98 protein-coding genes, 6 tRNA genes and 1 other annotated feature are annotated in these 114,970 nt (G+C 50.3%); of the genes, 88 read left to right on the forward strand and 16 right to left on the reverse strand.

The window, feature by feature from the left end; genetic code table 11:
- Positions 1–576: 576 nt before the first annotated feature.
- Complete coding sequence (locus tag RWJ96_RS02135; protein ID WP_314018693.1) at positions 577–1,449, reverse strand: YdcF family protein; 873 nt, start codon at positions 1,447–1,449, stop codon at positions 577–579.
- Positions 1,450–2,313: 864 nt separating this feature from the next.
- On the opposite strand from RWJ96_RS02135, the gene RWJ96_RS02140 reads away from it, so the two are divergent.
- Both RWJ96_RS02140 and RWJ96_RS02145 read left to right on the forward strand, forming a co-directional pair.
- Positions 2,314–3,372, forward strand: a complete 1,059-nt coding sequence (locus tag RWJ96_RS02140; RefSeq protein WP_035433270.1) for an NAD(P)-dependent alcohol dehydrogenase — start codon at positions 2,314–2,316, stop codon at positions 3,370–3,372.
- A gap of 112 nt (positions 3,373–3,484) precedes the next feature.
- Positions 3,485–4,639 carry a GTP-binding protein gene (locus tag RWJ96_RS02145; RefSeq protein ID WP_314018695.1) on the forward strand — a complete coding sequence of 385 codons (1,155 nt, stop codon included), beginning with the start codon at positions 3,485–3,487 and terminating at the stop codon, positions 4,637–4,639.
- 520 nt (positions 4,640–5,159) lie between these two features.
- Here RWJ96_RS02145 and RWJ96_RS02150 read toward each other — a convergent pair.
- On the reverse strand, positions 5,160–6,524 hold the full coding sequence (locus tag RWJ96_RS02150; protein ID WP_314018697.1) for a PFL family protein: 1,365 nt from the start codon (positions 6,522–6,524) through the stop codon (positions 5,160–5,162).
- A gap of 218 nt (positions 6,525–6,742) precedes the next feature.
- Here RWJ96_RS02150 and RWJ96_RS02155 point away from each other — a divergent pair, with 218 nt between their 5' ends.
- Positions 6,743–7,927, forward strand: a complete 1,185-nt coding sequence (locus RWJ96_RS02155) for a LacI family DNA-binding transcriptional regulator (RefSeq protein ID WP_314018699.1) — start codon at positions 6,743–6,745, stop codon at positions 7,925–7,927.
- Positions 7,928–8,477: 550 nt separating this feature from the next.
- Entirely contained in the window at positions 8,478–10,949 is a 2,472-nt protein-coding gene (locus tag RWJ96_RS02160; protein WP_314018702.1) for a phosphoketolase, read from the forward strand.
- Between the two features lie 403 nt (positions 10,950–11,352).
- Here the strand turns inward: RWJ96_RS02160 and RWJ96_RS02165 are convergent, their stop codons facing one another.
- Complete coding sequence (locus RWJ96_RS02165; protein WP_314018704.1) at positions 11,353–12,969, reverse strand: UDP-N-acetylmuramoyl-L-alanyl-D-glutamate--2,6-diaminopimelate ligase; 1,617 nt, start codon at positions 12,967–12,969, stop codon at positions 11,353–11,355.
- A 214-nt stretch (positions 12,970–13,183) separates the two neighbouring features.
- On the opposite strand from RWJ96_RS02165, the gene RWJ96_RS02170 reads away from it, so the two are divergent.
- From RWJ96_RS02170 to mcrC, 3 genes are all read left to right on the forward strand, one after another.
- Positions 13,184–13,260: transfer RNA gene (locus tag RWJ96_RS02170), tRNA-Met, on the forward strand.
- A gap of 588 nt (positions 13,261–13,848) precedes the next feature.
- Positions 13,849–16,047 (forward strand): AAA family ATPase, encoded by a 2,199-nt coding sequence (locus tag RWJ96_RS02175; RefSeq protein WP_314018705.1) that lies wholly within the window; start codon positions 13,849–13,851, stop codon positions 16,045–16,047.
- On the forward strand, positions 16,014–17,519 hold the full coding sequence (gene mcrC, locus RWJ96_RS02180) for a 5-methylcytosine-specific restriction endonuclease system specificity protein McrC (RefSeq protein ID WP_314018706.1): 1,506 nt from the start codon (positions 16,014–16,016) through the stop codon (positions 17,517–17,519). The genes RWJ96_RS02175 and mcrC overlap by 34 nt, the downstream gene beginning before the upstream one ends.
- Before the next feature lie 492 nt (positions 17,520–18,011).
- Here the strand turns inward: mcrC and RWJ96_RS02185 are convergent, their stop codons facing one another.
- The gene (locus RWJ96_RS02185) at positions 18,012–18,698 is read right to left on the reverse strand and encodes a hypothetical protein (RefSeq protein ID WP_314018707.1); all 687 of its coding nucleotides are present in this window, start codon (positions 18,696–18,698) and stop codon (positions 18,012–18,014) included.
- A 217-nt stretch (positions 18,699–18,915) separates the two neighbouring features.
- On the opposite strand from RWJ96_RS02185, the gene RWJ96_RS02190 reads away from it, so the two are divergent.
- The 7 genes from RWJ96_RS02190 to RWJ96_RS02220 all read left to right on the forward strand — a co-directional run bounded on the left by RWJ96_RS02190 (position 18,916) and on the right by RWJ96_RS02220 (position 29,560).
- A complete protein-coding gene (locus RWJ96_RS02190) occupies positions 18,916–19,977 on the forward strand; it encodes an iron ABC transporter permease (protein WP_314018709.1) in 1,062 nt (353 codons plus the stop codon).
- Position 19,978: 1 nt separating this feature from the next.
- Positions 19,979–20,740, forward strand: coding sequence for an ABC transporter ATP-binding protein (locus RWJ96_RS02195; protein ID WP_314018711.1), 762 nt, complete (start codon positions 19,979–19,981; stop codon positions 20,738–20,740).
- Between the two features lie 40 nt (positions 20,741–20,780).
- Positions 20,781–21,842, forward strand: coding sequence for an ABC transporter substrate-binding protein (locus RWJ96_RS02200; RefSeq protein WP_314018713.1), 1,062 nt, complete (start codon positions 20,781–20,783; stop codon positions 21,840–21,842).
- A gap of 273 nt (positions 21,843–22,115) precedes the next feature.
- Complete coding sequence (locus tag RWJ96_RS02205) at positions 22,116–24,122, forward strand: site-specific DNA-methyltransferase (protein ID WP_314018714.1); 2,007 nt, start codon at positions 22,116–22,118, stop codon at positions 24,120–24,122.
- Positions 24,123–24,126: 4 nt separating this feature from the next.
- On the forward strand, positions 24,127–26,727 hold the full coding sequence (locus RWJ96_RS02210) for a DEAD/DEAH box helicase family protein (protein WP_314018716.1): 2,601 nt from the start codon (positions 24,127–24,129) through the stop codon (positions 26,725–26,727).
- A gap of 222 nt (positions 26,728–26,949) precedes the next feature.
- Positions 26,950–29,250 (forward strand): hypothetical protein, encoded by a 2,301-nt coding sequence (locus RWJ96_RS02215; protein WP_314018717.1) that lies wholly within the window; start codon positions 26,950–26,952, stop codon positions 29,248–29,250.
- Complete coding sequence (locus tag RWJ96_RS02220; protein WP_314018718.1) at positions 29,234–29,560, forward strand: hypothetical protein; 327 nt, start codon at positions 29,234–29,236, stop codon at positions 29,558–29,560. Before RWJ96_RS02215 ends, RWJ96_RS02220 begins: the two co-directional genes overlap by 17 nt.
- Before the next feature lie 158 nt (positions 29,561–29,718).
- Here the strand turns inward: RWJ96_RS02220 and RWJ96_RS02225 are convergent, their stop codons facing one another.
- Positions 29,719–29,862 carry an IS3 family transposase gene (locus RWJ96_RS02225; RefSeq protein WP_314018796.1) on the reverse strand — a complete coding sequence of 48 codons (144 nt, stop codon included), beginning with the start codon at positions 29,860–29,862 and terminating at the stop codon, positions 29,719–29,721.
- 254 nt (positions 29,863–30,116) lie between these two features.
- On the opposite strand from RWJ96_RS02225, the gene RWJ96_RS02230 reads away from it, so the two are divergent.
- The 9 genes from RWJ96_RS02230 to RWJ96_RS02270 all read left to right on the forward strand — a co-directional run bounded on the left by RWJ96_RS02230 (position 30,117) and on the right by RWJ96_RS02270 (position 39,197).
- Positions 30,117–32,012 carry an HTH domain-containing protein gene (locus tag RWJ96_RS02230; protein ID WP_314018720.1) on the forward strand — a complete coding sequence of 632 codons (1,896 nt, stop codon included), beginning with the start codon at positions 30,117–30,119 and terminating at the stop codon, positions 32,010–32,012.
- Complete coding sequence (locus RWJ96_RS02235) at positions 32,002–33,030, forward strand: M20/M25/M40 family metallo-hydrolase (protein ID WP_314018721.1); 1,029 nt, start codon at positions 32,002–32,004, stop codon at positions 33,028–33,030. Before RWJ96_RS02230 ends, RWJ96_RS02235 begins: the two co-directional genes overlap by 11 nt.
- A gap of 33 nt (positions 33,031–33,063) precedes the next feature.
- Positions 33,064–33,387: a PTS lactose/cellobiose transporter subunit IIA gene (locus RWJ96_RS02240; RefSeq protein ID WP_311397064.1), complete on the forward strand. Its 324-nt coding sequence runs from the start codon at positions 33,064–33,066 to the stop codon at positions 33,385–33,387.
- A 45-nt stretch (positions 33,388–33,432) separates the two neighbouring features.
- Positions 33,433–33,774, forward strand: coding sequence for a PTS sugar transporter subunit IIB (locus tag RWJ96_RS02245; RefSeq protein ID WP_311397063.1), 342 nt, complete (start codon positions 33,433–33,435; stop codon positions 33,772–33,774).
- A 5-nt stretch (positions 33,775–33,779) separates the two neighbouring features.
- Positions 33,780–35,108, forward strand: a complete 1,329-nt coding sequence (locus RWJ96_RS02250) for a PTS transporter subunit EIIC (RefSeq protein WP_314018722.1) — start codon at positions 33,780–33,782, stop codon at positions 35,106–35,108.
- 84 nt (positions 35,109–35,192) lie between these two features.
- Complete coding sequence (locus tag RWJ96_RS02255; RefSeq protein WP_314018723.1) at positions 35,193–36,275, forward strand: Xaa-Pro peptidase family protein; 1,083 nt, start codon at positions 35,193–35,195, stop codon at positions 36,273–36,275.
- Positions 36,276–37,481, forward strand: a complete 1,206-nt coding sequence (locus tag RWJ96_RS02260; RefSeq protein ID WP_314018724.1) for an aminotransferase class I/II-fold pyridoxal phosphate-dependent enzyme — start codon at positions 36,276–36,278, stop codon at positions 37,479–37,481.
- A 9-nt stretch (positions 37,482–37,490) separates the two neighbouring features.
- Positions 37,491–38,120 (forward strand): RDD family protein, encoded by a 630-nt coding sequence (locus RWJ96_RS02265; RefSeq protein ID WP_314018725.1) that lies wholly within the window; start codon positions 37,491–37,493, stop codon positions 38,118–38,120.
- 153 nt (positions 38,121–38,273) lie between these two features.
- Positions 38,274–39,197 carry a TDT family transporter gene (locus RWJ96_RS02270; protein ID WP_314018727.1) on the forward strand — a complete coding sequence of 308 codons (924 nt, stop codon included), beginning with the start codon at positions 38,274–38,276 and terminating at the stop codon, positions 39,195–39,197.
- A gap of 108 nt (positions 39,198–39,305) precedes the next feature.
- Here the strand turns inward: RWJ96_RS02270 and RWJ96_RS02275 are convergent, their stop codons facing one another.
- Positions 39,306–39,620: a DUF3784 domain-containing protein gene (locus RWJ96_RS02275; protein WP_314018728.1), complete on the reverse strand. Its 315-nt coding sequence runs from the start codon at positions 39,618–39,620 to the stop codon at positions 39,306–39,308.
- A gap of 187 nt (positions 39,621–39,807) precedes the next feature.
- Between RWJ96_RS02275 and RWJ96_RS02280 the strand changes: the two genes are divergently transcribed.
- Entirely contained in the window at positions 39,808–40,113 is a 306-nt protein-coding gene (locus RWJ96_RS02280; RefSeq protein ID WP_314018729.1) for a hypothetical protein, read from the forward strand.
- 53 nt (positions 40,114–40,166) lie between these two features.
- Here the strand turns inward: RWJ96_RS02280 and RWJ96_RS02285 are convergent, their stop codons facing one another.
- The 3 genes from RWJ96_RS02285 to RWJ96_RS02295 form a co-directional block, all read right to left on the reverse strand.
- Positions 40,167–40,622 carry a GTP pyrophosphokinase gene (locus RWJ96_RS02285; protein WP_314018731.1) on the reverse strand — a complete coding sequence of 152 codons (456 nt, stop codon included), beginning with the start codon at positions 40,620–40,622 and terminating at the stop codon, positions 40,167–40,169.
- 86 nt (positions 40,623–40,708) lie between these two features.
- Complete coding sequence (locus tag RWJ96_RS02290; RefSeq protein ID WP_314018798.1) at positions 40,709–41,470, reverse strand: alpha/beta hydrolase; 762 nt, start codon at positions 41,468–41,470, stop codon at positions 40,709–40,711.
- 144 nt (positions 41,471–41,614) lie between these two features.
- Positions 41,615–43,537: a PTS sugar transporter subunit IIA gene (locus RWJ96_RS02295; protein WP_314018733.1), complete on the reverse strand. Its 1,923-nt coding sequence runs from the start codon at positions 43,535–43,537 to the stop codon at positions 41,615–41,617.
- 174 nt (positions 43,538–43,711) lie between these two features.
- On the opposite strand from RWJ96_RS02295, the gene RWJ96_RS02300 reads away from it, so the two are divergent.
- From RWJ96_RS02300 to RWJ96_RS02335, 8 genes are all read left to right on the forward strand, one after another.
- Entirely contained in the window at positions 43,712–44,038 is a 327-nt protein-coding gene (locus RWJ96_RS02300) for a PTS sugar transporter subunit IIB (RefSeq protein ID WP_314018735.1), read from the forward strand.
- An 85-nt stretch (positions 44,039–44,123) separates the two neighbouring features.
- The gene (locus RWJ96_RS02305; RefSeq protein WP_314018737.1) at positions 44,124–45,440 is read left to right on the forward strand and encodes a PTS transporter subunit EIIC; all 1,317 of its coding nucleotides are present in this window, start codon (positions 44,124–44,126) and stop codon (positions 45,438–45,440) included.
- An 87-nt stretch (positions 45,441–45,527) separates the two neighbouring features.
- Positions 45,528–45,875 carry a PTS lactose/cellobiose transporter subunit IIA gene (locus tag RWJ96_RS02310; protein ID WP_314018739.1) on the forward strand — a complete coding sequence of 116 codons (348 nt, stop codon included), beginning with the start codon at positions 45,528–45,530 and terminating at the stop codon, positions 45,873–45,875.
- Entirely contained in the window at positions 45,876–47,321 is a 1,446-nt protein-coding gene (locus RWJ96_RS02315; RefSeq protein ID WP_314018741.1) for a glycoside hydrolase family 1 protein, read from the forward strand.
- Between the two features lie 149 nt (positions 47,322–47,470).
- The gene (pepF, locus tag RWJ96_RS02320; protein ID WP_314018743.1) at positions 47,471–49,264 is read left to right on the forward strand and encodes an oligoendopeptidase F; all 1,794 of its coding nucleotides are present in this window, start codon (positions 47,471–47,473) and stop codon (positions 49,262–49,264) included.
- 117 nt (positions 49,265–49,381) lie between these two features.
- On the forward strand, positions 49,382–49,750 hold the full coding sequence (locus tag RWJ96_RS02325) for a VOC family protein (protein WP_035427021.1): 369 nt from the start codon (positions 49,382–49,384) through the stop codon (positions 49,748–49,750).
- 2 nt (positions 49,751–49,752) lie between these two features.
- On the forward strand, positions 49,753–50,322 hold the full coding sequence (locus RWJ96_RS02330; protein ID WP_314018746.1) for a GAF domain-containing protein: 570 nt from the start codon (positions 49,753–49,755) through the stop codon (positions 50,320–50,322).
- 100 nt (positions 50,323–50,422) lie between these two features.
- Entirely contained in the window at positions 50,423–50,971 is a 549-nt protein-coding gene (locus RWJ96_RS02335; RefSeq protein ID WP_314018747.1) for an NADPH-dependent FMN reductase, read from the forward strand.
- 622 nt (positions 50,972–51,593) lie between these two features.
- Here RWJ96_RS02335 and pbp4b read toward each other — a convergent pair.
- Positions 51,594–53,591 (reverse strand): penicillin binding protein PBP4B, encoded by a 1,998-nt coding sequence (gene pbp4b / locus RWJ96_RS02340; protein WP_314018748.1) that lies wholly within the window; start codon positions 53,589–53,591, stop codon positions 51,594–51,596.
- A gap of 487 nt (positions 53,592–54,078) precedes the next feature.
- Between pbp4b and RWJ96_RS02345 the strand changes: the two genes are divergently transcribed.
- The 4 genes from RWJ96_RS02345 (at position 54,079) to RWJ96_RS02360 (ending at position 58,852) form a co-directional block, all read left to right on the forward strand.
- The gene (locus tag RWJ96_RS02345; protein WP_314018750.1) at positions 54,079–54,993 is read left to right on the forward strand and encodes a MurR/RpiR family transcriptional regulator; all 915 of its coding nucleotides are present in this window, start codon (positions 54,079–54,081) and stop codon (positions 54,991–54,993) included.
- 25 nt (positions 54,994–55,018) lie between these two features.
- Positions 55,019–55,909, forward strand: coding sequence for an N-acetylmuramic acid 6-phosphate etherase (gene murQ, locus RWJ96_RS02350; protein ID WP_314018751.1), 891 nt, complete (start codon positions 55,019–55,021; stop codon positions 55,907–55,909).
- A gap of 256 nt (positions 55,910–56,165) precedes the next feature.
- A complete protein-coding gene (locus RWJ96_RS02355) occupies positions 56,166–57,653 on the forward strand; it encodes a PTS transporter subunit EIIC (protein WP_314018752.1) in 1,488 nt (495 codons plus the stop codon).
- Positions 57,654–57,796: 143 nt separating this feature from the next.
- Positions 57,797–58,852: a MupG family TIM beta-alpha barrel fold protein gene (locus tag RWJ96_RS02360; RefSeq protein WP_314018753.1), complete on the forward strand. Its 1,056-nt coding sequence runs from the start codon at positions 57,797–57,799 to the stop codon at positions 58,850–58,852.
- A 653-nt stretch (positions 58,853–59,505) separates the two neighbouring features.
- On the opposite strand, the gene RWJ96_RS02365 is transcribed toward RWJ96_RS02360, so the two are convergent.
- From RWJ96_RS02365 to mgtA, 3 genes are all read right to left on the reverse strand, one after another.
- Positions 59,506–60,213, reverse strand: a complete 708-nt coding sequence (locus RWJ96_RS02365; protein ID WP_314018755.1) for an NAD(P)H-dependent oxidoreductase — start codon at positions 60,211–60,213, stop codon at positions 59,506–59,508.
- Positions 60,214–60,369: 156 nt separating this feature from the next.
- A complete protein-coding gene (locus RWJ96_RS02370; protein ID WP_314018756.1) occupies positions 60,370–61,140 on the reverse strand; it encodes a nitroreductase family protein in 771 nt (256 codons plus the stop codon).
- A 22-nt stretch (positions 61,141–61,162) separates the two neighbouring features.
- On the reverse strand, positions 61,163–64,108 hold the full coding sequence (gene mgtA, locus RWJ96_RS02375; protein ID WP_314018758.1) for a magnesium-translocating P-type ATPase: 2,946 nt from the start codon (positions 64,106–64,108) through the stop codon (positions 61,163–61,165).
- Positions 64,109–64,626: 518 nt separating this feature from the next.
- Here mgtA and RWJ96_RS02380 point away from each other — a divergent pair.
- Complete coding sequence (locus tag RWJ96_RS02380) at positions 64,627–65,547, forward strand: ribokinase (protein ID WP_314018760.1); 921 nt, start codon at positions 64,627–64,629, stop codon at positions 65,545–65,547.
- A gap of 81 nt (positions 65,548–65,628) precedes the next feature.
- A complete protein-coding gene (gene rihC / locus RWJ96_RS02385) occupies positions 65,629–66,615 on the forward strand; it encodes a ribonucleoside hydrolase RihC (protein WP_314018762.1) in 987 nt (328 codons plus the stop codon).
- Positions 66,616–66,729: 114 nt separating this feature from the next.
- Here rihC and RWJ96_RS02390 read toward each other — a convergent pair whose 3' ends face one another.
- Both RWJ96_RS02390 and RWJ96_RS02395 read right to left on the reverse strand, forming a co-directional pair.
- Positions 66,730–68,364 carry a malolactic enzyme gene (locus RWJ96_RS02390; RefSeq protein ID WP_314018764.1) on the reverse strand — a complete coding sequence of 545 codons (1,635 nt, stop codon included), beginning with the start codon at positions 68,362–68,364 and terminating at the stop codon, positions 66,730–66,732.
- A 563-nt stretch (positions 68,365–68,927) separates the two neighbouring features.
- Entirely contained in the window at positions 68,928–69,647 is a 720-nt protein-coding gene (locus tag RWJ96_RS02395; RefSeq protein WP_314018766.1) for a fused MFS/spermidine synthase, read from the reverse strand.
- A gap of 207 nt (positions 69,648–69,854) precedes the next feature.
- Here RWJ96_RS02395 and tatA point away from each other — a divergent pair, with 207 nt between their 5' ends.
- From tatA to ispF, 7 genes are all read left to right on the forward strand, one after another.
- Positions 69,855–70,064: a twin-arginine translocase TatA/TatE family subunit gene (gene tatA / locus RWJ96_RS02400; protein WP_035435828.1), complete on the forward strand. Its 210-nt coding sequence runs from the start codon at positions 69,855–69,857 to the stop codon at positions 70,062–70,064.
- 49 nt (positions 70,065–70,113) lie between these two features.
- Positions 70,114–70,593: a transcription elongation factor GreA gene (gene greA, locus RWJ96_RS02405; RefSeq protein WP_035426995.1), complete on the forward strand. Its 480-nt coding sequence runs from the start codon at positions 70,114–70,116 to the stop codon at positions 70,591–70,593.
- Between the two features lie 66 nt (positions 70,594–70,659).
- Positions 70,660–72,240 carry a lysine--tRNA ligase gene (lysS, locus tag RWJ96_RS02410; RefSeq protein ID WP_314018768.1) on the forward strand — a complete coding sequence of 527 codons (1,581 nt, stop codon included), beginning with the start codon at positions 70,660–70,662 and terminating at the stop codon, positions 72,238–72,240.
- Between the two features lie 240 nt (positions 72,241–72,480).
- Positions 72,481–75,111 carry an ATP-dependent Clp protease ATP-binding subunit gene (locus RWJ96_RS02415; RefSeq protein ID WP_314018769.1) on the forward strand — a complete coding sequence of 877 codons (2,631 nt, stop codon included), beginning with the start codon at positions 72,481–72,483 and terminating at the stop codon, positions 75,109–75,111.
- A 222-nt stretch (positions 75,112–75,333) separates the two neighbouring features.
- On the forward strand, positions 75,334–76,413 hold the full coding sequence (disA, locus tag RWJ96_RS02420; protein WP_314018771.1) for a DNA integrity scanning diadenylate cyclase DisA: 1,080 nt from the start codon (positions 75,334–75,336) through the stop codon (positions 76,411–76,413).
- Complete coding sequence (ispD, locus tag RWJ96_RS02425; RefSeq protein ID WP_314018772.1) at positions 76,413–77,216, forward strand: 2-C-methyl-D-erythritol 4-phosphate cytidylyltransferase; 804 nt, start codon at positions 76,413–76,415, stop codon at positions 77,214–77,216. The genes disA and ispD overlap by 1 nt, the downstream gene beginning before the upstream one ends.
- Before the next feature lie 2 nt (positions 77,217–77,218).
- Positions 77,219–77,707, forward strand: coding sequence for a 2-C-methyl-D-erythritol 2,4-cyclodiphosphate synthase (gene ispF, locus RWJ96_RS02430; RefSeq protein WP_314018773.1), 489 nt, complete (start codon positions 77,219–77,221; stop codon positions 77,705–77,707).
- A 1-nt stretch (position 77,708) separates the two neighbouring features.
- Here ispF and RWJ96_RS02435 read toward each other — a convergent pair whose 3' ends face one another.
- The gene (locus RWJ96_RS02435; protein WP_314018775.1) at positions 77,709–79,349 is read right to left on the reverse strand and encodes an ABC transporter ATP-binding protein; all 1,641 of its coding nucleotides are present in this window, start codon (positions 79,347–79,349) and stop codon (positions 77,709–77,711) included.
- Positions 79,350–79,591: 242 nt separating this feature from the next.
- On the opposite strand from RWJ96_RS02435, the gene cysS reads away from it, so the two are divergent.
- From cysS to rpsH, 43 genes are all read left to right on the forward strand, one after another.
- Positions 79,592–81,073, forward strand: a complete 1,482-nt coding sequence (gene cysS / locus RWJ96_RS02440) for a cysteine--tRNA ligase (protein ID WP_314018776.1) — start codon at positions 79,592–79,594, stop codon at positions 81,071–81,073.
- 2 nt (positions 81,074–81,075) lie between these two features.
- Positions 81,076–82,131, forward strand: a complete 1,056-nt coding sequence (gene rlmB, locus RWJ96_RS02445) for a 23S rRNA (guanosine(2251)-2'-O)-methyltransferase RlmB (RefSeq protein ID WP_314018777.1) — start codon at positions 81,076–81,078, stop codon at positions 82,129–82,131.
- Between the two features lie 30 nt (positions 82,132–82,161).
- Positions 82,162–82,740 carry an NYN domain-containing protein gene (locus RWJ96_RS02450; RefSeq protein WP_314018778.1) on the forward strand — a complete coding sequence of 193 codons (579 nt, stop codon included), beginning with the start codon at positions 82,162–82,164 and terminating at the stop codon, positions 82,738–82,740.
- Between the two features lie 554 nt (positions 82,741–83,294).
- Positions 83,295–83,370: transfer RNA gene (locus RWJ96_RS02455), tRNA-Thr, on the forward strand.
- A 309-nt stretch (positions 83,371–83,679) separates the two neighbouring features.
- A tRNA-Tyr gene (locus tag RWJ96_RS02460) sits at positions 83,680–83,763 on the forward strand.
- A 1-nt stretch (position 83,764) separates the two neighbouring features.
- Positions 83,765–83,840: transfer RNA gene (locus tag RWJ96_RS02465), tRNA-Thr, on the forward strand.
- A 19-nt stretch (positions 83,841–83,859) separates the two neighbouring features.
- Positions 83,860–83,936: transfer RNA gene (locus RWJ96_RS02470), tRNA-Met, on the forward strand.
- A 106-nt stretch (positions 83,937–84,042) separates the two neighbouring features.
- The gene (gene tuf / locus RWJ96_RS02475; RefSeq protein ID WP_035426981.1) at positions 84,043–85,248 is read left to right on the forward strand and encodes an elongation factor Tu; all 1,206 of its coding nucleotides are present in this window, start codon (positions 84,043–84,045) and stop codon (positions 85,246–85,248) included.
- 184 nt (positions 85,249–85,432) lie between these two features.
- Positions 85,433–85,582: a 50S ribosomal protein L33 gene (gene rpmG, locus RWJ96_RS02480; RefSeq protein ID WP_012809261.1), complete on the forward strand. Its 150-nt coding sequence runs from the start codon at positions 85,433–85,435 to the stop codon at positions 85,580–85,582.
- An 18-nt stretch (positions 85,583–85,600) separates the two neighbouring features.
- A tRNA-Trp gene (locus RWJ96_RS02485) sits at positions 85,601–85,676 on the forward strand.
- Between the two features lie 71 nt (positions 85,677–85,747).
- The gene (secE, locus tag RWJ96_RS02490) at positions 85,748–86,110 is read left to right on the forward strand and encodes a preprotein translocase subunit SecE (protein ID WP_314018779.1); all 363 of its coding nucleotides are present in this window, start codon (positions 85,748–85,750) and stop codon (positions 86,108–86,110) included.
- Positions 86,111–86,113: 3 nt separating this feature from the next.
- Positions 86,114–86,659 carry a transcription termination/antitermination protein NusG gene (nusG, locus tag RWJ96_RS02495; RefSeq protein WP_012809259.1) on the forward strand — a complete coding sequence of 182 codons (546 nt, stop codon included), beginning with the start codon at positions 86,114–86,116 and terminating at the stop codon, positions 86,657–86,659.
- A gap of 96 nt (positions 86,660–86,755) precedes the next feature.
- On the forward strand, positions 86,756–87,184 hold the full coding sequence (rplK, locus tag RWJ96_RS02500; RefSeq protein ID WP_012809258.1) for a 50S ribosomal protein L11: 429 nt from the start codon (positions 86,756–86,758) through the stop codon (positions 87,182–87,184).
- 157 nt (positions 87,185–87,341) lie between these two features.
- Complete coding sequence (rplA, locus tag RWJ96_RS02505) at positions 87,342–88,049, forward strand: 50S ribosomal protein L1 (RefSeq protein WP_314018780.1); 708 nt, start codon at positions 87,342–87,344, stop codon at positions 88,047–88,049.
- Between the two features lie 309 nt (positions 88,050–88,358).
- Positions 88,359–88,498, forward strand: a sequence feature (ribosomal protein L10 leader region).
- A 51-nt stretch (positions 88,499–88,549) separates the two neighbouring features.
- Positions 88,550–89,071, forward strand: a complete 522-nt coding sequence (gene rplJ / locus RWJ96_RS02510) for a 50S ribosomal protein L10 (protein WP_314018781.1) — start codon at positions 88,550–88,552, stop codon at positions 89,069–89,071.
- Between the two features lie 132 nt (positions 89,072–89,203).
- Positions 89,204–89,584: a 50S ribosomal protein L7/L12 gene (gene rplL, locus RWJ96_RS02515; protein WP_314018782.1), complete on the forward strand. Its 381-nt coding sequence runs from the start codon at positions 89,204–89,206 to the stop codon at positions 89,582–89,584.
- A 99-nt stretch (positions 89,585–89,683) separates the two neighbouring features.
- The gene (locus tag RWJ96_RS02520) at positions 89,684–89,821 is read left to right on the forward strand and encodes a hypothetical protein (protein WP_314018783.1); all 138 of its coding nucleotides are present in this window, start codon (positions 89,684–89,686) and stop codon (positions 89,819–89,821) included.
- A gap of 558 nt (positions 89,822–90,379) precedes the next feature.
- A complete protein-coding gene (locus tag RWJ96_RS02525) occupies positions 90,380–93,895 on the forward strand; it encodes a DNA-directed RNA polymerase subunit beta (RefSeq protein WP_314018785.1) in 3,516 nt (1,171 codons plus the stop codon).
- 5 nt (positions 93,896–93,900) lie between these two features.
- Positions 93,901–98,331 carry a DNA-directed RNA polymerase subunit beta' gene (locus RWJ96_RS02530; RefSeq protein ID WP_314018786.1) on the forward strand — a complete coding sequence of 1,477 codons (4,431 nt, stop codon included), beginning with the start codon at positions 93,901–93,903 and terminating at the stop codon, positions 98,329–98,331.
- Positions 98,332–98,516: 185 nt separating this feature from the next.
- Positions 98,517–98,900, forward strand: a complete 384-nt coding sequence (locus RWJ96_RS02535) for a helix-turn-helix transcriptional regulator (protein ID WP_035435856.1) — start codon at positions 98,517–98,519, stop codon at positions 98,898–98,900.
- A 29-nt stretch (positions 98,901–98,929) separates the two neighbouring features.
- Positions 98,930–99,604 carry a hydrogenase nickel incorporation protein HypB gene (hypB, locus tag RWJ96_RS02540; protein ID WP_314018787.1) on the forward strand — a complete coding sequence of 225 codons (675 nt, stop codon included), beginning with the start codon at positions 98,930–98,932 and terminating at the stop codon, positions 99,602–99,604.
- A 47-nt stretch (positions 99,605–99,651) separates the two neighbouring features.
- On the forward strand, positions 99,652–102,657 hold the full coding sequence (locus RWJ96_RS02545) for an FAD-dependent oxidoreductase (RefSeq protein ID WP_314018788.1): 3,006 nt from the start codon (positions 99,652–99,654) through the stop codon (positions 102,655–102,657).
- Between the two features lie 23 nt (positions 102,658–102,680).
- A complete protein-coding gene (locus RWJ96_RS02550; protein WP_314018790.1) occupies positions 102,681–103,025 on the forward strand; it encodes a hydrogenase maturation nickel metallochaperone HypA in 345 nt (114 codons plus the stop codon).
- A gap of 165 nt (positions 103,026–103,190) precedes the next feature.
- A complete protein-coding gene (gene rpsL, locus RWJ96_RS02555) occupies positions 103,191–103,562 on the forward strand; it encodes a 30S ribosomal protein S12 (RefSeq protein WP_035427082.1) in 372 nt (123 codons plus the stop codon).
- Positions 103,563–103,600: 38 nt separating this feature from the next.
- A complete protein-coding gene (gene rpsG, locus RWJ96_RS02560) occupies positions 103,601–104,071 on the forward strand; it encodes a 30S ribosomal protein S7 (RefSeq protein WP_012809249.1) in 471 nt (156 codons plus the stop codon).
- 24 nt (positions 104,072–104,095) lie between these two features.
- Complete coding sequence (fusA, locus tag RWJ96_RS02565) at positions 104,096–106,192, forward strand: elongation factor G (RefSeq protein ID WP_314018792.1); 2,097 nt, start codon at positions 104,096–104,098, stop codon at positions 106,190–106,192.
- A 43-nt stretch (positions 106,193–106,235) separates the two neighbouring features.
- The gene (gene rpsJ / locus RWJ96_RS02570) at positions 106,236–106,544 is read left to right on the forward strand and encodes a 30S ribosomal protein S10 (RefSeq protein ID WP_012809247.1); all 309 of its coding nucleotides are present in this window, start codon (positions 106,236–106,238) and stop codon (positions 106,542–106,544) included.
- Between the two features lie 461 nt (positions 106,545–107,005).
- Positions 107,006–107,542: a low molecular weight protein-tyrosine-phosphatase gene (locus RWJ96_RS02575; protein WP_314018794.1), complete on the forward strand. Its 537-nt coding sequence runs from the start codon at positions 107,006–107,008 to the stop codon at positions 107,540–107,542.
- Positions 107,543–107,901: 359 nt separating this feature from the next.
- Positions 107,902–108,522, forward strand: a complete 621-nt coding sequence (gene rplC, locus RWJ96_RS02580; RefSeq protein ID WP_035426957.1) for a 50S ribosomal protein L3 — start codon at positions 107,902–107,904, stop codon at positions 108,520–108,522.
- 39 nt (positions 108,523–108,561) lie between these two features.
- Complete coding sequence (gene rplD, locus RWJ96_RS02585; RefSeq protein ID WP_035426955.1) at positions 108,562–109,188, forward strand: 50S ribosomal protein L4; 627 nt, start codon at positions 108,562–108,564, stop codon at positions 109,186–109,188.
- On the forward strand, positions 109,188–109,487 hold the full coding sequence (gene rplW / locus RWJ96_RS02590; RefSeq protein ID WP_035426953.1) for a 50S ribosomal protein L23: 300 nt from the start codon (positions 109,188–109,190) through the stop codon (positions 109,485–109,487). The genes rplD and rplW overlap by 1 nt, the downstream gene beginning before the upstream one ends.
- Positions 109,488–109,625: 138 nt before the next feature.
- Positions 109,626–110,462, forward strand: a complete 837-nt coding sequence (gene rplB / locus RWJ96_RS02595; protein ID WP_035435872.1) for a 50S ribosomal protein L2 — start codon at positions 109,626–109,628, stop codon at positions 110,460–110,462.
- Between the two features lie 21 nt (positions 110,463–110,483).
- Positions 110,484–110,744, forward strand: coding sequence for a 30S ribosomal protein S19 (rpsS, locus tag RWJ96_RS02600; protein WP_035426948.1), 261 nt, complete (start codon positions 110,484–110,486; stop codon positions 110,742–110,744).
- Positions 110,745–110,779: 35 nt separating this feature from the next.
- Positions 110,780–111,121 (forward strand): 50S ribosomal protein L22, encoded by a 342-nt coding sequence (gene rplV / locus RWJ96_RS02605; RefSeq protein ID WP_232215606.1) that lies wholly within the window; start codon positions 110,780–110,782, stop codon positions 111,119–111,121.
- 2 nt (positions 111,122–111,123) lie between these two features.
- Positions 111,124–111,834: a 30S ribosomal protein S3 gene (gene rpsC / locus RWJ96_RS02610; protein WP_035426947.1), complete on the forward strand. Its 711-nt coding sequence runs from the start codon at positions 111,124–111,126 to the stop codon at positions 111,832–111,834.
- Positions 111,834–112,259, forward strand: coding sequence for a 50S ribosomal protein L16 (rplP, locus tag RWJ96_RS02615; protein WP_035426946.1), 426 nt, complete (start codon positions 111,834–111,836; stop codon positions 112,257–112,259). The genes rpsC and rplP overlap by 1 nt, the downstream gene beginning before the upstream one ends.
- Positions 112,259–112,474: a 50S ribosomal protein L29 gene (rpmC, locus tag RWJ96_RS02620; protein ID WP_035426945.1), complete on the forward strand. Its 216-nt coding sequence runs from the start codon at positions 112,259–112,261 to the stop codon at positions 112,472–112,474. Before rplP ends, rpmC begins: the two co-directional genes overlap by 1 nt.
- 17 nt (positions 112,475–112,491) lie before the next feature.
- The gene (gene rpsQ / locus RWJ96_RS02625) at positions 112,492–112,758 is read left to right on the forward strand and encodes a 30S ribosomal protein S17 (protein ID WP_012809236.1); all 267 of its coding nucleotides are present in this window, start codon (positions 112,492–112,494) and stop codon (positions 112,756–112,758) included.
- A 110-nt stretch (positions 112,759–112,868) separates the two neighbouring features.
- Complete coding sequence (rplN, locus tag RWJ96_RS02630) at positions 112,869–113,237, forward strand: 50S ribosomal protein L14 (protein WP_012809235.1); 369 nt, start codon at positions 112,869–112,871, stop codon at positions 113,235–113,237.
- Positions 113,238–113,248: 11 nt separating this feature from the next.
- Entirely contained in the window at positions 113,249–113,566 is a 318-nt protein-coding gene (gene rplX / locus RWJ96_RS02635) for a 50S ribosomal protein L24 (protein WP_035426943.1), read from the forward strand.
- Between the two features lie 304 nt (positions 113,567–113,870).
- Complete coding sequence (gene rplE, locus RWJ96_RS02640) at positions 113,871–114,431, forward strand: 50S ribosomal protein L5 (RefSeq protein WP_035432050.1); 561 nt, start codon at positions 113,871–113,873, stop codon at positions 114,429–114,431.
- 124 nt (positions 114,432–114,555) lie between these two features.
- The gene (locus tag RWJ96_RS02645; protein WP_012809232.1) at positions 114,556–114,741 is read left to right on the forward strand and encodes a type Z 30S ribosomal protein S14; all 186 of its coding nucleotides are present in this window, start codon (positions 114,556–114,558) and stop codon (positions 114,739–114,741) included.
- Between the two features lie 89 nt (positions 114,742–114,830).
- Positions 114,831–114,970: 30S ribosomal protein S8 (gene rpsH, locus RWJ96_RS02650; RefSeq protein WP_314018799.1), on the forward strand; the 140-nt coding region annotated here is incomplete at its 3' end.

A 114,970-nucleotide genomic window follows, 5' to 3' on the forward strand; every position in this document is an offset into this window, starting at 1 on the left:
GCGCCGGGTGTGCAGCGAGCGCTGGGCGCCGGCTGGCGGCGAGCGCCAAGTCCGCGAGGGTTCCAAGCCCATGGGTTTCTCGCCAGATAACGTTTCATTCGAGTATATACGGTTTTGCGGCTCTAGCTTGTACTAGCGCAGATAACACATGGTTTCTGCGCTGAGTCGTGGCTCCATCGGCGGGCTGAAACTGCGAATTTCGTCGGTGTCTTGGAATTACGAGCCTGAAAGGTGCATGAAGTCTGAATAAATTCACTCAGACATGGCGAGAAAAACCGGCAAATAACTCAGACTTGGTGCACTTTTCCGGAAAATCGTACAGACTTAGCGAGAAAATCAGGCTCCGCGCGAGCGTTCATGGAAGGGCTTGCGAAACCAACTTTGGGTACGCTTCAAAGTCCGCCTAAAAAGTGCAAAGAATCTGTATTTGAGCCACCGATTCTTTAACAAAATCAGGCAAATCCACAGATTCTTTGATGCTTTTAGGCAAAATCTACAGATTCTTTGCAGAAATCAGGCACGTTGTAGCCAGGAGTAAAAATCTTCCAGTTACACCTTGGGCGCCATGCTCTGCAGTTACACAATTCCCAGGTAGAAGAACGCATAGTTGAGCGCGTTGATCAGCGTGTATATGCCGCCAATGACCAGGTAGGGCCAGAGGTGTGCTTTGGTGATTGCGATAAACTCGCGAATGAACGCCGTGGGCCAGTACCAACCTTTGGTGTGCGAGCCGATGCCGTCTGCCTTGATGCCCAGGTTGTGGGCGTATTCGGCGCACCTGAAAACGTGAAAGTCGCTGCTTACAACTGCTGTGGTGAAGTCGCCGCAGGCTCCCGTGCTGTCGCTTGCCGTCACGTCGCCGCTTGCCGCAGTACCGTTGCTTGCTGACGAGCTGCCGCTCGCAGCGTCATTGCTTGCGGCAGAGGTATGGTCGGTGCGGATTACGGCTATCGAGTTCTTCAAGTTTTCCCAGGTAGTGGTCGACTTGTCTTCCATGAGAATCGCGTCGGCCGGAACACCCTTCTCCAGAAGATAGTCCCGCATGGCCTGAGCTTCGGAGACTACTTCGTCAGCACCCTGACCGCCAGAAGCAACAAACTTTCCTTGCTGATGCTGCTTGTTCCACAGTTCAAGTGCCTTATCAATCCTTCCTGCGAGCAGCGGAGTTGGTCGCGTGCCATCAAGCCCGGCGCCGTGAATAATGATGTAATCGTATTTGCGTCGGCGGGGAAGAATTCGATAAATCCACGAGTAGAACAGCAAAGACACAAAGGTAAATGAGAACCACATACCTTCGAGTGTAAAGAGTCCAAGCAAGAAAACAACAATGTGGCGAGAATCTGGATCAAAAGAATTTAGAAGTGATGGGGCACAAAGCAGTAAAACGATAAATCCGGCCATCAAAAATGGCAGCATTGAAGTCAGCGAAAATCCGTTATTTTTTACCACAATTATCGTATTAATAAGTAGAAAACCTATGGTCAAAAACGGTGTTGCAACTACTATGATAACTAAAACTAATCCTAGAATATAGCTATTAAGCTTAAAAACTAAAAGAACAGAGGTCCATGTAAGGGCTGCAAATAGAAAAAGCGCATTTCTGAATTGACGAGGTTCTTTGATAAAAGAGTAAATAAACAGCACACCTGGAACAACAGCTGGAGCTAGTAAGAGTGTGTATGAGAGCACATATTGCCAGTCAAGGTGAACTCCGAAATCCCTAAGTATGCTATCAAGAATCATTCAGTCTCCTTCATAAGAACTGAGTTTTTTCAGTCACCAGTTGGCGAGAAACCCATTTACTAGAATTATAACAATCAGCTTAAGAAGCTGAATTTTAATTCGTTGTTTCATCACAAAGCGCCGACTTATACCACTCGGCATCGCTCGCTTACAACAGAAAAGTGGACAGTTGCCCATTTGACTCGGTGAACGGTAACCGTTTGCCGATAAGCGTTGTTTCGCATCGGTCGGAGGTTTGGTTAACGGTATGTTAGCGTACACATTGTCTACGTGCGCAAATATCGGATATTTGTAAACCGCATTTCTCGTCAGCTTAAAATTCATGAAAGTCTGCTCAACCTTTCACGGTTTCGTTCTAGATTTACGTAAAAAAGTACTTGAAAATGTACTTCGCGAGTGTTCGCAGTTTGTTGTGGAGAGGACCCATTTGTGGCCGCAACAACCACGTACGCTCGTATGCGAGCTTTCGCAAAAACGTTTATAAGCCTCGTCAGTGTCACGCAAAAGGCGTGCTCCTCCACGAGGTAGGTAGTGTTTCAACTGCAGAAACACAGATTTTAGGAGGGTTTTATGAAGGGTTATGCAATGCTCAAGATCGGCGAGTCCGGCTGGATTGAGAAGGAGACACCAAAGTGTGGTCCTCTGGACGCAATCTGCAAGCCACTTGCGGTCGCAATTTGTACATCTGACATTCACACTCTGTGGGAGGGCGCAATCGGCGACCGTCACAACATGATTCTTGGTCATGAGTGCTCCGCAGAGGTTGTCGAGGTTGGCGAGTGCGTCAAGGACTTCAAGCCTGGCGACCGCGTCCTCGTTCCTGCAATTACTCCAGACTGGAACTCCCTTGAGGCACAGGCCGGCTACTCCATGCACTCCGGTGGCATGCTTGCTGGCTGGAAGTTCTCCAACTTCAAGGACGGCGTCTTCTCCGAGTACTTCCACGTAAACGACGCTGACGGCAACCTCGCTCACATGCCAGAGGGCATGGATCCAGCAGACGCCTGCATCCTTTCCGACATGGTTCCAACCGGCTTCCACGCAGTTGAGCTGGCTGGCGTTGAGTTCGGCGACACCGTCCTGGTCATCGGTATTGGACCTGTCGGCCTTATGTCCGTTGCTGGTGCTGCACTTCACGGTGCTTCTCGCATCATTGCTGTTGGTACCCGTCCAGTCTGCGTTGAGGCAGCTAAGGGCTACGGCGCAACCGACTTCATCTCTTACAAGGACGGCCCAATCTGGGAGCAGGTCATGGAGCTCACCGGCGGCAAGGGCGTTGACCGCGTTTGCGTCGACGGCGGCGGCTGCGAGACCTTCGAGGACGCTGTCAAGGCACTCAAGCCTGGCGGAAAGATTGGTAACGTCAACTACCTGGGCTCCGGCGACTACGTCAACATTCCTCGCGTCGAGTGGGGCGTTGGTATGGGCCACAAGGACATCCGTGGCGGCCTCATGCCTGGCGGCCGTCTGCGCATGGAGAAGCTCTCCAGCCTGGTCACTTCTGGCCGTCTGGACCTTCACCCAGAGGTTACTCACCTCTATCACGGCTGGGATCACCTCGAGGAGGCTCTCTTCACCATGCGTGATAAGCCATCCGACCTCATCAAGCCAGTTGTTGTTATCGACTAGGTAATCAACTAGGTCGCGTTATTTAGTACGTTTGAGCTGGCGAGAAGTTCGTTTTTCTCGCCAGCTTTTTGCGCTGGTGAGCGCCAACGGAGTTTAGGAAGCGGTTGTATTCATGAAAATCCTTGTTGTATCAGGCTTTCTTGGAGCTGGTAAAACCACCTTCATTCAGGAGCTCGTGCGCCGGACTGGGCGTGATTTTGCTATCTACGAGAATGAATATGGCCAGGCAGACATTGATGCGCGCCGTCTAAGGCAGGACTCCGACCTCAAGGTTTGGGAGTCTACCGAGAACTGCATTTGCTGCTCGGGCAAGCAGGATTTTGCGACGTCGGTGCTGACCATTTCAAACACTATCGACCCCGAGTATTTAATTGTTGAACCAACTGGCGTGGCTAAGCTGCAGAGCATTCTTGATAACGTGAATCAGGTAGCCTGGGAACGCATTAGTTTGCTGGCGCCGGTTACCGTGGTTGACGCCGTTTCGTGGCAGAATCAGCGCACCGATTTTCCAGAGATTTTTGATAACCAGCTGAGCGCCGCTGCGAGCGTGGTGATTTCCAAGCTTGCTCCAGGTAGCGAGGATGCTGCCGAGCCCATTAAGCAGCTTGCGTCAGAAATGAATCCGCAGGCAGAGGTTATTGCGGAGTCTTCATATGCTGATATTCCTGATGAGTGGTGGAACTCTCTTTTAACGCGCGCGCTTGACGGTTCTGTTCTTAAAGATCCAGCTAGCGAGAAGGACGAGGGGCCTGACCTGGAGACTATGGCTCTCACTCACGCTGAGCTTCCCAGTCCAACGCATTTGATTTGGCTTTTGGACGCAGCGTCAGCTGGCGTTTTTGGAAAGCTTGCGCGCGCAAAGGGTACGCTGCCTTGTGGTAATCAGTGGGTCAAGTTTGACCTGGTAGAGCGCGCATGGGCGATTACGGGTGACGAACCTCAGGAAGAGTCTAGGTGTGTGTTTATTGGTCGCGACCTGCTGCGCCATGGACTTCGCGAGGCGTTTGTGCCGGCGTTCTGGCACGAGCAGTCGGACTTGGCTGACGAGCACGATCATTCGCATTGCGACCACGAGCACGGTCACTGCGTGCATGAGCACTGCGACTACGAGCATGGACACTGCGAGCATGAGGGCCACGAGCACGACCACGAGGGACACGAGCATCACGCGCACGGCGGGCACACGCACGAGCACCACAAGCACGGCGAGCACCACGCGCACGATCACGGCGAGCACCACGAGCACCACGAGCACGGCGAGCACTGAGTCGCAAGCGCGTAAAACTGCAACTAAAAAAAGCCTCCGATTGAACTACCTCCTATTTCTTGGACACGAGAAATAGGAGTCAGTTCAAAACACACCTAAGTCAGATAATCTGTCAAAAAGACGTATACATGACGCTGAAAATAGCTAAAACGTGCAGATTATCTTCATTTGATGTGTAATATGGCCGCAATTGTGCAGAATATCTGTCATAGGTGTGTTCCTTAGAAGCGGAATTTACCTATAGTTAAATCTTTTATATGACGCTATTCATTTTTAAGCATATTAGCTGAAGTTTATGCATAGAGATGAATATCGGGTAGTGCGACCGCCTAGCTTCTTGGCTATCTTGATTAAGAACATGTCGATTCTTCAGCAGAACCTACCAAAGCTGCGCTATTTTGTGCGCCAGGCCTAAAAGCCGCCGCTAACACGCTACAGAATCATAATCACCCGCACATGAACTACCTTCCATTTCTTGGACATAAGAAATGGGAGGCAGTTCAGATGTGGAGGCTCTTTACTAGTTCTTGAGTGAATTGAGTGGAGCGGGGAAGCGACCGCCTCGGTGGGCAAGCACTGAGCCTGCAAACTGGTTGACCGGCATAATGGGCGCGGAACCAAAGAGGCCACCAAACTCCAGGACGTCTCCCTCGTTATAGCCGATAGCTGGGATAACGCGGACCGCTGTGGTCTTGGTGTTGATGACGCCAATGGCCATCTCATCTGCGATGATGCCCGCGATGGTCTCCACGGAGGAATCGCCAGGAATTGCAATCATGTCCAGGCCAACGGAGCAGACTGACGTCATTGCCTCGAGTTTCTCGAGAGAAAGCGCACCGTCTTGAGCTGCGCGAATCATACCCGCATCCTCGGAGACCGGGATGAATGCGCCGGACAGGCCGCCGACGCTTGACGACGCCATGACGCCACCCTTCTTGACGGCATCGTTGAGCAGGGCAAGCGCGCAGGTAGTTCCGGGGCCACCGCATTCGCCAACGCCGATGAGCTCCAGAATCTTAGCGACGGAATCGCCAGCTGCTGGGGTAGGCGCAAGACTGAGGTCTACGATGCCCTTCTCGACACCTAGGCGCCTTGAAGCCTCACGGCTCATCAACTCGCCCGCGCGGGTAATCTTGAATGCGGTCTGCTTGATCTTCTCGGCAACGTCCATGAGATTTGCGGAGTCGGGGAGTTCGGCGAGGGCCGCAGCCATGACGCCAGGGCCGGAAACGCCCACGTTAATGACGGCGTCTGCCTCTCCGCTGCCGTGGACCGCGCCGGCCATGAAGGGGGAGTCCTCCACCATGTTGGCAAAAACGACCAGCTTAGCGGCACCGTAGCACTGAATGTCGGTGGTGCGGCGAGCGGCCTCGAGCACGGTCTGGGCCATGAGCAGGACGGCGTCCATGTTGATGCCCGCGCGCGTGGACGCGACGTTTACCGAGGAACAGACGCGCGACGTGGTGGCCAGCGCCTCGGGGATGGATGCGATGAGTCGGCGGTCGGCGTCACCAAGGCCCTTGTGGACCAGTGCCGAGAAACCACCCAAAAAGTCGATGCCCAGCGTCTCGGCCGCGTGATCAAGCGTGTGAGCCAGCGGCGTCAGATCCTGCGCCGATGTACATGCCGCAATCTGCGCGATTGGCGTGACGGAAACGCGCTTGTTGGCAATGGGGATGCCGTACTCGCGCTCCAGGTCTTCGGCCACGGACACCAGGTGCTCGGCCTGGCGCGTGATGCGGTCGTAGACCTTCTGGCACATGCGGTCCAGGTCCTCGTCTGCGCAGCTATTGAGCGAGATGCCCATCGTAATGGTGCGCAGGTCAAGGTTCTGCTCGCTGACCATGGCGAGGGTTTCGGCGATTTCCTGTGGAGTGATGTTCATGCGCGTCCTCTCGGAATGCGGTTGTCGTGCGGTGCCGGGGCGAAGGCCGCAGATAGCGTGCGGTGCCGGGGCGTGGTGCAGCTTGCGTGCGGTGCCGAGCCACGGATGCGGTTGTCGTGTGGAGACAAGGCTTGGCTTTTGGCGGACGACCAGCCGCAGGGGTTTCTCGACTATTATACTTAAGCAACAACGATAAACGGGGCAAGTTGCGAGGTAACGTGGCGGAAAAAGTCACCCTAAAAACGATTGCGCGCGAGGTGGGGCTGTCGCCCGCCACGGTTTCGCTGGTACTGAACGGCCGGCCGGTGCGCGTGAGCGACGAGAACCGCCGCCGCATCCTCGACGTTGCCCGTCGCGAGCACTACATTCCCAACCAGATTGCAAGAAGCCTGGTCACACAGCACACGCAGACGCTGGGGCTGATCGTGCCGAATATCGAGAGCCGGTTTTTCTCGTCGTTTGCAAAGATGCTGGAGATGAAGTGTCGCCGGCGCGGGTACGCGCTGTTCATCACCAACTCGGATAACAGCACGTCAAACGATGCGGACCTTGTACGACTGCTGGTCAATCGTGGCGCCGACGGTATCTTTATCATCACGTCCGACGAGGTAGAAGCCTCAAAGCAGCTCATCGTCGACCTGGAGCAGCTGCCCGTGCCGTACGTCATGGTGGACCGAACCATCGACGCGCTCGACTGCGACAAAGTCACGTTCAATAATGAGCTTGGCGGCTATCTGGCCACAAAATACCTGCTAGATCACGGTCATCGCCGTATCGCATGCATGGTCAACACCGCTTCCAACACCGGCTGCGCGCGCCTCAACGGCTACGTTCGCGCGCTTGGCGAGAAGGGCCTGGAGCTGGATCAGTCGCTTGTGCTGACCAGCGATTATTACATTCCTGATGCGTATCTTGCAGCTCAGCAGCTGATTCGAGTGAACGCTACGGCGGTTGTTGCAACGTCGGACAACATTGCGTTGGGCTTGCTGCGCTATCTGTACGAGCGTGGTTTGCATGTTCCGCGCGACTATTCTGTTGTCGGATACGATAACAGCATTTCAGACGCGCTGTTTGAGCCAACGCTGACTTCGATTGAGCAAAATGTTGATGAGCTCTCGGATGCTGCGCTTTCAATTATGTTCCGTCGTCTGAGCGAGCATGGAGCGGATGTTGGCACAGGTATTGGCGTTGGCGCCGAGATGGGTGTCGCTGCTAGTGCGGGTGAGGGCGCAGCTGCTGATAGTGGCGCTGGTGCGGATAGCGGCACAGACCTTTTCTCTGCAAAGATTACCGGAACAGGCCTGGAAAACGCAGATGAGCCGGTGGACGATGGCGCGTCAATTCAAATAATCCTTGAGCCGCGCATGATTGAGAAGAATAGCGTGCGTGTTTTGGGTTGCTAATCAGATTTCTGCATATTCATGCAAAAAAATGCATTCTTATGAATACATAACTTTTGAGCTCAAAATTATGTGCCGAAAAAGGTAAAAAACCCGTTTAGTTGGGGATGAAAACTTAAAATTGGCCGATTTATCCCCAACTAAGAAGATTTTTTACCGCGTCAAAAACTTTTATCTGGGCAAACGTTGTATGCAGAAAAATGAAATCCCCAACTAAACGCATTTTTTACCACTTTGGTGCGTATACGCTTTACTTGGGCACCATTTTGGTTGCATTTTGGCATTGTGGGTACTGTTGGGGGATCATTTTGCTGCTTAAAAGACACCTTAAGCGTCTCTCAGGAAAGAAATTTCCAGAAATCTCACAGTGATAAAACGTTTTATCACTTAGAGTAGTACTTGAGACATAGCCGAAGCATCATACTGTTATGTATGTGTTGTTTTATGCGCGCCCAGTTGAGTGCGAACAAAACACTCGCTCAGGTGATGGAAGCAACGAGGTTGCCTAACCTGCGTAAACGCGCAGATAGCAGCCCAAGAAAAGGAGGAGCACATGGCTCAGCCCGTGTACGGCACACCTTGGCAGACCCTGAATCAGCCTGTATCTGAGGACGAGCTTGCCGGCGTCGATAGGTATTGGCGCGCAGCTAACTACCTGTCTGTTGGTCAGATTTATCTTCGCAGCAACCCTCTTATGAAGGACGGTTTCTCTCGCGAGGACGTTAAGCATCGCCTGGTTGGTCACTGGGGAACCACCCCAGGCCTGAACTTCCTGTTCGGCCACGTCAACCGCTTCATCCGCGACCATAACCAGAACACCATCTTCCTCATGGGCCCTGGTCACGGTGGACCTGCAGGTACCGCACAGTCCCTGCTCGACGGCACGTATCGCGAGACCTATCCATTCATCACCGACGATGAAGAGGGCCTCCAGAAGTTCTTCCGTCGCTTCTCTTACCCAGGCGGAATTCCTTCCCACTACGCACCTGAGACTCCAGGCTCCATCCATGAGGGCGGCGAGCTGGGCTACACCCTGTCTCACGCTTACGGCGCCGTCCTGGACAACCCATCCCTGCTAGCAGTTGCTGTTGTTGGCGACGGCGAGGCAGAGACTGGCCCACTTGCAACTTCTTGGCAGACCAACAAGTTCATGGACCCACTGACCGATGGTATCGTTCTCCCAATCCTGCACCTTAACGGCTACAAGATTGCTAACCCAACCATCCTTGCTCGTATTTCCGACGGCGAGCGCGACGAGTTCTTCCGCGGCATGGGCTACCACCCATACAACTTTGTAGCAGGCTTTGACGACGAGGACCACGCATCCATCCACCGTCGTTTCGCAGCTCTGCTCGAGGCTGTCTTCAACGAGATCTGCGCTATCAAGACTCGCGCAGCCGCAGGTGACGCATCCCGTCCTTACTACCCAATGATCATCTTCCGCACCCCTAAGGGTTGGACTTGCCCTCCTTACATCGACGGCAAGAAGACCGAGGGCTCTTGGCGTGCACACCAGGTTCCACTGGCATCCGCTCGCGACACCGAGGCTCACTTCCAGGTCCTTCGCGACTGGATGGGCTCCTACAAGCCAGAGACCCTCTTCACCGAGAAGGGCGCAATCCGTCCAGAGGTTACCGCTTTCATGCCTAAGGGTGACCTCCGCCTCGGCGCTAACCCTAACGCAAACGGTGGCGCAATCCGCCGCAACCTCGTCCTTCCTGACGCAAAGAAGTACGAGATCCCAGTTGCCGAGAAGGGCCACGGCTTTGGTGCTACTGAGGCAACACGCGTCCTTGGCGAGTACACCGCTGAGCTCATCAACAGCAACCGCTCCGAGTTCCGTATCTTCGGACCTGACGAGACTGCTTCCAACCGTCTGCAGCCTTCCTTCCAGGTAACCGACAAGCAGTGGTTCGGCGGCTTCAACGACGACTTTGAGAACGACGAGCACATCTCCCCAGTTGGTAACGTTATCGAGCAGCTTTCCGAGCACCAGTGCGAGGGTCTGCTTGAGGGCTACACTCTGACCGGCCGCCACGGCATCTGGTCCAGCTACGAGTCATTCGTTCACATCATTGACTCCATGATTAACCAGCACGCTAAGTGGCTCGAGGCTACCGTTCGCCACATCCCATGGCGCAAGCCTATCTCCGCTCTCAACCTGGTCCTCTCCAGCCACGTTTGGCGCCAGGACCACAACGGATTCTCTCACCAGGATCCTGGTTTTGTTGACATCATGCTCAACAAGAGCTTCAACAACGACCACATCACCAACATCTACTTCCCAGCAGATGCTAACCTCCTGCTTGCAGTTGGCGAGAAGTGCTACACCTCCACGAACTGCATCAACGCAATCTTCGCTGGTAAGCAGCCTGCTCCAACGTGGGTAACGCTCGACGAGGCTCGCGAGGAGCTTGCAGCTGGTGCTAAGGAGTGGAAGTGGGCTTCCAACGCTGAGGCTGGCGAGGAGGACATTGTTCTCGCATCCTGCGGCGACGTCCCAACTCAGGAGCTCCTGGCAGCTCTGGACATGCTTGGCAAGCTGGGCATTAAGGCTCGCTTTGTCAACGTTGTTGACCTGCTCAAGATTCAGAACGCTTCCGAGAACGACGAAGCTCTCTCCGACGAGGAGTTCACCAAGCTCTTCTCCGCAGACAAGCCAGTTCTCTTCGCGTTCCACGCTTACGCCGGTTCTGTCCGCCGCCTGATTTGGAACCGTCCAAACCACGACAACTTCAACGTTCACGGCTACGAGGAGCAGGGTTCCACCACAACTCCTTACGACATGCTGCGCCTGAACAACATGGACCGTTGGGCACTTGCTGCTGACGCTCTCCGCATGATTGACGCTCAGAAGTGGGCAGATCAGATCGACGAGTGGGAGAAGTTCCGCACCGAGGCCTTCGAGTTTGCTGTCGAGAAGGGCTATGATCACCCAGCATTCACCGACTGGTCTTGGCCAGACGCTTCCGATGCTGATCAGGCTATCTCTGCAACTCAGGCAACCGCTGGCGACAACGAGTAACACGCTCTCGAGCTGCGAGCGCCGAGCGCGTGGCGCGACCGCGCTAGCTGCACAAACGTGCCTTCAGCCCGGTATCCACTTCATGTGGGTACCGGGCTTTCTTGTGCGAAAGCGCTGCTAGTGGGTGGGATTTCTCGCCAGGTAGAGGCGCGTTCAGCGCGTGCCCGATTTCTGCAAAGAATCTGTAAAATTTGCCTGAAAATGCAAAAGAATCTGTGGATTTGCCTGATTTCATCAAAGAATCTGTGTCTCAAATACAGATTCTTTGCACATTTCAGGCAGAGTTTTCGGGACGTGACCTTGAATCCGGGGTGGTGGCGGATGGTTATCACGGACCCCTTCATGGAGCCTGATTTTCTCGCCAAGTCTGAACAATTTGCCGGAATATTGTATGAAGTCTGAGCTATTTGCCGGTTTTTCTCATCAAGTCTGAGTAAATTCGTTCAGACTTCATGCACTTTTCAGGCTCAAATTGCGCCGTGCGTCTACCTGCGTCGGCACGCTCGTCCAGCTTGGCTCGGACAGCGGCCTTGAACGCGGCGGCATCCGTCATCCACGGAACGTGCTTGCCGCCGATAATGTTGAATGGCTCGTCGCCCTTGGCAAGCAGATACACCAACGCTGGGCGAGGGTCGTCGTAAGCAGCGGAAACTGCCTCGTAAATGGCGTCGTAGCGGTCAAGGATAATCTTGTGCGCGGCGCCCTCAGGCGTGGCCTCGGCCATCTGCGCGCAAATCACCGCAGGATCTTCCATATTGCAGTCCTCGGTGGTGTAAATCATCAGGTCAGCCCACTTGGCCGCCTCTTCCGGCAGCTCTTGGCGACGGTTGTACGCCTTGCCGCCAACGGCCCCCATGACCACATAGCGGCCATAACCAGGGAATTCTTTGGACGTTGACGAGAAAAGCTTCTGGTAGGAAAGCTTGTTGTGGGCGTAGTCGACCAAGCCCGTGACCTTGTTGTCGGGCGAGCTCAAGAGCTCCATGCGACCTGGCACCTTAACGTTCATCAGCGGAAGCACAGCGTCCTTCTCGCGAATGCCCAGGTAGTCGGCAACGGTGATTGCCGCAAGAGCATTCTCCACGTTGAAGAGGCCGGACATGGGCAGCGCAGCCGCGCCGGTCCACGTTGGGGTGTGCACGGTGAACGTGACCATGCCCTGGCGAGGGGTGATTTCGTCCGCCCAAACGGTTGCGTCGGAATCGGTTGTGGAGAAAGTCAAGACCTTCTCGCACTTCTGCGCTCGCTCCATGACCTGGTCAAACATCATGGTGTTTTTGTTGATGACGGCCACACGAGCAAGATCAAAAATCTTTAGCTTACTCTCAAAGTAATCCTCAAAAGTAGGGTGTTCAACAGGGGAAATGTGATCGGTTCCAATGTTTAGGAACACCGCGACGCTCAGATTGAGGCCAACCGTACGGTCGTACTTGAGTCCCTGGCTGGAAATCTCCATGTCAACGTAGGGGAGACCAGCCTCTGCGGCATGCTTGAGATGACGCCACAGCTCAGGAGCTTCGGGCGTGGTGTTGTGAGCTGGCTGCGTGTCCTTGCCGTCAAACACTTCAATACCGCCAATTACGCCGCACTTGGAGTACGGCTCGTCGCCGTCAAGGATGGCGCGCAGCATATACGAGCAGGTAGACTTGCCTTTGGTGCCTGTAATGCCGATGGTGGTGAGCTTCTTGTCGGGATGTCCCGCAACGCCTGCGGCTGCGTAGGCCATGGCAAGGCGCACGTCATCCACGCAAATAGCGGCTACGTTTGGCGCCACTGCCTGCAGCTCCTCCGCGATCGACTGCTGACAGAGGTATGCAACAGCCCCAGCCTCCACCGCGCTTGCCAGATACGCTGGCGAGAAGTGAGCGCCCTTGCAGACAAACAGCGAACCGGGGGTGACCTCACGAGAATCGCTTGCAACATCGGTAAGCTGTGCGTTTTGATCCACCGCGTCAAGATGCGCGGTAGTGTACTCGATGTTCTTGCTGGTAAAGAGCGCCAGGAGCTCGTGTAATGTCATCCTCAAAAGTCCTTCGATAGCTGTTTGGCGCAAGCACAGCGCCCCAAAGACAGTATCAATAGTTTAGCCGTCTGACCCCACTTGTGCTGGCGACAGTGCAACTTTCTTGGTCCTTGCACGTCAGCGTCACACCCTCATGGCGAGAAAATCATCAATCTTGCTTGACGTAGAGAGTGCTGCGAGGTATAGTACTTGTTCGCGCAAGCGTTTACATTGCGGGGTGGAGCAGTCTGGTAGCTCGTCGGGCTCATAACCCGAAGGTCGTAGGTTCAAATCCTGCCCCCGCGACCATAAGAATTTTAAACCCGCCTCGGCGGGTTTTTTGTTGCTCGTCATCCGGGTGGGGCGACGCGCCATCGAAGCGGCGGCGCGATGGGCGCGGCTCCCGGTGTCGACAAGCGCTATCTCGAGCGTTGTGCGCACAAGATAGGCTGCTTGCTTAGAGCTGAAAATCTGTCTCATGCTGCAGGAATTAGCACTCACACAAATGCATTACTGCTAGAATGTATTCACGTTGTATTTACTCAAAGGCAGGTGCACGAGGTGAAGTATTCGGAGCTTGTGAACAGCGGCGCTACCGAGATGGAACTGCAGGAGCAACTCGTTGGCGGCGTTCACTGACGCTATAGCTCAGCTCTTGGGGTACTTGACTTGGCGCGATGTCAAAACAGCGCTGATAGTGTTTTCCCGGAAGCGCAGGTTTGACGATGTCCTCGCACATGTGAGCAATGCCCTTCAGTCACATGAAGATATCCGCAGTTTCAAGGCTATCGACAGGAATGAACTCGACTGCCAGTTCGTGAGAAGCGATAAACCTGGCCAGATTACTCACGTACGGGTTTTGGTCTTCGACCTGTATTCAGAACAAGGGGGGAAGCTGTGAGCAAGGCGGCGATACAAATAGACAATCAACACTCGTGGACGGGCTTCTATCAGGAGTTCGCAGACAAGCTGCTCGCATACAAGAACGACCGGCAGAAGCTTATCTCTGTGCTGAACGACGTGTATTCGCGCATCGGGATGCAACTGCCCAAGCTCGAGGCAGATGAGCTCCAAGACATCGATCCGTTCACCGTCTTCGACCTCTTCAACAAGGGCATCACGGACGCAAACCGGAAGAAGATCATCGCCGGCATCGCCGAGGTATTCGGCGTCGGGGCAGGCCAGCCCACGGACTTCGAGGGTATCCCCGTACTCAACAACCTCAACGCGACCTTCTATGCCTTCTCCGATGACGATCGGAGCGGCGAGAACGACATCGACAACCTTTGGCACGTGTTCGAGGCCGAGGTTGCGCTTGCCGCTGACGATAGCGAAGCAAACAGGAAGGCATTCGTCGAGGCATTCGATGCCACCGTCACCCAGTTCACGCTTGGTTGGAAGCTCACCATGGGCCTCTACTGGGCAAGGCCCTACAGCTTCATCAGCCTGGACCCGCGCAACCGCTGGTTCATGTCCGACGTCGCAAAGGCGGGCGCTGCAATCGCGGACATAGTGCCGAAGGAGAAGGACTCGCCAGTTCACGACGGAGAGCGCTACCTTGCCATCTGCGACACCATCAAGTCAGAGCTTGGAAGCGACGGATGCCCGTATACAGACTTCCCCTCGCTGACAGCTGCCGCCTTCGTGGAGTCCGAGCGCGTCAGCCAGGAGAGGAAGGCTGCCGAGAAGGCAGCAGCTGTGAAAGCGGAGGAAAACGCCCTCGGAGACGAGGGTGTCAGGACCACGCACTACTGGACCTACTCCCCGGGAGACGGCGCCGCTAGGTGGGACGACTTCTACGCGCGCGGCATCATGGGCATCGGCTGGAGCAAGCTCGGCAACGTCGAGCAGTACGCTAGCAAGGAAGACATCCGCAAGAGCCTGCGCATCCTGTACAGCAGCAAGTACTCGCAGAAGAATTCCGCACTCGCGCTCTGGCAGTTCTCTCGTGAGTTGAAGCCGGGCGATGTCGTCTTCGCGAAGCGGGGCCGTAGCGTGATCATAGGCCGCGGCGTCGTCGAGGGGGACTACCAGTTCGACGACAATGGCGACTCCTACCCGAACATCCGCAAGGTACGCTGGACGCACGGCGGAGAGTGGCAAACAGAAGACCTCCTCGCCAGGAAGACCCTGACGGACATCACCGCCTATCCCGACCTCGTTGAAAAGCTCAGCTCGTTCTTCGAAGAAGAGGGCAGCGAAGCCGAGGAGGAAGCGGGAGAAGTCGAATACCCGACGTACACACCCGAGGACTTTCTCTCGGAGGTCTACATGGACGCCGAGCGCTACGGGACCCTCGCCAACGTCCTGCGCGCGAAGAAGAACATCATCCTGCAGGGCGCCCCGGGCGTGGGCAAGACCTTCGCCGCAAAGCGCCTGGCCTATTCCATGATGGGTGTGAAGGACGCCGAGCGCGTGATGATGGTGCAGTTCCACCAGAGCTACAGCTACGAGGACTTCATCGAGGGGTTCCGCCCGAATGCGCAGGGCTTTGACCTCGAGAAGGGCACGTTCTACAGCTTCTGCAAGAAGGCGCAGGACGACTCTGACAACGACTACTTCTTCATCATTGACGAGATCAACCGCGGTAACCTCTCGAAGATCTTCGGTGAGCTGTTCATGCTCATCGAGAACGACAAGCGCGGACCGAGGAACACGCTGCAGCTGCTCTATTCGCACGAGCTGTTCTATGTCCCGAGCAACGTCTACCTCATCGGCATGATGAACACAGCGGACCGCTCGCTCGCTATGCTCGACTACGCCCTGCGCCGCCGCTTCGCGTTCTTCGACCTCCGCCCCGCATTCGACACGGAGAGCTTTGTCGCGTACCAGGAGGGGCTTGCCAGCGAGAAGTTCGACAGGCTCGTCGCCTGCGTCGTGAAGCTGAACGAGGCGATTGCTTCCGACGAGTCGCTCGGCGACGGCTTCTGCATTGGCCATAGCTACTTCTGCCGCATGACTCCGGACGACGTGACGGACGAGAAGCTCTCAGCAATCGTCGACTACGAGCTCGTGCCTATGCTACGCGAGTACTGGTTCGACGAGTCCTCCAAGGTCGACGAGTGGGCCGGCAAGCTGCGCAGGTCCATCCAGTGATCCGGATACAGAACATCTACCACATGCTCGCCTACGCGTTCCAGACGCTGCAGGGGCAGGGCTACCGCGACGTCGCTGCCGAGGAGTTCGACAACACCGCCGACCTCCTCGCCGAGATACTGGCGCGGGGCGTGAGCCTGCAGCTCAAGCGCGGTCTCGGCCGGGAATACGTCGACCGCGAGGAGGCGCTCTCCTCCCCGAGGGGAAAGATTGAGCTGTCCGAGTCCCTGAAGACCCGCTCAATCCTGCGCAGGCAGCTGGTCTGCAGCTACGACGAGTTCAGCACGGACACGCGCATGAACCGCATCCTCAAAGCGACGATCGTGCTCCTGGTCCGCTCTGGCATCGACAAGGTGCGCAAGAAGGCGCTCAGGCGGCTGCTACCGTACTTCGTGGACGTGGGCGACGTAGACCTTGCACATGAGGACTGGCACATGCGCTTCGACCGGAACAATCAGGCCTACCGCATGCTCATGAATGTGTGCTGGCTGGTCGTGAAGGGCCTCCTCCAGACGCAGGAAGACGGAAGCATCCGCATGATGGACCTCCTCGACGAGCAACGCATGAGCCACCTGTACGAGAAGTTCATCCTTGAGTACTACAGACGCGAGCACCCAGAGCTTTCTGCAGGGGCGCCGTACATCAGCTGGGCGCTCGACGACGGCTTCGACGATATGCTCCCCGCCATGCACACTGACATAACGCTCGAGCAGGGCACGACTGTCCTCATCATCGACGCGAAGTACTACAGCCGCACAATGCAACAGCAGTTTGACAAGCGAAGCGTCCATTCGAGTAACCTGTACCAGATCTTCACCTACGTGAAGAACAAGGAAGTGGAGCTTTCCAGTATCCCCAAAGCCCACAGTGTATCGGGCATGCTGCTCTACGCAAAGACCGACGAAGAAATTCAGCCTGATGGTGTGTACCAGATGAGCGGCAACCAGATAAGCGTGAGGACGCTCGATCTCAACCAGCCTTTCGAGGAGATACGCTCGCAGCTCGATGGAATTGCCAAGGCATATTTCTCAAAGGAGGAGCCTGTGTTTGAAGGACTGACGAAGCACCTGCCTGCCATTGAGAAAGCCGAGAGATTTGGCAACTGGGTCGTAGACCGAGAGAGCAAGGGCACTATGGATGACCCAATTCAGATGCCTTACGTGGACTACGAAACGACAGTCACGAATGTTGAACAGGCAATCTACGACTTTGCGGACGAGCATCCCGAATATGAACTCACGCATTACCGCGACATACTCGAGCGCAACGGGCTTGAGTGGGGCAGCCAGGCAATGTCCAGAGCAGACGTGTCGGATTTCGACGGCCAGGCGGTGATGGCACTTCTGCTGGGAGCCGTGAGGGCAGAACGCTTCTGCGACGGAGCGCTACTTGGCTTCTTTGAGGACGGGAGCATTAGACGCTGGCTGTTGAGGCTGCGCGAGATTGACAATGGAGGCAGCAATGAGCGATGACTTGAGCTTCGCCATAGAGATACCTTGCGATGAGGATGGGTTCGTCTTGCTGCAATGCCCCTGTGCTTTAGGTTCGCGCTGATTGCCTCATGCGACCTCTCGTTAATGCTCTTTCTCATGGCCGTCTGGCTTCTCGTGTTGGGGGATCCGATCTCAAGGCGAGACGGAGTCAGTGTACGAAAGGACTGCCAAAATGAAGTTGGAGATGTAGAAGAAGTAGATTTCTACAGAACGTTGGAGATGCAAAAGCACAAAGCGCCTAATTAGTACAGTATGCTCAGGTGAGATAGATGAAAAAAATTTATGAAACCTCTATCCTAATTTACTCATAACCCGAAGGTCGTAGGTTCAAATCCTGCCCCCGCGACCATAAGAATTTCAAACCCGCCCTCGGCGGGTTTTTTGTTAGTAATCAATGCTGGTTGGTCGGGCTGTCTTCGGCAGCCGCCCATCAAGCCGCGAACATCGCCTCCACGCAAGAAAAACACCCCTCTACGCGTCAAATCCAAACTGCAGCAACCGTTGTAATCTCAGCTCAAGACCCTTGTGATGGTCATAGGAATCCAGCAGACGCTGATAATTCGGAGCAGCAGGCCCCAGCTTCTCTACCAGCGCATCTGTAGTTTGCCTTACTGAGAGCAGGGGCTCGGGGTGGTGTTCACCTTCGTTTTCTCCGCTTGCAATACACCAGCGAATGTCTGAACGCACGTGGCTCGTATCAAAAGTTTCAACAAAATTGGGGAACCATGTGCTTGGACTTGCCAGAAGATACTGGTCAAAGGTGCAGGTTGTCTGCATCTCAAAGAGGCTGCACAAACCCGACAATGAGTAGCCAAGCAAAGAAAGAGGACATGTGCCCTGAGCGGTATGAGTAGCTAGAGCAGCGTACTTCTCAGCAGCTGGAAGTACGACGTCAGAAAGAAATTCTCGTCCAAATCCTCCAAAATTGGGAGCCTTTGGCCTTGCGCTCGTTGCAGGCCAGGGAGAATAGCAGTCTTGATCAGACGACGCCGTAATGACGAGGCGTTGGGGAAGCTTTGCCTCGTCAAGTTTTCCAGAAGAAATAAGGGCAGCTATCTTTGGTGTCAGCAGAGAGCCGTGGAGAATTACAAGAAGACCAGGAACTTCGGAGCGTTCTCCGATTGTGATCGTGTTGTCGGGCAGAGCTGATAAATCCATGAAAATCCTTGTCTGTTACTGTCTGTTAGCTACCAGCGATGTACATCGCCGGACGGTAGATCCCATAAAGAGATGTAGCTATTTTAGACATTTCTTACTATGTCCGACTTCTCATAACTCAAAAAGTAAGTTATAGTTAACTCTCAAATTTTCTGCTCTGACTGCAACTTATGTCTTATGTGCAAAGAAAAGCAGCGTATTTTTAGAGGGGTATTGTATGATAAGAAAAGCCGGTCCGTTCCGTCTTTTCATGGGTGTTCTCGTTGCAATTCTGGCGGCGAGTATTGTAGTAACTTCAACAATGGGCGCCATTGGCGTGTCTTTGCAAGACGCATATGCCGTGCTGACACATCATCTTTTTGGCATGCCGCTACCGGAGGCTCTAGCTGCAGGAGGACCTGTCGAGAAAGTCGTCTGGTCGCTACGTTTTCCTCGCATCATCTTGGGTGTGGTAGCCGGAGCTGGCCTTGCGCTTTCGGGTGTTGTCATGCAGGCGTCAGTTCAAAATACCTTGGCTGAGCCGTATATTTTGGGCATTTCATCAGGAGCTTCGTGCGGAGCCACCTGTGCCATCATGCTTGGAGCCGGCGCAGTAAACGTTGTGGGAATTTCTTCGGTGCCGCTGTTCTCGTTTATTGGCTCAACAATCGCTACGATTGGCGTTTTGTTGCTGGCGTCTACCGGCGGACATATGACGTCGTCAAAGCTTGTTCTTTCAGGCATGATTTTGAACGCCCTGTTCACAGCTCTTTCTAATTTCATTATTACAATCGCTGCCAATGCCGAGGGCATGATGGACTTGAAGTTTTGGACCATGGGCTCTTTGGCACGAGCAAGCTGGGGAAACGTTGGCGTTTCCGTTGTCGTAGTACTTCTTGTCAGTGTGTTTTTCTTAACGCAGTTCCGCTCTCTCAACGTGCTGTTGATGGGAGACGAGGCTGCTACAACGCTTGGCCTTAATACCAATTTGTGCAGGTGGGCCTACTTGACCATTTCTGCCCTCATGGTTGGCACGCTGGTTTCATCAGTGGGAACCATCGGTTTTGTTGGCCTTATCATTCCGCATATTGCGCGCTCGTTTGTTGGGTCCGATCACCGAAGGCTGGTGCCAACTGCGCTGGTACTGGGAGCTATTTTTATTCTTTGGGCAGATGCCTGTGCTCGTACCGTCCTGGGCAACGCCGAGGTTCCTATTGGCATCCTGACCGCTGTTGTAGGCGCGCCGTTCTTTGTCTACATCATGGTCGCCCGCAACTATAGCTTTAGGGATGGTGAGTAACATGCGCCTTGACGTGCAAAATGTATCGGTCGCCATTCATAACAAGCAAATCGTAAAGGACGTCTCGCTCAACGTGGCAGATGGCGAGTTTGTGGGCATCCTTGGCCCTAATGGATCTGGCAAGTCTACGCTTTTGCGAGCAATTTACGGTCTTGGCCATCGCTATGACGGGCAGATCCTGTGGGACGGACGAGACGCCACTGAGATATCACGCCGTGACTTTGCGCGCAAAGTTGCGGTTGTAAGCCAGTTTAACTCGCTGTCCTTTGACTTTACCGTTCGCGAGATTGTGTCGCTGGGACGCAGTCCTCATCAGTCGGCGCTGTCAAAAGAAACCGATCACGACGAGTCAATCGTGTCTGACGTTATTCAGAAAGTTGGCCTTTCTCGCTTTGAAGATCGCTCTTTTGCCACGCTTTCAGGTGGCGAGAAACAACGTGTCATGTTGGCTCGTGCGTTGGCTCAGGAACCAGAGTTTCTGGTGCTTGATGAGCCTACTAATCACCTTGATATTACGTACCAGATTGATATTTTGCGCCTTGTTCGCAATCTTGGTATCAGCTGCCTGGCTGTTTTGCATGACATTGTGATGGCAGCTCATTATGTCGACCGCCTGTATTTCTTAAAAGAGGGGACTATTGTTTCCGAGGGAACACCTGAGGATATTGTGACCCCTGAGTTACTTGCTGATGTGTATGGCGTTGAGGGTGCAGTGAGGCCATCAACTGCTGGAAACGGCATCAGCATTGATTACGTATATTAATCATCTGTTGAGTATCAACAGATGAATGAAAGGATATCCGATGGATCCTCGTGTAAGTTCAAATCTCTTTACGAGAAGGAATTTTTTGAGCATTGCGGCAGGGTTTGCTGCAACTGCTGCTGGATTGGGTCTTACTGCGTGCAACAATGCAACGTCTAGCCCATCTACCCCTGATACAGAAGAAAAGAAATCGGCCAATACGAGCTATCCAGTATCGTTCAAGCTCTATGACGGTGACGGCAATGAGTTTGAGGCAAAGTTTGACAAGGCTCCTGAGAGTGTTGTTACCTTGACAGACTCCGCCGCTGAGATTCTGCTGCGTCTGGGCCTTGGCTCCAAGATTATTGGCACTATCAAGCCTGATGCACCAATGCCTTCAGACATTGCTGATGAGTATGCGAACATCAAGCAGCTGGGCGATAAGAAGAGCCTTTCTCGCGAGGTTGTTGTTGCCGCTAATCCAAACCTTATTGTGGGACGCTCACGCCTCTTTACTTCAAAGGACCAGACTTCTCCAAAGGGCTACGCTGACCTGGGAATTTCTGTCTATACCCAGCTGGCATCTTCTGAGCAGGGCGATCCAACGCTTGCCGGAATTATTTCTGACATTAAGAATCTTGGATCTATTTTTGACGTTCAGAGCAATGCCGACACTTATACTGCTGACCTGCAGAAGCGCCTTGATGCCATTAACGAGCGCGTTAAAGCACACGAGAAAGATGCAAAGAAGACCGTGCTGGTCATGACCAACCTTAAGGACGGTACGTTTGGTCTCTTTGGTGGTAGCGAGAAGAGCCTTGAGTTTACTATCATTGACCAGCTCGGAGCTACTCCTGCGACAACTCAGTCTGCAAACGGCCTGACGTACGAGAATCTGATTAAGTTCAACCCTGACGTCATTATTTACGTCACCGCAGAGCGCAACAAGGCAACTGACGCCGCAGCTAAAGACACCCTTCTGGGCGAGAGCTCCCTGCAGAACGTCCCTGCTATTGCCAACAAGAGCATCGTAGAGATTCCATACTCAGAGTACATTGATTACTCTCCACGCGCATTTGATTCTGCCGAGAAGATCCTTGAGGTTCTGTATCCTCAGAAATAGACGTATTTGACATACGCGCCGTAGAGACCACGCAGGATTTTGTTTCCTGCGTGGTCTTATTAGAGGGGTGCGAATTTGTCAAAATGCTAAAATGTATCTTAACTTCGCACGTTAAAAAATGAGACGTATAAGGTCTTACAAGCCATGCACGCATCAGGTTTCGGAGTTCAACTTCTCACAACCAGCTTAAATTGATATGGCCAAGGAAGGATCTCTACGTTTGCCAAGCGTGCGCTTGCATAAATACGAGCACTTGGCAGGAAGGGCGCAGGGATGTCAAAAAGCCGTCTGCAGCTGACATGGTACAACAAGGACAAAGCACTCATACCAACGGAGGCGGGCAAGTATGGCTACATGTGGGTTGACCCCGCTGACCCGCGTTACTGCGAGACACACACGCTTGTAGTGGATGGATATGTCGAGGGCGTGCAAACACCCAAGGATGACATGCACAACTACTCTGCGCGTGCAGATTTAGAACCACAGACGGACAACCTACTTATCAACGGTGAGTCGGGCGACGTGCTCGAAGCGCTCACCCGTGTTCCTGAACTTGCCGAGAAGTATGTGGGCAACATAAAGCTCGTCTACATCGATCCTCCGTTTAACACCTCGCAGACGTTCGATTCCTACGAGGACAACCTTGAGCACTCTATCTGGCTCACCATGATCAGAGACCGTCTTCTGAATCTGAAGCGCCTGCTTTCAGATGATGGCTCCATCTGGGTGCACTTGGATGACATGGAAGTGCATCGTATGCGCCTTCTGTTGGATGAAGTGTTTGGAAGTGTAAATTTCGTAGCCGAAATTGCATGGGAGAAGACTTTCAAACCGCGCAATGATGCTCGTCTTGTATCGGGGCGGCATGACGTCTTGCTTGTCTATAGGAGAAGTCCTTCGTTCTTTTTGAATAAGCTGCCAAGAACTGCAGCTATGAATAGTGCCTACTTAAACGATGATAAGGATCAAAAAGGACCTTGGACAAGTGCTCCCGCTACAGGTCCCGGTGCTAAGACTCACCAGGGAATGGTCTTTGGCATACAACACCCAATTACAGGAGAAATTGTTTATCCGCCAAATGGGCAATGCTGGCGTTTCGGCCAAGATGGATTTTTACAGATTATGAAGGGTTGGAACCCGGCGTACGAGCTTCAGGTAATCGATGATGCGGCGGCGCGCAGCCGGGTCTGTGGCATCGATGAAAGCGAAGTTCGACCAGATGTGCCTGCACTTATAATTCCAAATTTCGATAGCTGCATCGGAGAGACGGTGTATGAGCGTGGGCAGTGGCCTATTGTATATATCACACGAGGTGGCCGTGGCGGATTCCGTAAGAAAACGTATCTGTCCGATATGGATGGGCGTGCGATTGAAGACCTGTGGTTCACGGGAGAGGTTGGTTCTAACGATGAGGCAAAGAACGAGATAAAAGCTCTCTTCCCGGGCGAGACTCCATTTGCTACGCCTAAGCCCGAACGTCTACTTGAGCGCATCATCCACATCGGGACGAACCCCGGAGACATTATGCTCGACTGCTTTGCAGGCTCTGGCACCACAGCTGCCGTGGCGCAGAAGATGGGGCGTCGCTGGGTTACCTGCGAACTCCTAGAGTCCAACTTCAACGATTATACGAAACCGCGCCTTGAGAAGGTCGTGAACAACGAGGACCCAGGCGGCATTACAGCAGAAAGGCCAGAGCGCGTTGCTGATGAAGGTGTGGAACTCCCCGACGGGGTGAGCGCAGATGATGCTGCGAAGTTCACGTCGATTCTGAACAAGCTCGTTGCTGATGATGAGGAACTGAAGAAAGATCAGGTAGTAAAGCAACTCAAGAAGATGACCAAGACCAAGAAGACCAAGACTACACTCAACTGGCGCGGCGGCGGCGGTTTTACGGTCGCTCATCTCTCTCCGGCTTGCTTTGATTACGATCCCGAGCTCGATAGAACCGTTCTCACCAGCACTGCCACGGGCGATGCGCTCATTTGTTCCATTGCAGCAAATCTTGGCTTCAAGCTCTTAGATCTTGGCGACTGGTCTCGCTATGACGGCTACTACTTCGAGGGCTATAGAGGAGACACCGTTCTCAAAGTCTGGGAGGGTGTGGCAACTACTGAGCTTGTTGATTGGCTTGTTTCCCGTCTACACGAGGGCCAAACCATGGTGCTTGCTGCCACGGGAGTTGTCGATGGCGTCCGTGAACACCTCCGCAAACTGAGTCGTGGTTCTCGTATTTTCCTCGTTCCTGACGAGGTTTTCTCGTACTCGAAGGAGTCATAAAACCATGGCCAAGAAGCTTTCTATAACATTCAACTCTGGTCTCATAGACGCGATTAGCGCGGATTTTGATTTGCGCGCTCCTAACAAGGAAGCTCTGCGCAAGCTGGTGTTCGCGCTTGATGGAGACTACGACCCGAGCGTTATGCAGGTGATGAACCTCGCAACTGGTGTAGGCAAGACCTATCTTATGGCTGCCTTTATCGAGTATCTGCGCTGCCAGGGCGTTGGCAATGTCGTTATCGTTACGCCCGGCAAGGTCGTGCAGGAAAAGACCGTGCAGAACTTTACGAAGGGATCTTCGCGCTACATTGAGGGGAGCCCGGTTCCGCCTGAGGTGGTGACTCCACAGGACTATTCCGCCTGGATCGCCCGCGAGAACGGCGGCAGTGTGTTCTCGGCTGGGCGCGAGGTTCCTATGCTGGCCTTCGTTTTCAATATCCAGCAGCTTATCGCTCCGACGAGCTCTGAGGGTGCGACACATGGAAACGGCCAGCAGGAACAGCGCCGCCGCCCGCGCCGCTTTGACGAGAATGCAGGCGTGCTTTTTGACTATCTGCGCGAGCTCGACGACCTTGTGGTTATCGCCGACGAGTCCCATCTCTACAGCACGAGCGCAGCTGCCTTCCATGCGGCTCTTGAGGAGCTCGATCCTGCCGCATGTATCGGCCTTACTGCCTCACCTGATGCCAACGACCATGTGGTCTATCGTTATCCCCTGTGGCAAGCCATACAAGACGAATACGTGAAGCAGCCCGTACTCGCATTCCGCAAGAGCGGGTATGGGGCTGATGGTGCGTCTGAAGAGCAACAGCTCTCCGATGCCGTGCAGCTGAGACAGATAAAGCAGCACTTCTACGACTCATGGTGCGAGCACGAGGGAGTTCCACGCCTAAACGCCGTGCTCTTCGTAGTGTGCTCCGATACAGACCATGCCACACAAGTGACGAGTCTCTTGCGCACACCGCGTTTCTTTGGCAGCGAGCTGTCGGTGCTGCAGGTTGACTCTAACCACGACGACGATACCACGACGAGCCTTTTGGAGCACCTTGATGAGCCATCGTCTCCGGTGCTAGCCGTGGTGTCTGTGAACAAGCTCAAAGAGGGTTGGGACGTTAAGAACATTGCGGTCGTTGTGACGCTGCGCGCTATGGCTTCGGATGTTCTCACGCAGCAGACCATGGGACGCGGTCTGCGCCTGCCGTTCGGCTCCTATACCCACGTGCTTCAGATTGACCAGCTGGACATCATTGCCCACCAGTCGTTCAAGGAGCTTCTGGAAACCGAGAACATCCTCGTGCAGTTTGGACTCGAAGATGCTGCAGACGATGCTCGTGCCGCAAGCGATCAGATAAAAGCTGCCACTCAGAACGTGAATACGAGCGTCGCCACAGCGGCGTCTACAGCACCCGTATCCTCGGTGGTCACATCTGGTATGCAGGAAGCGCCATTCACATTGGTGTGTACGACGGGTGGGGCTGCAGGCCAGACAGCACCTTCATCGGTGGGCGTTGGCACCGCTGCCCCTACACTCTTCAACGGCATTGGCTTCACATCCATCGGCGAGAGCGGCATCCAAGACGATGGCACGCAGGGGCAGCTTGGCTACAAGTACGTGGAGCGCAATCCCAGCTTTGCCGGCGTTTCGTACATCTTCCCCTGCACGACAATTTCTCTGAGCAATCCTGTTATCGACCTTTCCCGCATAGACCCCAAGAAAATCGATGAGGCTGCATCGCGCGTTACCTCGACAGGAGACGTCCTCCTACGCAAGGAAATAGTGGCAACGCTTGGTAAACGACTGCGTACCGTGGATACGGAAAGTGCTGAGGTCGATAGCCTTTCCGTGAGCGACGAGGACGCCGCCACGGCATTACTGCGGCTCGTGATGAACGAGAATCTTCTGTCCGTGACCGAGGAGAACAAGCGCATCGCTAAGTCCTTTCTCGTGAAGCGATTTATGGAAAATGCGCCAGTTGACCACTGGACGGTGAAGTCGCTTGATTCTGCGACTGGCGAGCTTCGCGGTCTTGTGCATGAGTTCGTAGATGATGCGCTGAGGAGCAGGACGGAAGAAACAAAAATCGTCCCTCTCAAGATGCCGAGCCTGGATAGGCTTACGGTTCCGCTCGGAGAGCACGTTCACGAGCAGGTCGAGACGCAGGGGGAGTTTGTGCGCCATCGGTTCTACAACGGTTGGTTCAAGTCGCTTTTTGAGGCGGAGTCGTTTGATTCCTACACAGGAGAATATCTGCTGGCAAGGCTTCTCAACACCTCGCCTCATATTGTGTGGTGGCAAAGGCTGCATCCTCAGGAGCACACCTACATCTACTACAACCCTAAGGATCGCTACTTGCCTGATTTTGTCGCAATGGATGACCAGTACGAGTACTGGATTATTGAGGGCAAGGATGCTCGTGGGCGTGATGACGAGACCGTCCAGACAAAGCGTAGGGCGGCAGAGTCCGTGGTAGTGAAGATGCTCGGGGATGAATATTTTGCAGACCAGAAGTGGGGATACCTCATCGCCTACGAAGACGACATCAAGACATCCGACTCGTGGGATGAGCTGAAGGCGAAGTCGCAACCAGTAAGCAACGGCGCATAGAAGGAAATTCGCATGTGTGCTAACGCCTGCATTGAACATGTAAGATAGGGATGAGATTCGATGATTGAGGAACGTACGAGTAGCAAAGTGCAGGAACTGCATCTGACATTACTCAGCGACGAACAGATGAGCTTGGCAGAATTCATAGGGCTATGTTATAGCGGGTGCCGACCGCTCCGTCGGGCCGTCGGCCGCAAAGCGTTAGGGCTGTAAGGAGTAGCAATGCTTAATAAGTTAATTAACGTAGACATGCATATCCATTCTGCGGCAAGCGCATATAAGGAAGAGCCTGGCCTTGTAACCGATTCCAATGTAAAGCATTGCGACGTTCTTCTAAATGCCTTAGTGGAGCATCAGATATCGATGTTCTCAATAACAGACCACAACAGGTTTGATAGTAATCTTTACTCTGAACTTAAACGAAAACTGGGCGAGGAGTCATGTGAGTGCAAGGCCACCCTTCTTCCTGGGGTCGAATTTGACGTCAAGTTCGAGACGAACAAGAAACCATGCCACGTCATAACCCTGTTCAACGCCAAGTCGATTGCTGATTACAAATCTATTGAAGAGGCAATAAAGGAGGACTTACTCAAAGACAAGGATGAATCATACGATTTGGCTCGTTTTGAGACCCTGCTGAAGAAAATTAATTTGGATACGATTCTCATCCCGCATCAACATTCGGGATTCAATGGGAATCAAAAGAAAAAGACCATTGGTAAGGCAACTAACCAGGCCATCGAATACTACCGGTTCGGTTACATTGACGCACTTGAGTACAACAATCCGAACGTGCAGGGAATCTTGAGAAGCGAGCTCGATGGGATGGGGCTCCCAGCAAAGACGGTTGTGGGGAGTGATTGTCACTCCTGGGCAAACTATCCTAAGCACGATCCCCAAGCAGAGATGCCTGAATCGTTCTACGCCCAGATAAAGGCCCTTCCCACTTTTAAGGGCCTGTTGATGGCATTAAGCTCACCCGATACGCGTATGAACCCGATTCAACCCAACATGAGGCCAGAGTTTATAAAGTCACTCAAAATGTGTGGAAATGATATACCTTTAAGCCCTGGAATCAACGTCATCATAGGCGAGAATGGAATCGGCAAATCATCCTTACTTACTCTGATGCAGAAGAGAAAAAAGGTCACCGAGTGGCAGAAGCGTACCAAGAAAAAATATGGTATCGAATGCGATGGGGTTAGTGAATCTAACTGTGTTTGCGTCGAACAGGGACAGCTAACTGACGGTTATCGACGTAAATCTATTTTTGATGAATCTCTATTCAAATCGGTTCCGAACTCGAACTTTGAACTGAAGACCAGAACGTTTGCTGAAGTACTGAAAAACAAGATACAAAATAATATTGAACGCAAGAGCCATAAAGATGAAGCGTGTAATACAAGTTTTCGCATAGACGAAGCAAAGGAAGGGACGACGTTCTCTTTTACGGTGTCTTGCCCGGAGGATTTCACCAAGGTCGAAAATCAATGGGAGGAACCGCTCCTTAAGCTCGGTGTAATATCCCGTGAAATTGCTTACGAGCAAGGGCGCGAAAATATATACGATGCAGATGACAAGGCAAATCTCGCCGAGGCAAAACGGTTGGTTGATGCAGTCGCTGTCAAGATAAGTAGCAAGTACAAGGAAGTTGACTCTGAGGCCCAGGTAAAGGGGGTCATGCAGAACGTTATCAAAGCATATACAAGCAAGGTTGAGAAGGATAGTTCTGATGCCGACAGGCAAAAAGCGGGGTACCGAGAGCAAAAGAGCAATTTTGTAGCGATGGTTGTTAAACTTGCAGCTGATGAGGCTAAGCAAACGATTGTTGTACCAACGATTTCCGTCGACGAGGGTGACGGAGAATCAGTTAACCTCAGCTATGGTTTCAAATTCGTGCGAAAGGCTGCTTACAAAGATTCAAATAATCTGAGCGAAGCATTCTGTCAAATGTTCACAAATGGCTACAAGAGCCTTGATAAGTTGGAATCCATTGAAACAGCGGATAGGGCGGCAGAGGCCATTCCTCGTTGCCAAGGTGTTTCGCAGTGGCAGTCTGGCTTTGACGATCTGACAAATAAATTTATAGAAAACGAAGAACAGGAGACGTCAACGATACTTGACGTTGAAAGCAAGGCCACCGGGAACACGCTGGGCGAGATGGCCTTGAGTTATTACCGATATAAAACAAGTTCACAGAATAAGATTCCGGTGTTTATGGCCGACCAACCGGAGGACAACATCTCTAACAAGCGGGTCTGCGAATCCCTGACAGGGTATTTCGATGACTTACGACGTCGCAGCCAGGTCATAATCGTCACACATAACCCACTCTTGGTTGTGAATCAAGATGCGGACAATGTAATTGCTATCGGTCGGGATGACGACGATAAACCTAGCGTTGTCTACGGCTGCCTTGAGTCGGAAGATCATGGCTCTGTTCTAAAAGAAATTGCCTCCGTAATGGATGGTGGAAAAGAAGCGATTGAAAAGAGGCTAAAGGCATATGGAACACTGTATTAACATCTCTGGGCAGGACGGAAATCTTCTTGTTACAACCGATGGCGAGGAGCCCAAGGTTTTCAGCCGTGACGAAGATATTACTGCGGCCGACTTGTATGACGCTCTCCATTATCACGTGGGTGATACCTATGTTCTTGAGCAGGGTGAACCAGGCGACATCAAAGAAGGTGCCTTCAATGCATTTTATAAGCTGATGCAAGACATAATCGAAGGGATAGGAAAAATCTCTGTATCAAATTCATCAGATAGCGTCGCAGGTGAAGAGGAGTCTATAAATGGAACTACTTCTAGTACGAATTACGAGGCTTAGCTAAAAGCTTTAGTTTAGAAGTGACCCGAGGGTAGAGTACTTGAAAGCATATGACTTGAGCACCATTCTATATGCCCAGAGTAACTATCTATAGGAGGAAAATGAACCAAGCTGAAAGATGTACTGCGTCCCAAAACTTGGACGAATTTAATAATGAGCTAGGCTACCAAGGACTGATTTCGGAACTCCTCCGGGGTCAGTCCATTTAGTTTAACTTGGCGCCTTTGTGTATTCCAGTACATAACATATGCGTCCAAATCTGCTTTGAAAGACTCAAAGTTAGGCCACGTTCTTCTTCGGATAACGAGGTCATAAAGTTCTTGCGACTATTTTCTATGTATGCTGAGAAGGCGAAAGAGAAGTAATTAGATTTCCACTGAAACTTAGTGTTTAATTAGATAAATGATGTTTTGGAGCAACTCTAGCGTTTACCGCTAGAGTTGTTCTTTTAACCGAATAATGAACTTTTCTGCACAATAAAGTGCAACTTTGATGTTTTACTACCCTTATAAAAATCTTTACGCTTAAGACAACTAATGTTGGGGGAGGCGGAAAGGTGCGTACTAGCAGGTTATTAAATCAGCTTAGTAGGACATCAGAGGCTATTTCTGTCTCACAGCTCGCTCATGAATTTAATGTCTCGGAGCGCACTGTTCAATCAGACTTATCAGATTTACGTTCTACCCAACATGATCATGGTTTTCAGATTGTTTCTGAACGAGGCAAAGGAATACGCCTATTAGTAAAAGATTCAGATTTATTTACTTCTTTTTTAGAATTTTTATCTCATTCAGAGTTTATAGAACCATCTGAAAGATCAAAAACTATTCTTCAAGCTTTGGTCCTTTCAGGAGGATTTGTAAGTGCAGAAGATCTTGCAGTCAATTTTGATTTGAGTGTTCCGGTAGTGAATATGGCTCTTCAAGAAGCATCCCGAATAGGCTCAAATTTTGGAATCGACATTCAACGTACTCGCCATCATGGCACGCGTGCAGTCGGGAAACCGGACGACATTCGTTTCTTTTTAGCTAGATCTCTTTTGGCAGGATCGCCTCTAATAGTTTCCGCAATTAGAGAATCCATTGATAAAGAAGAAAAAATATCGACCATTCTTCTCTCATGCCTTTCTAAGATTGGAAGAAATCTTAGATATGAAGATTTTTGTGCTCTTTGTGCCTTTGTAACTATTTGCGCAGCTAATATTGTGAGAGATACAAACGAGGAGCGAGAGTTAAGTTTTACTCCAATTAAATTCCTTGATTTAGCAGAATTAATTTCTGAGGAGATCTATAAGAAACTTGGTCTAAAGCTTACCAAGGTAGATGTTTTATGCATTGCGAAAGCGTTAGGACAGCTTCCGAGTCTAGAAGATGTTCCTACTACAGCTATCTCAGAAGTAAGTTCAGTTATTATTTCATTTCTCACAGGTATTGATGAGGAGTATCAAACGTCTTTTTTAGAGGATAAGACGTTCGTAGAAATGTTAGAAGCCCATATAGCACTTCTTGTGAAAAGATTACTTGCTGGGAAAACAGTTACTATTTCATTTGCTGAAAAAAGTGAATTAGGAAATTCGCTCAGCATGGATTTTGCTGTTCAGTTATGTGAAAAAATTTATAGTAATTTTGGTGTAGAACCAACACAAGACGAAGTATTTTTGATTGCAATGCATTTTATTGCTCATGAGGAAAGAACACGTCAGAATCGTCTTTTTAGCATTGCTCATATCGTTGTTGTTTGTGCAACTGGCGGAGGATCTGCCACACTTGTGAAAATGCAGCTTAGCGGTATATTCCCAAATGCCCAAATTGATACAGTGTCTTATTTGGACCAAAGAGTGCTTGTAGAATTGAACCCAGATTTAATAATATCCATGGTCCCATTGCTAGAAAAGCCTTGTGCTCCAACAATCTATATAAATGAGATTTTAAGTTCCTCTGATCTTTCTGCTATTAGTAATGCTGTTCGACATAGTAATTATGATGTAAACCAAGATTGTGGAACAAAATACACTTTATCTTCTCTGATAGAACCCGAGCTTTTTGCTGTTTCTGATCAAAATACGTATCAAGATATAGTCTATGAAGCGTGTATTGATTGTGTACGCCTTGGATATGCAGATGAAGGGTTCGTCAATTCTGTCAAAGTGCGGGAGAAATTTTCTAATACGATTTTTTTGAATGGTATTTGCGCACCCCATCCTGTAGAGCCTCACGGAATACGGGATGCAATAGCGGTTCGTATTAACAGGAATAAAAAGGAAAAAGAGGTTAGAGTTATTTTTCTTATATGTCTCACTAAACAATCTATTGAGGCTTATAAAGCTATTAGTAATTCTTTATTTTCACTAATGAATAACCAAGAAGAAATATCACTGCTTGAGTCTTGTATAAGTGCTGAAGAATTTATAAATCAGATAAAAAAGATGGAGGTCAGTAAAGATGGATGTTGATCTTCTTGTAAAGCTAAGTAACTCTGATGCGTTGGCCGGTAATGAGGACGAAGTCCGTGAATTGATACAAGCCGAGTGCACTAAGTATTTAAGTGAAACTTTTAGAGACGGACTTGGTAGCCTTATTTTTCATAAGCCTGGTCCAAGCGGATCTCCAAAAATTATGTTTATGGCTCATATGGATGAAGTTGGCTTTATTGTCAGATCTATTTCTGATGATGGCTTGTTATATGTAATGCCAATCGGAAATGTTGTAAATACGAGCAAGGATATGCAGCTTGTTCGCATTCATACCTCTCAAGGAAAAGTTCGTGGCGTACTTAATTCAATTAGGGATAAATCTAATCAGGTCCTGGAAAGTTACGTGGATATTGGATGCTCTAGTGAGAACGATGTTCGAGTATTAGGCGTGAGTGAAGGCGATTTTGTTTACTTTGCGACAGATGCATTGGTTCATGAAAACGGAATAGTTTCTGGAAAAGCCATGGATGACCGAGTCGGTTGTTTTGTTCTCATACAGGCAGTTAAGGAACTTTTTGATTCTTACCCTTGTGACATTTACTTTGCTTTTACAAGTAGCGAAGAGGTAGGGGCACGAGGAGGAAAAACTGTAACAGAGCTCGTTCAACCAGATTTATTAGTTGCAATTGATACAGCAAATTATTCTGGACTTGGTAGCGGGTTTAAAAACCATCGAATCTTAGGCGCTGGTCCAATGTTGGTTTATTACGATAAAACATTAGCTCCGAAACGCCGTCTTTTGTCTTACATACAAAAACTTTTAGAAGATGCAAATATTCCTTACCAGAAAGATATTTTTGCTGGTGGTGGTACTGATGCTGGAACAGGTCATTTAGTTAACGCAGGAAGATTGGCAATGGTACTTGGTATTCCCCTTAGGTATTGTCATGGAAGTTGCTCTTTTGTGCAGTTAAAAGATTTAAAAACTGCTGCTCACGTCATTCAGCTAATTTGCAGCAATTTTACAGAGGAAGTATTAAGAGATCTTACAAATTAATGGGAATTTGAAGAAAGAGGGAAGTGCTTAAGTATGAACGAAAGCGAAATCAAAATCCTCACGATGATTTCTTCAGCAGGGGAGAGTAGATCAAAGGCAATTGAAGCATTGAGAAAAGTAAAGGAGGGGGATTACCAAGGAGCTCATAGCTTGCTTGAGCAAGCAAAACAGATTGACTTGGCTGCCCACAAGGCTCAAACAGAACTTATATCAGCCGAGCTCAATACTCCAGAAGCTGATCGTCCTGCAATGACGCTTTTAATGGCTCATGCACAAGATCACTATATGGCTGCTCAACTCGCTAGAGATCTGATTGAAGAACTTGTTGATGTTTTTGAGATTCAGAACCGCAAATAACAGTGTGTATTCGTTAAGAATGCCAAAAAAGAAAGGGAGGAAGAAATGAAGATTGTGCTCTGCTGTGCCGGTGGTTTATCAACTACGATGCTTATGGATGCCATGAAAGCTGGAGTAAAAGCAAGTCCAAAGCTTAATGAATCTGACTTCCAGTTTATCGCGATTCCAGTTGATATTTTAGACTCGGAGGTTAGTGATGCCGATGCAGTTGTTCTTGGACCTCAAATTGCTCACAAATTTGAGAGTGTAAAGAACGCATTGGGTGACAAAAACATTCCAGTAATTGTTGTTGATACAGCTACGTATGGTCAGATGGACGGCGTATCAGTACTCAAAAAAGTGTTAGTTGAACAAAAGAAAATCGAACTCGCCTCTGAAAGGGGGTAATTATTATGAATGAGAATACTCATGGATTTACAGCGGTAATTGACCGCTATTTAACTCCTGTAGCAAATTGGATGGATAAGGAAATTCATTTAAGCGCAATTAAAAAAGCTATGGTTGGCTTAACGCCTCTACTAATCATTGGTAGCTTCTGTTTGATTCCAGGTGCAATTCCAAACATGATTGGTGAGGAAAATCCTCTTTCTCAATGGATTGTTGCAAATGCCTCTGCAATTGAGCTTGCAAACACTGTTGGAATGGGAATGATGGCGCTTTATGCTTCGGTTCTTATTGGGTATCACCTATCGAAGTCGCATGAACTTGACGCACCTGGCTGCATGAGTATGGCGTTAATTGCATTTTTGATGCTTGCTGTCGATTTTTCAGAAGACGGTACTTTGGTAACAAAGTACTTAGGCGCTAAGGGCTTATTTGCATCTATGTTTGGAGCTATTGTTGCAGTCGAATTGTTCCGCTGGTGCAAAAAGCGCAACTTCACCATTAAAATGCCAGAGTCTGTGCCAGACTTTGTTTCTCGTTCCTTTGAAATGATTCCAATTTCTATCATCATTATTGGTGTATTTTTAGCAATACGTTTGGTGTGCACAAACGTTTTTGGAGTAATGCCTCCTCTGATTTTTACAAATCTATTTGCACCTTTAGTTGGTTCGATGGACAATCCATTGGCATACACTTTCTTAAAGATGCTTCATTGTTTGCTGTTCTTCTTTGGTATCCATCCGTCTGTTCTCAGCCCAATTACAAGTCCAATTTCTACTCAATTCCTGGCGGAAAATATTGCAAATTATCAAGCAGGACTTCCGCTTACGCACTTCTTCTGTCCTGGTCCTGAGTCTGCATTTGGTAATTTCACTGGTACTGGAGTTACTTTTGGTCTTGTTCTTTGGTGCATGCTTTCTAAGTCTGATGCACTTAAGAAAATCGGACGAGTGGCATTTATTCCAGCTTTGTTTGGAATCAACGAGCCAATTTTGTTTGGTGCTCCAATTGTTCTTAATCCGTTCTACTTTATTCCATATGTTATTGGTGGAGGAATTATTGGATCGCTCGGCGGCTGGGCTCAATGGCTTGGCTTAATGGGTAAATCGTTCTTTACACCACCTTATGTCGGAGTCTTCCTTGAAGGATTCTTGACAAACTTTGACTGGAGATCGATTGTAGTCAACGCAGTTCAGATGATACTGTCTATTGCTCTTTGGTATCCGTTCTTCAAAGCTTATGAGCAGAGATTTATTGAGAAAGAACAAGAGAATTCAAGTAGCATTTTGTCTGAAGAGGATGAGGCGCTTCTTGAAGAAATGGATCTTGGAATTTAGTTAGTGTGCTTTGATGAGACTAACTCTATTGAAGAGTTAGTCTCATCTTTTTCAGTTAAGAACAGTTTAAGAAGAGGAGTATATATGAATGGGAATGTCAATTTACTTCAAGATCTTTTGAATGATATGCCCGTTGATGTCCTTCTTCTTAAAAGCAAGACAATAAAGAACTGGCTCGGTACACTAAATGGTAGTGGCTGCTCAATCATCGTAAGTCGTAAATATCAAGGCCTTTTAGTTGATCAAAGATATTTTGCAGAAGCAAAAGAGAAGGAACATGATTTAACGATTGAATTGTTAGCAAGCCAGTCTGAAGAGGCTATTTATGTGAAGCTTTACGAGTTATCGGAAAAGTACAACTGGAAATGCCTGGGAGTTGAATCTGAATCAACTTTAGCAAGTACGTATTTGAAATTATCAGAGCAATTTAAAAGTGTTGTTCTTCTCGATAAGGAACTTACGCTACTGCGTGCGATTAAAACATCGGAAGAGATTAAAAAAATCAGAAAAGCAGTAAATATAACAGATGAGATCTTTAAGGAAGTATCTTCTCAAATTAAAGAAGGAATGACAGAGTATGAAATTAGTGCCTTAGTTCAATATAAATCTATTTGTAGAGGCGCACAAAAAATGTCTTTCGACACTATTTGTGGCATTGGCGAGCGTACTGCATATCCTCATTGTAGGCCTACATCGCGCGCTTTAAAACGCGGTGAGCATGTGATGATTGATTTTGGAATTCAGATTGACAATTACCAGTCAGATATGACCAGGATTTGTTTTTTAGGGGAGCCTAATACAAAGATACTAGAGATTTATAACATTGTTCAAAGCGCCCAGAACGCGGGTATTTCGTCTATTAAAGCTGGAGTTGATTCTGAAGAAGTTGATAGATGTGCGCGTTCTGTCATTTTGAGGGCTGGGTACGGAGAGTATTTTGGACATGGTCTTGGTCATGGAATTGGAATAGATAATTCAACCGAACTGCCTTTATTAAGGCCTGGAAAACATTTTATTCTTAAAGAGGGCATGGTTGTGTCATGTGAGCCAGGTATATATATTTCTGGTGTTGGTGGAGTTCGAATTGAAAATGACGTTGCTGTAATTAATGGAGTTGGCGTATCTCTTAATAAAACAACAACTGATCCAATAATCTTAGGAGTTTAAATGGGATACGATTTCGATAAAATTCAAAATCGCTATGGAACATATTGTACTCAGTGGGATTTTATTCAGGATAGATTTGGCAAATCCGGTATTTTGCCTTTTTCAATTTCTGATACTGATTTTTTGCCTCCTGAAGAAGTTTTAAATGTAGTTACTGAAGTTGCAGCTCGAGGACAATTTGGCTATACCCGATGGAATCATCATGATTTTAAGGGCTCAATTGCATCATGGTTTGAGAGAAGATACAACGCTAGTGTAGAAGAGGATTGGATTTTATACAGTCCTTCTGTGATGTATTCAGTTTCTTTGTTGATTCGATTATTAACAGATCCAGGCGATGGAGTCTTATGTTTCGACCCTATGTATGATTCTTTTCCTGGAGTAATAGAAGGGAATGATCGAACACTTGTAAGAAGTATCCTTTTACCGAATTTAGAGCACGCTTCAGTGGATTGTTTACATAAAACTTTTGAGATTGATTTTGAGCAACTTGATAAGTTGGCTGCTTCTTGTAAGGCAATGCTACTATGCTCTCCACATAATCCCACCGGACGTATGTGGACAGAGGAAGAACTAAATAGGATTATCGATATTTGTCGAAGCCATGGTCTCTGGATCATTTCAGATGAAATTCATGCTGATATTAGTTTGTGTGGCAGAAGAAATATCAGCGTAATCTCTAAGTTAAAAGAATATGAAAGAGTGGTTGTCGCAACATCCCCCACAAAAACTTTCAATACACCTGGTCTTATTGGGTCATATGTGGTCGTTCCGTCTAGTAAAGTTCGTGAAGCATTTTTAAATATAACTAGGCATGTTGATTTTCTTAATTCATGTAGTACTTTGGGACTATATGCAACGATGGTTGCGTATAACAAATGCGAAGTTTATGTTGATGATCTGTGTTCATACATACGTGGCAATATGCAGGTAATAAAGAGCTTCCTTTCAGATCACTACCCGAATATAAAATTTGAAATTCCAGAAGCAACTTATTTAGCTTGGATTGATGTGAGCTCTTTGGAGGTGTCTTCAAAACAGTTACAGGACGCATTAGTTAATATTGGAAATGTTGGAATTATGCCTGGAGAGACATACGGTAATTCAGGAGCAGGATATTTACGTATGTGTGTTGGATGCCCTAGGGAAAAGTTAAACGATGGATTACGCCGTTTTGCAAAAGGTATTGATAGTCTAAGTTTATAGGGGATTTTGATGGGGAATAAAGTGACTCATAAAAATACAACAAGATCTTTGAGCTTAAAGTCAAAGCGTAAGTTAACTATGATGTGGAAATTTCCCATGCGTAGATTTTATGCATATGCTGTCGACTGGGTGCTTTCAGGTCTACTTATTGGTTTTCCAGAGGTTCTAATTTTTGCCTTAGTAACTCATAGCTCTGATATGTTCAGCGATCTGTATGTTTTTAGTGCGCTTGGATATTCAAATATGTTTGCTTACATTTGCTGCATACTGTCCTTGATGATTTTTATCGTTTATTACATAGTAATCCCTTGGAAAATTTGGCCAGGCCAAACACCAGGCAAAAAGTTATTTAAATTGCAATGTGAGACTAGTTTAGGAAATAAAGTAGAACTAAAGCAGCTAGTTATTAGGGCAATACCTGGCCTTCTTCTGATTGAAGGTGTTTCGACTATTACGACGAGATATATTATTCAGGCACTTACGCTGGTGTCTGGATTTTATATTGAAAGCTATGTTTTCATAGTAATGTACCTATTAACTATGTTTTCAGCGGTAATGGTTGTAATTACAAAAAACCACCTTGCAATTCATGATTATTTAGCTGGGACAAGAGTTGTGGAAATTGAAGATTTTGACTAGGCGAATTTTCGTTAACTGAAATAGCATGAGAGAGTTTATAACTCAAGTAGAAGACTAAGAGCTTTTTGAGTTTTATTACACGGTGATATTGAGATACGGTATCGTATGAATATTCAAGTTTAAAGAGATTCCTAAACAGATAGAAGAATCCTTATGAACTATGTCCAAAAAGTTCCCGTTGCTATTTGCGGTGTTGCATTAGGTTTTGCAGCACTTGGAAATCTTTTTAAGACTTCTTTTGAGGGCCTTTATCTTGCCTTCGGCATACTCTCTATTGCTCTTTTAGCTCTCTATACCCTCAAATTTATGGTGTCTACAAAAGTTGTGTTACGAGAGCTCTCTGATCCGATTGGACTTTCAGTTGCCGCAACGTATCCGATGGCAGTTATGCTGATTTCAGTGTATATGAAGACCGATATTGGTGATGCAGCACAATTGTTTTGGTTCGCAGGAATTGCGTTACACATCCTGTGCATAGCTCTCTTTACTTCTCGCTATATTGCAAAATTTGATTGGGATAATGTGCACGCCAGCTGGTTCATTGTGTATGTGGGTATTGTTGTTGCCAGTGTTACAGCGCCGGCGTTTCACTTTGAAACAAGTGTTGGCACGGTTGCATTTTGGTTTGGATTTATCTGTCTTGTCGTGCTTTTGATAGTTGTGAGCATTCGGTACGTTAAATATGGGCCGGTGCCTGATTCTGCTGAGTCGCTCGCTTGTATTTATGCAGCCCCAACAAGCCTTTGTATTGCAGGATATATTCAATCTATTACGCCAAAGTCTGTACCGTTTCTTTTGATTATGCTGGTAATCGCTTCAATTATTTATGTAGCTTCTTTTGTATGGTGCATCAGGTGTCTTACGAAACCATTCTTTCCCAGTCACGCTGCGTTTACGTTTCCCTTTGTAATTTGTGTTATCGCGCGTACGCAGACGTCAGCATACCTGGCTGAACTCGGCCAGCCCCTCCAATGGCTCGACGGAGTAGCCACTGTTGAAACGTTGCTTGTAGCAGGGCTTTGCATTGTTGTGCTTGTACGATTACTTGCGTACGTGCGTGATCAGACTTTGTCTTAAGAGGGACGAAAGAGACGAGTAGTTTGAGGTGATGTTTTGCATTTGTTTTGACAAGAGCTATTGTCTAAAGGTAATGAGAACTTCAAGTATTTTGTCGTCAGGTTTTTATTATTTTTTGCATTTTGTGTTTGCAATATAAACCATTACTACCGCATCAATCGCAATAATACTGCCCGCAATGATTGCTGTTGTGTTTGGTATATTTGGACCAAGTAGTGCCATGAAAAAGAGTACTAACGCACTTATAAGCATGCCAATACCCGCTACAAAACAGAGCTTTTTCTCGTCTATTGCTTTCTTTTCATCTTCAGTCATTGTGTTAAATCCAGCAAGTGAAGCAGCGCCATGACCAGATAGAAGTACAATAGACCAAATGCCAAGAATTGCGGTTAAAGACCAGGATATAACTGAATATAACATCATATTCACTCCAATCAGGAACGAACTGCTTGTTAATTGAATTATACGACTTCGAATTTAATTGGGTAATTGAATAATTCAAGCCCCTTCATTGTTATGTTCGTTAGCAACGATATAGGCCTTTTACTGTCCATTACAGTACCCACTTAGATTGCCTGTAGGTCTTATCCTTCTTTTCACATGCTTGGAGATGGATTGGGAATGCATTTTTGGAGAGTATTCGCTACTAAGTGAGGTAAAAATGGGTGCATATTATATCAACTATTATTTTCATAACATTGAGTATGATGACGGATTCTATGGCGGAGAATTCTCAGCTCCTGATTATGACGTATATTGCAAGTTCTTATACGATAGGGAAACAAAGGAATTTATTGATATCTGGGACAATACTCAACCCATTGATGAAATTCTTCCAATTCCAATTTGGTGGCTTGATAATAAGCTTGAAAAGAATGGGAAGCTGCGTAAGCATGAAGGCAAAGAGAGCTATTAACCTCTTAGTAGCTTTATAAACGGCCTCTATTGTGCTTCATTGCAAGGAGCTATTTACGCTTCTGAACTTCCTTCTACCTCAAAAAGAATTCTGAGAGCTTCCTTGTACTTCTCGACACGTTTTAAGTCCTTCTCAGTAACCTTTTCTAGGCGGGACAGGTTTGAGTTGTGTTGTAGATCGCAAATTTTCACGTGTCGTGCAATGTTATTTTTACTTAGATGGCGAACATAGTCCATGTACTCGACTTTGGGATTGTGGTTCAAGAGAAGCAGAGCTTCAATAACCTCCTCACTCATACCAGCTGCACGAATATCATCTACCGTGTAATCTGTGTCTTCCAGAACATCGTGCAGAAGTGCTACACAGGTCTCGGCTTCTTGACCTTCTCTAAAACGCTCAGCGAGACTGATGGGGTGGAAGATGTAGGGGATTCCTGCTTTGTCAACTTGATCCTTGTGCGCTTCAAAGCAGAGCTTCATCGCAGCTTTAGTCATGGGTGTGTAATACATGAAGCCTCCTAGTATTAACGAGCAGCTTCTATGCCGATAGATTTATGCGATTAGTTTTGTTTCCTCTATTTTACGAGTTTTGCGCTCTAAACCACAAGCTCTCTGAGCATCTGACCATACGCTGCCGAGTCGCTGGTCATGCGCGCGCAGTGGTCATAGCCTTGCCAGATAGTTAACGTGGCCTCGGGATACACCTTAGGCAGAACCTGCCTTGCACGTTTCAAGTCAAAGTCCTTCTCGCCATACGTGAAGATACAGCGACGCTGTACCTCAGGGCTAAGGGTGGGCAGGTCAACGTTGCTGCAGTCGTAAATGATGTTCTGGATGCTTTGGTCGCTCATCGCAATAAAGTGCTCTGACATAGGTTTAGCTGCAACTTTTCCGTAAAGTTGTTCCATCTTTTGTACGGATAACTCGGGGTCTGCAATGGCTTTGCGGTGCTTGGCAAGAAACACTTTCTTGAGTACAAATTCCATCGCTGAGGCAAGAAATCCTCCTGTCCAGAAACTCGTTCCCTCAAAGAAGAGGTGGTCAAAGACTAAATCGGGGAACTTGAGGAGTTCAGATAGAACTACGCCGCCTAGGGACGCGCCAAAACCCAGGGAGAGATGGGTTATGTCGTGTTCCAGCAGCCAGTCATGAATCTGTGCAGCCTCTTGGGACGCTGAGACATATTCTGTTGCATTTTCTTCCCCGTGGGCGGCAAGATCTGGGATCAGATAGCGCAGGTCATCACCCATGTTGCTCATAAGAACAGTCTTCATTCCTTCTGCTGACGAGAGCATGGGATGAATCAGCAATACGGTAGGTGTGGTCTGGGTGTAAGCGTCGGGCTCAATGAGGTGCATCTTCACGATAATCCTCCATCCGTTGTTCACCTGCGATTATATCCCTGCTGGGCACACGGATTTGCTGTTTGTTCACCAAAGCTGACATTTTCTGTGAACGGTATGGGTGGAGCTGTGAGGGATGTCCGGGAGGAAGCTTGAGATTTATTTCTGTTCTCGCATAATCATTTCATTGAGTAACTCTGAAAATTCCTCATAGTTTTTTGATTTAATTAGACGGGTTACATTTGCAGGTTCAGAAAGTACCTGGATAAGACTATCAAATAAAATCCTAAATGAAGCCCTATCGTGCTCACTGAGTCCCATTAGCATGATGATATTTACTTTTTGGCCATCCCAGTCCATTGGTTTTTGGTTGATAACTACGGACAAAAAAGAGCGCTCAGTTGAGGCGGACATTGAATGCGGCATAGCTACTCTATTGCTAAAAGCGGTTGGAGAGAGAACTTCTCTCTCCAGTACTTCTTTAGCGTAGTTCTCTTCACAGAATCCAACAGAAGAGCAGGTTTTTACAATAGTTCGTATAAGTTCCTCTTTAGTAGCAGCATATAACTCCTCATGAAAAAGACTTTTGACTAGGAAACGTTTAATAAGACCAAAGGCTTGGGTACCTCGTCTACGCGCCAGTATTGCATCAGTAGCTTTTTTAATTGCATCCATGTCAGTATTGGTGAGGATAGGGTTAACTATAACCGTTCGTCCAGAATGAGGAGAATTGATCTCTACTGGTGTAATTATCAGCTCATTTGAAAGTTCTACAGGATTGCAAGAAGTAACAGGCATTACCGTATCAATGGATAGGTTTCTTCCCAACTCCGTTTGAATTCTGTTAATGCTTTGTCTATGTAAATCATGATAATCAAGATATAAAAAAGCACACGAAACACTTTCACTTTCAGGATTTTCTCGATCAAAATAGGCACCAATGTGAAAGGCAAGGAATGAGACCTCATCCTCGTTAAGGCTAAGACCAGTCTTGACAGTTATTTCAGTTGCAAAGAAAGCAGCCATGTCATAAACAAGGGGATAAGTTTCTTTGATGCGATTTGATAGCGGGTTTTTTGCAAACACTCCATTGGGGACGCGCTGCAAAATACCATGAAGATGAATGGCTATATGAGTTAGAAATTCATAGTCAAAAGGCTCAAGGTGATATACTTGCTCAAGCTTTGCGACAATCGCTTGAGCAAGTTCAATATCTGATTGATTAATAAGATCTTCTAGCTGATTTTTGGAATTAAAAGAGTAGTTTTTACCTGAGCTATTTGAAGAAAGAATAAGCGCAAAGTAGGCAATTTCTTCGTCATTCATTGAAATATTGAATTTTGAACTAATTCTAGAACAAATGAGTTGAGCTGCAGCAAACCCAGGGGTATCGAGAAGGACATGATCTCTTTTATATTCTTTTGGAAGCGTTCTTCCTTTTTCAATACGATCTATGGTAACAACAAGGTGCATAACAATGTTGTTGACACCATAATCATCAGCATGAAGACCTTGGGATGTAAGAGATTGGGTCACAATACCTGTAAGCCAAGGAAGGTCATACCCTCCTCGTACTATGCCCTCTCCTGTAAAAGTGGCAAATCCAACAGGACTTTCGGTTGCAAGCATGCAGCCAATGAGACGACGCTTATTTCCTTCTGAACCCTGTAGCAGAACGGTATCACGATGACGAATAATCTTTAGATCAAACAACCTAATTGAATCACGGACTCTTCTAAGGTCACTTTCAATCGTTGCGTCTGAAATACAGAATTTATCAGCTAAATCATAGATAACAAGAGGTTCATCAGTTGATATTAAAAGTCTCAGTAGTTGGTCAGTTCTACTCTCATCATCGTTTATGGAAGTATTCTTCTTGCTTGGCTGTTTTGTACTCTTTGCTAAACGATATCCACGATAAGAAGATTCAACTATAGGGGAACTACTTAAGTTATTTATCTTCTTAATGCGATTACGAATAGTTCTGGTTGTAACTCCAAGCATATCGGCAAGGTAGGAAGCCTCAATCCAATTACCGGTCTTTTCGAGCGCTTTGATTAGTGATTCTTCATTCGTAGCCAAGGCAGCCTCCTCTTTGATCTAAATCCTATTTTTCCTAAGGTTAGGAAAAATTTCAACTGAGCCGTATTTCCTCACCCTAGGAAACAGGTTAATTGGAGTCTAGAGAGAATAGGAACAATAATGAAACTGCAAGAAGTTACTTGGCAGTATTTCTGCTAGAGAGAAGGGCAAGATATGTCTAAGCATCTTGAGGTTCTTTTAGTTTGTGGTTCTGGAGCAAGTAGTGGTTTTATGGCAGTAAACATGAAGAAAGCTGCCGCAGAACACGATCTTGATATTTCCATCACCGCAAGAAGTGAGGCCGAGGTTGAGAGCTATATTGACTCAATCGATGCCTTGATGATCGGTCCTCATCTTAAGTATCTCGCTGATGAGCTTAAAGAAAAATATGCCGATAAGCCCGTTCAAGTGATTCTTATGGATCCCGCATATTACTCAACCCTAAATGGCGAGAATGCGCTCAAGCATCTTATTAAAACAATTCGCGAAGCAAATGCTTAGTAATCTAACGATGAATCGAATCATCTGACGATCAGATTCGTCTTAAAAGATTTGTTGGTAACATGCCGCTAAGGAGGCTACAACTATGAATAAGCTCATTGACTGGCTTCAGACGAGCTTCTCGCCAAAAATGAACAAGATTGTTCAGAATCCTTGGATTCTTACAATTAAAAATTCTGTAATGCAGGCACTTCCTCTTATCTTCTTAGGTTCAATTTTTAGTTTACTTACAATTCCTCAGAATTATTTTGAGTGGTGGCCAAACTTCTGGACACCTTACGGATGGACGTTTGGTATTGTTGGCTTGATTGTTGCATTTTTGATTCCTTACAACCTATTAATGCTTAAGGATCACAAGCGCTCTGCACTTAATGCAGGCATTGCTGGCGTCATTCTGTTCTTGATCTCTCTGAATCCACAATTTGTAGCCGATCAAGCAGCTATGATTGCAGCAGGAGAATCTACGTGGTTCCGTATTTCTAATATTGGCGGCTTTGGTGCTGGCGGAATGTTTTTAGCAATTGTTGCTGGTCTTGTGTCTGCAGCAGTTCTAAATAAGTTTGCTAACTTTTCATTTTTTAAGGAGGACTCTGTAATTCCTGATTTTGTAAAAGACTGGTTTAACTCAATGCTTCCTATTGGCATCGTAACAGTTTTTGGTTGGATTCTTACCGATCCAAAGTTTTTGAATCTTAATCTATATCAGCTGGTTGTTAGCTGCTTTATGCCTCTTCAGAGCATTGTCAACTCACCTGTTGGTCTTGTAATTGCAATGTTCCTTTTCTGTTTCCTGTATTCTATGGGTATTTCTACCTGGGTTTTAACACCAGTATTTACTCCAATTCTTCTTGCAAACGCCGAGGCAAATGGTGCTCTTGCAGCTGCTGGTAGTGCAACAGCATCAAATCTTGCAGTCTTTACCGATGCTTTTGTGTACTCTGGATATCTCTGGATTGGCGGCATTGGCTGCACGTTATCTCTTGTCCTTCTGATGGCATTCTCTGCTAAATCAAACCAGCTAAAAGCACTTGGTCGTGCTTGCCTCGTACCTGCGATTTTCAACATTAACGAGCCTTGTGTATTTGGTGTAGTTGCGTGGAATCCAATCATGATGATTCCAATGTGGCTTCAAGGCATTGTTGTACCACTTGTTGCATACGTATTTACTAAGGTAATCCCACTAGGTGCTATTCCTTCGATGCTCTTTAACATGTGGTATTGTCCATTCCCAATCGCCACATTCCTTACCTGCGGAACAGTAGGCAGTATTGTCCTGATGCTTATTATCTTTGTGATATCTGGTCTTATTTGGATGCCATTCTTTAAAACATACGATAAGCAGCTTGTTGATGCTGAGACCGCAGAAACTGAGTCCGATTCAGACGATGATTGGTCGTTCTAAATTTAAAAATTTACACCTGAGGCTATGAATTGAATTGTGGCCTCAGGAAATCTCAAACGCCGTTTAGAGTCTAGAGGAGAATTTCTTATGGAAGAAGAAATTGATAAGACCACCCAGGATGCCATGACCATCCTTATTGCTGCCGGTGAAGCTCGTAATGAATGCAAATTAGCTTACGAGGCAATTGCTTCTGGCGATATTGCGCTTGCAGAAGAAAAAATTGCTGCTGCAGACGCAAAGATTCTTGAAGCTCATCATGTTCAGACTGATCACATTCAAGGTGTTTTTCAAGGAGAAAAGCAAGAGTACAGCCTTCTGTTCTCACACGCTCAGGACACGCTCATGGTCATTTATTCTGAGATCATTACCGCTAAACAGCTTATCCAAGTTTTTAAGTTTTTTGATGACAGGATTAAGAAGTTGGAGGAGCACTAAATGGAAGCAAAGCCTCAGGTAAGACATGGTTTTCCAAAGGATTTTCTTTGGGGCGGTGCTTTTGCAGCTAATCAGATGGAAGGTGCTTGGCAAGAAGGTGGTAAGGGTCCTTGCGTAAGTGATCTTAATGAGTACAAGTCAAATGTTCCGCTTGACGAGAAATACAATGGAGAAGAGACTACTCAGAAAGTTACTGCAGCCCTTGAAGCAACTGATAGGATTTTTCCTAAACGTTGGGGCATTGATTTCTATCACAACTTTGAGGAAGATTTAGAGCTTCTTGCAGAGCTTGGTTTGAAGACGTTCCGAACTTCAATTAATTGGTCACGTATTTTTCCTAATGGGGATGACGCTGAGCCTTCAGAAGAAGGATTAGCTTTTTATGACAGGCTTATTGATGCAGTTATTGCTAACGGCATGGAGCCTATGATTACCTGTTCTCATTATGAAATGCCAGTTGCACTAACGCTTAACTACAAGGGTTGGGCTTCTCGCGAACTGATTAATCTTTTTGAACGCTACTGCAAAGTTTTATTTGACCGTTATCACGATCGAGTTAAGCTGTGGATTCTTATCAACCAAATTAATCTTGTGTCAGTCGAGTCTTTCAACCACCTTGGAATTTGTGCTGATAAGGTAGATAACCTTGCAGAAGCTAAATACCAGGGAGTTCACAACGAGATGGTAGCTTGTGCTCGTGCCACTCGTTATGCTCATGAAAATTATCCCGAGCTCCAGATAGGTATGATGCTGTGCGGTGGACCCGATTATCCATCGTCAAGTAATCCTGAGGACGTTCTTGCCTGCTACAGACATAATCAGATGGAGTTCTATTACTCTGATGTATTGCTCAGAGGTCAGTATCCAGGATATGCTTTGCGCTTCTTTGAAGAGAATGGTTTTGACATTCACTTTGGTGAGAATGACCTTGAAGATTTAACAAATACCGCAGACTTCATGAGTTTCTCGTATTACTATTCAAGCGTTTGTAGTGCTCAGAGCTTTGCGGATGGAAATAAAGATTTCTCTAATCCTAATCTTCCTGCAAACCCTTGGGGCTGGTCTATTGATCCTCTTGGACTGCGTTACACCCTTAATGTTTTCTACGACCGCTATCAGTGTCCAATTTACATCACAGAAAATGGTATTGGTGCTTTTGACAAGCTTGAGGATGATGGAACAATCCACGATCCGTATCGCGTTGAATATTTCAGAGCACATGTTGAACAGATGCTTGAAGCACTTAGTGATGGTGTAGATTTGCGCGGCTATTATGCATGGGCGCCAATGGATATTGTGAGCTGCTCTTCTTCGGAGATGAGTAAGAGGTACGGCTTCATCTATGTTGATCAGGATGACCTCGGAAACGGAACAGGTCGTCGCATTAAGAAGGATAGTTTCTCTTGGTATCAGCAGGTAATTAAAACCAACGGAGAAGAACTGTAAGGTAGTTTTAATTTATTTTTGAAATCGATGAGCCCGTTTGATGATTTGTATCAAATGGGTTCATTTTTTCTTGTTATCAGCATGAAATCAGCGTGTATGTGGGACACTAAATATCAGTGAATACTGACCCAGTCAAGAAAGGAAGGCTCATGGCATACGAGTCTCGCGAAGAAATTGACAGCAAATATAAGTGGGACCTGTCCTCAATGTTCCCCAGCGATGAGGCATTTGAGGCTGGGCTCGAGGATCTCAAGGCTTACTGTCCAAAGCTGCTTGCGTTCAAGGGCAAGATTTCTACCTCTGCTCAGGCTCTTCTGGAGTTCCTGCAGCTTGAGGACCAGATGACTCTTCTGCTCTACAAGATTATCAACTACGCAGAGCGCAAGAGCGACGAAGATACTCGCGTGGCTAAGTATCAGGCATACGTTGCAAACGCTACCAGCGCATATACGCAGGTTGGCGAGGCAACTTCTTGGTTTGCCGCAGAGCTTCTGGCTATTCCAGCTGAATCTGTCGAGAAGTTCTATGCAGAGGTTCCAGCTCTTGAGTTTTATCGTCGTAAGCTCAACAAGATCTTGAACCAGCGCGAGCACACCCTTTCTGCTGAGGAGGAAGCGCTGCTGGCACGTGCTGAAGAGCTTGCTGTTCAGCCAACCAATATCTTCTCCATGTTTGATGACGCGGACCTTACCTTCGATGACGCTGTTGATTCTGAGGGTAAGACCCATAAGCTGACCAGCGGTTCATTTGTTCCTCTGCTGATGGATGCTGACCGCGTCCTACGCGAGTCTGCATTCAAGCAGCTCTACAGCCGCTTTGGCGAGTTCCGTAACACCTCCGCTGCAATTCTGACCAGCCAGGTCAAGAACCTGCAGTTCTTCTCGTCATCTAGAAAATATGCAAGCTCCCTTGAGGCCGCTCTTGCAGAGAACGAGATTCCGGTTGAGGTTTACAACAACCTGATTAACGCCGTTCACCAGAATTTCCCAGCGTTCTACAAGTACGTTGACCTGCGCAAGCGCGTCATGGGTCTGGACAAGCTACACTTCTGGGACGTCTACACTCCTCTTGTTGACGATGTTGACATGAAGTTCACCTACGAGGAGGCTTGCGACCTTATCGTTAAGGCGCTGGCACCTATGGGCGAGGAGTACGTCGGCCTGGTCAAGAAGGGCTTGGAGAGCCGTTGGGTTGACGTGTACGAAACCCCAGGCAAGCGCTCCGGTGCTTATTCCGCAGGTGGCAAGGGTATGAACCCTGTCATGCTCCTCAACTTCCAGGGCGGCCTCGATGACGTCTACACCCTTATTCACGAGATGGGCCACTCCCTGCACACGTATTTCTCGTCCCACAACCAGGAGATTACCTACTCTGACTACTCCATCTTTGTTGCAGAGGTTGCATCTACCTGCAACGAGGCGCTGCTCTCGCACTACCTGCTTGAGCACGAGACTGATCCTGCTCGCCACGCGTACATCCTCAACCACTTCCTTGAGGGCTTCCGTGGCACCATCTATCGCCAGTGCATGTTTGCCGAATTTGAGCGCGACATTAGCCAGATGAACGCTGACGGTGTGGCTCTGAACGCCGAGGTTCTCTCTGAGCGCTACGGCAAACTCTGCGCCGAGTACTTTGGACCTGGCATTGAGCTGGACGAAGAGATCAAGCTAGAGTGGTCGCGCATCCCTCACTTCTACTACAACTTCTACGTCTACCAGTACTGCATTGGTTTCTCGGCAGCTATTGCCCTGTCGCAGCGCATCCTTTCTGAGGGTGAGCCTGCGGTCAAGGACTACATTGGCTACCTGTCCGGCGGTTGCTCCAAGACTCCAATCGAGCTGCTCCGCGGCGCTGGCGTTGACATGGCCACTCCAGACCCCGTTAACGCTGCGCTCAAGTACTTCGGCGAGCTTGTCGATCAGCTTGAGCAGGAGCTCAACTAGGCGCGAGTTAGGCGTACAACTGTGCGTCTCTAGCTGGTAAGCTCTCAACCAGCACGTAGTTCATATGGCGAGAAACCCCGTCTAGTAGCGGGGTTTCTCGATATCAAAGGAGGATTTATGCAGGCACGTTTTGTTCACCGCTGCACCCACGTTTTGGATAACGAGAAAACCGTCGAGTTCTACAAGAAGGCTCTGGGATTCCGTGTTGACCGCGTTAAGGGACCAGAGGACGGCTCTTGGACTAACACGTTTTTGGTAAACGACTGGTCTCCTTTTGAGCTGGAGCTCACGTGGAACCGCGGTTGGGTAGACCCCTATGATAACGGCGGAAAAGACACTCACATTGCGTTCCGCGTTGACGATTTTGATGCGTTCCACGCACTTCACGAGGAGATGGGCTGTATTGTTAAAGAGAACCCAAAGATGGGTCTCTACTTTATCGCAGACCCTGATGGCTGCTGGATTGAGATTTTGCCAGAGAAGTAAGCATGACGGATTACGGTTTACTTGCAAAACAGATTGTCTCGCTTGCCGAGGTTGACGCTCACTGGCTGCCGGTGTTGTCCAACGCTGCCGCCCTTCTGTGGGACGCTCTCGACGACATCAACTGGGTGGGGTTCTACCTGGTAGATCCCGTGACGGTGACAGGTGTTGAGCTGGACGCGGCCCCGGGTGTGGAGCTGGACGCGGGTTCGGGCGTGGAACCGGACGCGGCCCCGAGCGCCCATGAGCCGCACACTCCCGAGCTGCGCCTGGGGCCGTTCCAGGGCAAAGTTGCTTGCGTGCGCATTCCCTTTGGTCGGGGAGTGTGTGGCACGGCTGCGGAAACAAAGATAAGTCAGCTGGTAGAGGACGTGCATCAGTTCCCGGGACATATTGCATGTGACTCTGCATCAAACTCTGAGGTGGTCGTTCCTATCGTCAAGGATAACCAGGTAGTTGGCGTGCTGGATATTGATAGTCCGAGCGTGGCAAGGTTCACCCAGGAAGATCTCACCGGTCTTGAGCAGGTGGTAAAAGCGCTTGAGAGCTGTGTGAATTTCTCGGACTTCTGTTAAATACGACTACAGAGCTAACATTTGGGTACACAAATCATGTACGGGCAGGTTTGCTCGTGCATGATTTTTATTTACACAGCATTCGCGGAGAGGTCTGCTTATGAAGAAAATTGTATTTATCATCGGTTCTGGCCGAAAGAACTCGTTTAACAAAACATTGAGTCAGGTTGCGGCAAAGGCACTCGAGGGCAAGGCAGAGATTGAGGTCGTTGACGTTTTGGACGTTCCTCTGCTTAACCAGGACGAAGAATTCCCAGCTCCTGAAGGTGTCCAAAAAGCCAGGGACGCGGTTATGGCCGCCGATGGCGTATGGCTCTTTACTCCGGAGTACAACTACAGCATTCCCGGCACTGTCAAGAATATCCTGGATTGGCTGAGCCGTCCGCTCACTTCCGATTACGAGAAGAAGTCCGAGACCGCCATTGCTGGCAAGGTTGTTACTGCAAGCGGCGTCGGCGGCCGAAACAAGACTGCAGGATCGCTCACCGTGGTAAAGCAGCAGTTCCTGGCCCTGCGCACCAAGCCGGTTGAGCCGTTCAATGGCTTCTCGCTTCCTGTTACCGCTTGGACTGAGGGAACTTGGGAGCCAGAGCCCGAGGTTCACGAGGCAATTGCCCAGCAAGCAGAGGATTTTCTCGCCGCACTGTAAGTTGCGCCTAGCGAACGGCCCGCAAGTTCGTGACCGCAATGCGCGCGATTGCATGGCGAGCCTGATTTCTGCAAAGAATCTGTAACTTTTGCCTAAAAACGCAAAAGAAACTGTGGATTTGCCTGATTTCATCAAAGAATCTGTATCTCAAATACAGATTCTTTTTACTTTTCAGGCGCGTTTCAAACAAGCTTCAGTTAGGTCTTAAAACGCACAGGGAACTTCCTTCAGGGAGCCTGATTATTCAGCCAAGTCTGAGTAATTTGCCGGAAAAGCAAGTCATGTCTGAGTGGTTTTGCCGGGTTTTCTCGCTACGTCTGAGCAAATTTACTCAGACTTCATGCACTTTTCAGGCTCGCGGCGCGCCTGCCGAGAAACCCGCGCACTCGTAAGTCCAGCGCACGCGTGCGCACTCACAAAAAAGAGCCCGGATGCCGCGCAATAGCATCCGGGCTTTGGTGTGTCTAGACGGAGGAGAGGGCCGTTGCTAGACAAGATGTGTATCGTACCTTGTTCGCGTACTGCGTTTATTCCCGCTTTGCAGCTTGTTTACACGAGCTTTACGTAAGGAATCACTTCTCACCGTTGAGCGAAGCCTCTGCTGGTAAGCGGTTTCCGCGTGCTACTTGCCTACAAACTGCGAGATGGTCTTGTACAGGTCACTTGCCTGGAAGTCCTTAATAACCTTGGAATCTTTCCTCTGGTCGCAGACCTCAAGCAGTGCCTTCAGGGAAGCCTTATCGGGGTCAGTCTGATAATCTGCCTCGGCCTGAATGAGCTTGTACTTGGCAATAACCATGTCCATGAGCTTGGCGTTATTGCCCTCGGCGTTTGCGTCGTCGAGGCCATCAAATGCCAGCGTAGAAACAACACCGTAGCCGCCGGTCAGGAAGTGGTTGCCCACAAAGTCGTTAGGGTTGACCTTGTTGTCGATGACAGGCGAGTTCTTAGTGTTAGTGAGCAGCACCAAGCTGGTGTTGTTGTAGACATCGATGACAGTAAGCGTGCCAGTCCAGCCGGTGTGGCCAACGGTTGCAGCATTTGCAATTGGCGAGAAGGCCCACTGGTAGCCAATGTGACCCTTACGCCTCCAGCCCAGGCCGTAGGTGACGCTGGTGTCCTTTGGCTTGATGAACTGGTCGTGAACGTCCTCGCTGAAGAGCATGGTGTTGCCGTAGCCACCACGGTTCATAACGGTCTGGACAAGAACAGCCAGGTCAGAAGCGTTGGCAAACAGACCAGCGTGACCAGAGATGCCACCCATGGCGTAGTAGGCCTTCTCGTCATGGACCGTACCCTGAATGGTATCGGTACGCATGTTGTCAAAGGTAATCAGGCCGTCGCGAGTGTTTCCGTTAAGCTCGGTAGCTGCGATTCCGTCAGCCTTGAAGCCGTTATCCAGTGGGTTAAATGTGACGTTCTTGAGACCCAGTGGCTCGTAAAGAGCTTCTTTAACGTACTGGTCAAGACGCTTGTTGGTGATCTTCTCGATGATAAAACCAAGGAGCATGTAGTCTACGTCGGAATAGGCAGTCTTGGTACCTGGGACGTATTGCAGAGGAGTCTCGATGATCTTCTGCAGAATCTCGTCGCGATTCTGAGAGTACAGCTTCTGGTTAGCGTTTGGCTGAGGATCGTCAGGCTTCTCTGGGTTGTAGTTGCGGTTGTGGTACTGAGGATCTGGTGGGAATCCAGCCTGGTGCTCAAGAATCTCACGAACGGTAAGGTCATTCTTGCCCAGGATCTTATCGCCCTCCTGGTCCTTGAAGTCTGGAATGTATTCCTGAACCTTCTTGGAAACGTCCAGCTGACCGTCGGTAACCAGCTTCTCAATTGCCAGGTTAGTGGCATACATCTTTGTGTTAGAGGCCAGGTCATAGAGGGTGTTGTCGTCAACAGCATTGCCGTCTTTGATGCGAGAGCCGTCCTTGTTGTAAGAATTGACGTTACCGTAGTTGGTTTTCTTGATAATCTTGCCGTACCTGGTAACTACTAGCTGAGCAGAGGTAAAGCCGTTAGCAATCTCTGCGTTGATAATCTGGTCAATCAGCTTAAAGTTGTCGTTGTCGGCGTAGTCCTTGGTGCCGTCAATAAGGGTTGGGTAGCCAATCTTGACCTCAAAGGTTGCCTGAGTCTCTTTAACAGTGCTGACCTGCAGGCGGTTATCGCCGTTGACGGTTACGTCAGAGATATCAATCTGGTTCCAGGAGGAGCCGTCAAGCTTATCGGTTGGAACCTGGTGACCGTTTACAAAGAGTGCAAAGCTCTGAGGCTCGGAGCTCTTTACATAGACGGTGCCCTGACCAGCAAAGCAAACAAAGCTGTTGAGCTGGTTGGTAACAAGAGAGTCGTCAAAGGCCTCGTTGTCGTTAAGAACAGGGAAGACCTTCTCGTACTGGAAGGTTCCGTCTACAGAGTCAACCTTCTTTGCGGTTCCCTTAGCAGCAGTTGCGCCACCCTTTGTCTGGCAGGCGGTAAGGCCAAGACCTGCTAGAGCGGCTAGACCAAGAGCACTTCTGCTCAGAAATTGCCTTCTGGTCTGTCCAGCAGGGGAGCCTGCGTTAGATGAGTACTCAGAGTGAGCGTTTTGATTCTGGTGCAAATCTTCGTTGGTGCGCATATCGTCTCCTTCGGTTTTGCCTTAGGTGAAACACCTGCTATCTCAATTGGCTGAGATAATTTGCGCTTATGATGACGTGCGTTTCATCAAAATTGCAGCTAGTTTGTCCAAGATGAAATAATGGGTACGTTAACGTACTGCGAGTGGTATCAAAAAAGCTGTCAATGGTATCTAAATTTGAATTTTTTAGGCAAAGATGAAATATTTTAATCAGGTTTTACGTGGTCAAATGTCTACTCGATAGTAAAAGTTTTTATGAAGTGATAGTAACGTACCTAAATCAAGGCTCAGTTTTTGCGACAATTGTCCCCGCATTATGCTGGGAAAACATGAGCAATCGCGCATACAACGCACGTGGAGCGCGCTTACACTTGCGCACGCAATACTACCGTTTACGGCACTGCCTACTTTACAGATGAAATTTTTATGGCAACGTGAAACAATATAGTCAAACGTTTTAGTCAACCGGACGACCGGAGGTGATTGCGTGAGAGGTGTTCGTCTTCGTCTGGAAGAGTATCGCAAGAATGCTAGTTCAGCTGAACGTGATATTGTCGACTATATTCTGTCTGATCCAGAGGCAGCAGTTGGTCAGTCAATCCATAAACTAGCAGCTCAAACGTATACGTCTGCGTCAACGGTTGTCAGGCTTTGCAAAAAGCTTGGCTGCGGTGGCTATAAAGAGTTCCAGCAGGCGCTTATTTACGAGCTGGCAGTCAGCAACAAAAGCAACGATATTGCTGTCGGCGGCGTTATCGCAGGTGACACCACTGATGTGATCATCGAAAAAGTTACCGCAAAGAACATTTCTTCGCTGGAGCTTACCAGGCAATTGCTTGACGCTCAGGTTGTTGACTCAGTTGTTTCACTCATGATGCAGGCCCATTCCATCTGCCTCTTTGGCATGGGAGCTTCGCTGCTGGTTGCAAGAGATTTGCAGCTCAAGCTTATGCGTCTCAACATCAACTGCAATTTGAGTGACGATTACCACTCTCAGATGCTTTACGCCAAAAACATGGGGCGAGAAGATCTTGCAATTGTCATCAGCTACTCTGGCCTTACGCGAGAAGCCATTGAGTGTGCCTGGATTGCAAAAGCAAATGGTGCCAAGGTGGTTTCCATCACCCGAGGCGGCATTGATTCAGAGCTCATCCACCGCTCCGACTTTGTTTTGGGCGTTGCAGAGACTGAGCACATTATGAGAAGCGGCGCCATGTCTTCAAGAATTGCCCAGCTCAACGTTGTAGATGCGCTCTTTGCAGCCTATGTAAATAGAAATTACGAGAAGAGCGTTAAGCGTTTCTCGACAAACTATATTGGCAAGCTGGATTCGGCTGAGCGTGTAGCCACGTTGTCATCTGATCAAGATTTGCCTGGTATAGCCAACGACGTAATTGCGTAAAAATCACAACACAGAAGGTGAAAACGTGATTGATTTAACAAAGCTTGTCACCGAGACTAGAAACCCCAACACCATGGACCTGGATCAGATGACCCCGCTTGAGCTGGTCAGCGTTATGAACCAGGAAGATCTCAACGTAGTAGCCGGCGTAAAAGAGGTACTTCCGCAGGTAGCTCAGGCTATTGAGTGGGCAGTTTCCTCGCTTGAGGCTGGCGGCAGAATCGTCTACTTTGGTGCAGGAACTTCTGGTCGCCTGGGCGTTTTGGACGCGGTTGAGTGTCCGCCTACCTTTGGTGTTTCTCCCGACGTGGTTGTTGGTCTTATCGCCGGTGGCGAGAAGGCCTTTGTACGCGCAGTTGAGGGCGCAGAGGACTCTCTTGAGCTTTGCGAAGAGGAGTTCAAGAAGATTGGCCTGAACAAGAACGACATTGCTATTGGAATTGCAGCTAGTGGTCGTACTCCTTACGTTATTGGTGGACTGCGCTACGCTCGTTCTTTGGGCTGCAAGACCGTTGCTATTGCCTGCAATAAGGGTTCTGAAGTGGGCAAAGAGGCAGAGCTTGCCATTGAGCCTTCTTGTGGACCTGAGGTGCTCACAGGCTCCACGCGTCTTAAGTCCGGTACCGCTCAGAAGATGATTCTGAACATGATTTCTACCGGTTCTATGGTTGGTGTGGGCAAGGCGTATCAAAACCTCATGGTTGACGTGCAGCAGACCAATAAGAAACTGGTAGTTCGCGCGCAGAACATCACCATGGCAGCAACTGGTTGCACCCGTGAAGAGGCAGCTCAGGCTCTTGAGCAGGCTGATGGTAATGCAAAGCTTGCTATTGTCATGCTGCTGACTCAGATGCCTGTTGAAGAGGCAAAAGCTAAGCTTGAGGCAGCCCATGGCCATGTCAGAGGTGCACTGTAGTAATCGCAGTTGTAACAAATGACACACGCGTAAGCATTTTGTTTCAGTTACATCGGTCAGTGGTATCAGCACGACGCGCAAGTGGTCGGCAAGTTTTGAAAAACGCTCAGTTTACCTGCAGTAACAGGGCGCTCAAATTAGGTCAAAACATGAAACAATGAACCACAGGTATGGATTGTTGTACCGATAAGTTCATTTTTTATGTATTCTTGATAGGTATTTGTTGCAACATCGCAACGAGAGAAAGAAGGAAAGTATGGATTACACCAAGCTTTCAGAACAGATTCTTGCTGCCGTCGGTGGCAAAGAAAATGTTCAGAGCAACATGGTCTGCATGACCAGGCTCCGCATTAAGACCGCAGATCCTTCAAAGGTTGACTCCGAGGCCATCAAGGCTATCGACGGTGTCATGGGCCTGGTCGAGGATGCAGAGTACCTTGAGGTTGTTCTTGGTCCTGGCGTTGTCAACAAGGTTATTGTTGAGTTCTCCAAGCTCACCGGCGTAGCTGCTGGCGATGCATCTGAGGACGACGTTGTTTCCGCAGCTAAGGACAACAAGGCAGCTCAGAAGGCTAAGTACGAGAACAAGCCTGTTCAGCGCTTCCTCAAGAAGATTGCAAACATCTTTGTTCCACTGCTTCCTGGCATCATTTCTGCAGGTCTGATCAACGGTATCATCAACGTTATCAACTTCTCCACTGGTAAGGCTTTTGCTAACGAGTGGTGGTTCGCAGCTATCTGGACCATGGGCTGGGCACTTTTTGCTTACCTGCCAATTCTCGCTGGCGAGAACGCTGCCAAGGAGTTTGGTGGTTCTCGCGTTCTTGGTGCTATGGCTGGTGCACTCTCCATTGCTAACGCTGGTATGCCTCTTCTCGCTTCCAAGACTGTTGATGGCGTTGCAACTCGTTTGGTTCACCTTCCATTCAGCCTCCCAACTGTTGCTTTCAAGGAGGGCGCATTTATCGTCGCTTCCTCTGACCTGTTCAACGCAGCAGCAGGCGGCATGATTGGTGCAATCATCTGCGCAATCTTCTTCGCATTCCTGGAGAAGAACCTGCACAAGGTTATGCCAAGCGTTCTTGACACCTTCCTGACTCCACTTTGCACCGTTATTATCGGTGTTATTGGTTCTGTCCTGATTCTTCAGCCTGCAGGCGCATGGCTCACTCAGGCAATCTTCTTTGTCCTTCAGTTCTTCTATGACAAGCTTGGCGTCTTTGGTGCTTATCTGCTTGGTTCTACCTTCCTGCCATTGGTTTCCGTTGGTCTTCACCAGGCACTTACCCCAATCCACGTTATGCTTAACAACCCAGAGGGCCCAACTCAGGGCATCAACTACCTGCTTCCTCTCCTGATGATGGCAGGCGGCGGCCAGGTTGGTGCTGGTCTTGCAATCCTCTTCAAGACCAAGAACAAGCGCGTCAAGAAGTACCTCACCGAGTCCATCCCAGTTGGTATGCTCGGCATTGGCGAGCCTCTGATGTACGCAGTTACCCTGCCTCTTGGTAAGCCATTCATCACCGCATGCCTTGGCTCCGGTATTGGCTCCGTTGTTGCGTACCTCTTCCACCTTGGTACCGTTTCCCAGGGCGTCTCCGGCCTCTTTGGTCTGCTGATTGTCCAGCCTGGTAACCAGGTCTTCTACCTGCTTGCAATGCTTCTTGCTTACGCTGCAGGCTTTGCACTTACGTGGTTCTTCGGTGTTGACGAGGATCGTATTAACGACGTCTTCGGCGAGTAAAAACCACACGTTTTAGAAACGTTTATCCCTCTTCTTAGGTATCCTAGGAAGAGGGATTTTTTCTCGCCGGACTACACGATTTGCTGACCAACTGACGAGAAACCCGTCTTTTAGAAAGCGTTTTGCAATTGCTTGGAGGATTTATGCGCACCGGAATTTCACTGTATTTTGCCAGCGGATACGAGGCTAATGCTGAGGTTGTGGCAAAAGCGCAGGCAGCCGGATGCCACTATGCATTCACTTCTCTACAGATTCCCGAGGAAGAGGGGATTGATTATCGCACTGAGGCTCGACGACTTTTGGAGCTGTGCAAAAAGGCTGAGATCAACCTCATTGCCGACGTTTCTCCTGCAACTCTTACCAAACTTGGCGTTCAGAAGTTTGACGAACTTGCTGAGCTTGGCATTACGTACGTACGTCTTGACTTTGGATTTGACGCAGCAGAGACCGTTGAGCTTTCTCGCAAGTTCCATGTGGTCTTTAACGCCTCGACCATCACCAAGGACGACATCTTCGCGTGGCGAGCTGCTGGTGCCGACTTTACTCGCTTTGCCGCCTGTCACAATTACTATCCCAAGAGCTACACGGGCCTTTCGCTTGAGCGTGTCGCGCAGATTAATGCACGCCTTTCAGCGCTTGGATTCCAGATTTTCTCGTTTGTTCCTGGCGAGGTTTTCCGCGGACCTCTCTACGAGGGACTACCAACTGTCGAGGAACATCGTGGGCTTTCTGGTGATGCACTTATTCAGGCAATGCTTGCGCTTTACGATGCAGGCTCTGACGTGGTCCTTATTGGCGACCCAGATGTTACTGAGGCTACGTGGAAGCGTATCGGCCAGCTTGAGCGAAACTGCATCGAGCTAAAAGCCGAGTTAAAACCTGATTTTGAGTATCTGTATGATCGCTTGCAGACCGATCGACCTGATTCCAGCTCGTACATTATCCGTTCACAGGAGTCCAGACTCTGGAAAGATGCTCCAGTGTACGACGCGAAGCCTTCTACCTGGGAAACTGTTGCTATTGGCGCCATTTTGGTGAGCAGTAAAGCATATGGTCGCTATGCAGGGGAACTTTCGATTGCTCGAGGCCTGTTGGAGCTTGATGCTCGCGATAACGTTGCAGGAAACATCTGCGAAGAAGACCAAGCATTCTTGCCGTACATCCACTCTGGCCGCGGCTTTGTGTTTATCCGCAGGTAATTAGCCGTTTTCTGCATGTTGAGCTGCTCGTGCGAGCGTGCCATATGCGCCGTGGTTACGCGGCGTCAAGTATGGCACGCCAGAGCGCGTTGGTCGCACGGGGTGCACGAGGCGCACGCGGGCGCTCGAGGTGCACGAGGTGCACGAGGACACCTCGACGTGCATAAAGACTGCCTAATATTCACAAAAACTAATCAAAAAATTGATATGTCATTTAGAGGGTACTGTTTTGGGTAAAAAACCCGTTTAGTTGGAAATAAATTTTTGATTTTATCATTTTGGCATTTACGTTTAAGCAGTTCAGAAATAATGTGAATGCACATGAAAAATTCGTCCAATTAAAAGAGCTGGTAAAACGCTTGCATAGAAGTTTGTCAATCCTGTATACCCCAACTAAACGCATTTTTTACCACTTCGCACTGAAATGGGCCATTTTTGGATCAGAGAAAGTCATTTCGCACCAAAAAGGCCAGTTGGCGCCAAAATGGCATGCGACCAAACTATGTGCAACCGTGTTTCGCACGAACAATAAGCTTCCTAAATAGCAAAGACTTTCCCACTCAACAAAGAATTGCCTGCTAAACAGACTACCTCCCATTTCCTCGGTGTCGGGAAATAGGAGGCAGCTTAAAAGGTAATGACACTTACAGCCTTTACAACCTGACGATAACATCCTCGGCTGGCTGGCGACGCTTCTGGACAGGATCCATATCACGATAGCCCAGGCTAAGCATGCAGGAAACGCCAAAGTCGTTGTACTGGCCGCCGTCGAGAAGACCCTCTTCTTCCAAAATCTTATCGACAGCCTCGCGGTTGAAGCCCTCGATTGGACAGCTATCAACACCAATCATAGCGGCCATAGTGAGCATGTTCGAAAGCGCAATGTAGGTCTGCTTGCAAGCCCAGTCAAAGGTGGCGCGTTCGTTACCTACCAGGTTAAACATGTTCTCCTGGAAGTTTTTGAAAGCAGCCGCATAGGTTGGTTCAAAGTCTGCAGGAAGCTGCTTGATGTCGTGCATCATGTGCTTGACGTAAGCAGACTCTGCATTGACGTTCTTGCGAGCAAGAAGAATAACCAGGTAGTGAGCGCCGTTAAGGGATGCGCGAGCACCATAGCATGGCTCGTAAAGTTTCTCTTTAAGGCGAAGTGACTGCTCAGAGGCCTGATCCTCTCGCAGATTAACAACCAGGAAGCGCCAAGGCTCTAGACCGTAAGAGCTTGGTGCCAAACGACCAGCCTCAAGGATTACCTCAAGGTCCTCGTCAGAGACGTTCTTGGTAGGGTCGTACTTTTTAGTTGCAAGTCTCCACTGGTAGGACGAGAGAACTTTGTTTGCAACGTGTTGTGCGGAACAGGCCATACGTGGTCCTTTCTTGTTGGTGGTGCTCTGGTGAGCTGGAGGTACGCTGTTGGACGGCGGTGAGCTGGGAGGTGCGGTGAGCTGGGCGTGTCGTCTAGGAATGCGCCGCTCGGGAACATGACGTTTGTGAGCTGGGAGGCGCTACGCGCGGAAGCGCTACTCAGAAACAATAAAGCGACCAGGCTGTCCAAGCTCCCACGTACCCTTAAGGTCGGCAGCAAGCTCAAAATGCAGCTTGGAAATACCCAGGTCATAGTCTTGGATGAGGTGGCGCTGGTTAGGCATAGATGCGCTTACCACTCCATCTGTCAGGTCAAATACAACTGGCAGCTTGTTGATGGCGGTTGGACATGCCAAAACCGCATCAATGCCGCGGTTAAACCACTCGGGCATCTGCTCTGGCTCAGTTGGAGCGCCGTTTGCCGTCATGATCTGCGCAGGCTTCTTAGTACGCAGGCGAATCGCGGTGCGAATACCCTCCTGCTTAAGCGGAATCTTCTCCGGAGCGTATCCGAGAGAAATAATAATGCCCAGCTTAAGACCGTTGTACTCGTCGCGAGCCAGGGTCTTCCAGTCCATGGTCTCGGCAATCCAGCATGAACCAATGCCCAGCTGGGTGGCGAGAAGAACAATCTTCTCGCCATAGTAGCCGATGAGTTCACGGGCAATTGCGTCTTCACAATAACCTGCTACGTAGTGGTAAATGGGACCGACAATAGACCTGTTCTTCATGTGGACGGAGGTGCCATCCTCGAGGTGAGGACCTTCAATGGTAAGGATTGCGGGGTGATCGGGTGCAACCTCTGCCATCTGGGCATTTGCGACGTCAATGGCTTCCTGGAGCTGAGAAAGTTTCTCTTGCTCAATAGGCTTTTGGTCGTAGGCGCGAAGGGAAATGCGCTGGTCCATGGCTTCTTTTACGTCCATCGTGGTCCTTCCTGGAGCAAGGTTAGAGCAAAGAGCCAAATCGCTTAACGTAGAGGCTCTTGATTATGGTGATAAGAACCATATACCCGCTCATGAGAGCCACTAACCACCCAAAGAATGACAAAGGCAGAGCAACAAGGCTCAAAGGCTGGGCAAACATCGGCAGATACGGAAGAGCGCTGACCACAATGATTCCTGCGGTTGTGAGAGCAAACAGCGAGGTAGAAGGCATGCTCTGAACAAACGGAATCTTGTTGGTTCTGAGCGCGTGGAGAACAAAGGTCTGGGTCCACATGGATTCGATGAACCAGCCTGTCTGGAAAGACAGAATAAAGAGCGCTTGAGCTGCGGTATTTCCGGCTGCGGTAAGTTCTGCCCAGGTTCCTCCAGCAAGCGCAGGGGAGACCACAAAGAACATAAGCGCAAAGGTCAGTACATCAAAGATTGAACTGACTGGTCCAATCCAAAGCATAAAGTTTGTAATCGAATGAGCGTCCCAAGAGCGAGGGCTTGAAAGGAACGAATCGTCAACGTTGTCCCACGGAATTGCGATGCAGGTAACGGTGTATGCGAGTCCCAAAAGGAGCAGTTGGAGGGCACTCATAGGCAAGAACGGCAGGAAAAAGCTGGCCACCAAAACGGACAGCACGTTACCAAAGTTGGAGCTTGCGGTTGCTTTGATGTATTTGATGGTGTTGCCGTAGGTTCTGCGACCTTCTTCGACACCGTGCTCAAGTACCAGCAGATCTTTTTGCAGCAAGATGATGTCTGCGGACTCTTTTGCCACGTCAACGGCAGTATCGACGGAGATTCCTACGTCGGAAGAGCGCATAGCGGCCGCGTCGTTAATGCCGTCGCCCATGAAGCCGACTACGTGGTTGTTGGACCTGAGTGCAGAGACAACACGAGCCTTTTGCATAGGGGAAAGCTTTGCAAAGAGCTGGGTCTTCTCGACACGCTCTTTGAGCTGCTCGTCGTTGAGATTCTCTACGTCGCTACCAAGCAAAAGCTCGTCGACGTGGATGCCCACCTTTTTGCAGACGGCCGCGGCAACGCCTTCGTTGTCGCCGGTAAGTACCTTGACCTGCACGCCTCTCTGGTTGAGCTTGGCAATTGCCTCGCGAGCGCTCTCTTTTGGTGGATCCAAGAAGGCCAGGTAGCCAATAAGCACCATGTCGCGCTCATCGTCTACGCCAAACTCGCCGACGCCACGAGGGTCGCTCTTCTGAGCAACGCCAACCACGCGCATACCCTCCTGATTGAGCTGGTAGACGCGGTCCATAACGCTCTTGCGCTGGGCGGGAGTCAGCGGCTTAATCTCAGAGTCCAGGTCAACAAAGGAGCATGCGTTCAGGACTTCCTCGACGGCGCCTTTGGTGATCATCTGCGTCTTGTCAGTTTTTGTGTTTCTGACCACAACGCTCATGCGGCGACGCTCAAAGTCAAACGGGACCTCATCGATTTTCTCGTACTCAATGCTCAGCAGGTTGGTGGGCAGTTCGTCGTTGGAAGTCTTGATGATTGCATTGTCAATGAGGTTGCGAAGTCCCGTTTGGAAATAGCTGTTCAGATATGCGTGACGGAGCACGCGAGGATCCTCTTCACCCAGAATGTTGAGGTGGCGCTCAAGTACAACCTCATCAGCGGTGATGGTACCAGTTTTGTCGGTGCACAGGATGTCCATGGCGCCCAGGTTTTGGATTGCGGCCGGATTCTTAACAATAACGTCCTGCTTAGCCATTTGCGTTCCACCGCGAGAAAGGCAAGTGGTCACAATAACAGGCAGCATCTGAGGGGTAATGCCAACGGCAACAGAGACGCTGAAGAGCAGCGCGTCAAACCAGTCACCCTTGAGGAATCCGTTTGCAAAGAACACGATGGGGCACATGATCAGCATGAACGAGACAAGCACCTTGGAGACGGACTTGAGACCCTCATCAAAGCTGGTCTCGCCAGCAGGCTGCTGGAGCAGCTCAGACATAGTGCCCACGTAGGATTTGTTGCCGGTTGCAACTACCACTACCGTTGCGCTTCCTGACTGAACCGTAGTGCCCGCGAACAGCAGATTTGTGCACTCAGAGAGCGAGAGGGGATAGCGCGTTCCGTCCGCACGACGGCGAGCGTGTACTACACCAGCGGTTTTCTCGACAGGCTCTGATTCTCCGGTGAGCGCGGTTTCGTTGACAAAGAGGTCCTTGGCGTCCAGAACGCGGCAGTCTGCAGGAATCATGTCTCCCGAGGCAAGGCGGATGATGTCGCCAATAACTACCTGTTCAAAGGGTATTTCTTCTCCCAGCGCGGAAGCAAGTTTTGGCTCTTCTGGAGCTTCGGGCTCGTCGGCGGTGTCTTCGGCTTCATCGGCAGCTTCATCTGCGGCGTATTCATCCTCGAAGTCCTTGGCGGCATTTACAGTGGCATCCGATCCCTGGTTGAAGCCTTGGTCAGCGACCTGGTCGGTGCCCTGGTCGACGCCCGTGTCGTCAAAGTCGATGGGACGACGGATAACCCTTGTGGTTGAGGTCACCATCTTGGAGAGCGCGGCCGCTGCCGATGCTCCCTTGGAGCTCTGGACAAAGTCGATAATGCCGGAGATAAGCACCATTGCGGTGATGATGACAACGGTTGACGGGTCCTTCTCGCCATCTGCGGCAAGGGCCACGTTAGTGACGTAAGAAATACCTGCGAGCGCAATCAAAATGAAGGTGAAGGGGCTAGCAAAGCTTTTGAGCAAGCGGATGATGAAGGGCTCTTCGGCGGCGCTGGTGATAACGTTTGGGCCGTCGAGGTCGTATTTTGCCTGCGCAATATCAAGGGCAAGGCCGTCCGGGGTGGTATGGAACTTTCGACAGACGCTCTTTACCGAGTGAGTTGCGGCAAAGGTCAAGGACTGTCCAAGCTCTCCCGAAGTGGTTTGGGCTGTCTTTGTTTGGGCTGCCTTTGTTTGGGTTGTGCGCTTCATGATTGCCATGTGCACCTCCGATGATTAGTGGAAACGAATGACTAACTGGTTGGTGTATGACGCAAACTGAAAGCGTTCTGTTATGTGTGGGACTTGAAACCGGATGATCCGAAACTGGGCACATAGATTCATATATCTACAGGATTGCTCTATAAACCTGCAAATTTATATCCCTATAGGCTTGCGGTACAGTAAAAATTAAAACTTTTGAATAAGAGGTTTCTTTATATCCGTCACACATAAATGAACAGGGTCAGCATCTGCTGTCAGACGTAAGCTGCTACTTCGACTAGGCATATAAAGCACCTCCTTATATTGGAGTTCTGCAGGGGACGTCCAGTGAAGCCGGAATCCCGTAAAGGACGGACGTCACGTCTATTCAGACATCTCTAAGAGTAGTTGGGTTGACGCGATTGGTCAAGCTATTACTATATACCCTATAAACAGGACATTTTTCAGTTGAACTGTCGAGAAGAACGTCGAGCGGCAACGTCGAGCGCGGTACTCTTGCTAAGAAGGAGCATCACATGGGCAAAGTGATTGTATTTGGAAGCCTGAACATGGACGTCTCCATCGAGGCAGACAAGATGCCTCAGCAGGGTGAGACCATCGGCGGCAAAAATCTTGTCACCAGCCCAGGTGGAAAAGGCGCTAATCAGGCTGTTGCCGCAGCTCGAATGGGTGCAGATGTTCACATGATTGGTGCTGTCGGTGCCGACTCGTTCGGACAAGATCTCAAGCAGTCGCTTATTGGCTACGGAGTCAATGCAGAGCAGGTAGATGAGCTGTCTGGAGTCTCCACTGGTGTTGCTGTGATCGTGCGCGTTGGCGGCGATAACCGTATTATTTTGGACCACGGAGCCAATCACGCACGCACCGCCGACGACGTGAAAGCGGTGCTTGATCGCATTGCGGAGCCAGGTGACGTGTTCTTGACGCAGTTTGAGTGCGAGTTGTCGACCACGTTTGAGCTTATCAGGCACGCGCATGAGCTGGGGCTCTATACGATGGTGAACCCATCGCCATCAGCTACCATGACCACCGGTCTTCTCGCCAGCGTGGACTTGCTCTGCCTGAACGAGATTGAGTTTGCGGACCTGTTTGGCGAGGGCAAGATTAGTCCGCTGGCAGAGCCCGAGGCTGCGGTGCAAAAGGTGCTTGAAAGCGGCGTGGCAACTGCGGTGTTGACGCTGGGGTCCAAGGGTTCGATTGCTGCCGACGCACACGGCGTTTACCAGCAGGAATGCTATCGTGTGGATACCGTGGACACTACCTGCGCGGGAGACACGTTCATGGGCACACTCGCCGCGTTCCAGGCATCGGGGCAGCTGGAGGGTCACGACATCAAGCAGGCGCTCGACGTAGCCGCGAAGGCCGCAGCGCTCGCTACTACTAAGGTTGGCGCTCAGCAATCAATTCCAACGTATCATCAGGTAGTTGAGTTTTAGGTTAAAATTACCGTGATTGTTGCTTCATAATTCGCAGCCCAAACGCAGTCCACACGTAGCTCAAACGTACAAAGGAGACTTATGACAACGCTTTCAACTAAGACGCGCGTCATCATTGACACCGATCCAGGCATCGACGACGCCATTGCGCTGGGATTTGCTCTGGCCGCAAAGGCGCTGGATATCAAGCTTATTACTACCGTCAGCGGAAATGTTGGCATCGAGAACGTCACCAATAACACTCTTAAACTGCTCAAATTCTGGAATCAGCACGTGCCTGTTGCGCGTGGTGCTGCCGAACCTCTGCTCAGAAAACCGATGGACGCAAGTGACGTTCATGGCGCTTCGGGCATGAGGGGTTACGAGTTCGATGGCATTCAGCCAGACTGTCTTCTTGAAGAAACCGCACTTGAGGCACAGCGTCGCGTCATTATGGAAGGCGCTTCTGCTGGCGAGAAAACTACGCTGTTGACGCTTGGTCCTCTGACCAATATTGCGCTGCTGCTGAAAGCATACCCACAGGTAAAGGAGCATATCGACCGCATTGTCATGATGGGTGGTGCCCTGACCCGCGGAAACCTTGGCGTCATGTCCGAGTTCAACGTGGGCGTTGATCCCGAGGCGGCAAAGATTGTCTTTGCATCCGGCGTTCACGTGGCCATGGTTGGCCTTGAGGTGGGCGACGCTGCTCGCGTGATGCCCGAGGACATCAAGAACATCCAGAACTCCGGCAAGAGTGGAGACATGCTGGTCAAGCTGCTGCTCAACTATCGCGTCCACTACCAGGAGGAGGGCTTCAGCATGTACGATCCAACGGCTGTAGCTTACCTGCTGGCGCCTCAGATGTTTGAGACCAAGGATGTGTTTGTGGACGTTGAGTGCGCCGGTGGCTTAACCGCTGGCTGCACCGTTGTTGACCTGGCCGGATACCTTGGCGAGAAACCCAATGCAACCGTATGCGTTGGCGTCGACCAAAAGGCATTCCGTACTTGGTTTGTTCACCAGATCCAAAAGTGCAACGTCCTCGACGGCTCTGCCCTTGCAGTTGAAGGCGTGCTGTTGGATTAAGGCAACCTCCGCAAAACTCACAAGAAAAAAGCCTCTTCTCGCCATTGAGAAGAGGTTTTGTTGTGCGTAAAAGTGCTGGTAAATGGACCTTCTCGCTAAATTCCACGCCAGATATTAGAGCTCTTTGTAGACAGGGAACCACTTGAGTGCGTCAACTGCTTCTTTTGCATTGGCAATTGGCTCGCGGTTCAGGCCCTGCTTGATTGCTTCCTCTGCAACGCCAACAGCAATACGCTCGGAGAACTCGGTAATCTTGGAGACTGGAGGAAGAATTGCAGCTCCAGGCTTTGTGGTGTCGACGATTCCACCAAGCGAGTGAGCTGCCAGAGAAATCATCTGGTCTGTGAGCAGGCGAGCCTTTGATGCAAGAACACCCAAGCCAAGGCCAGGGTAGATGAGAGCGTTGTTGGCCTGGCCAATCTGGTAGGTTACGCCGCCAAGCTCCACGTCATCGGATGGAACGCCGCAGGCTACAAGCGCGCGACCATCGGTCCAGGTCAGCAGGTCTTGGGCGGTTGCCTCCGCAAGCTTAGTTGGGTTGGATAGAGGGAAGACCATTGGACGCTCACAATGAGCTGCCATTTCGCGGATAATCTCCTTGGTGAAGGCACCGTGAACGGTAGAGGTACCAACCATGATTGTTGGGTGGACCGTCTTTACAACGGCAGCCAGGTTGGTGAGCTCATCAGCGTTTGCAAACTCAGAACGCTTACGAGCAAAAGGCTTCTGCTGTGGAGTGAGGTTGTCCATATCGTCGAAGAGCAGACCCTGGCGATCTACCAGGTAGAAGCGCTTGCGAGCCTCCTCGCGATCCATTCCCTGGTCCACAAACTCCTGCAGCACACGCTCAGCAATACCGCAACCAGCAGTCCCTGCGCCAAAGCAGAGATATACCTGGTCGACGAGTTTCTCGCCAGAAATGTTGAGGCCACCGAGGATGCCTGCGAGGGTGACGATGCCGGTGCCTTCGACATCGTCGTTGAAGACAGGGTAGGTGTTCTTGTATCGGTCCAGGATTGCTGCAGCATGCGAGCGGCCGAAGTCCTCGAAGTGCAAGTAGAGGTTAGGGAAGAGCTTCTCGACGGTGGTCACAAAGTTGTCAATGAAGGCGTTGTAGCGGTCCTCGTCGACGCGCTTGTGGCGCTCGCCCAGGTACAGTGGGTCATCGAGCAACTCCTGGCGGTTGGTACCAGCATCAATAACAATAGGCATAATGCGATTAGGGTCAACACCAGCTGCGGCAGTGTAGACCATGAGCTTACCGACGGAAATCTCAACGCCGTTAGTACCCCAGTCGCCGATGCCCAAAATGGCTTCTGCGTCGGTAACAACAATCAGGTCAATGTCTCTACCAGCGGCTGCGTTCTTCAGCGAGGTCTCAAGGTCCTCAGGACGATCGGCGGACAGGAAGCATGCGTACTGCGAGTCAACGTATCGCTGGGAGTACTGCTCAATGTCAGGTGCGATGGTTGGATCGTAGACGATAGGCATGAACTCTTCGACATGCTTTGAGAACAGGTTATAGAACAACGTACGGTTTTCGGAGAAAAGCCTCATCAGGTAGTGACGCTTAGTCTCGAGGTCAGGGTACTGTTGGAAGAGTACGTATGCCTGCTCTGCCTGCTCCTCAATGGTTTGGATGTTAGGAGGAAGAAGGCCTACCAGGCCATATTTCTGGCGCTCCTCCTGCGTAAAAGCGGTTCCCTTGTTCAAAAACGGATCATTCAGTAGTTCAAAACCTGTCTTCATAGCAACTCCCAAGTGCATTGTATTCCCAGGTACATTGACTGATGCGTAGCGCGTTTAAGCGTGCGGCATTAATGGCGCTCTCGTAGCTTTTCAGAAATAACAATAATCATTTCACGTTATGTTTTCTTGGGAAATTGAGGAATTTACTTCTCGGCAAAGGTAAACGGGTCAGAAATTGCGGTACAAAGCCGTACCGGGGCGGTACAAATCACAGCCAACTGCGGTTTTATTGAGCGCTCGGGGTGCAAGTGGTAAAAAATGCGTTTAGTTGGAATATACAGTGGCGACTGATTTTTATGCACGCCATTTACCTGCGGTTTTTCGTTGGACAAAAATAGTGAAATCTGGACACTTTTTGCTACCTGCACAAACGCAAGTCAATAATTTCCGTGATTGCGATTTGACTTCCAACTAAACGGATTTTTTACCCAAAAGAGGGGTCTAATTTTGGTGAGTCAAATTGTTGATACAAAACTCCGCATAAATAAGGTGGAATATGCAATTTTCTCGGGTGATTGGATGTCGCTCGGTCAATTGGATAGTGGTCGGCCCTCAAAGCGACGTTATTTCACTACAACAGCACCTCCAGGAAGCGCAATATCCGCATCAGTTGCAATTAAGAGATTGTTGCCTGGTGTTTTAGGAGTATCAGGCCACTCGGGCACATACGCGACGTGCGCAAACTCGTGCGCAAACACGTCTGCGACCTGCGAAAGCAGCGCAGATCCACGGCCTTCTAGTGGACAGCGAACATCGGCCAGATATACTCCGCCAGCTGCAAGTTTTTCTTTAACCACTTGCGCGCCAGCCGCTGTTCCCAGAGGTCCAAGCGACTTCCGACCAGCAAACACTTCGTTTACCAGCACGTCAATGCTGCCGGCTTCTGCGTCTTGCAACACCCTCCAAGCATCATCTTCGATAACACGCAGCTCGCTTGAAGCCGCAGCTTGAGCTTCGTCCAAAAAGAAATGCTCGCGCGCAAGCGAAACAATCTTTGGATCAATCTCAATCGCCTCAATGGTAGCGCCTCTCATGCGCGTGGCCAGGTACTTTGGCAGCGAGAAACCTCCGCCGCCCAGAATCACAACGCGACCCTGCGGAGCCACCTGCTGGATAAGCTGCGCCATCATGCGGTGATAGTGAATGCAAAGTTCAAAGCGCAGCTCAGACGCAATATAGCTCACGGACTGGAACGTACCGTTAACGTTGAGCAACCTGATGGGCGTACCGTCGGCGTCCTCGGAGTCAAAAATCATCGTGAGGCCAAATTTTGTACGCGTCACAAAAACGCCTCGAGCGCGCAGAATTAACAGAAATAGCTGGTAAATGCCAATAACGGCAAGCCCCGCTACGGTCGACCAGATAAAAAATGTCCAAAAATCATGTAAGACCATGTTAATTCCTTGTTAGTAAGGTTTCCCTCGGTTATACTAGCCGATACGGCGTTTTTTCTGAACGCTTTTACAGGAAAAGATTTTCTGGGGGTTTATATGATTTTAGGACTTGGTATTCCTGAGCTTCTGATTATTGTTGTCATTGTTATGGTCCTCTTTGGACCTAAGAACCTTCCAAAGCTCGGCAAGGCTGTCGGCGAGACCGTCAAGAGCGTTCGCGAGGGCATGGAGTCTGAGACCAAGGAAGAAGCCAAGGAGCCAGAGGCTGAGGTTGTTGAGGACGAAGAGTCCAAAAAGGCTGAGTAGCCCCATCTCACGCGTATAGACCGACTGACCCATCAACAGAAAGAACACGATGGACACTACTAAAGAGATTGTACTTACCCCAGAAGGCCGTCAGAAGCTTGTCGATGAGCTGGCTTATCGTGAGGGCGAGAAACACGACGAGATTGTTGAGCGCATCAAAGAGGCCCGTGGTTTTGGTGACCTTTCTGAGAACTCCGAGTATGACGCTGCAAAAGAAGAGCAGTCTCACAACGAGTCTCGTATCAACGAGATTCGTCAGATTCTCTCTGTCGCAAAGGTTGTCGAGGGCGGCAGCAAGCGCAATGTCACCGTTGCAATCGGCACAACCGTCGAGCTTGCTGATGCAAAAGGCAAGACAACTAAATATGTAATTGTTGGTACTACTGAGACTAACTCCCTTGAGCACAAGATCTCTAACGAGTCCCCAGCTGGCGAGGCTCTTATTGGTCATAAGAAGGGCGACGAGGTTGAGTTCACCACGCCAAACGGCAAGGTGAAGAAGTACACCATTACCTCTATTACTCGCTAGACTGGCACAAAAGATTTTGGTCGCCCCGTGTCCGTCTGGCGCGGGGCGTTTTTACGTGGAGGATACATGTCCGAAGTAGAGAACAACATCGCTGGTAGCTCGGCCGCCGCTGACGCAACCGCCGCCGAGAACGTCGACGCAACCGAGGCCGCCCCAGAGGCTTCCATCAACGACGAGCGCGCCCAGCGCAAAGCCCGTCGCCAGGCACTGCTTGACGCCGGCGTTGACCCATATCCAATCAAGTCCACCGTTACCGCTCACGTCGCTGAGCTGGAGGAGCGCTACGCTGACCTCGAGGATGGCCAGACTGGCGAGGAAGTCTATTCCGTCGCCGGCCGCGTCCGCGCCATCCGCAATCAGGGCAAGATCGCGTTTGTCGTGGTAGAGGACTACACCGGCCAGATTCAGCTTTTCTGCCGCATCAACAACCTTGACGAGAAGAACTGGGAGCTCCTGGGTCTTCTCGACCTTGGCGACATCATCGGCGCAACTGGCGCTATTATGCGTACGCGCCGCGGCCAGCTTTCCCTGGCAGTAACCTCGCTGGAGGTCCTCTCCAAGTCGCTGCGTCCTCTACCTGAAAAGTTCCACGGCCTCACCGACCGCGAGGTTCGTTATCGCCAGCGCTACGTTGACCTTATCATGAACCCCGAGGTACGTGACGTGTTCCGCAAGCGCTCCCAAATCATCTCCATCATCCGCCAGTTCATGGAGGCGGACGGCTATATGGAGGTTGAGACTCCCGTTCTTCAGGAGATCCTTGGCGGCGCAAATGCAAAGCCATTTATCACGCACTACAACGCTCTGAACACCGAGAACTACCTGCGCATTGCAACCGAGCTTCCACTGAAGCGCCTGCTTGTTGGCGGTCTTGAGCGCGTCTACGAGCTTGGTCGTCAGTTCAGAAACGAGGGCACCGACCTCACGCATAACCCTGAGTTCACCTCTATGGAGGCATACGCCGCCTACTCTGACCTGGCCGGTATGCGCGAGCTTTCCCAGAACCTCTTCCAGGAGATTGCCCGCAAGGCTTGCGGCTGCGAGGAGGGCCACGAGGTCATCACCTACCAGGGCACCGAGGTTGACCTCTCCGGCAACTGGCGCGTTGCGTCCCTGGCAGAGATTGCGTCCGAGGTCACCGGCGAGGAGCTCTCCATTGACACTCCTGTCGAGAAACTCCGTGCAGTCCTGGACCGCTATGAGATTGAGTGGAATCCAGAGTGGCAGGCCGGCAAGCTGTTGTTTGAGATCTACGACGAGCTTGGCGAGAAGAGCATCGTAAACCCAACCTTTGTCTGCGATTATCCTGCAGAGGTTTCTCCGCTCACCAAGCGCAAGGCAGACGACCCTCGTCTGACCGACCGCTTTGAGCTCATTATCTGCGGCGCAGAGTACGCAAACGCATACTCCGAGCTCAACGACCCCGTTGACCAGGAGGAGCGCTTTGCTGCCCAGATGGAGGCTAAGCGTCAGGGTGACGAGGAGGCCATGGAGTACGATTACGACTTCATCCGCGCACTTGAGTACGGTATGCCACCAGCGGGCGGCATCGGCTACGGCATCGACCGCATGATTATGCTCTTCTGCGATCAGCCTTCTATTCGCGATGTCCTTCTCTTCCCACAGCTCAAGCCTGAGAAGCGCTAAGAGCTTGGAAGCTTAGCTGCCTCAGCGCAGTACATAAACACATCGGCCCGGTATCCGCTCGTTGCAGGTACCGGGCTTTTTGTGTGCAGCGAAGCCGCGGAGTTTGCGACAGCGCGGGTTTCTCGCCAGGCGTTTATGTGGTTCGTACGGAGGAGAAAAATCCAACGCGAGTCGTATGTTTGCAGAGCCTTCTGTTGGGTATAAATCAGAAATATATAGAGTTTTGAGAGGTTTCAGCACATGTTTGATAAATTCACTGACAGAGCGCGTAAAGTCATGAGCTTGGCTCAGGACGAGGCTCGCGGTCTTGGCCAGATGTATGTTGGTACCGAGCACCTGCTACTTGCTCTCATCAAAGAGGGGGAGGGCATTGCTGCTCAAGCTCTGGCTAAGCTGGAGGTCTCGTATGACGAGGCTCTGGCAACCGTAAAAGAGCTCACCACGGGCGCAGGAGACCCTATTCCTGGCGGCCACATTCCGTTTACTCCTCGCGCAAAACGCGTGCTTGAGGACGCGTACAGAGAAACTATGACCCACGGTCAAAGCTATATCGCAACAGAGCACCTGCTTTTGGGCATTGTGTCCGAGGGTAATGGTCGCGCTATGGATGCCCTGCGTACCATGGGTGTCTCGGGCGACGCGGTAAGAAACGCCGTTGATGAGCTGGTTACTCAGACTCCAGACGATGCACCTGCTGGCCCTCGTATGGCAGAGCCTCGCATTGAGGGTGGCATCTTTGGCATGCCTGTAGGCGCTGGTCAGATGCGTCCTAACGCAAACGACGATGCTTCTATGCTGGAGCAGTTTGGCCGCAACCTTACCAAGCTTGCCGCAGATAAAAAGCTTGACCCCGTCATTGGTCGTGACCGCGAGATTGAGCGTGTCATGCAGGTTCTTGCACGTCGCCAGAAGAACAACCCACTTATCCTGGGCGATCCTGGTGTTGGCAAGACTGCCATTGTTGAGGGCCTGGCTCAGCTCATTGCTTCTGGCAATGTTCCTGATATCCTGCGCGGAAAGCAGGTTTGGACGCTTGACCTGGCAAGTCTGGTAGCTGGTTCTAAGTATCGCGGTGAGTTTGAGGACCGCATGAAGAAGGTTGTTGCTGAGCTGGAGAAATCCAAGAACGACATCCTCTTCATCGACGAGATTCACACCGTCATTGGCGCCGGCTCCGCAGAGGGTTCCATCGACGCCGCGTCCATCTTGAAGCCACCGCTGTCTCGTGGAGAAATCCAGGTCATCGGCGCAACTACGGCAGAAGAGTACCGTAAACATGTCGAGAAGGACGCCGCATTTGAGAGGCGTTTCCAGCCAGTCAACATCGGCGAGCCAAACAACGACGACACCATTTCTATCATCCACGGTCTTCAAGATCGCTACGAGAAGCACCATCACGTCCACTACACTGAAGCTGCCATCAAGGCTGCTGTTGCGCTTTCTAGCCGCTACATCCAGGACCGTTTCTTGCCAGACAAGGCCATTGACGTCCTCGATGAGGCTGGCGCTCGCGCACGCATCCACAAGATGAGCCTTCCACCAGAGATTGCCCAGGTAGACGCAGATCTTCTCCGCGTTCGCACCCAGAAGTCTGAGGCAGCAAGCGCTCAAGAGTTTGAGCAGGCAGCTCGTCTGCGCGACCAGGAGAAATCCCTGGTAGCAGAGAGGGATCGCTTAGAGACTGAGTGGCGTGAGCAGCTGGACAAGAATATTGTCACCGTTGACGAGGATGATATTGCAAAGGTTGTCTCTGGCATCACCGGCGTTCCTGTTTCTAACCTTACTGAGACTGAGGCTTCAAGACTGCTTCGTACAGAAGACATCCTTCACCAGCGCGTTGTTGGTCAGGATGAGGCTGTTGTTAAGGTTGCAAAGGCAATCCGCAGAAGCCGTAGCCCGCTCAAAGACCCTAAGCGTCCTGGCGGCTCCTTCATCTTCTTGGGGCCTTCCGGCGTAGGTAAGACTGAGCTTGCAAAAGCCCTGGCAGAGTTCCTGTTTGGCTCCGAAGACGCCCTGCTTTCATACGACATGTCCGAATACATGGAGCGCCACACCGTAGCCAAGCTGGTTGGTGCGCCTCCAGGATACGTGGGCTACGATGAGGGCGGCGAGCTCACCAAGGCTGTCCGCAGGCGTCCGTACTCTGTCTTGCTCTTTGACGAGATTGAGAAAGCCCACCCAGACGTCTTTAATATCTTGCTCCAGATTCTAGATGAGGGTCGCTTGACTGACGGTCAAGGCCGTCACGTGGACTTCTCCAATACGGTTGTCATCATGACATCTAACATTGGTGCTCGCGATATTGCCCGTACCAATACCATGGGCTTCTCGTCAGAGGGTTCTAAGGGTCTCTCCGACAAAGAGATTACCAGCCGTGTTATGTCTGAGCTCAAGCGTGGATTCCGCCCAGAGTTCTTGAACCGCGTGGACGAGATTGTTGTCTTCAAGTCGCTCTCTACCGAGCAGCTTCGTGGCATTGTTGACCTCATGGTTCTTGACCTGCGCGATCGCCTGATTGCCAACGGTATGTCCATTGAGCTCACTGAGGCAGCAAAGGATTTGATTGCCAAAGACGGAACCGATCCTGTCTACGGCGCTCGTCCGCTGCGCCGCACCATCCAGTCGATGATTGAAGATCCTCTGTCTGAGGAGCTTCTCTCTGGTCAGTGGGTTGCCGGAGACATTGTTGCTGTTGATGTTGACGCTGAGGGCAAGAAGCTTATGTTCACCAAGACTACAGGCGTCATCCCTGAGCCTCGCAAGAAAGAGACAATGGCGCAGCTTGATCAGATGGATGTCAGCATGGGACCATCCTCGCTGCCACAGGGTAGCGCGGGCGGGTCGTCCGATTTGATGTCCTCCGCTGAGTAAGTTAGTTCTGACCCGAGGTTCTGCCTCGGGTCTTTTTGTATTGCACCCAAAACGCGCAGCGCTCTTGGCGAGAAACCCGTCGAGAAACCTGTCTTCTTGAAACCGTCACTACACGCGCCGGCAACAAAACCGTATACTTGAAACGTTGAAACAAATTGAAGCCACAAACGTACAAGAAAAGCAAAACACAGCCTGTAAGCTGCGAGTCATTGAGGGAGAGCCATGGAGCCAACGCAACTTGATCCAAATGCAACAGAAAATGAGGACCGCATTGCCACAGCTCTAAAGATGACTGCTCCTGGTACGGCACTCCGCGTGGCGCTGGACATGATTATCGCCGGCCGCTTGGGCGCCCTCATTTGCGTAGGAGATACAGAAAACGTCCTTGCTGCGGGCGGAGATGGTTTCAAACTTGATGTTTCCTTCACGGCAAACCGACTGTTTGAGCTTTGCAAGATGGATGGCGCCGTGGTGGTTGACAAAGACCTCACCAGAATTCTGCGCGCCAACTTCCACCTCAATCCTGATGCAACGCTTCCAACTGCAGAAACAGGTACTCGCCACCGTACTGCCGCTCGCATGAGCTTGCTTACCAAGTCTATTGTGATTGCCGTGTCTTCTCGCCGTTCGTTGATTACGGTCTACGTTGATGGTCACGTTATTCCGCTGAAGTCAGTACCAGCCATTATGTCTACCGTCAACCAGCTTTCGGTTGCTATGCAAAATACGCGCCAGCAACTTGATCGCGCGCTTTTGCGCCTAACCGCTCTTGAGCTTGATAACTACGTCACCCTGGGCGATGTAGCAGGCATTTTCTATCTCTTTGAGGTTTTGTTTAGTGCCGCTGATCAGCTTGACGCCTGCCTTTTGGAGCTAGGTAGCGAGGGAAAAACCACCGCTATGCAGCGTGAGGAATATTTGGGCGGCATCGACGAGGCCTATAACCTGATGATTCGCGACTACGCCGTAGATTCTTCCGCTGAAGAGGCGCGCGCCATTCGCCGCCGCTTCCACGAGACAGCAAACACTGAGCTACGCTCCGCAGAAAGTGTTGGCCAGATTCTTGGTTACTCCGATGGCCGCGGAGAAGATGCGTCCATGGAGCCTCTGGGCCTGCGCACGCTTTCCCGCGTTCACGTGGTCAACGATGAGATTGCGGCCAGAATTGTTGACGCTTACGATAACCTGCAGCAGCTGCTTCACGTTGCAGAAAACGATACGTCCAGCCTCAAATCTCTGGGTGTCGAGAACCCCGGTGCACTTGCTAACAGTCTCCGCAGAATGTGGGGTAAGTCAGAATAATGGCTGCAAGCAGCACTTGTGCAAAGGTCGTGTCAAAGCCACGTCCTTCTCGCCTCACAACACATGGAGCAAAAGCCGATACCGTTGCTGTCATTGTGGCCGGTGGCATTGGCGAGCGCTTTGGATATCCTGATGGCAAGCAGTTTATTTCTGTCTGCGGTCTTCCGCTGATGAGCTGGTCAATCCTTGCGTTTGATCACGCGCCAAGCGTGGCTCACATTGTGATTGCTTGCTCTGACGAGAAACGCGCTGCAGTTCAAGAGGGTGTTTTGGGCAAGCTTGTGCTCCACAAGCCTGTTCACTTTGCAACGTCTGGTGCCACTAGACAGGAATCGGTTTACAACGCGCTCCAGGTAGTGCCCGCTGGATATGATCTTGTTTCTGTTCATGACGCGGTTCGCCCGCTCATTGAGGTAGAGACTATTGAGCAGGTCATTGGTACAGTTCGCAAGTCGCCTAAGATTGCGGGAGCAATTTTGGCTCACCGCGCAACTGATACGCTGAAGCACGTAGATGGTGCAACCATTGTAGATACGCCTGACCGCTCAACGTTCTGGGCTGCTCAGACTCCTCAGGTGTTCAAGACACGCACACTTCTTGAAGCCCACGAAGTAGCTCGCCAGGAAGGCTACCAGGGAACCGATGACTCGTCGTTAGTTGAGCGACTTGGTCTTACGGTGCTGTGCGTTGAGTCGCAACGAGAAAACGTGAAGGTCACGTACCCGTCTGACCTTGCAATTGTTGAGGCTACGCTCAGCCGTCGCCTGGTAGAAGGCGCAACCGGAAGTGAGGCTGTAGAGTGAGCATGCCAGAGCTTAAAATTGGCCACGGATACGATGTTCATCGCCTGGTAGAGGGTAGAAATCTTATCTTAGGTGGCATCAAAATTGAGCACACCAAAGGTCTTCTCGGCCACTCCGATGCTGATGTTTTGGCTCATGCGCTCATGGACGCCCTGCTAGGAGCCATGCGCGCAGGCGACATTGGCCAGCTTTTCCCTGATACAGACCCTGCTTATGAGGGTGCTGATTCTATGGTGCTCCTGTCCCATGTTATGCAGCTTGTTCGTAATGAGGGCTTTGAGCTTCTGGATTGTGATTGCACCGTTGCAGCTCAGGCGCCTAAGTTGCTTCCTCATCGCGATGCTATGAGAAACCGCATGGCTGAGGTCATGGGTGTTTCGCCAGATAAAGTTGGCGTAAAAGCAACCACTACCGAAGGCCTTGGCTTTGTAGGCACTCAAGAAGGCATTGCTGCCTGGGCAGTTGTACTGTTGGGACGTAGCGCGCAATAAATTACAGCTCTACGATATGGTCGGCTGCCTCCACCACTTTAGGGTCATGAGATATGAGAAGTATTATGTGGTCCTGCTTGACCTTCTTGAGAAGAGTAAGAAGGACATCAACACTGTTTTGATCTAACGCAGAAGTTGGCTCGTCAAGCAACATGACACTTGGATTCATAAGCATCATGCGGATAATTGCAATCTTTTGCTTTTCTCCACCAGAGATAGCAGAGCTTCGTTCAGCCAGGCGAACATCAAGATTTTGATCGTCACCAAGCAGCAATTTTTCCAGGTTGAATAGCTTGATATAGCTGATTATCTCTTCATCTGTTGGTTGGTTTTTGCACAGCAGTGTCAGATTATTTCTTACCGTATCGTCAACAATGCTTGGCTCTTGCTCGGTAAATCCAAGCGTATTTTTTCGAAGTTCATACTGATTAATTTGAGTTAACAAATCCTCATTAATAGCAATAGTGCCTGATAGGTGAGAAGACCACTCTCCGTTAATGAGCTTCAGAAATGTTGATTTGCCTGTACCGTTTCCACCGGTAATGGCATATATATTTCCTTTTGCAAAACTACAAGACAAGTTGTTCATCAGTACTTTATTGGTATGTGGATAAGAGAAAGACACATTTGTGCAGGTAATTTGATTGACATCGTCTGATGGAACGATAGTTCCAACGGATTCTTGAGGTAAATCTAGAATCTGCTCAATTCGATTAAGGCTTACCGTAATGCTCTGATAAGCCATACCAAATTCCATGAGAAGCGTAATAGAACCTAAGAGCGATACAAAATAGCTTGAAATGGTTGCAATATAGCCAGGCTGCAGTGCTCCAAGGAAAATTTGATAGGCACAGGTAATAAAGACAATGGCTTGGAATACGGCAATCACAGCATTGTTTAATTCTTGTACGCCAAACTCAAGCTTGTACTGCTCATGAATGGCACTACGAAGCTTTTGATTGACGGCATAGTGCTGATTAAAGAAACGCTCAAAGAGGGAATGACGCCTAATGAAATCTACATCAGTGAACTGCGAGAGCTCAATCGATCCATACTGGGACCGCAGTTCTTTAGATTCTTTGTATCTTTTATAGGCCGAAGCTTGGATTTGCTTATAGATAATAAAGCTCACCAATAGCAGAACAGCTGTTACAAGAGCGGTTAATGGGTTCAAATATAAAATAATCGCAAGCGTGCCTATGACAGAGACCATAGTTGTTGCAAAGCTCACGCATTGTGTAAGTATAAAAATTGAAACGTCATTAGAATCGTTATTTACTGTCTGGCGGTAATGTCCAGAATCATATGACGAGAAAAACGATGAATCTGCATGTTGAATCTTGTCAATTAGCTGTCGCTCAATAGTAAACGCAGAATCAATCTGCAATTGACAATAGCGCGTTTTAGCAAGATAGGAACAGCCGGCAATAAGGATTCCTAGTGCGGCAACCACGGCGCAATAGAAAAGTATCTCGCTCCAAATTGTCCCTGAAATAAAAAGATTAATTACAAATCCAACAAGAAGAGGTTGGATCACCATAAGCGCTGTGACAAAGAATGACAGAAAGAGAAAAATCGCAAGACTGCCTTTATCCAGAATGGTAGATATACAGTAGTGGATAATGTTAAAAAACTTACTCATTCAAATCACCTTCTGAAGTTGTTAAGAGTAAGATTTCTTGTCTTCTAGTTCTTCGCAGTTTTGATTCAAATATAAATTTCTTAAATTTTTGTTCATCAAGTTTAATAAAACAAAAAAACAAATCCAGCACTAATCCGTGAACGGTAACAAAATTGAATCTTGATTAGTACGGTATGGAACTCAAAGGTTTTCCACAAACCGTTTATACTTACACCAATACACAATGGTTGCGAGGAGTATGCATGCTTGTCTATAACACTCAGACGCATAAAAAAGAAGAGTTCAAGCCAATCGACGAGGGCAAAATCCGCATGTACGTGTGCGGTCCTACGGTTTACGATCAGATTCACATCGGAAACGCCCGTACCTTCCTCTCGTTTGACGTTATTCGACGTTATCTGATGCACAAAGGTTATGAGGTCACCTTTGCTCAGAATTTGACTGACGTTGACGACAAGATTATTCAGCGTGCCATTGAGCAGGGAAGGACTGCTCAAGAGGTTTCTGAAGAGTTTTCTCAGGCGTTTATCGAGCAGATGCACCGTTTCAATATTCTAGATCCGGATATTCGTCCTCGCGCAACGCATGAGATTGAAGCCATGCTTCAGATGATTCAATCTTTGATTGAGCAGGGTCACGCTTACGCGGTGCCTTCGGGCGACGTGTACTTCTCGGTCCGTTCTGACCCCGGCTATGGCGTGCTTTCTGGTCGAGATCTTGATCAGCTTCGCGCAGGTGAGCGCGTTGAGGTTAATGACGAGAAACGCGATCCATTTGACTTTGCACTCTGGAAAGCTGCAAAGCCTGGTGAGCCTAGCTGGCCAAGCCCTTGGGGAGAAGGTCGTCCTGGTTGGCACAGTGAGTGCTGCGCTATGATTCATCGCTACCTGGGCACTCCAATTGACATTCACGGCGGTGGTTCTGACCTGGTATTCCCTCATCATGAGAATGAGACGGCGCAGGCATCTTGCGCCTGGCATACTCCTCTCGCCAATTATTGGATGCACACCGGAATGCTTCGCGTTGATGGCGAGAAGATGTCCAAGTCTTTGGGCAACTTCTACACACTCAAGGAAGTTTTGGACAAGTACCCTGCAGATGCAGTAAGACTTTTGATGCTTCAGACGCACTATCGTGCACCACTTGATTTCTCGTTTGAGCGTCTTGAGGGTACCGTTGGTACGCTTGAGCGCATGAAGACCTGCGTTGCAAATCTCCGCTGGGCTTTCAAGCAGTCTTCTGCTCAGCACGAACTTTCTGATGCTGATAGCACGCTTGCTGAGGCAATCAATATAGCTCAAAGCGAGTTTGACGCTCAGATGGATGATGATTTCAACACCGCAGGTGCACTTGCTGCTATCTTTGCGCTGGTAACTGCTGCAAATACGTATCTTGCAGAGGTTGGTCAGAACGTTGGTGCAAGTCCTGTTCTCCGTGCAGCAGATATGTTGTGCGAGCTCACGGGAGCTTTGGGAATTGATTTGACTCAGGCGGCGTCTACCTCTGATTTACCAGAGGAGCTTGTGGCGCTTGCCGCCCAGGTAGCAGGCTATGAGGGCGCGTCAGCTGATGAGGCCGCAAAGGCTCTGCTTGCTGCTCGTCAGGAGGCTCGTTCCCAGAAAAACTGGGCAGTTGCTGATCAAATTAGAGACGGCATTGCTGAGCTTGGACTTTTGATTGAAGATACCGCCGCTGGCGCTCGACTTAAGCGTAAGGCAGACTAACTATGGCAAGAAATCAGCGTTCTACCTCTAAAAACACTCGCTCCGAGGGCGCTGCCGGGCGCGGTGGCTCCACTGGTCGCAGTGGCGCTGCAGGCCGCAGCGGCGCTGCAGGTCGCAGTGGCGCTACAGGTCGCAGCGCCGCAGGTCGCGGCTCCAAGAAGGCTGCCGACTGGGGCGGTTATTTCGGCGCCAAGAATGGCCAGGGCTCAAAAGGTGGTCGCTCCGCACAAGGCGCACGCGCAACTCAGGGTACTCGCGGACAGAAAGGCGCTGGTGGACAGCGAGGCGCTGGCGCTGGACGTCCCGGTAACAAGAAGCCTGCAACCGATCTTATCGAGGGTCGTCGCGCAGTAGCAGAGGCGCTGACCGTTGGTATTCCTTTGAAGAATGCGCTGGTACAAGCCGCAAGCGGGCAGAAGGACCAGGAGATTGAGGCTCTTGCACGTCAGCTTGAGCAGGAGGGTATTCCTGTCGAGCGTGTCGCAAAGCCCGTACTTGACTCGCTTTCAAGCCACGGCGCTCACCAGGGCGTTATTGTCCGTACACAGCCTTTTGCTTACGCTGACCTCTCTGAAATCATCCAGCGCGCTGGTTTAGAAAACGCTCTGGTTGTGGTCTTGGACCACGTTACTGACGAGGGAAACTTTGGCGCAATCGTAAGAAGTGCCGAGGTAGTTGGCGCAGCCGGCGTCGTTATTGCAAACGCTCGCGCCGCCCGAGTCGGCGTTGGTGCATACAAAACTTCCGCTGGAGCCGTGCTTCACCTGCCAATTGCTCAGGTTTCTAATCTGCCGCGCGCTCTCGAAGAGCTTAAAGCCGCAGGTTTTTGGACATGTGGCTCTACCGAGCATGCAACCCAGTCCGTGTGGGAGGCTCCTATGGGAGGCCGCCTTGCACTTGTCATGGGCTCTGAAGGTTCAGGAATTTCTCGCCTTATGCTCGAGAAGTGCGATTTTACGTGCAAACTTCCTCAGTTTGGCCAGGTAGAGTCCCTGAACGTTGCTCAGGCAACGACGGTCATGTGCTACGAGTGGCTCCGCAGGACTCAGGAAGCGTAAGAAGTCCAGGAAGCCCAGGAAGCGTAAGGTATGGCTCAGAAAAAATCGCTGCTTGTAGTCGATGGCTATAACGTCATGTTGGCAACTCCTCGCTATGAGGTGCTGCTGGATGAGCGTGGCTCTTCTGCACAAGAAACCGCTGCTGAGAGAGCCTATCACCTCAACACCGATCCGTTTTACCGCGCCCGTTTGGCGCTCATTTCTGACGTTGCCACGTTTGCGCAGGGCACCTACGAGGCCGTTATTGTGTTCGACGGAAAGGGAAACGTAAACGACGAGCGTCCGGAGCGCACCCACGCTGGCGTGCAACTGGTCTTCTCCGAGACGGGGGAGTCCGCTGATAGCGTCATCGAGCGCCTGGTCACGGATGCGCGAGAGGCTGGTCGCAAGGTATTTTTGGTCACGTCGGACAGGGACATCCGCGCCACGGCCGGCTTTGGCCCCGGCGAGGTCACGCGCATTGCAAGCGCATCGCTGGTTCACGAGATTTCCCAGGCAGATAACGTTGTTGAAGAGATGCGTCGCGATCAGGTCAGTACGCGCATGACGCTTGAAGACCGCATTTCTCCAGATCAGCGCGAGAAACTCTGGAAGCTGCTAGGCAGATAGGTGCCCAGGTCAGCGTCGCAAGCGCCCACGCGCTAATACGCCCGACGCGCCAATTTGACTGACGCGCCAATGCACTCGACGTGCCTGGGCGCAATCAGCGCGCCTGATTTCTGCAAAGAATCTGTAAATTCTGCCTGATAACAGCAAAGAATCTGTGGATTTGCCTGATTTTGTTAAAGAATCGGTGGCTTAAATACAGAATCTTTGCACTTTTCAGGCGGGCATTTCGTGACGTGACTTTTGAATCTGGTGTGGTTCATGGGCGCTTTCATCGAGCCTGATTTTCTCGCCAAGTCTGAACGATTTGCCGGAAAAGTGCGCCAAGTCTGAGTGTTTTGCCGGTTTTTCTCGTCATGTCTGAGCTGTTTTACTCAGACATGATGTACTTTTCAGGCTGACTAAACTTAACCAGACAGCGCATTTGTACCAAGTTCACCCCCACAGAAGGGCAGCGCTCCTACGAGCCACATTGACCAGTTTGTGTAGAAAAATTTCTCGAAAATTGAGACTAGACCAAAGCCAGAAAAGTCTATAGAATATCCTCTGCACTTGATGCCGCTATAGCTCAGCTGGTAGAGCAACTGACTTGTAATCAGTAGGTCCCGGGTTCGAAGCCTGGTGGCGGCACCACTTGAATTTTCAGCCAGGCATTGCCTGGCTTTTTTCGTGCAAATTTTGGGGCATTCGCGACGTATCGCGTATGGCTCCTATAGACAACCGCTAAAGCCCGTGTCCGTTTGTCGAGAAAATCGCTTGGAATTGTGGAATAATTTTGATAAGATACGCCCGGTTGGGTGGATTACGTTGACAAGATTTTTATTCAATCGTAATATTTTCCCGCTTACGAGGTAATACGGAAGTTCAACAAGACTTTCTGCGTACGTTAAACCACAAGGTACAGCGTATTAATTACTTCAAGAGTGCTTGAAAACGGCATTCGGGGATATGGCACAGCGGCAACTGCGGCGGACTGTAAATCCGCTCCCTCTGGGTTCCTTGGTTCGAGTCCAAGTATCCCCACCACGCCCGTGTAGCTCAGTAGGTAGAGCACTTCGTTGGTAACGAAGAGGTCACCGGTTCAAATCCGGTCGCGGGCTCCATGTTTCAAGCGGCATTTATGCCGGCGTAGCTCAGCTGGTTAGAGCACACGGCTCATACCCGTGACGTCACTGGTTCGAATCCAGTCGCCGGTACCAGACTCTTTACGGCGTACATGTCCTAGACATTTGCGCCGTTGAGTATAAACAGACGTTTTTTCACCACGGTCTAGCCCGAGGGTTAGTTCCAGAAGGAGGATTGGCAATGGCCAAGGAAAAGTTTGACCGCACAAAGCCACACGTAAACATCGGTACCATTGGTCACGTCGACCACGGTAAGACTACCCTTACCGCAGCAATCACCAAGGTTCTCTCTGAGACCGAGGGCTGCAAGGCAGACTATACCGCCTTCGAGAACATCGATAAGGCTCCAGAGGAGCGTCAGCGTGGTATTACCATTTCCGTTGCTCACGTTGAGTACGAGACTTGGGAGCGCCATTACGCTCACGTCGACTGCCCTGGCCACGCAGACTACATCAAGAACATGATTTCTGGTGCAGCTCAGATGGACGGCGCAATCCTCGTTATTGCTGCAACCGATGGTCCTATGGCTCAGACTCGTGAGCACATCCTTCTTGCACGTCAGGTCGGCGTTCCTTACATCGTCGTCTTCCTGAACAAGTGCGACATGGTCGACGATGACGAGCTCATCGACCTCGTCGAGATGGAGACCCGTGACCTTCTCTCCGAGTACGACTTCCCAGGCGATGACCTTCCAATCATCCGTGGTTCCGCTCTCGGCGCTCTTAACGGCGAGGAGAAGTGGGTTGAGTCCATCCGTGAGCTCATGCACACTGTTGACTCCTACATCCCAACACCAGCTCGTGACAACGAGAAGCCATTCCTGATGGCAATCGAGGACGTCATGACCATTTCTGGTCGTGGTACCGTTGCTACCGGCCGTGTTGAGCGTGGTGAGCTCAAGCTCAACGATCCAGTCGAGATCGTTGGTATTAAGCCAACTCAGAACTCTGTTGCTACCGGCATTGAGATGTTCCGTAAGACCATGGACTTCTGCGAGGCTGGCGACAACGTTGGTATTCTTCTTCGTGGTGTTAAGCGCGAGGACATCGAGCGCGGTCAGGTTCTCTGCAAGCCTGGTACCGTTACTCCACACAAGAAGTTCACCGGTGAGGTTTACGTTCTTACTAAGGAAGAGGGCGGCCGTCACACCCCATTCTTCTCTGGTTACCGTCCACAGTTCTACTTCCGTACAACTGACGTAACCGGCGACATCTACGAGCTCACCGATGCAAACGGTGGCAAGGTAGAGATGGCTATGCCTGGTGACCACATCACCGTTGGCTGCGAGCTCATTCACCCAATCGCTCTTGAGCAGGGTCTGAAGTTCGCTATCCGCGAGGGTGGCCACACCGTCGGCGATGGCCGTGTTTCCACCGTCATCGAGTAACTTCTTTTAAAGTTGCTAACTTGCCCGGCGTGCTTTTTGCGCGCCGGGTTTTTTGTCGAGAAAAAATATGTGAACGCCTAGAGTAATTAGAGAAAAGTATTGACATCTCTGGGTAGTGGGTGCTAACCTAAGCAACCGCGTCACATTTCGAGAATACATCTCGTGACCGTGTTCAGGAGGATCAATGCGTACACTCGTTACTCTCGCCTGCACTGAGTGCAAGCGTCGTAATTACACTACGGACAAGAATAAGTCCAACAACCCAGATCGTATGGAGTTGAAGAAGTACTGCCCATGGTGCCACAAGCACACGGTACATCGCGAGACCCGCTAGGCTAGGTGGGTTCGTTCTAGGCCAGTAGCTCCAATGGTAGAGCGGCGGTCTCCAAAACCGTTTGTTGAGGGTTCGAGTCCTTCCTGGCCTGCCAGATAACTTCACCGGCCTTCCCATAAGGGTTGGCCGGTTTGTATGTAGGTATAACATCCAAGGGAGCGTAGGATGGCAAATAAGGAGCGCAATAAGAGGAGCGCACGTAAGGCTCGCGCAGAAGAGCGCGCCCAGCGTGAGGCCCTTCAGGCTGAAGCTACTCCTGAAGCTTCTGCTAAGGCCACTAAGGTCGAGGCAAAGAAGCAGGAGAAGTCCGTTCAGCGTAACGCTAACCCTGGCTTCTTTGGACGCCTGGGTGCTTATTTTGCAGGCGTTCGTACAGAAATGCACCGCGTTGTGTGGCCTTCAAGCTCTGAGCTTGCTGGTTTCTCTGTAGCCGTAATTGCAACAATCATTTTCTTTGGCTTGGTAACTTGGCTGGTTGATACTGGCATTGTTGCTGGTCTCGTCGCCTTTACTGGACTGAGGGGATAATCAATGGCTAAGCGCTGGTATGTAGTTCACACCTATTCAGGTTATGAGAACAAGGTAAAGACAGACCTTGAGCACCGTATTGAGACCTATGGCCTTGAGCGTGCTGTTGTTGATATTCAGATTCCTACTGAGGAAGTTACTGAGGTCAAGGACGGCGGCAAGCGCGAGACCAAAGAGTCTAAGGTTTTCCCAGGTTACGTTCTTGTTCGCATGGAGCTGGATGACAATACTTGGGCTGTTGTTCGCAACACCCCAGGCGTAACTGGTTTTGTCGGCATTGACGGCAAGCCAGTTCCTCTGCGTCGTGATGAGTTCGATAAGATCATGCGTCGCGGCGGTATGAAGACGGGTAGCCCTGTACCTAAGCGTACAGCAACCAATATTGAGGTCGGTCAGGCAATTCACGTTCTTTCTGGTCCTCTCGCTGACTTCGACGGAACTGTTTCTGAGGTCAACGCAGAGTCCGGCAAGATCAAGGTTATGCTCACCATCTTTGGTCGCGAGACTCCGGTTGAGCTCACCATGGATCAGATTTCCCTGATAGACTAGTAACTAACGGCTTATCCCGCACTTCTCGTCCCTTGTGGATTGCTTCTCGGGAGTGCGCGAGAATAGACTCAAACGTATTCAAACAGGAGGCTTAACATGCCCGCAAAGAAGGTTGTTAACTTTATTAAGCTGCAGATTCCTGCAGGCCAGGCAAACCCAGCTCCTCCAGTAGGACCAGCTCTGGGTGCTGCACAGGTCAACATTATGCAGTTCTGCCAGGCATTCAACGCTGCAACTCAGGACAAGGCTGGCGACATCATTCCAGTCGAGATTTCTGTTTACGAGGATCGTTCCTTTGACTTCGTAACCAAGACTCCTCCAGCAGCTCAGCTCATCAAGAAGGAGCTTCACCTCAAGGGTGGTTCCGGTGTTCCTCAGCGCGATAAGGTTGGCCAGCTCTCCCAGGAGCAGCTCACCAAGATTGCTGAGATCAAGATGCCTGACCTCAACGCAAACGACATTGAGGCTGCAAAGAAGATCGTCGCTGGTACCGCTCGTTCCATGGGTGTAACCATCGCCGAGTAGTGTTTACTCCCGTCAGCCATTTGTGTGGCTGAAGGTTGTTTTGTCAGAGCATCCGACGTTAGTGCACATAGTTGGGTTTCTCGCCAAGAGGGCGTAACTATGGACGGAAGATGCAGGAGTGGGAGGGCAGACGCCCGCTAACCACAGGAGGTACATAATGCCTAAGCACGGAAAGAACTACAAGAATGCAGTTGCCAAGGTAGACGGTGCAAACCTCTACAGCCCAAAAGAGGCAGTAACCCTGTCTAAGGAGCTTGCAACTGCTAAGTTTGACGAGACCATTGAGGTAGCAATTCGCCTTGGTGTCGATACTCGTAAGGCTGACCAGAACGTTCGCGGTTCCATCTCTTTGCCTCACGGCACTGGTAAGTCCGTTCGCGTTGCAGTCTTCGCAGAGGGCGAGAAGGCCCGCGAGGCTGAGGCAGCTGGCGCTGACATCGTCGGTGGCGACGAGCTCATCGCAGAGGTCGAGAAGGGCATGCTTGACTTTGACGCAGCAATCGCAACCCCTCAGATGATGGGTAAGGTTGGCCGTCTTGGTCGTGTTCTTGGTCCTCGTGGCCTTATGCCTAACCCTAAGCTTGGCACCGTTACCATGGATGTTGCAAAGATGGTTAACGAGCTCAAGGCTGGTCGTGTTGAGTATCGTGCAGACCGTTTTGGTATCTGCCACGTTGCAATCGGCAAGGCTTCTTTTGAGGTCCAGCAGCTTGTTGAGAACTATGGCGCACTGATTTCCGAGATCATCCGCGTCAAGCCATCCAGCGCAAAGGGTAAGTACGTCAAGACCGTTGCTATTTCCTCTACTATGGGCCCTGGCATCAAGGTTGATCCAACCAAGGTTCGTAACCTTATGGAGGACTAAGCTAAACGCTTAGAAGTACCTAGCACGTTTAATCCGGTATCTGCTTGCAGGTACCGGATTTTTCTTGCAGCGTGCACGCGGTGTAGGCGTGGACTCGGCTCGCAGCGCACGTGTGGTGTAGGCGTAGACTCGGCTTGCGGCACGCGTGCGGCTGATGCGTGTGTAGCTGAGTTGTGCGTGCGGCTGAGTTTTGCGTAGCTGCTTAGCCGCTCTTCTCGTCAAATTTTTGTGAAGAGAAAGAAATTGTGCACTCAACCTTGACTTGCGTAGTTTTTTGCTGCACAATATCCAACGCAAGACAGACGTCTTGTAGTTGCACGTTCGCTGCCAAAGACAGCCGGCGCCTTGAATCCAAGGCTTAATGGGATTTCCCGCCTGCCGAGGTGGTCTTGAGATTAGTACATCCAGACCCCGCTTTGGTTGCCAAAGTGGGGTCTTTTCATGTGAGGGCCGCACCTGTTGGCGCTCGTGCCTGAGACATGATAAAGGAGGTGTACTACATGCCAGCTCAGTCTAAACTTGATTTGCTCGAGAAGGTTTCCGCTTCTCTCGACAACTCCAAGGGCCTGTTTGTTATTGACTATCGTGGTCTCTCCGTAAAGGAGACTCAGGAGCTTCGCCGCGCACTTACCGCTGCAGGCGCTCACATGAAGGTCTATAAAAACAACATCGTCAAGATTGCTCTTAAGAACGCTGGTATGCCAGAGATTGACGAGATGCTCGCCGGTACCTGCGCATACGTTTTCTACGAGAATGATCCTGTCGAGGCCGCTAAGATCATCAAGGATCAGGCCAAGAAGCTCAAGAAAGTTGAGTTCATTGGCGGTATCGCTGATGGTCAGGCACTTACTGCTGACGAGGCAAAGGCTTACGCAGATCTTCCTTCTCGCGAGGAGCTCATCGCCAAGCTTGTCTTCGTTGTTGCAAGCCCGCTTACTGGTATTGCACAGGTTTGCGCTGGTCCTGCACGTGGACTCGCAACCGCTCTTTCTGCAGTCGCAGATCAGAAGAACGCTGCATAAGCAACGTTTTGTTGTACCCGCGCATTGGCGCAAACCGCGTAAGAGTGTAGACGCACTCAAGCGCACACATACAAGCCGGGCTTTTGCCCAGATGCAGTACAAAGGCTGCATCGTTTAAAAAGGAGAATTGACATGGCTGTCACTAAAGAAGAGATCATTGAGGCCCTTAAAGAGATGCCTGCACTCGAGCTTTCTGAGCTCGTTCACGAGCTTGAGGACGTCTTTGGCGTTTCCGCTGCTGCTCCTGTAGCTGTCGCTACTACTCCTGTAACTGGTAGCGCTGCTGAGGAGGCAGAGGAGAAGACCAACTTTGACGTTATCCTCGAGGGCTTCGGCGACAACAAGATCGGCGTCATCAAGGTTGTCCGTGCTCTTACCAACCTTGGCCTCAAGGAGGCAAAGGAGGTTGTCGAGGGTGCTCCTAAGGCTGTCCTCGAGGGCGCTAAGAAGGAGGACGCTGAGGCTGCTAAGGCTCAGCTCGAGGAGGCTGGCGCTACCGTCACCCTTAAGTAAGTCCATCCTACATTGCTTACTGGAGAGGTCAGACTTCGGTCTGGCCTCTTTTTGTTTGCCTGGCGAGAAACCCGTGCGCTCGGGGCGCATGGAGCCAAGGTGTTTTTGCAGCAGCCGGAAAAGCGCATCAAGCTGGGGCGCTTTAGCTGCAGCCTGAAAAGTGCATCAAGTCTGAGTGATTTGCCGGATTTTCTCGCCATGTCTGAGCGATTTGCCTGTTTTTCTCGCCTTATCTGAGTACTTTTGCTCAGACTTGACGTGCATTTCAGGCTCATAAATCCTGCGTGATTGCTCTGGCTTACTGCGTGACATGCCCTAGTTTTTCTCGCGCCTGATTTCTACAAAGAATCTGTAACTTTTGCCTAAAATTACAAAAGAATCTGTGGATTTGCCTGATTTTGCAAAAGAATCGGTGGCGCAAATACAGATTCTTTGCACTTTTCAGGCGCGTGCAGCAAAAGGTCGGCGCGTGTGGCGAGAAACCCGTGCGCTCGGGGCGCATCCGGTGAGCATGGAGCGCCATGCGAAGCGACGTGGCGGGGGAGCGCCGCTCACCGAAAGCTATTTCTGTCTCCGTGGACCTTCTTCACAAAATCTTCATAACTAGAAAAGACGAGTTAGTTAAGGATTTACCTGCAACATAACGTTTGTGCAGTTGAAAAACATAAACGCGATAATATAGTCAAAACGTCTTAAAAAATCAAGTGTTTTTCTGTTGACGCGCATTAAAATCTTGACTAAATTACTAGGTTGCGACAATTGCCACCTTCCACCCTTTTGAAGGAGGACAACCTGGTGTCTACCGCTAAAAAGACTTCCCTCACCACGCCTCAGGCGCATACTGGACGCAGGACGTTCAGTAAGATTCCCGCAGCTATGGAGCTGCCAAATCTGATTTCTGTACAGAAGGAATCATTTGAGCGCTTTATGGGAGAGGGCCTTGCAGAGTCCTTCGCTGAGTTCTCGCCAATTGAGAACAGCGCTGGAACCATGCAGGTCACCTTTGGTGACCATCAGTTCGGCGACCCTGCCAATTCAATGGCTGAGTGTCGTGCAAAAGACATTTCATATCAAGCACCTCTTTTTGTTGACGTCCGTTTTGTCAACAAAGAGACTGGTGAGATGAAGGAGCAGCTTGTCTTCATGGGTGATTTCCCACTGATGACTGAGCGCGGTACCTTCATCATCAACGGTTCTGAGCGCGTTGTGGTTTCACAGCTCGTTCGTTCACCTGGCGTGTATTTCTCGTCAGAGATGGACAACGGTGTTCTGGTCCACAAGTCTCAGTTCATTCCTGCACGTGGTGCATGGCTTGAGTTTGAGGTTGATAAGCGCGGCCACCTGGTCGTCTCCATTGACCGCAAGCGTCGCCAGAGCGCTACCGTCTTCCTCCGTGCACTTGGCATTGCTGTTACCGATGACGAGATCCTCTCGCTCCTTGGTGATTCCGATGTTGTTCGCAACACACTTGAGCGTGACGTTGCAACCACACGTGAGGATGCTCTTATCGAGATTTATCGTCGTCAGCGTCCAGGCGAGCCACCAACTGTTGACTCTGCCCGTTCTCTGCTTGACGGCCTTTTCTTCAACGAGCAGCGCTATGACCTTGCTCGCGTTGGTCGTTACAAGATCAACAAGAAGCTTGGGGAAGAGATTCCTGCAGACGTTCGTGTCCTTACCAAAGAGGACATCGTTGCAGCTCTTCAGTACCTTCTTGCTGTTCATGCAGGTGATGAGTCTAAGCACCTTGATGACATTGACCACTTTGGCAACCGCCGTGTCCGTACCGTTGGCGAGCTGGTCCAGAACCAGTTCCGCATTGGTATGAGCCGCATGGAGCGTGTTGTTCGTGAGCGTATGGCATCTCAGGACGCAGACGACATCACTCCACAGTCCCTGATCAACATCCGTCCAATTGTTGCTGCAATCAAGGAGTTCTTCGGTTCTTCTCAGCTTTCGCAGTTCATGGAACAGGCAAACCCACTTGCTGGTTTGACCCACAAGCGCCGTCTTTCTGCTCTGGGACCTGGCGGTCTTGCAGGACACAAGTCCGGCTCCAGCCGTCGTACCAACGTTCCTACCGCAGTCCGCGACGTTCACAACTCGCACTACTCCCGTATGTGCCCAATCGAGACTCCTGAGGGACCAAACATTGGTCTTCTCGGCTCTTTGGCACTATACGCTCACGTAAATGAGTACGGCTTTATCGAGGCTCCTTATCGTAAGGTCACAGACGGCGTTGTCTCTGACGACATCGTGTGGATGACTGCAGACGAGGAGGAGAATCACATCATTGCCCCTGCTAACACCCCAATTGACCCTAAGACTAAGAAGTTTGTTGAGGTTGACGCAGACGGCAAGATTGTTGATGCAGACCGCGTTATTGCACGTACCCGCGACTTCGACGGTTCCTTCGGTGCACCTGCACAGGTTCCTGTTGAGGACGTTGACTACATGGACGTTTCTCCACGTCAGCTTCTCTCCGTCGCAGCTAACCTCATTCCATTCCTTGAGCACGACGACGCAAAGCGTACCCTCATGGGTGCAAACATGCAGCGTCAGGCAGTGCCTCTGATTCAGTCCCACGCTCCATTTGTTGGAACTGGTATGGAGGGCCGCGCAGCTCAGGACTCTGGTGAGCTTATTTGTGCAGAGTTTGCCGGCGAGGTCACCGAGGTTGACGCAGCTCACGTTGTCATCTACTCCGATGAGCACGGTTCTCAGCGCTACGATCTTCCTAAGTACGAGCGCTCCAACCAGTCCACTTGCATCAACCACCGTCCAATCGTCACTGTTGGACAGCAGGTCGAGAAAGGCCAGCCAATCGCAGACGGTCCATCTGTTGACCACTCTGAGCTGGCACTTGGTGCAAACCTTACCGTTGCTTACATGCCATGGGAAGGCTACAACTACGAGGACGGTATTATCGTCTCCGAGCGTGTTGTTCAGGAAGACCTTCTGACTTCCGTTAACATTTCCCGCCACGAGATTGATGCCCGTGACACCAAGCTTGGTGCTGAGGAGATTACCCGCGAGATTCCAAACCTTGGTGAGGACATGCTCGCAAACCTCGACGATGACGGTATCATCCGCATCGGCGCCGAGGTTGGCCCTGGCGATATTCTGGTTGGTAAGGTTACTCCTAAGGGTGAGACCGCTCTGACCGCAGAAGAGCGCCTGCTTCGCGCAATCTTCGGTGCTAAGGCACACGATGTTCGTGATACTTCCCTTAAGATGCCACACGGCTCCTATGGCCGCGTTGTTGACGTTGTCCGCTTCAGCCGTGAGGCTGGAGACGACCTGCCTCCAGGAGTAAACGACCTGGTCCGCGTCTTTGTTGCTCAGCGCAGAAAGATCCAGCAGGGCGATAAGATCGCTGGTCGCCATGGTAACAAGGGTGTTATTTGTAAGGTTCTCCCTGTTGAGGACATGCCTTACATGGCAGATGGTACCCCAGTAGACGTTATTCTCGACCCACTGGGCGTTCCTTCCCGTATGAACGTTGGTCAGCTGCTTGAGTGCCACCTTGGCTGGGGCGCTGCACATGGTTGGGATGACGATGACGCAGATTCCAAGCGTTACGTTGAGGGCCCAATCCCTGTTGCAACACCACTCTTTGACGGTGCTACTGATGAGTCCGTTGCAGAGATTGTTCGCCGCACCAACATCAACATGATCAACAAGGCTCTCAAGGAGTACGGCGAGAACATGCGTGAGGAGTTTGTTCCACAGCTCAACGAGCGTGGTAAGACTACCCTCTACGATGGTCGTACCGGTGAGGCTTTCAAGAGCCCAATTACCGTTGGTGTTTCTTACATTCTGAAGCTCGGCCACATGGTTGACGATAAGATCCACGCACGTTCAACTGGTCCTTACTCTCTTGTTACCCAGCAGCCTCTGGGTGGTAAGGCACAGTTCGGCGGTCAGCGCTTTGGTGAGATGGAGGTTTGGGCACTGTACGCATACGGTGCTGCTAACGTCCTCCAGGAGATCCTCACCGTTAAGTCTGACGATACCAACGGCCGTGTTAAGACCTACGAGTCCATTGTTAAGGGCGAGAACATTCCTACTGCAGGAATTCCTGAGTCCTTCAAGGTTCTGGTCAAAGAGATTCGCTCCCTGGCACTTGACATTGAGCCAATCTCCTACCGTAAGCGTGCAAATACCGCAAAGGTCACAGATCCTGAGGAGAAGAACGCTGTTGAGATCCTCAACGACCTTGGCTTCACTGAGGTAACCGCTTCCGACCTGTCCCAAGACGCCGAGGGTGTATCCGCACTTGTAGGCGACGCGACCACCGATAAGGAGTAGCGACTGTGGCAGATTTCGATTCCACTGAATTTGACGCTATTAAAATTTCTCTAGCGTCTGCTGACGATATCCGCGGTTGGTCCTATGGCGAGGTAAAGAAGCCTGAGACCATTAACTACCGTACCCTTAAGCCAGAGAAGGATGGCCTTTTCTGCGAGAAGATCTTTGGACCTGTAAGGGACTGGGAGTGCGCCTGCGGTAAATACAAAGGCATTCGCTTCAAGGGCATTACCTGCGAGCGCTGCGGTGTTGAAGTAACCACCGCAAAGGTTCGTCGTGACCGCATGGGCCACATCGAGCTTGCTGCTCCTGTAAGTCACATCTGGTACTTCAAGAGCCCAACCAGCTTCCCTCTGGCACGTCTTCTTGACATCAAGAGCAAGGACCTCGAGAAAGTCCTCTACTTTGCATCTTACGTAATCACCAGTGTTGACACTGAGGCACGTGAGGCTGACGTAGACGATCTTCGTGAGGAGCTTGCAGCAGACCTCGAAGAGCTTGATGCAGAGCGTGACGATCAGATCGCACGTCTTCGTGAGCAGGGCCAGCCACAGGATGACGAGTTTGGCGATTTCGAACCTCTTTCTGAGGACGAGATTCGCGCAGGCGTCGCTGATCTTGAGGAAGAGTACGAGGAAGAGAAGACACTTCGTCGTGAGGCTTTCGAGAAGTTCATGCAGCTTGAGACCAGAGAGCTCATCTCCGATGAGGGTCTGTTCTCCGAGCTTAAGCGCTACTATGGCATCTACTTCAAGGGTGGCATGGGCGCAGAGGCCGTACGTGACCTTCTCTCCAACATTGACCTTGAGAAAGAGGCCAAGGAGCTCCGCGCTATTATCGCCAATGAGGATGCTCAGAAGCAGAAGCGCGAGAAGGCCATTAAGCGCCTTGAGATTGTTGACGCTTTCCTTAAGGGCGGCAACGATCCAGCTAACATGATCCTTGACGTTGTACCAGTTATTCCACCTGATCTTCGTCCAATGGTTCAGCTTGATGGTGGCCGTTTTGCAGCTTCCGACTTAAACGATTTGTATCGTCGTGTTATTAACCGTAACAATCGTCTTAAGCGCCTGCTTGACCTTGACGCACCTTCCATTATTGTTAACAACGAGAAGCGCATGCTTCAGGAGTCCGTTGACGCTCTGTTTGACAACGGTCGCCGTGGCCGTCCTGTTACCGGCCGTGGTGGACGTCCTCTGAAGTCTCTTGCTGAGGCTCTTAAGGGTAAGCAGGGTCGCTTCCGTCAGAACCTTCTGGGTAAGCGTGTTGACTACTCTGGCCGTTCCGTCATTGTTGTTGACCCACACCTGAAGCTGCACCAGTGCGGTCTTCCATCCGCTATGGCACTTGAGCTCTTCAAGCCATTTGTCATGCGTCGTTTGGTTGAGCTCCGCAAGGTTGAAAACATTAAGGGCGCAAAGCGCGCTATTGACCGTGGTACTCCAGTTGTTTGGGACGTTCTGGATGAGGTCATTCAGGACCGCCTCGTTCTTCTCAACCGCGCACCTACCCTTCACCGTCTGTCCATTCAGGCATTTGAGCCAGTTCTTATCGAGGGTAAGGCAATTCACCTGCACCCACTGGTCTGCGCACCATTCAACGCAGACTTCGACGGCGACCAGATGTCTGTCCACGTGCCACTTTCTACTCAGGCACAGACAGAGGCTCGCATTCTGATGCTCTCCAGCAACAACCTCAGAAGCCCTGCTTCTGGTAAGGTTCTGACCGTTCCTTCTCAGGATATGGTCTTTGGTGTCTACTACCTCACTTCCGAGAAGACCGGTGAAGACGCTAAGACTCTTACCTTTGCAAGCTTTGAGGATGCTCTTCTGGCTATTGAGGCCAATCGTGACCTTGATATCCAGGCAAAGGTTGTTGTCCGCGTAAGCTCCAAGGATGCAAACGTTGCTGATAGCGATCGCGCTATCTTCCGCGTTATGACCGGCCGCGGTCAGTATGAGGACCTGGACGTTACTGAGGGTACTAAGCGTTTTGAGACCACTGTTGGTCGCATTATCTTCAACCGTCAGTGTCTGCCAGAGGATTACCCATACATCAACTACAAGATGGTTAAGTCCGATATTGGTGTTCTGGTCAACGATTGCTGCGACCGTTACCCAATGGCTGATGTTGAGCCAATTCTGGACAACATCAAGAAGACTGGTTTCCACTACGCAACCCTTGCTGGTCTGACCGTTTCCGTTTGGGATGCTGTCATTCCTCCACACAAGCCACAACTGCTTCAGGAGGCACAGGACCGCGTTGACCAGATCAACGAGTACTACGAGGACGGATTCCTCTCCGAGCGAGAGCGTCACGTTGAGGTTGTTAACGCATGGACCGAGTGCACCGATCTTCTCGGCTCTGAGATGCTTACAGGCTTTGCAGAGAACAACCCAATTTACATGATGGCTGACTCTGGAGCTCGTGGTTCTAAGACACAGCTTCGCCAGCTTGCTGGTATGCGAGGCCTGATGGCGGATATGTCCGGTGAAACCATCGACCTTCCAATTAAGGCAAACTTCCGCGAGGGTCTTGAGCCTCTCGAGTACTTCATTTCTACCTACGGCGCTCGTAAGGGTCTGGTAGATACCGCATCCCACACCTCCGACTCTGGTTACCTGACTCGTCGACTCGTCGACGTTGCGCAGGACGTCATTGTCCGCGAGGAGGACTGCGGCACTGATGAGGCAGTTACCTATCCTCTGATTAAGCCTGGTCAGACTTCTGTTGATACTGACCTGATTGGTCGCTGCACCCTTGAGGATGTCTGCGATCCAAACACTGGCGAGGTTCTTATCCCAGCTGGTGGCTATGTTGAGTCCAAACAGGATCTTGAGCGTCTTGTTGAGCACGGCCTTGCAAAGGTTCAGCTCCGCGCGCTTCTGACCTGTAAGTCTAAGTACGGCGTCTGCCAGAAGTGCTACGGTTGGGATCTTTCCACCCGTCGTCCTGTCAACATTGGTACTGCAGTTGGTATTATCGCAGCTCAGTCCATTGGTGAGCCTGGTACTCAGCTGACCATGCGTACCATTCACTCCGGTGGTGTTGCAGGCGCAGACGATATTACGCAGGGTCTTCCTACCGTTGCTCGTATGTTCGACGTCGTCGGCAACGTCAACGAGAAGATTCTTGGCCGCGAGGCTGATCTGGCTCCTGTTTCTGGTGTTCTTCACATCACCCCAGAGACCACCGAGTACCTGCTGCGTATTGTTGATGCAGACGATGCTTCCCGTGTTATCGAGGAGTGGCGTGTTCCTGCATCCGTCCGCTTCATGCCTGGCATTGAGGATGGCGTTGTTGTCCGTGCTGGTGATCAGATTACCCGCGGCTTCGTCAACTTCCGTATGCTCCGTCGACTCACTGACATTGAGTCCACCATGCACACCTTCGTTGAGTCCGTTAAGGACGTCTATACCTCTCAGGGTGTAGAGCTCAACGATAAGCACATCGAGGTTATCGCACGTCAGATGCTTCGTCGTGTTCAGGTCACCAACCCAGGTGACTCTTCGTACCTGCTTGGTCAGTACGTGGACCGCTATGTCTTTGCAGAGACTGTCCAGAACATTGCCCTTGCTGGTGGTACTCCACCAGAGGCAGAGCCAGCAATCCTTGGTACTCTGAAGGTTGCAAGCTCTATCGATTCTTGGCTCTCCAGTGCATCGTTCATCCGTACTGCAGGCGTTCTTACCTCTGCAGCTATTGAGGGCGACGTTGACCACCTGCTTGACCTCAAGTCCAACGTTATTGTTGGTAAGCAGATTCCTGCAGGTACTGGTCTCTCCGCATACAACGATGTTGAGCTTACCTACCATGGCACCAAGATTGATGGCCCAACCTCTTCTCTTGCTAAGTCTCTTCCAGACTGGGCACCAGCAGAGCTTAAGGATATCGAGGAGCAGCTTCCTAAGCAGCTTGACTGGGTCAACGAGGATTACAACGGTGGCGTTTATTCCAAGAATGGCCGCACGCTTTCAAGCGAGGACGCAAAGCTGTATCTCTTCGATGATCTTGGCGTGTCACAGCGTTGGACTAACAAGTTCAGCGAGGTTGGCATTGAGACCGTAGGCGATCTTATCGGTAAGACCGAGGAAGACCTGCTTCGCATCGATGGTATTGGTGCAAAGGCAATCGAGGAGCTCCGCGATGGCCTTGAGGCTCGTAACCTCCTCTACATCCTTGAGCCAGAAGAGGATGAGGCAGATTCTGAGGATCTTTCTCAGCTGCTCAACATGGTCTTCTCGCCAGAAGGCGATGGCGGCTTGATGCTGGGCTCTGCAGCTCCATCCACGCACTCTGATTACACCGAGACACTCATCGGTTCTTCTTCCGACGAGGTTAGCCCTGATGTAATTAACGAGGACCTTGGTTCTCTGGATGACCTTCTCAATCAGGTTGTCCGCATGGACGCTGAGGCAGACGGCGAAGACGAGTAAGTAATCTCGCCTGATACATCAAACTTTTTCGGAGATTGACTCCGATACAGAAGAGGACTTCAGCCGTTAGCTGGAGTCCTCTTTTAGTTACGCTTACAGAAGCGAGTAACGGTATATACTAATCTTTTATGAATTACGTTTGGTAAGCCATTTATTTTGCGGCTCTTAAAGGATAGGAATAGCAAATGGATAGTCACTCCCACGATTCTGAACAGTGCGAGCACACTCATTCTACATGCGATTATGTTTCTGATCAGAAGCTGAATGAATACCTGGTAAACGATGACATCATCTACGATGCAACCCAGATTTTTGATGCACTGTCTGATTTCACTCGATTCCAGATTTTGGGTGCTCTAGTAAATGGCGAGAAAAGCGTAACAGAGCTGCAAGAAATGCTTTCGGTATCTCAGTCAGCAACCTCTCACCAGTTGCGCCTTTTGCGCGACCGCGGTCTTGTCAATGCAAAAAGAGATGGCAGAAAAGTTATCTATTCACTTGCAGATGAGCACGTCACAACGCTAATCCGCGTTGGCCTTGCACACGCCGCACACCTGTTGGGTCATTAACATACGTATCGGAATTGTGGAGAGAACTTATGGGTGAGTATCGCATCATTGAAGTTAAGCAGAGTGTTTTTGCAGCTAACGAGAAAAGCGCCGATCAACTAAGAGAAGAAATGAAGAAAAAGGGAACTCTGCTGGTAAACCTTATGTCTTCTCCAGGTTCTGGCAAAACTACCACCCTTAAAAAGACCATTGCTGCCCTGAAAGATAAGGTTTCCATTGCTGTTATGGAAGCTGATATTGATTCAGATGTTGATGCTGCTGCTATTTCAGAAACGGGCGTGAAAGCCATTCAGCTGCATACTGGCGGCATGTGTCACCTCGATGCGCATATGTGCGCTCAGGGTCTTGAAGGTCTCAATGCAGGTGATGTGGACCTTATCTTTTTAGAGAACGTTGGGAACTTAGTATGTCCGGCAGAGTTTGACACAGGTGCCGGTGTAAACGTCACTATTCTTTCTGTTCCCGAAGGCGATGATAAGCCGTTGAAATACCCTTTGATGTATCAGGTCTGTGATGTGGTGCTTGTTAACAAAATAGACGTAGCACCGTATTTTGATTTTGACCTGGAAAAACTCAAGGAAAATGTGGCCCTTAGAAATCCAAAGGCGGTTGTTATTCCTTTCTCTGCCAAAACTGGGGAAGGATTAGACGCTTGGACTGAATGGCTTTCTCGCAAAGTTGCTGAGTGGAAAAGCAGTCAGTAACCAATGGCTAGCGCTTAAAGAATGTCTTATGCCTGATAGGAGAGGTCATGGCAGAGGAAGTACCAGCACGTAAGACTCCAAAAGGTCAAAATGCCATGCGCGGCAGTCTTACTGATGAAGAAATTGCACGCAGAAATGTATTGCCAACTACTAACCCTGCTGGCGGTCCTACTCGCATACTCGCTCAAAATCACATTACTGAAAATGACGAGGTAGTTCATTACAAAACTGTAGATCCAAATGAGCCTGGACCAGCTTCTTCTGAGCAATTTAAGCCTCTTGTAAGAGATGAAGTTCAAAAAATTACGAGTCGCCTTGGTCACAAAATTGTAAAAGATGACCCAGAATATTGGGGCATAGCAGCAATTATGACTGAGGAAGAAGCTGCGGTAACCAAATACATGAAGGTTCGCCAGCCAGTTACCTTAGAGGAGCTTTGCAAGCGTACTGGAAAAACTGCGAGAGAACTTCAACCTATCTTAGACACTCTGTCTGTAAAGGGCATGATTGAATACAACTGGGAAAACAAGAGCAAGCAAAAGCAGTATGTTCTTCCCATGTTTGTTCCCGGCTCTGCTGAGTTTACCGTAATGAACGAGCGCCAACTCGAAGAACATCCCGAGATGGCTTCTTTGTTTGAGCGTATGACCTATCTACCGCTCAAAAATGTCACCAAGTTAGTTCCTGAAGGTGGCGCGGGCGTTGGTATGCATGTCATTCCTGTTGAACGCTCCATTGAGCAGGTAAATCACACAGTTACTGTTGAGCATATTTCGCATTGGCTCAAGAAATACGATAGATATGCTGCAACTCCTTGTTCTTGTCGCCTTGCTGAGCGTGTTCGTGGCGACGGCTGTGCTGACGATCCAGAAGATTGGTGTCTTGCCATTGGAGATATGGCTGATTACTGCGTAGAAACAGGAAAAGGCCACTACATTACCTACGATGAGGTTATCGATATCTGTACAAAGGCCGAGAAAAACGGTTTTGTTCATCAGATTACCAACATTGATGGAGAAGACAAGATCTTTGCTATTTGTAACTGCAACGTAAATGTTTGCTATGCACTCAGAACTTCTCAGCTGTTTAATACGCCTAATTTGTCTCGTTCCGCTTTTGTGGCTCACGTTGATGAAGAAAAATGTGTTGCTTGCGGTGGGTGCGTAGAGGTTTGTCCAGCTGGAGCCCCTCAATTAGGTCAGAAACTTCCTACTAGGACGGGCAAAATTTCCTACCCAATGCAGGATCTTCCAGATGATAAGTTCTGGGGAGAGTCTGACTGGGATTGGAATTATAAAAATAACAACCGTATTGAGTGCCACGATACTGGTACAGCTCCTTGCAAGGTTGCCTGTCCAGCGCATATTTCTGTTCAGGGTTATCTTCGCATGGCTGCTGAAGGCCGTTATCGAGATGCGCTTGAGCTCATCAAAAAAGAAAATCCATTCCCTGCTGTTTGTGGTCGCGTTTGCAATAAACGTTGCGAAGCAGCGTGTACGCGAGGAACTATTGACCAGGCAGTAGCCATTGATGACGTTAAGAAATTCATTGCTCAAAAAGATCTAGAGGCAGAACATCGCTTTATTCCAGAGCCAGTTATCCCGTCAAATAGAGGCCGATTCAACCAGAAAATTGCCATTATTGGTGCAGGTCCAGCCGGCCTCTCCTGTGCATATTACCTGGCAGAGCGCGGTTACAATCCCGTTGTTTTTGAAAAGAACCTCCTTCCTGGTGGAATGATGGTATATGGCATCCCTTCTTACAAGCTCGAGAAAAACGTTGTTGCCGCAGAGATTGACGTTCTTAAAGAAATGGGTGTTGAGATTCGCTGTGGTGTTGAGGTAGGAAAAGACATAACCCTAGATGAACTGCGCGCTCAAGGCTTTATTGGTTTTTATGTTGCTATTGGTTGCCAGGGCGGTAGAAAGGCCACTATTGCTGGAGAAGACGCTGACGGGGTTATTTCTGCTGTTGATTTCTTGCATTTTGTAACCGAGCATCCTCTGCATGAAGTACCTGGTAAGACAGTGGTTATTGGTGGCGGTAATGTTGCCATTGATGCGGCTCGAGTCTCTGCTCGTTGTGGATCAGAGTCAGTTACTATGGTGTGCCTAGAGCAACCAGAAGAAATGCCTGCACTACCAGAAGAAATCACAGAAGCGCAGGAAGATGGTGTGTCAATCAAGAATGGTTGGGGACCTGCTTTTATTGACACAGATGAGCAAGGACACGTTTGCGGCGTGATGTTTAAACGCTGTATGCGTGTTTTTGACAATGACAAGCGTTTCTCGCCTTGTTTTGATGACGAGCAAACAATGTATCTTGAGGCAGATGCAGTGGTCTTGTCTATTGGACAAACCGTTGAGTGGGGAAGTCTTTTGGAGGGAGAGGCAGTTGAGCTTACGCGAGGCAATCTTGCGTGCGCTGATTCCCAGACATATCAGACTGCTCAGCCCGATGTCTTTGTGGGTGGAGATGTGTATACGGGGCCTCGCTTTGTTATCGATGCTATTGCCGCAGGTCATGAAGCTGCTGTTTCATTACATCGTTTTGTACAGAAAGGCTCTTCTTTGACTATTGGTCGCAACCAGCGCCATTATGTTGAGCTTGATAAATCTGACGCAGCAGTTGAGTCTTGTGGATACGATCACGCAGGTCGTCAGCGTCCCGCATGCGATACGGTCAAAAACATTAGACACAACTGGACAGACTCTAGCCATACTTTTACGCCAGAGCAAATCAGAATCGAGACCGCACGCTGCTTGAAGTGCGGCGCTTCAATTGTTGATGCAAATAAGTGTATTGGTTGTGGTCTCTGTACTACACGCTGTGAGTTTGATGCAATTCACCTGTTCCGAGACAATCCTCACTGTTCAGATATGGTTGCCGCAGAGCATAAGGCAGGAAAAATTCTCTCGTATGTTGGAAAACGTGCGGTAAAGATTATTAAGAATCCCGCGAGAAAAACAAAGACCCCTAAGCCTCAGTCACACGTAACAACCGATGAGCTTGGTAATCCCGTTTCTGCGGGCAGTACTGGTATTTCAAGCTAACATGCTCACTGGAACTAACTAACATGCATGAGCTGGGAATTGCGTTTTACCTCATAGATATGGTTGAGGATCTGGGAAAACAGAACAACCTCACCTCTGTTGCGCGCGTAAAGTTGCAGCTAGGGGAGGTATCTGGAGTTGTTCCATCGTATTTGTTGGATGTATGGCGCTGGGCAGCTGATCGCACGGAGCTGCTACATGGAGCTCAGCTAGAAATTGAAGAAGTACCAGCTCTAACACAGTGTTTATCGTGCAATAAAACGTACGCTACGGTAACGTATGGTCGCACATGCCCTTACTGTTCTAGCGAGAAAACAGAACTCATCCAAGGCTTAGAAATTGAGCTTGCTGAGATTGAGGCTACCTAACATTTGTAATTTCTATGAAGTATAGATACGCCCGGCACAGTGGCTTGTTGACATGTGGCTTTCATCAGCGTAAAGTACTTCCCTGCGTAATTCCAAGGGGACAGTGCTGTGTCGCCTTTCGAATATGTAAAACTGCAGGTAGATAGGTATAAGAAGGAGAAGATCTTGCCTACTATTAACCAGCTCGTACGTAAGGGCCGCGTGAGCGTCAAGTCAAAGTCTAAGAACGCCGCTCTTCAGCACAACCCACAGAAGCGTGGTGTTTGCACCCGCGTTTTCACCACTACGCCAAAGAAGCCTAACTCAGCACTCCGTAAGGTTGCTCGTGTTCGTCTTGTTAATGGCATTGAGGTAACCGCTTACATTCCTGGTGAGGGCCACAACCTCCAGGAGCACTCCATTGTTCTGGTTCGTGGCGGCCGTGTCCGTGACCTTCCTGGTGTTCGTTACAAGGTTGTTCGCGGTGCATTCGACTGCGCAGCAGTTCAGAATCGTGCTCAGGGCCGTTCCCGTTACGGCACTAAGCGTGCTAAGTAATCACGTCCACTACTCGAACTAGTTCTTAGGAGATTAATATGCCGCGTCGCGCAGCAGCAGTACGTCGTGAGGTTATGCCTGACGCCGTCTACAACAATCGTCTGGTAACCCAGCTCATTAACAAGGTCCTTCTCGACGGCAAGAAAGCAACCGCAGAGCGCATTGTCTACGGTGCATTTGACATCGTCGCAGAGAAGACTGGCGAGGATGCCCTCACTGTCTTCAAGAAGGCTATGGATAACATTCGCCCAACACTTGAGGTTAAGCCTAAGCGTGTTGGTGGCGCTACTTACCAGGTTCCAATGGAGGTCAACTCCCGTCGTGCAACTACTCTTGCTATCCGCTGGATGGTCACTTTCAGCCGTAGCCGTAAAGAGAAGACCATGGCAGAGCGTCTTGCAAACGAGATCATCGACGCAACTAACGGCGTAGGTGCATCCGTCAAGCGCCGCGAGGACCTGTACAAGATGGCTGAGGCCAACCGCGCCTTCTCCCACTACCGCTTCTAGTCGGAATTCAGGAGTAGCAAACAAATGGCTAAGACTAAGTACAATCTTAAAGACCTCCGCAACATCGGCATCATGGCTCACATCGATGCTGGTAAGACCACCACTACGGAGCGTATTCTTTACTACACCGGTAAGACCCACAAGATTGGTGAGGTCCACGACGGTGCAGCAACCATGGACTGGATGGTTCAGGAGCAGGAGCGCGGCGTAACCATTACTTCCGCAGCTACCACTTGCTTCTGGAAAGACCACGTCATCCAGATCATCGACACCCCAGGCCACGTTGACTTTACCGCTGAGGTTGAGCGTTCTCTTCGTGTTCTGGACGGCGCAGTTGCAGTCTTCGACGCAGTTGCAGGCGTTCAGCCACAGTCCGAGACCGTTTGGCGTCAGGCAACCAAGTACGGCGTACCTCGTATTGCATTCATCAACAAGTTTGACCGCGTAGGCGCAGACTTCTTCCGTGCAATCCAGACTATGCGTGACCGCCTTGGTGCAAACGCAGTTGCAGCTCAGGTCCCAATGGGCGCTGAGTCCAACTTCTGGGGTCTTATCGACCTTGTTACGAACACTGCATGGGACTTCAAAGAGGATGCTAAGGGCATGATTTACCCTGAGCCACTCGACGAGATTCCAGCAGAGTTTGCAGAGATTGCAGCAGAGAAGCGTGAAGAGCTTCTTGAGGCAGCATCTGACTTCTCTGAGGAGCTCATGATGGCTGTTCTCGAGGGCGAAGAGGTTGACGTTGAGACCCTTAAGGGCGCTCTTCGTGCTGGCGTTCTTGCTGGCGAGATTAACCCTGTCTTTGTTGGCTCTGCTTACAAGAACAAGGGTATTCAGGAGCTTCTGGACGCAGTTATCGACTTCCTTCCAAGCCCTCTGGATGTTCCAGAGATTGATGGCGTCACTCCTAAGGGTGATGAGGCTGTCCGTCACGCAGACGTTAAGGAGCCATTCTCCGCTCTTGCATTCAAGATCATGACTGACCCTTATGTTGGTAAGCTTACCTACATTCGTGTTTACTCTGGTCAGGCAGAGGCAGGTTCTTACGTCTACAACTCCGTCAAGGACAACCGTGAGCGCTTTGGCCGCATCCTTGAGATGAACGCAAACGACCGTGTTGATCGTGACGAGTGCTCCGCAGGCGACATTGTTGCATGCGTTGGTCTGAAGAACACCACTACTGGTGACACTCTTTGTGACGAGAAGAACCCAATCATCCTTGAGTCCATCAGCTTCGCAGATCCTGTTATCGACGTTGCTGTTGAGCCTAAGACCAAGGCTGAGCAGGAGAAGATGTCCATCGGCCTTTCTAAGCTGGCTGAAGAGGACCCAACCTTCCAGGTTCATACTGATCACGAGACCGGCCAGACCATCATTGCTGGTATGGGCGAGCTTCACCTTGAGATTATTGTTGACCGTCTCCGTCGTGAGTTTAAGGTTGACTGCAACGTTGGTAAGCCACAGGTTGCTTACCGCGAGACTGCTGGTAAGGCAGTAAGCCACGCTGAGGGCAAGTTTGTCCGTCAGTCCGGTGGTAAGGGTCAGTATGGCCACGCAGTCATCGACCTTGAGCCACAGGAAGAGGGCAAGGGTTACGAGTTTGTCAACGCTATCGTCGGTGGTGTTATTCCTAAGGAGTACATCCCATCTATCGATAAGGGCATCCGCGAGGCTCTTGAGAACGGTGTCATTGCTGGTTACCCAGTAGTCGACATCAAGGTCACCCTTGTTGACGGTTCTTACCACGAGGTCGACTCTTCTGAGGCAGCATTTAAGATTGCTGGTTCTATGGCAATTAAGGATGCTCTCAAGAAGTCCAACCCAGTCCTTCTCGAGCCAGTTGAGTCTGTTGAGGTTGAGACACCTGAGCAGTACATGGGCGACGTTATGGGCAACCTTTCTTCCCGTCGTGGCAAGATTGAGGGTATGGACGATCGTATGGACGCCAAGGTCATCCGCGCTAAGGTGCCTCTTGGTGAGATGTTCGGTTACGCAACCGACCTTCGTTCCCAGACCCAGGGCCGCGCGAGCTACACCATGCAGTTCGATTCTTACGAGCCCGTTCCTAACGCTGTACGCGAAGAGATTGTCGCCAAAAACGGCGGCTCTGCATCCTAAGTAAACGACCACGAGCTCTAGCTCATTTATGGAGGTACCCAAAGTGTCAAGCCAGAAGATCAGGATTCGCCTCAAGGGCTATGATCACGAGGTCATTGATCAGTCCGCTAAGCTGATTGTTGACACCGCACAGAAGACAGGTGCGCGTGTTTCCGGTCCTATCCCTCTGCCAACCGAGCGCAACCTTTACACGGTTATCCGCTCCCCACACAAGGATAAGGATTCCCGTGATCAGTTTGAGATGCGCACTCACAAGCGTCTCATCGATATTCTCGACCCAAGCGCTTCTACCGTTGATTCGCTTATGCGTCTCGACCTTCCAGCTGGTGTCGATATCGAGATCAAGCTCTAAGCATACGGCTTAATCCAACTTGCAAACCCTCCTACGCTCTACGCGCGGGAGGGTTTTTGCGTGAGTGGCGTTGAACCACGTGCGAAGGATCACGTACGAGTTGCGACTCGCGCACCACACGCGTCACGACCGCGCTAGCTGCACAAACGCGCCTTCCGCCCAGTATCCACTTCGTGTGGATACCGGGTTTCTTGTGCGCATATGCTGAAAGTGGACGGGTTTCTCGCCAGGTGGGCGGCGCGAGCCTGACGTGCGCCTGATTTCTTCAAAGAATCTGTAAATTTTGCCTAAATACATCAAAGAATCTGTGGATTTGCCTGATTTTGTTAAAGAATCGGTGGCGGAAATACAGATTCTTTGTACTTTTCAGGCAGACTTTTCTAGACGTAACTCACATCTGCACTTGGCGAGAAACCCGTAGAATAGGGAAGCGAATACTTTTACAGCGCACAGGAGAAGAGATGAAGGAAAGCTCGCACAACATAAGTGGTCAGAAGAATGCAAGTAGCCAGCTAAACACCGGTTGCTCGGAAAACGCTCACGTAACGAAGATCCTCTTTGTGTGCCACGGAAATATTTGCAGGTCAACAATGGCGCAATACGTCATGCAAGACCTTGTCGAGAAAAACGGTCTGGCAGACTCGTTTGTCATCGACTCAGCCGCAACCTCTACGGAGGAGATTGGCAATCCAGTTGATCCTCGCACGCGCCGAAAGTTACAGCAAGAGGGAATTCATTGCGGCAATCATCGTGCGAGGCAGATGACGCGCGCAGATTACGATAACTTTGAGTACCTCATAGGCATGGACCACAATAACCTGCGCAACATGATGCGCATATTAAAGGATGATTCGCTTGGAAAGGTTTCGCTGCTCCTTGATTGGACAGAGAAGCCTCGTGATATTGCGGACCCATGGTACTCAGGCAATTTTGATCTGACGTATCAGGATGTCACTAAGGGTTGCGAAGCATTGCTCAGTAAACTCTTGGCAAAGTAATTTTTATAGCCTGATTTTGGCAAAGTTGTTATCGTGGATTGTTTTTACAAATTTTTTTGAAAAAACTTTTCAAAATTCCTTGGGTTTCTCGCCAATGGATACGCCCGGGTCAGCGGTTTGACCTCGCAAAATAGGCGAGAAGAAAGATCTCGCAGCTAGAAGGTATCAAACGGTCTTCACAAAGCGTTCATCTTTTAGAGATTTTAGGCTTGTTTCTTGTCAAAAATGAGTGTAAAGTAGACGGGCTGCTCAAACAGGACAATTATGTCTAAAGGCAGTATGTACAGGACGTGGTCCGCTGGGGAAGAGTACCCGATGTGCTCTCAAGGTCCCATGACCACCGAAGGTTAGGAAAGAGCATGGTTAATACCATCCTCGGCCGCAAGCTGGGCATGACCCAGGTATGGGACGAGAACGACAACGTCGTTCCTGTTACCGTCGTTCTTGCTGGCCCCTGCACCGTTTCACAGGTAAAGACTGTTGAGACGGACGGCTACAATGCCGTACAGATTGGCTTCGGCGACATCTCCGAGAAGCATGTCAACAAGCCAATGGCTGGTCACTTCAAGGCACAGGGCGTCGAGCCAATGCGTTACCTCCGCGAGGTCCGCGTTGAGGATGCTTCTGAGCACAAGACCGGCGATGTTGTCACAGTTGCTGACTTCTCTGAGGTCACCGCTGTTGACGTAACAGGCACTTCTAAGGGTAAGGGTTTCCAGGGTACCGTTAAGCGCTGGAACTTCTCTCGCGGTCCAATGACTCACGGTTCTCGTAACCAGCGTCGTCCAGGTTCCATTGGTCAGTGCGCATACCCTGCACGCGTTCGTAAGGGCCTTCACATGTATGGTCACATGGGCGCAGAGCGCGTTACGGTCAAGAACCTTAAGCTTGTCCGCGTTGATGCTGAGCAGAACCTCATGCTTATCAAGGGTGCTGTTCCTGGCGGCAAGAATGCCCTCGTCCAGGTCCGCATGGCCTAAGGGCCTTTAGGCAAACACTTAGGCTAACAAGGAGACAACATGTCCAAGTATGAGATTAAGAACGTAGAGGGAAAGAAGGTCGGCGACGCCGAGCTCTCCTCTGACGTCTATGGCATTGAGCCAAACATCCCTGTTGTGCACCAGGTTGTAGTCTGCCAGGACGCATCCGCACGTCAGGGTACCCACTCTACAAAGAACCGTCACGAGGTATCCGGCGGTGGCGTTAAGCCTTACCGTCAGAAGGGTACTGGTCGTGCTCGCCAGGGTTCTATTCGTGCTGGTCAGTGGACTGGTGGTGGCGTCATCTTTGGACCTACCCCTCGTTCCCACGCACGTCGTATTAACAACAAGATGGTCAAGCTTGCTATGAGGTCCGTCCTCTCCGGCAAGGTTGCAGACTCCGAGCTTGTCCTCGTTGACTCTCTCGAGTTTGCTCAGCCTTCCACCAAGCAGGCAAAGGCTGCACTTCAGAACCTCGGTATTGAGGGTAAGCGCGTTACCGTCATCGTCCCAGACGACGACGTCAACACCTACCTCTCTTTCCGTAACCTTCCTAAGGTTTCAATCTTCGGCGTTTCTGAGGTTACTACTCGTTTCCTGATCGACAACGGCGCACTTGTTATGTCCGCTGATGTCGCTAAGCAGCTTGGGGAGGTGCTCGCATAATGAACTCTCCTTATGAGGTCATCATTCGTCCTATCGTTTCAGAGCGTGCTTTCGATCTGATGGAGCAGGGCAAGTACACTTTTGAGGTTGCTCGTAACGCAGGTAAAGAAGAGATTGCTGCAGCTGTAGAGAAGCTCTTCTCTGTACACGTCACCAAGGTAAACACACTTTCTGTTAAGCCAAAGAACAAGCGTGTACGTTATCAGCAGGCAGGCAAGACCCGCCAGTGGAAGAAGGCTATTGTTACCCTCGCTGCTGGTGAGACTATCGAGATCTTCGGTAATAACTCTGCTGAGTAAGGTTTTTCTCCCGTGCCTCTTTTGAGGTACGGGTTCGTATGCCGCGCATAGTAGATACGCGCGGTACCGTGGTAATCCGGTGTTAGCTCGACTTTCCCTTAAGCGGGCTAGCCAACGGAGAAGAAAGGGATACTGTTTATGGCAGTTAGGCATCTAAAGCCAACAAGCGCAGGCAGGCGCTTCCAGACAATCTCAGACTTTGCTGAGATTACAACTGATAAGCCCGAGAAGTCCCTTCTCGAGCCTCTGCCAAAGAAGGCTGGCCGCAACAACAATGGCCGCATCACTACCCGTCACCAGGGTGGTGGCCACAAGCGCCAGTACCGTCGTATCGACTTCAAGCGTCGCAAGGATGACATCCCAGCTAAAGTCGCTACCGTTGAGTACGATCCTAACCGTTCCGCTCGTATTGCTCTTCTGCACTATGCAGACGGCGCAAAGGCATACATCCTTTGCCCAGAGGGTCTGAGCGTCGGTGACACTGTTCTTTCTGGTACCAAGGACGTCGACATCAAGCCTGGTAACTGCACCACTCTTGAGCAGATTCCAGTAGGTACTCTTGTTCACGCAGTTGAGTTCCAGCCTGGCAAGGGTGCTGCAATGGCACGTGCTGCTGGTACTTCCGTCCAGCTTATGGGTAAGGACAACGGCTATGCAGTTCTGCGTATGCCTTCCTCCGAGCTCCGTCGTGTTCTTCTGACCTGCCGTGCAACCATCGGTGAGGTTGGCAACGCTGAGCACTCCAACATTGTTGTTGGTAAGGCTGGTCGTTCCCGCTGGGCAGGCGTCCGTCCTACCGTCCGTGGTACTGTCATGAACCCTGTTGACCACCCACACGGCGGTGGTGAAGGTAAGAACCACACTTCTGGTCGTCCTTCCGTCACCCCATGGGGTAAGCCAACCAAGGGTTATAAGACCCGCGACCCGAAGAAGGCTTCTAACCGCCTGATCATTCGCCGTCGTAAGTCCAAGTAAGACACGAGTAGGAGTAGATAAATGAGCAGAAGTCTCAAAAAAGGCCCCTTTGTGGAGACTCGCCTCCTTGCGCGTGTCGCTGCAATGAACGAGGCTGGCAAGAAGGACGTTATCAAGACTTGGTCACGTTCCTCAACCATCTTCCCTGAGATGGTCGGTCACACCATCGCTGTTCACGATGGTCGTAAGCATGTACCTGTGTACGTCACTGAGTCCATGGTTGGTCACAAGTTGGGCGAGTTCTCCCCATCCCGTACCTTCCGCGGTCACAAGGCCAAATAGGGGGAGTGTAGTAAATGGCTAAGAACACCGATTCTATTGAGGTTCGCGCAACAGCTAAGTATGTTCGCGTTGCTCCTCGTAAGGCTCGCGCAGTTGTCGCGCTTGTCCGCGGTAAGTCTGTCGAGAAGGCCCTTGAGGTTCTTCAGTTCTCGACTCGCGCTGCCGCAACTGATATTGCTAAGGTTCTGCGCTCCGCAGTTGCTAACGCCGAGAACAACAATGGTCTCCGTGCTAACAACCTGGTAGTCAAGACCGCTTTTGTTGACGAAGGCCCAACGCTTAAGCGTATTCGCCCTCGTGCAAAAGGTTCGGCTTCCCGCATTAACAAGCGCATGAGCCACATTACCGTTGTCGTTGCACCTCGAAAGGAGGCGTAGGAATGGGTCAGAAAGTACAGCCTACAGGCTTCCGTCTTGGTGTAACCGAGAGCTGGCGTTCTCGTTGGTACGCCGATAAGGACTACGCCGAGCAGCTCGGCAACGATCTTGCTATCCGCAAGTATCTCGAGAAGCGCCTTGAGAAGGCAGCTGTTGCTCGTATTGATATCGAGCGCGCTGGCGATAAGGTCAAGGTAACTATTTTCTCCGCACGTCCTGGCATTGTCATTGGCAAGAAGGGCGCAGAGATTGACGGCCTCCGTGCAGATCTTGAGCGTGTTGCTAAGGTCGGCAAGGGTCAGGTCAACGTTGATGTCGTCGAGGTTAAGCGTCCTGAGCTTGACGCAAACCTCGTTGCTCAGTCCATCGCAGAGCAGCTCGAGCAGCGTGTCGCTTTCCGTCGCGCTATGCGTAAGGCTGTTCAGTCCGCTCGCAAGGCTGGCGCTAAGGGTATTCGTATCCAGTGCTCTGGTCGTCTGAACGGCGCTGAGATGGGCCGTCGTGAGTGGTACCGTGAGGGTCGCGTGCCTCTGCACACCCTTCGTGCTGCAATCGGCTATGGTACTGCAACAGGCCGCACCACCATGGGCGCTGTTGGTATCAAGGTTTGGATTTATTACGGCGAGAAGATGCCTGGACAGCCAACACCTAACCCAGCTCTTGAGGGCTCCGCTCGTCCTCGTCGTGCTCGCAATGAGAGGAGGGGCCGTTAATGCTTGCTCCAAAGCGTGTATTGCACCGTAAGGTACAGCGCGGTTCCATGAAGGGCCAGGCAAAGGGTAATACCCAGCTGCATTTTGGTTCCTGGGGCATCCGTGCAGAGGAGGCTCACTGGATTACTAACCGCCAGATTGAGGCTGCTCGTATTGCTCTCACCCGTGAGATGAAGCGTGGCGGTAAGGTTTGGATTACTATCTTCCCAGATAAGCCAATCACCAAGAAGCCTGCAGAGACTCGCATGGGTTCCGGTAAGGGTAACCCAGAAGAGTGGGTAGCAGTTGTTAAGCCTGGTCGTATCATGTTCGAGATTGATGGCGTACCAGAGGAAGTTGCTCGTGAGGCTCTCCGTCTTGCTCAGCACAAGCTTCCAATTAAGACCAAGATTGTCTCCAAGGCCGATCAGGACGGTGAGAACTAATGAAGTACACCGAAATCAAGGCTATGAGCGATGCAGACCTCGCTAAGAAACTCGAGGAAGGCCGCGCAGAGCTCTTTAATCTTCGTTTCCAGATGGCAACCAGCCAGCTGGACAACACCGCTCGCGTCAAGGCTGTTAAGCGCGACATTGCTCGCGTTCAGACCGAGATGCGCACCCGTCAAATTGCTGCGGAAGCATCCGCAGAGCAGAACTAGATCGCAGGAGATAAGTTATGGCAGAGACCGAAAGCAGAAATGCGCGTAAGGTTCGTACCGGACTCGTCGTCTCCATCTCTGGCGAGAAGACGATTACGGTAGAGATTACGTACCGTAAGCACCACCCTAAGTATGGCAAGATGATGACCATCGGCAAGAAGCTTCACGTTCACGATGAGAACAACGAGGCTGGTCTGGGCGATACCGTCCGCGTCATGGAGACTCGTCCTCTTTCCAAGACCAAGCGTTGGCGTCTCGCAGAGATCGTTGAGCGCGCTAAGTAATTAGCACCTAGGAAACAGCTTTTAGCTCAACCTAGTTTTGTATCTATCATTATTTCTCATGTGCGCAAATACGCGCACCTCTGAGAAATTAGGTTCCGGAGGAACGTCACATGATTCAGATGGAGACCATTCTCAACGTCGCTGACAACAGCGGCGCAAGGCGCGTAAAGTGCGTCAAGGTCCTTGGTGGCTCCAAGCGTCGTTACGCCGGCCTTGCCGACGTCATCATTGGCGCTGTCCAGGAGGCTACTCCAGGTGGTTCGGTGAAGAAGGGCGACATTGTTCGCTGCGTCATCGTTCGTACCGCTAAGGACACCCGTCGCAAGGACGGTAGCTACATCCGCTTTGACCAGAACGCATGCGTTCTTGTTAACAAAGAGGGTGAGCCCAAGGGTACTCGTATCTTTGGACCAGTCGCTCGCGAGCTGCGCGACCACAAGTACATGAAGATTGTCTCACTTGCACCTGAGACCCTTTAAGGAGGAACGACATGCCTAAGATGAAGATCAAGAAGGGCGACAAGGTCGAGGTCCTCACTGGTAAGGACAAGGGTAAGCGCGGCGAGGTACTTCGCGTATATCCAGAGAAGAACAAGGTTGTCGTTGAGGGCGTTGCAATTGCAAAGCGCCATGTCAAGCCAAACGCAGCTAACCAGCAGGGTGGCATCGTTGAGGCAGAGGCAGCAATCGACGCTTCCAATGTTGCTCTTATCGACCCTAAGACCGACAAGCCAACTCGTGTTGGCTACCTGATCAAGGAGGACGGCACTAAGGTCCGCGTCTCCAAGAAGTCAGGCGCTGAGCTCTAAGTTACCCGTGTTTCTCGCTTTATAAGAAACACCAAAGAGCTACTTCAAACCCCGTTATCGTCAGATAGCGGGGTTTTCTTTTGGGCGAGAAGAACGGTGTGGTGTGGAAGTCGTGTGATGACACGAAAAAATATCAGCTAGCTTGAAATTCTCGTCCCATTTTTGCTCAATAAGGTCTAATATTGTTCATTGCGTCTTTCTATGGGACACGTATGTCTCGAGGATGCAGATGGCTCCTAGTTCGCCAAACTAGGAGGTGCGAGGCGATCCCCGCACTTAAAACCCCAAGAGTTAAGGAGAAACCATGGCAGACGAGAAGTACACACCTCGCCTTAAAGAGCTTTACTACGCATCCGTGCGTGATGCTCTGAAGGAGAAATTTGGTTACACCAACGTTAACCAGATTCCTAAGTTTGAGAAGATCGTTGTCAACATGGGTGTTGGCGAGGCAGCTACAGACGCTAAGGCAATCGACGGCGCTGTAAACGACCTCCGTACCATTACTGGTCAGCAGCCACTCGTTACACACGCTCGCAAGTCTATCGCAACCTTTAAGCTTCGCCAGGGTATGCCAATCGGCGCTAAAGTTACCCTTCGTGGCGATCGTATGTGGGAGTTCCTGGATCGTCTGATCGCAGTTGCAATTCCTCGTATCCGCGACTTCCGTGGTATCTCTGCTAAGAGCTTCGACGGCCGTGGTAACTTCTCCATGGGCGTAACCGAGCAGCTCATCTTCCCAGAGATTGACTTTGACAAGATGGACCACACCCGCGGTATGGACATCACCATTGTCACCACTGCTAACACCAACGAGGAGGGTAAGGCACTTCTCGACGCCTTCCACTTCCCATTCAAGCAGGACTAATTTTTACCTGCGCTTAAATTAAGCGCATTCCTGTAGGCATCTTCGATGCCGGGTGACATAGTCACCAGCACTATTGTTTGAAGTCATCTTGGCGTTCGCCAAGTTGCATTTTGAAGGAGGATTTGTGGCTAAGACTTCGATGATCGTCAAAGCCTCGCGTGAGCCGAAGTACTCTACGCGCACACAGAACCGTTGCCAGCGTTGTGGGCGTCCCCACTCCGTTTACCGCAAGTTTGGTCTGTGCCGTGTGTGCTTCCGTGAGCTAGCGAGCAAGGGCGAGCTTCCTGGTGTCCGCAAGGCAAGCTGGTAGGACTCAGGGCTCTGGCGTCAAGGCATCTGCGCCACGGGTGTAGATGAACCAGACACGCAGTTTCATCATTAACGAAGGAGAAGGATCAAATGAAAATTACCGATCCCATTTCAGACATGCTGACGCGTATTCGTAACGCAAACTCAGCTGGCAAGGATTCCGTATCCATGCCATCGAGCAAGGTGCTCGTTGAGATTGCTCGCGTCATCACCGAAGAGGGCTATGTCGA

Origin of the sequence: Lancefieldella parvula (assembly GCF_963547875.1) — a bacterium.
Taxonomy (GTDB): Bacteria; Actinomycetota; Coriobacteriia; order Coriobacteriales; family Atopobiaceae; genus Lancefieldella; species Lancefieldella parvula_D.

What these genes read in the sequence shown, in the direction of transcription:
- RWJ96_RS02280 (WP_314018729.1), top strand. Translation starts at nt 39,808, where the DNA reads ATGGATTGGGAATGCATTTTTGGAGAGTATTCGCTACTAAGTGAGGTA.
- RWJ96_RS02240 (WP_311397064.1), top strand. Translation starts at nt 33,064, where the DNA reads ATGAACGAAAGCGAAATCAAAATCCTCACGATGATTTCTTCAGCAGGG.
- secE (WP_314018779.1), top strand. Translation starts at nt 85,748, where the DNA reads ATGGCAAATAAGGAGCGCAATAAGAGGAGCGCACGTAAGGCTCGCGCA.
- rpsC (WP_035426947.1), top strand. Translation starts at nt 111,124, where the DNA reads ATGGGTCAGAAAGTACAGCCTACAGGCTTCCGTCTTGGTGTAACCGAG.
- rpsQ (WP_012809236.1), top strand. Translation starts at nt 112,492, where the DNA reads ATGGCAGAGACCGAAAGCAGAAATGCGCGTAAGGTTCGTACCGGACTC.
- lysS (WP_314018768.1), top strand. Translation starts at nt 70,660, where the DNA reads ATGTCCGAAGTAGAGAACAACATCGCTGGTAGCTCGGCCGCCGCTGAC.
- RWJ96_RS02145 (WP_314018695.1), top strand. Translation starts at nt 3,485, where the DNA reads ATGAAAATCCTTGTTGTATCAGGCTTTCTTGGAGCTGGTAAAACCACC.
- tuf (WP_035426981.1), top strand. Translation starts at nt 84,043, where the DNA reads ATGGCCAAGGAAAAGTTTGACCGCACAAAGCCACACGTAAACATCGGT.
- cysS (WP_314018776.1), top strand. Translation starts at nt 79,592, where the DNA reads ATGCTTGTCTATAACACTCAGACGCATAAAAAAGAAGAGTTCAAGCCA.
- RWJ96_RS02150 (WP_314018697.1), bottom strand. Translation starts at nt 6,524, where the DNA reads ATGAACATCACTCCACAGGAAATCGCCGAAACCCTCGCCATGGTCAGC.
- ispF (WP_314018773.1), top strand. Translation starts at nt 77,219, where the DNA reads ATGCCAGAGCTTAAAATTGGCCACGGATACGATGTTCATCGCCTGGTA.
- pepF (WP_314018743.1), top strand. Translation starts at nt 47,471, where the DNA reads ATGGCATACGAGTCTCGCGAAGAAATTGACAGCAAATATAAGTGGGAC.
- RWJ96_RS02275 (WP_314018728.1), bottom strand. Translation starts at nt 39,620, where the DNA reads ATGATGTTATATTCAGTTATATCCTGGTCTTTAACCGCAATTCTTGGC.
- RWJ96_RS02265 (WP_314018725.1), top strand. Translation starts at nt 37,491, where the DNA reads ATGGGGAATAAAGTGACTCATAAAAATACAACAAGATCTTTGAGCTTA.
- rplN (WP_012809235.1), top strand. Translation starts at nt 112,869, where the DNA reads ATGATTCAGATGGAGACCATTCTCAACGTCGCTGACAACAGCGGCGCA.
- ispD (WP_314018772.1), top strand. Translation starts at nt 76,413, where the DNA reads ATGGCTGCAAGCAGCACTTGTGCAAAGGTCGTGTCAAAGCCACGTCCT.
- rplP (WP_035426946.1), top strand. Translation starts at nt 111,834, where the DNA reads ATGCTTGCTCCAAAGCGTGTATTGCACCGTAAGGTACAGCGCGGTTCC.
- rplJ (WP_314018781.1), top strand. Translation starts at nt 88,550, where the DNA reads ATGCCAGCTCAGTCTAAACTTGATTTGCTCGAGAAGGTTTCCGCTTCT.
- RWJ96_RS02260 (WP_314018724.1), top strand. Translation starts at nt 36,276, where the DNA reads ATGGGATACGATTTCGATAAAATTCAAAATCGCTATGGAACATATTGT.
- RWJ96_RS02575 (WP_314018794.1), top strand. Translation starts at nt 107,006, where the DNA reads ATGAAGGAAAGCTCGCACAACATAAGTGGTCAGAAGAATGCAAGTAGC.
- RWJ96_RS02255 (WP_314018723.1), top strand. Translation starts at nt 35,193, where the DNA reads ATGAATGGGAATGTCAATTTACTTCAAGATCTTTTGAATGATATGCCC.
- RWJ96_RS02365 (WP_314018755.1), bottom strand. Translation starts at nt 60,213, where the DNA reads ATGGCCTGTTCCGCACAACACGTTGCAAACAAAGTTCTCTCGTCCTAC.
- rplK (WP_012809258.1), top strand. Translation starts at nt 86,756, where the DNA reads ATGCCCGCAAAGAAGGTTGTTAACTTTATTAAGCTGCAGATTCCTGCA.
- rplA (WP_314018780.1), top strand. Translation starts at nt 87,342, where the DNA reads ATGCCTAAGCACGGAAAGAACTACAAGAATGCAGTTGCCAAGGTAGAC.
- RWJ96_RS02300 (WP_314018735.1), top strand. Translation starts at nt 43,712, where the DNA reads ATGTCTAAGCATCTTGAGGTTCTTTTAGTTTGTGGTTCTGGAGCAAGT.
- RWJ96_RS02160 (WP_314018702.1), top strand. Translation starts at nt 8,478, where the DNA reads ATGGCTCAGCCCGTGTACGGCACACCTTGGCAGACCCTGAATCAGCCT.
- fusA (WP_314018792.1), top strand. Translation starts at nt 104,096, where the DNA reads ATGGCTAAGACTAAGTACAATCTTAAAGACCTCCGCAACATCGGCATC.
- mgtA (WP_314018758.1), bottom strand. Translation starts at nt 64,108, where the DNA reads ATGGCAATCATGAAGCGCACAACCCAAACAAAGGCAGCCCAAACAAAG.
- rplX (WP_035426943.1), top strand. Translation starts at nt 113,249, where the DNA reads ATGCCTAAGATGAAGATCAAGAAGGGCGACAAGGTCGAGGTCCTCACT.
- RWJ96_RS02335 (WP_314018747.1), top strand. Translation starts at nt 50,423, where the DNA reads ATGAAGAAAATTGTATTTATCATCGGTTCTGGCCGAAAGAACTCGTTT.
- RWJ96_RS02310 (WP_314018739.1), top strand. Translation starts at nt 45,528, where the DNA reads ATGGAAGAAGAAATTGATAAGACCACCCAGGATGCCATGACCATCCTT.
- RWJ96_RS02185 (WP_314018707.1), bottom strand. Translation starts at nt 18,698, where the DNA reads ATGGATTTATCAGCTCTGCCCGACAACACGATCACAATCGGAGAACGC.
- RWJ96_RS02205 (WP_314018714.1), top strand. Translation starts at nt 22,116, where the DNA reads ATGTCAAAAAGCCGTCTGCAGCTGACATGGTACAACAAGGACAAAGCA.
- RWJ96_RS02305 (WP_314018737.1), top strand. Translation starts at nt 44,124, where the DNA reads ATGAATAAGCTCATTGACTGGCTTCAGACGAGCTTCTCGCCAAAAATG.
- RWJ96_RS02290 (WP_314018798.1), bottom strand. Translation starts at nt 41,470, where the DNA reads ATGCACCTCATTGAGCCCGACGCTTACACCCAGACCACACCTACCGTA.
- RWJ96_RS02550 (WP_314018790.1), top strand. Translation starts at nt 102,681, where the DNA reads ATGCATGAGCTGGGAATTGCGTTTTACCTCATAGATATGGTTGAGGAT.
- RWJ96_RS02140 (WP_035433270.1), top strand. Translation starts at nt 2,314, where the DNA reads ATGAAGGGTTATGCAATGCTCAAGATCGGCGAGTCCGGCTGGATTGAG.
- rpmG (WP_012809261.1), top strand. Translation starts at nt 85,433, where the DNA reads ATGCGTACACTCGTTACTCTCGCCTGCACTGAGTGCAAGCGTCGTAAT.
- RWJ96_RS02355 (WP_314018752.1), top strand. Translation starts at nt 56,166, where the DNA reads ATGGATTACACCAAGCTTTCAGAACAGATTCTTGCTGCCGTCGGTGGC.
- RWJ96_RS02450 (WP_314018778.1), top strand. Translation starts at nt 82,162, where the DNA reads ATGGCTCAGAAAAAATCGCTGCTTGTAGTCGATGGCTATAACGTCATG.
- tatA (WP_035435828.1), top strand. Translation starts at nt 69,855, where the DNA reads ATGATTTTAGGACTTGGTATTCCTGAGCTTCTGATTATTGTTGTCATT.
- nusG (WP_012809259.1), top strand. Translation starts at nt 86,114, where the DNA reads ATGGCTAAGCGCTGGTATGTAGTTCACACCTATTCAGGTTATGAGAAC.
- RWJ96_RS02390 (WP_314018764.1), bottom strand. Translation starts at nt 68,364, where the DNA reads ATGAAGACAGGTTTTGAACTACTGAATGATCCGTTTTTGAACAAGGGA.
- disA (WP_314018771.1), top strand. Translation starts at nt 75,334, where the DNA reads ATGGAGCCAACGCAACTTGATCCAAATGCAACAGAAAATGAGGACCGC.
- RWJ96_RS02315 (WP_314018741.1), top strand. Translation starts at nt 45,876, where the DNA reads ATGGAAGCAAAGCCTCAGGTAAGACATGGTTTTCCAAAGGATTTTCTT.
- rpsS (WP_035426948.1), top strand. Translation starts at nt 110,484, where the DNA reads ATGAGCAGAAGTCTCAAAAAAGGCCCCTTTGTGGAGACTCGCCTCCTT.
- RWJ96_RS02215 (WP_314018717.1), top strand. Translation starts at nt 26,950, where the DNA reads ATGCTTAATAAGTTAATTAACGTAGACATGCATATCCATTCTGCGGCA.
- RWJ96_RS02360 (WP_314018753.1), top strand. Translation starts at nt 57,797, where the DNA reads ATGCGCACCGGAATTTCACTGTATTTTGCCAGCGGATACGAGGCTAAT.
- RWJ96_RS02200 (WP_314018713.1), top strand. Translation starts at nt 20,781, where the DNA reads ATGGATCCTCGTGTAAGTTCAAATCTCTTTACGAGAAGGAATTTTTTG.
- rplL (WP_314018782.1), top strand. Translation starts at nt 89,204, where the DNA reads ATGGCTGTCACTAAAGAAGAGATCATTGAGGCCCTTAAAGAGATGCCT.
- RWJ96_RS02285 (WP_314018731.1), bottom strand. Translation starts at nt 40,622, where the DNA reads ATGTATTACACACCCATGACTAAAGCTGCGATGAAGCTCTGCTTTGAA.
- RWJ96_RS02535 (WP_035435856.1), top strand. Translation starts at nt 98,517, where the DNA reads ATGGATAGTCACTCCCACGATTCTGAACAGTGCGAGCACACTCATTCT.
- pbp4b (WP_314018748.1), bottom strand. Translation starts at nt 53,591, where the DNA reads ATGCGCACCAACGAAGATTTGCACCAGAATCAAAACGCTCACTCTGAG.
- rplC (WP_035426957.1), top strand. Translation starts at nt 107,902, where the DNA reads ATGGTTAATACCATCCTCGGCCGCAAGCTGGGCATGACCCAGGTATGG.
- rlmB (WP_314018777.1), top strand. Translation starts at nt 81,076, where the DNA reads ATGGCAAGAAATCAGCGTTCTACCTCTAAAAACACTCGCTCCGAGGGC.
- RWJ96_RS02380 (WP_314018760.1), top strand. Translation starts at nt 64,627, where the DNA reads ATGGGCAAAGTGATTGTATTTGGAAGCCTGAACATGGACGTCTCCATC.
- RWJ96_RS02195 (WP_314018711.1), top strand. Translation starts at nt 19,979, where the DNA reads ATGCGCCTTGACGTGCAAAATGTATCGGTCGCCATTCATAACAAGCAA.
- greA (WP_035426995.1), top strand. Translation starts at nt 70,114, where the DNA reads ATGGACACTACTAAAGAGATTGTACTTACCCCAGAAGGCCGTCAGAAG.
- hypB (WP_314018787.1), top strand. Translation starts at nt 98,930, where the DNA reads ATGGGTGAGTATCGCATCATTGAAGTTAAGCAGAGTGTTTTTGCAGCT.
- rplD (WP_035426955.1), top strand. Translation starts at nt 108,562, where the DNA reads ATGTCCAAGTATGAGATTAAGAACGTAGAGGGAAAGAAGGTCGGCGAC.
- rpmC (WP_035426945.1), top strand. Translation starts at nt 112,259, where the DNA reads ATGAAGTACACCGAAATCAAGGCTATGAGCGATGCAGACCTCGCTAAG.
- RWJ96_RS02245 (WP_311397063.1), top strand. Translation starts at nt 33,433, where the DNA reads ATGAAGATTGTGCTCTGCTGTGCCGGTGGTTTATCAACTACGATGCTT.
- RWJ96_RS02545 (WP_314018788.1), top strand. Translation starts at nt 99,652, where the DNA reads ATGGCAGAGGAAGTACCAGCACGTAAGACTCCAAAAGGTCAAAATGCC.
- RWJ96_RS02235 (WP_314018721.1), top strand. Translation starts at nt 32,002, where the DNA reads ATGGATGTTGATCTTCTTGTAAAGCTAAGTAACTCTGATGCGTTGGCC.
- RWJ96_RS02250 (WP_314018722.1), top strand. Translation starts at nt 33,780, where the DNA reads ATGAATGAGAATACTCATGGATTTACAGCGGTAATTGACCGCTATTTA.
- RWJ96_RS02210 (WP_314018716.1), top strand. Translation starts at nt 24,127, where the DNA reads ATGGCCAAGAAGCTTTCTATAACATTCAACTCTGGTCTCATAGACGCG.
- rplB (WP_035435872.1), top strand. Translation starts at nt 109,626, where the DNA reads ATGGCAGTTAGGCATCTAAAGCCAACAAGCGCAGGCAGGCGCTTCCAG.
- RWJ96_RS02435 (WP_314018775.1), bottom strand. Translation starts at nt 79,349, where the DNA reads ATGAGTAAGTTTTTTAACATTATCCACTACTGTATATCTACCATTCTG.
- RWJ96_RS02270 (WP_314018727.1), top strand. Translation starts at nt 38,274, where the DNA reads ATGAACTATGTCCAAAAAGTTCCCGTTGCTATTTGCGGTGTTGCATTA.
- RWJ96_RS02370 (WP_314018756.1), bottom strand. Translation starts at nt 61,140, where the DNA reads ATGGACGTAAAAGAAGCCATGGACCAGCGCATTTCCCTTCGCGCCTAC.
- RWJ96_RS02415 (WP_314018769.1), top strand. Translation starts at nt 72,481, where the DNA reads ATGTTTGATAAATTCACTGACAGAGCGCGTAAAGTCATGAGCTTGGCT.
- rplW (WP_035426953.1), top strand. Translation starts at nt 109,188, where the DNA reads ATGAACTCTCCTTATGAGGTCATCATTCGTCCTATCGTTTCAGAGCGT.
- rihC (WP_314018762.1), top strand. Translation starts at nt 65,629, where the DNA reads ATGACAACGCTTTCAACTAAGACGCGCGTCATCATTGACACCGATCCA.
- rplE (WP_035432050.1), top strand. Translation starts at nt 113,871, where the DNA reads ATGGCAGACGAGAAGTACACACCTCGCCTTAAAGAGCTTTACTACGCA.
- RWJ96_RS02330 (WP_314018746.1), top strand. Translation starts at nt 49,753, where the DNA reads ATGACGGATTACGGTTTACTTGCAAAACAGATTGTCTCGCTTGCCGAG.
- RWJ96_RS02325 (WP_035427021.1), top strand. Translation starts at nt 49,382, where the DNA reads ATGCAGGCACGTTTTGTTCACCGCTGCACCCACGTTTTGGATAACGAG.
- RWJ96_RS02165 (WP_314018704.1), bottom strand. Translation starts at nt 12,969, where the DNA reads ATGACATTACACGAGCTCCTGGCGCTCTTTACCAGCAAGAACATCGAG.
- RWJ96_RS02190 (WP_314018709.1), top strand. Translation starts at nt 18,916, where the DNA reads ATGATAAGAAAAGCCGGTCCGTTCCGTCTTTTCATGGGTGTTCTCGTT.
- rpsG (WP_012809249.1), top strand. Translation starts at nt 103,601, where the DNA reads ATGCCGCGTCGCGCAGCAGCAGTACGTCGTGAGGTTATGCCTGACGCC.
- RWJ96_RS02220 (WP_314018718.1), top strand. Translation starts at nt 29,234, where the DNA reads ATGGAACACTGTATTAACATCTCTGGGCAGGACGGAAATCTTCTTGTT.